Source organism: Xenorhabdus eapokensis (genome assembly GCF_001908105.1).
Map to the genome: position 1 here is coordinate 1 of NZ_MKGQ01000006.1, position 115343 is coordinate 115343.

The following is a 115343-nucleotide window of genomic DNA, read 5'->3' on the forward strand; positions in this document are numbered from 1 at the left end:
AAAGTTTCAGAGAGAGAAAACAGCTTGTTCGGGATTGAAAACAGGATTTGTCTGGCGGCAAGAGCGCGGTGGTCCCACCTGACCCCATGCCGAACTCAGTAGTGAAACGCCGTAGCGCCGATGGTAGTGTGGGGTCTCCCCATGTGAGAGTAGGGAACTGCCAGACATTCAATTAAACCTTTGTTGCTGGCATAAAAGGCAGCAAGGTAAAAAAAATCGGTGGTGCGGTAGTTCAGTTGGTTAGAATACCGGCCTGTCACGCCGGGGGTCGCGGGTTCGAGTCCCGTCCGCACCGCCACCGTATATAGAAAACCCCCTGAGAGATATCTCTCAGGGGGTTTTCTATTGCCTAATTTATAGTTTATTACTTATATCCTTCTTATATGTCTCTTAGCCAAGAGAAATTTACTCCTTGAATATGATACTTTTTTGATACTTATCAAAAATATTAATGTTTATTTATTTAATATTAAACAAATTACTCTACTAATTCTAATGAATAATTGTTTTATTAGCATATTGTGTTGTTATTATAGAGTTATACAGGTATGTTGGTTTTTTAAACACTAGAGATTGAAATCAATTACTAAGATGTCATATTAGTGGAGGTAAAAGGTGCTGAAATAAGCTGGGGGAAACTTGATCAGAAATAGTTATTTAAGAAGAAGCTGGGTGAGAAAAGATTACGCTCAAAAGAATTTTGCTGTGAGATATGCTGCTGGACAGCCTGTGGAACGGGTTTTTCCTACTTCTAAGCAATTACTTGAGGATGCATCGTTACCACGCGGAGAACCGCTTCTTGACCATAATTGCGAACTTTCTGTCGCTATCTGGAATATCTATAAACAACAACGCCCATCATGGCAACATGTTTTGGCTTCCTTGATTGAGAAGAGCGATCTTGTCTTGCTACAAGAAGCACAAACGACCCCTGCCTTATTGAAATTCATTACAGACAGTGGCTTAGTTGCGGATCAGGTTCCTGCATTTGCTATCCCTCAACATCCATCAGGTGTGATGACATTAGCATCGTCTTCACCGATTTATTGTTACCCACTGCGTGAAAAAGAACCGATATTCCGGTTATCTAAATCGTCATTAATTACGATTTATCCATTGCCAGATAAACGCCAGTTGATGGTGATAAACGTGCATGCCATTAATTTTAGTCTTGGTGTTGATGTTTATAGTCGGCAATTAAATAACATTGGCATTCATATAAACTTACATAATGGCCCCGTTATTTTTGCTGGAGATTTTAATGCGTGGAGTCGGCAGAGATTAAAAATATTAGAACGTTTCGCACATCGTATGCACTTGAAAGAAGTCTATTTTAATGATGATCATAGAACGATTGTTTTTGGCAAACCGCTGGATTTTATTTTTTATCGTGAATTAAAAGTTTCCCGTGCAACAGTTGTAATGACCGGTGCTTCTGATCACAACCCATTAATGGTGAACTTCTCTTTATAATTATAACGATTTCTTTGTGTAATGATAACTAATGGATAAAAAGCGTCGGTAATCTCCGACGCTTTTTGAAATATGATTATGATTTAGAAGAATATTTTTCTGATGGTTTCTTCTTTACACCGAAGAAATAGGCCAGAGTCAGAATAAATACCCAACCTAGACCAACATATAGTGCGTCTCGTGTTTGCTCAAAATAACCCAGTAATACGATGACACTGACCATGAAAACAAGCGTGATGATTGGGGCGATGGGCCACATCGGAATTGGGAATTTTAGTGTCTTGACTTCTTCCGCACTCATTTGGCGACGCATGGCAATTTGCGAGACTAAAATCATCAACCATACCCAGACGGTTGCAAATGTGGCAACAGAAGCGATAAGAATGAAGATCTCGTCTGGGATCAAATAATTCAGCACCACGCCAAGTAACAGAACCGCAGTCATGACAAGAACCGTCATCCAGGGCACACCATTACGAGTTAGTTTTTTGAATGATTCGGGAGCTTGTCCTTCTTGTGCCATACCATACATCATCCTGCCCGCACCAAAAATATCACTATTGATAGCGGAAATAGCCGCGGTAATCACGACCACATTCAGAATATTTGCAGCCGAATTAATGCCTAAATTGGAAAAAATCTGTACGAATGGGCTTCCATCCTGACCAATTTGATTCCATGGATAGATGCTCATCAGGATACACAGCGTTAAAACATAGAAGATTAAGATACGAAACGGAACCGCATTAATTGCCTGAGGGATCGTTTTTTCTGGATTTTTCGCTTCACTGGCAGTGATGCCAATGACTTCTATGCCACCAAAAGCAAACATAACAATGGCGAATGAGGCTATCACCCCACTGATACCATTTGGCATAAAGCCACCATGCTCCCATAAATTAGACAGGCCGGTTGCATGCTCAGTTGTTTGTCCGAAACCGTAAAACATAATGACAAGGCCGCCGATAATCATGGCAATAATGGCGGTGACTTTAATGATTGAAAGCCAAAACTCCATCTCACCAAAGATTTTTACGTGACACAGGTTCAAGGCACCAATAAAACATACAATGCCTAAAACCCAAATCCATTGATCAACATGCGGGAACCAGAGCTTCATATATGTGCCGAAGGCGGTAATATCAGCCAGGCAAACAAACAGCATTTCAAGAATATAGATCCAGCCAGTTAAAAAACCGGCCAAAGGCCCCAGATAATGGCTGGCATATTGCGAAAAAGAACCAGAAACAGGATGGTGAACGGCCATTTCGCCCAGTGCTCTCATCACGATAAATACGGCAGCGCCGCCGATTAAATAGGCCAGCAATACCGCGGGGCCAGCTTGCTGTATTGCTGCTGCTGAGCCATAAAACAGCCCTGTGCCTATTGCAGAGCCTAAAGCCATAAAGCGGATATGCCGCACGCTTAGACCCTGTTTAAGCTGATTTTCATTATTTTGCATTCGTTATTCCCATCTATCCTTTCAGCCTGAGAGTATTTAGGCATACGATGCTCTGTCTGGCGTGAGATGCCAGCAAAAGCAACCTAGTACGATACCATAAAGATGGATGTTCGCGGGATAGATATCTGTAATAATAACGGGCAGTTTATTAAAACCAGAGTTTTTTTATGATTTACCCAATAAATGAAATCTTCCAAACTTTACAGGGAGAAGGAGTGTTTACCGGTGTACCTTCGGTTTTCATTCGATTACAAGGATGTCCGGTAGGGTGTAGTTGGTGTGATACCAAACACACGTGGGAAAAAGAGGCTGATAAACAGCAGCCGATGGAAAATATCTTGCTGAAATCGCAAGACAGTGATCTGTGGGGCGTTGCCAGTGCAAAACAATTGCTAAACATATTCACTCGCCAAGGTTACAGTGCAAAGCATATTGTTATTACCGGAGGAGAACCGTGCTTATATGACCTACGTCCTTTGACGGAAACACTGGAAAGTGAAGGCTATCAATGTCAGATTGAGACGAGTGGTACACATGCGATTCAATGCTCTGACAAAACGTGGGTGACGGTTTCTCCGAAAGTGAAAATGCGTGGAGGCTATCAGGTTTTGCCTGAGGCTATGAAACGTGCTAATGAAATTAAACATCCTGTCGGGCGGCAGCGCGATATTGAAGTATTGGATGAATTATTGATTATGCTTGATGGAAATCCTAGTCCGGTTATTGCCTTACAGCCGATTAGCCAGAAAGAAGATGCTACCCGCCTGTGCATCGAAACGTGTATTGCCCGTAATTGGCGTTTTTCGATGCAAACCCATAAATACTTAAATATTGCTTAAATCTCATTCAGCACCAGGCTCTGGTGCTGAATCCTTATTCTCCCCGATAGATACAACCCGCGCTACAAGTCTCTTTGACCATGACAGCACTGAGTTGAGGCAATGTCGGTTTTAACTTCTCCCAGATCCACCTGGCTAAGACTTCGCTGGTTGGATTTTCAAGCCCGGGGATCTCATTGAGATAGTGGTGGTCGAGCTGTTCCCAGACAGGTTTAAAAGCCGCTTTGACATCGGCAAAATCCATGAGCCAGCCACTAAGCGGATCGACTTCTCCGGTGATTTCCAGACGTACCATAAATGAATGCCCATGCAAACGCCCACATTTGTGCCCTTCCGGTACGTGTGGAAGGCGATGTGCTGCTTCGAATTGAAAATCTTTAAAGATGGTTGTACTCATTGTGCTTTCCCCTGATTTCAAAAGGTCGGCTATTCTACCTGAACTTTGCGAGCTTAACGTGATTTTTCTGGAAGTAAAAAGCACAATGCTTAACGACTTTATTGATATATTAAATCTGTAAATAAAGTTAGGCATTTTAGTTATGAGATATTGCAATCCTTTCTTTAAATACCGCCCCTATTCTGGGATAACCTTAATCAATTCATGTTTATGGCTGGATTGATTGTTACATCTTTTACAACATGGATATTGGCTATAGCAAAAGGCACTGGGACAATGACCGCAAAACCACCTTCAATCGCATTACTACCTGTTTCTCCAGAACAATTATCACGCTTGCAATCTGCAATTAGCGATTTTTCTCCTCATCAATTAGCTTGGTTATCTGGCTATTTTTGGGGAATGGTAAATCATCAGCCACAAACTGGAGCAGAGACTCCCGCCGTTTCCGTACAGGAAACCGTGACTTTGCTTTCCGCATCGCAAACAGGCAATGCTCGTCGTCTGGCTGAACAGCTAAGAGATTCACTATTAGCTGAAAATATCAATGTAAACTTGATTAATGCGGGTGACTATAAATTTAAGCAAATTTCCCAGGAATGTGTATTGATTATTGTTGCTTCAACACAGGGTGAAGGTGAACCCGCAGAAGAAGCTGTAGCACTCCATAAGTATCTCTATTCCAAAAAAGCGCCATCAATGAAAGAGACGGTATATGCCGTATTTGGCCTTGGGGACACGTCGTATGAAAATTTTTGTCAGGCAGGGAAAGATTTTGACAGCCGTCTGCATGAGCTTGGTGCTCAACGCCTATTAGATCGTGTTGATGCTGATGTGGAATATCAGGAACAAGCTGTTCAATGGCGTCAGCAAATTACGGCTATTTTGAAGCAGCGTTTGTCAGTACAAGTAGATACTGCCACTTCATCGACTATTCCAGCGTATGTCAAAGAAATCCAAACGTATACGAAAGAAAGCCCGCTAACGGCCTCTCTGTTGATGAACCAGAAAATAACGGGGCAGGGTTCTGACAAAGATGTTCGTCATATTGAAATTGATATAGGGGATTCAGGGTTGAGTTATCAGCCTGGGGATGTCCTTGGCGTGTGGTTTGAAAACGATCCGGCTTTAGTGGATGAATTAATGTCCCTGCTTTGGTTGGAAGGTTCAGAGCAGGTCAATGTGCATGGAAAATCACTCCCACTGCGTGAGGCGCTGACTAGCCATGTAGAGTTGACCCAAAATACCGGTGTGATTGTTGGGAAATATGCAGCGTTGGCGAAAGATGAAAAACTGCTATCGCTAGCCGCTAACAAACAAGCATTGCAGCAATACGCTCAGACAACACCCATTGTAGATATGGTCAGATCGGCTGCTTCACATCCAGAAGCCCAGCAATTTATTGATTTATTGCGCCCACTGACACCACGTCTCTATTCCATCTCCTCTTCACAATCTGAAGTGGAAAACGAAGTCCACATTACCGTGGGAGTCGTTCGTTATGACATTGAAGGACGTGCCCGTACAGGTGGCGCGTCAGGTTATCTGGCGGATCGTTTGCAGGAAGATGACAACATCCGAGTGTTTATCGAACAGAACGAAAATTTCCGTTTACCGGCCGATCCTAATACACCAATCATCATGATTGGGCCGGGAACGGGGGTTGCTCCGTTTAGGGCATTTTTACAGCATCGTGACAGTCAGGGAGCTGAAGGTAAAAACTGGCTGTTTTTTGGTAACCCACATTTTGTTGAAGATTTTCTTTATCAGGTTGAATTCCAGCGCTATGTGAAAGAGGGCTTATTGACCCGCATTGATCTGGCATGGTCAAGGGATCAGCAGCATAAAATCTATGTACAAGACAAACTGCGTGAACAGGGAGAAGAAGTCTGGCGCTGGATTGAGGATGGCGCTCATCTGTATGTTTGTGGTGATGCGAATCGCATGGCAAAAGACGTAGAACAGGCCCTATTGGACATTATTTCACAACATAGTGGCATGGATGCTGAACAGGCTGATGAATTCTTGAGTGAATTGCGCCTTGAGCGCCGTTATCAGAGAGATGTTTACTAATATGAGCAATGTGAGCAAAGAAAAACCAGATCCTTTGATCGTCGAAGGTAAATTTGCAGACAGCGAACGCATGAAGTTGGACAGCAATTATCTGCGAGGAACGATTAGTGAAGATTTAAAAAATGGGCTGACAGGCGGATTTGAGGGGGATAATTTCCTCCTTATCCGCTTTCATGGCATGTACCAGCAAGATGACCGTGATATTCGGGCGGAGCGCGCAGAACAAAAACTCGAACCACGCCATGCCATGATGCTGCGTTGTCGTTTGCCTGGGGGAATTATTACCCCAAAACAGTGGTTGGGTATTGATCGGTTTGCGACAGAAAATACGCTGTATGGCAGTATTAGATTGACTAACCGCCAAACATTCCAGTTTCATGGGATCTTAAAAAATAATCTCAAGCCAGCACACCAACTATTAGCACAGATGGGGCTGGATTCACTGGCTACCGCCAACGACGTCAATCGTAACGTGCTGTGTACATCTAATCCGGTGCAATCTGCGTTACACCAACAGGCTTACGAGTGGGCGAAAAAAATATCGGAACATCTGCTGCCTCGTACTAATGCATATGCTGAAATCTGGTTGGATAAAGAAAAAATCGCAACAACCGATGAAGAACCGATTCTTGGTACTACTTACCTGCCACGTAAATTCAAAACATCGGTGGTGATACCGCCACAAAATGATGTGGATCTGCATGCCAACGATATGAACTTTGTCGCTATTGCGGAAAATGATCAATTAATTGGTTTTAACGTATTAGTGGGTGGGGGATTAGCCATGACCCACGGCGACAAAAAAACCTTTCCACGGCTGGCGAGTGAATTTGGTTTTATTGCACTGGAGCACACACTGGCAATTGCAGAAGCGATAGTCACCACCCAACGTGATTGGGGTAACCGAACTGACCGTAAAAATGCGAAAACCAAATATACCCTTGAACGTGTGGGCATTGAAACCTTCAAACAAGAGGTTGAAAAACGTGCTGGCGTGAAATTTACGACAATTCGCCCGTATCAATTCACTGGTCGGGGTGATCAAATTGGTTGGTTAAAAGGCATCGATGATCAATGGCATCTGACCTTATTTATTGAAAATGGCCGCTTGTTGGATTACCCCAACCGGCCATTAAAAACTGGAATCGCAGAAATTGCGAAAATCCATAAAGGAGATTTTCGTCTGACTGCCAACCAAAACTTGATTGTGGCAGGGGTGTCTGAGAGTGAAAAATCGCGGATTGAAGAAATTGCTCGTGCTCATGGCTTAATTGACGATAGCGTGACAACTTTGCGTCACCACGCTATGGCTTGTGTTTCATTTCCTACTTGTCCATTAGCGATGGCCGAAGCAGAGCGTTTCTTGCCGACTTTTGTCGATTATGTTGATGCGTTAATGCAAAAGCATGGTGTTGGTGATGAAGAGATCATACTGCGTGTGACAGGCTGTCCGAATGGATGTGGCAGGGCGATGTTGGCAGAAATTGGGCTGGTGGGTAAAGCGCTTGATCGTTATAACCTGCATCTTGGTGGAAATCGCATAGGTGATCGAATTCCCCGCATGTACAGGGAAAATATCACATCAGCAGAAATCCTTGAGATACTGGATGAATTAATTGGTCGTTGGGCATCGGAGCGTCATATCGATGAATGTTTCGGTGATTTTCTGATCCGTGCTGATATCATCAAGCCAGTATTGAATTCGGCCGTCGATTTTTATGATTGGCAGGAGGCCGTATGAGCCGACTGAATTTATCGGAGCTGGTGGCACTGGCTCCAGAGCAGCAAATCACGTCATTGGCAGAAATCAATCAACAACTGGAGGTGTTGGATGCCCGTGAACGTGTGAGATGGGCGTTGGAACATCTGTCTGGCGAATTTGTGCTTTCCTCTAGTTTTGGTATTCAGGCGGCGGTTTGCTTGCATCTGGTGACGCGGGAGTATCCTGATATTCCCGTGGTTCTCACCGATACGGGATACCTATTTCCTGAAACGTATCAATTTATCGATAAATTGACTGAAAAACTCAACCTGAACTTGAAGATTTTTCGTGCGGAACACTCACCGGCTTGGCAGGAAGCTCGTTATGGCAAGTTATGGGAACAGGGAATAGAGGGGATCGAACGTTATAACCAAATCAACAAAGTTGCGCCGATGAATTGTGCACTAAAAACGCTACAGGCACAAAGCTGGTTTGCAGGTTTGCGTCGTCAACAATCAGAAAGCCGTACCAATTTACCTGTGCTGGCAATTCAACGGGGAGTTTTTAAAATCCTGCCTATAATTGATTGGAATAATCGGCAGGTACATCAATACCTGACAAAGCATGGCCTTGAATACCATCCATTATGGGAACAGGGCTACCTTTCTGTGGGGGATACGCATACCACCCAAAAATGGGAACCAGGTATGAGTGAAGAACAAACCCGTTTTTTTGGCCTGAAGCGTGAGTGCGGTTTGCACGAAGGTTAAATTAATATTACAGATCACAACAATTTCTATTAGACAGCGCATCTCGCAAAAAGAAGTGCTGTTTTTTTATTCTGAATATCTTGCTTAATCGGCCTTATAGCATACGAAAAGATTATCTTATGCGATTCAGGAACAAATAATTACTTTTTGTCATTTCATAACCTGATCACAGCCTCATATATTCATCTTCTGGTCATCATAATAATTAAGAGCTATATCCTTTGTGACTTGAAATCCATAGGGTAGAACATGAACAGGCTCTAATGTGGGATGGTATTGTGGATTATTTACCTTTATTTATTGAGCTTAAAGCCCGATCTGTATTGCTGGTTGGAGGCGGAGAAATCGCCTCTCGCAAAGCAGACCTATTACTTCGTACTGGTGCAGCGTTAACGGTTGTTGCTCCTGAATTACATGCAGAACTGCAACAACGCCAGCAAAAAGGAGAATTTGAGTGGTTACAGGGAACGTTTAAAACAGAATATCTTGATGATGTATTTTTAGTGATTGCCGCTACAGACGATCACAACCTAAATCAACATATTTTTGCCGAAGCCAATAAACGCGCTATCTTGACCAACGTCGTGGATAACCAACCGCTCTGTTCGGCCATTTTCCCATCAATTATTGATCGCTCCCCGATTATTGTGGCGATCTCATCGGCTGGAAAATCTCCGGTATTAACCAGATTATTGCGAGAAAAACTGGAGTCTTTGCTGCCATTTAGCTTGGGTACGATGGCAAATATCGCGGGACACTGGCGCGAACGCGTGAAACAACGTCTTACTTCCATACGTCAACGGCGCCATTTTTGGGAAAAGGCGTTTAGTGGGCGTTTTGCCACACTGATCGCCAATGGGCAATTACAACAAGCAGAAGAGCAACTTGAACAGCAATTAGCGCAAGGTGATTCTCATCCCCAAGGAGAACTCACGCTGGTAGGCGCTGGGCCAGGTGATCCGGGATTATTAACTTTAAAAGGTTTGCAGGTGATCCAGCAGGCTGACGTTGTCCTTTATGACCATTTAGTGAGTACAGAAATTCTGGAATTAGTTCGCCGTGATGCAGACAAAATTTGCGTTGGAAAGAGAGCGGGTAATCACTCCGTGGCGCAGGAGGAAACCAACCGACTTATCATCAAATTAGCGAATCAAGGGAAAAAAGTGGTTCGCTTAAAAGGGGGCGATCCCTTTATTTTTGGCCGTGGTGGAGAGGAATTACAAGTTGCGGCAGCAGCAGGGATCCCTTTTCAAGTCGTGCCCGGTATTACGGCAGCAGTAGGTGCTTCTGCTTACGCAGGTATCCCATTGACCCACAGGGAACACGCGCAAAGTGTCACCTTTATTACCGGACATTGCCGTGAGAATGGTGATGAATTGGATTGGCCTGCACTCGCGCGGGGTAATCAAACATTAGCCATTTATATGGGGATCATGAAAGCAGCCTTGATCAGCCAAAAGCTGATTTCGCATGGTCGGGATAGTAATACCCCCGTTGCTGTGATTGGTTGTGGCACTCGTCCAGAGCAACAAGTATTGACCGGAACCTTATCCGAATTGGAGCGATTGGCACAAGAAACACCATCACCTGCCTTACTGGTAATCGGGGAGGTGGCTCAACTCCACCATCAGATAGGATGGTTTGAAGGCGGAAATGCTGCTGACCCAGTAAATCGCCCTGCCGTGATTGATTTAGTATAAGGAGTGCCCAATGGACGAAAAAAGACTGACACACTTACAGCAACTTGAAGCTGAAAGTATCCATATTATTCGGGAAGTGGCGGCTGAATTTGCCAACCCCGTTATGCTCTATTCGATTGGCAAAGATTCCTCTGTGATGCTGCATCTTGCTCGTAAAGCATTTTATCCGGGAAAACTGCCTTTCCCTTTATTGCACGTAGATACAGGCTGGAAATTTCAGGATATGTACGATTTCCGTGATCGTACAGCGGAAAAATATGGTTTTGAGTTACTGATTTACCGCAATCCACAAGGAGAGGCATTGGGAATTAATCCTTTTATTCATGGCAGTGCCAAACACACCGATATCATGAAAACAGAAGGATTGAAGCAGGCTCTGGATAAATACGGCTTTGATGCTGCATTTGGCGGGGCGCGGCGTGATGAAGAAAAATCGCGCGCCAAAGAACGCATTTACTCATTCCGTGACCGTTCCCATCGCTGGGACCCCAAAAACCAGCGCCCCGAACTTTGGCGCAATTATAACGGCCAGGTTAACAAAGGGGAAAGTATCCGTGTCTTCCCGTTATCTAACTGGACAGAGTTGGATATCTGGCAATACATCTACTTGGAGCAGATCGATATTGTCCCTCTTTATTTTGCTAAATCCCGTCCGGTTGTTCAGCGTGAGGGGACATTAATTATGGTTGACGATGATCGAATCGATCTGAAAGCAGGGGAAGTCATTAACCAGCGCAAAGTTCGCTTTAGAACACTTGGCTGCTGGCCACTGACAGGGGCGGTGGAATCAGGAGCAGAAACGTTGCCGGAAATCATCGAAGAAATGTTGATATCGACCACCAGTGAACGGCAAGGGCGGCTGATTGATAGTGATCAGTCAGGTTCTATGGAGCTGAAAAAGCGCCAGGGTTATTTTTAAGGAGTCCAGATATGCCAGCACTTGCATATAATGAAACCATTGCTAGTCAAATCAAGCAACAAGGCGGAGTTGAGGCCTATCTTCGGGAGCAGCAGGAGAAAGGATTACTGCGCTTTTTAACCTGCGGCAGCGTGGATGATGGTAAAAGTACCCTAATTGGACGTTTGCTACATGACACCCGCCAAATTTATGAGGATCAACTGGCAATTTTACAAAGCGACAGCAAGCGAATAGGGACTCAGGGAGAAAAGCTCGATCTGGCTTTATTAGTCGATGGGTTGGCGGCTGAACGGGAACAGGGTATCACCATTGACGTCGCATACCGCTATTTTTCCACGGAAAAGCGGAAATTTATCATTGCAGACACCCCAGGGCATGAACAATATACCCGCAATATGGCGACAGGTGCCTCAACCAGTGAGCTTTCCATTTTATTGATCGATGCACGTAAAGGTGTTCAGGAACAGACTCGCCGTCACAGTTTTATCAGTACATTGCTGGGTATTCGTCACTTGGTAGTGGCAGTCAATAAAATGGATTTAGTTGAATATCAACAAGATATATTTGAGCGGATTAAGCAAGATTATTTGCATTTTGCGGCACAATTACCTACTGACCTAAACATCTATTTTGTCCCAATTTCGGCGTTGGAAGGGGATAACATTGTCATCCACAGTGAAAAAATGGCGTGGCATACGGGAGAAGCGCTATTGGATATCTTGGAATCCGTAGACGTAAAAACAAAAGAGAAGGAACAGCCCTTGCGTTTCCCAGTACAGTATGTCAACCGCCCTGATCTTGATTTTCGTGGATACAGCGGCACATTGTCATCGGGCGTTTTATGGCAAGGCCAGCAAATAAAAGTTATGCCGTCTGGTGTGGTTTCTACAGTGGAAAGAATTGTCACTTTTCATGGCGATCTCACATTTGCCGTGCCTGGAGAGGCGATTACCCTCGTATTAAAAGATGAAATAGATATTAGCCGTGGTGATTTATTGGTTGCTGTTGAAGATCAAATGAGCGCAACTCGCCATGCTGTGGTTGATGTCGTCTGGATGTCGGAACAGCCACTGATTCAAGGGCAAAGTTTGGATATCAAAGTCGCAGGCAAAAAAAGCCGTGGCAAAGTCGATAACGTGCAATATCAGGTGGATATTAACAACCTGACCCAGAAAGTCGCGGTTGAGTTACCCCTCAATGCCATTGGGCGGGTGGAGTTTTCATTTGATGAACCTTTATTGCTCGACAGCTACGCGCAAAATGCAGATACCGGTGGCATGATCCTGATTGATCGTCTCACCAATGTTACCGTAGGCGCGGGATTGGTGCGTGAGATTCAGGCAGATGTTTACGAGGAGCCTAAAGAGTACAGTGAGTTTGAACTGGAACTTAACCAATTAGTTCGTCGCCACTTCCCGCATTGGGGAGTACGTGATCTATTGGGAGGAAAATAAGTGGCTCAGGAGAATATCGTCTGGCATTCACATGTTTTGGATAGGGCACTGCGGGAAAGCGCAAATGGGCATCCTGCACGGGTGATTTGGTTCACCGGACTATCAGGTTCAGGAAAATCCACGCTTGCAGGCGCATTGGAGCAGGCATTGTTTGCTCAGGGCATTAAAACATACTTACTGGATGGCGATAATGTGCGTCATGGCTTATGCAGTGATTTGGGCTTTTCTGAAATAGATCGGCAGGAAAATATCCGACGAGTCGGTGAAGTCGCAAAATTGATGGTTGATGCGGGGCTGGTTGTTCTGACCGCCTTTATTTCCCCCCATAGGGCAGAACGGCAAAAAATACGCGAATTAATAGAAGAGGGGCGCTTTATTGAAGTGTATGTTGATACGCCACTGGAGATATGTGAAGCCCGTGATCCCAAAGGACTGTATAAAAAAGCACGAGCGGGAGAATTGCGCAATTTCACCGGAATTGATGCTGCCTATGAAGCCCCCGAACAACCAGAAATCTATTTAGATGGTTCACAACCTGTAGGATCTTCGGTTGAAAAGCTGCTTTTTGCCCTGAAAAACAACCAAATCCTGCCAACTTAACCACCAAATCCAGCAAATTGTCATGAAACACATTATTATTGTTAGTGAAATAATGTGTTTCTACACTCAGTTAATGCAATGCATTTCTATCATATTGTGCAAGTCGGTTTTGCAAGTGGCCTAAAATGGTTTTGCGAATGATTTTGTCAATGGTTTTGTTGAGAGTCGGTGGCGTCATGCTTGCAGTTGTGGGATGATTAGCGGGTTTTCAGGGGGGGAGATGGGCAAACTAACGCTACTATTATTGGTTCTGCTGGGATGGTTGCAGTATTCGCTGTGGTTAGGCAAAAATGGCATTCACGATTATGCACGGGTTAAGGCTGAAGTCGATAAACAAGGGATTGATAACCTTAAACTGAGCGCACGTAATGACCAGCTATTTGCTGAAATTAAGGATCTTAAAGGGGGACAGGAGGCGATTGAAGAACGCGCTCGTAATGAATTGGGCATGATTAAACCAGGAGAATCTTTTTATCGTATGGTGCCAGATACCTCAAAACATAATGCGCAATAATCTTTAAATCAAAACCGTAAATAATAATCGAAATGAATAAGTCACAACTTCATTCCCCTGCTGATGTTTCTCTGGCCGAAATTATCGCCTTGATCCCTGCTGCGGGTATTGGTAGCAGGATGAAATCAGATTGCCCAAAACAGTATCTGAACGTTGCCGGAAAAACAATTCTTGAACATACCTTAGCAGCACTGTTTGAGCATCCTCGTATACAACGCGTTATTATTGCGCTAAATCCTGCTGATACACAATTTGCGCAATTACCCATCGCTTCTGATCCAAGAATTACAACCGTGATTGGCGGTGAAGAGCGAGCTGATTCGGTTCTGGCTGGGCTAGATTATCTGGCTGATTTGCCTACAGGCAGGACAACTTGGGTGTTAGTGCATGATGCTGCCCGTCCTTGTCTTCATCGAAATGATCTTGATAGCTTGCTACAGATTATTGATCACAACGCAGGATCTCCTGACGTATGTGGTGGATTGTTAGCTTCACCGGTGAGGGATACGATGAAACGCATGGTATCGCTATCAGAGACAGGATCATCCACAACTGACCACACATTGATTGCCCATACCGTTGACCGCAACGGACTTTGGCATGCTTTGACTCCACAATTATTCCCTTTGCAGTTATTGCGTGACTGTTTGATCAAAGCACTTGCAGATCAAGCCTGTATCACCGATGAATCTTCGGCGCTTGAGCATTGTGGTTATCGTCCCGTGCTGATCAATGGACGAGCGGACAATATCAAAGTAACCCAGCCTGAAGATTTGGCACTGGCGGAATTTTACCTATCCCAAAAAGCTAAGGAATCTATCGTATGAGAATTGGACACGGTTTTGATGTGCATAAATTTGGCGGAGAAGGGCCATTGGTCATTGGCGGTGTCCGCATTCCTTATGAACAAGGCTTAATTGCCCATTCAGATGGTGATGTTGCTTTGCACGCTGCTACAGATGCCCTATTGGGGGCGGCAGCATTGGGCGATATTGGTAAATTATTTCCCGATACCGATCCTGCGTTCAAAGGCGCAGATAGCCGTGAATTATTGAAAGAAGCCTACCGCCGTATCCGTGCGAAGGGCTATCGGATAGGGAACGTGGATATCACCATCATTGCACAGGCACCGAAAATGTTGCCGCATATTCCCCAGATGCGGGTTAACCTGGCGGAAGATCTTGAATGCCATATGGATGATATTAACGTTAAAGCAACAACAACGGAAAAATTGGGGTTTGTTGGCCGTAAAGAAGGTATTGCCTGCGCAGCGGTTGCCTTGTTGGTAAAGGAATGAGTTGGTAAAGGAATGAGTATGACTTTGAGCGAATTACATTGGCTTCATGGCCAACCGGAAGCGACCGGTATTGTTAAAGCCATCCCAGAAGATTTTATTGTCCGTGAAGACTTGGGATTTTCTCCTGATGGAGAAGGTGAACACGTCATGGTACATATCCGTAAAACAGGATGTAACACCCAATTTGTCGCGGATCATCTTGCCCGTTTTGCCAAAATACCCGCTCGTTCTGTCAGTTATGCGGGGTTGAAAGATCGCAACGCAGTGACGGAACAGTGGTTCTGTTTACATATACCGGGGAAACAAGATCCAGATTTCACGGCATTTCAACTTGAAGGTTGTGAAGTACTGGCAACGTCCCGCCAGAAACGCAAGCTACGGATTGGTGCATTGAAAGGCAATGATTTTACTCTGGTATTAAGAGAAATTTCTGACCGAGAATCTGTAGAAAAACGCTTGCAGCAGATAGCTCAAACTGGTGTGCCAAATTACTTTGGTGAACAGCGCTTCGGGCGGGATGGGCAAAATTTAGTTCAGGCTCAACGCTGGGCAGCTAATGAGATCCATGTCAAGGAACGCAACCGCCGCAGTTTCTACCTTTCAGCCTGTCGCAGCGCGATGTTTAATGCTGTTGCCAGCAGACGTATCGCCCAGGGTGAACACCAGAAGGTAAAAAATGGCGATGCATTACAATTAACAGGGCGCGGTAGCTGGTTTGTGGCTGATGAACCTGAATTGTCGGTATTGCAGCAGCGGGTAACGGATGGAGAGTTACAGATAACAGCGCCTTTACCGGGCGACAAAGCATTAGGAACGCAGGATCAGGCTCTGGATTTCGAACAACAAGGCTTATTGGATTACGAAGCTTTTTGGGCATTAGTCAAACGTGAGCGTGTGGAAAGCGCCCGTCGGGCAATATTGGTGAAACCGCTTAACCTGCGTTGGGAGTGGCAAGGCGACCAAACAGTCATTCTGCATTTCTCTTTGCCATCGGGTAGCTTTGCAACCAGTGTTGTCAGAGAACTGATCAATCAAGATCTTGGCTCTTCCCTTGATATAGCCTGAATGCAAAGCACTCTACAAAACTATCAACGTCATGCTAAGATCAAACACACACCGGTTAAATTACCCTGTTAACCTATTTTATTTTTAGTAAAATCAATGAGATATATCAATGCTGCGGATATTGCTGAGTAACGATGATGGTGTCACCGCACCGGGTATTCAAACCTTAGCGGCTACATTGCGAAAACACTATCATGTTCAGGTTGTTGCACCTGACCGTAACCGTAGTGGTGCGTCGAATGCCTTAACGTTGGATCGCCCTTTGCGCATCAACACTCTGAACAATGGGGATATTTCTGTTCAGGAAGGTACACCGACAGATTGTGTCTATTTGGGCGTGAATAATCTGGTACTCCCTCGTCCTGATATTGTCGTTTCTGGCATCAACTGTGGCCCTAACCTTGGTGATGATGTGATTTACTCTGGCACGGTTGCGGCTGCAATGGAAGGACGTCACTTAGGCTTACCCGCACTGGCGGTATCACTCAATGGTGACCAACATTACGAAACAGCGGCAGAAGTGACAGTGCGTTTATTAGCTCTGCTGCAAAAATCCCCATTGAGGGCGGGCAATATTTTGAATGTTAATGTACCTGATATTCCCATTGAACAAATCAAGGGATTTAGGGTGACACGATGTGGTCGCCGTAGTGCTGCTGAACAAGTCTATGCGATGGAAGATCCCAAAGGTAATATGCTCTATTGGCTAGGCCCTCCGGGAGAAAAAAGTGATTTTGGGCCTGAGACAGATTTTGCTGCAATAGAAGAAGGATTTGTTTCCATTACCCCTTTGCAAGTGGACTTAACAGCTTATAAAGCCCAGGAGCTGATAAGTGATTGGTTGGCAAAAGTCGGGGATATTGGGGAATGTTAAACCGATCAATGAAAAATTTGCTGGCGCAACTGCGTCAGCAAGGAATTCACAATGAGCACCTGTTGGAGGTTATTGGCAAAGTACCCAGAGAATGTTTTGTTGATGAAGCTCTCGCACATAAGGCATATGAAAATACTGCACTGCCTATTGGTCATGGGCAAACGATATCCCAGCCTTATATTGTCGCTCGCATGACAGAGTTGTTGAATTTAACCCCTGAATCCAATGTGTTGGAAATTGGAACCGGATCAGGTTATCAAACAGCAATACTTGCTCACTTAGCCAAACGTGTTTTCTCCGTGGAGCGGATTAAAGGTTTGCAGTGGCAGGCTAAGCGCAGATTGAAGCAACTCGACCTACACAATATCTCAACCCGTCACGGTGATGGTTGGGGTGGATGGCTATCAAAAGGGCCTTTTGACGCCATCATTGTCACAGCCGCACCACCCGAAATCCCGCAGGCATTACTCCAGCAACTTGCCGATGGAGGCGTGATGGTTTTACCTGTCGGCGAACGTACTCAGTTACTGAAAGTAGTACATCGTTATGGGAATGATTTTCATAGCGACGTTATCGAACCTGTCCGTTTTGTACCCCTAATTCAAGGCGAGCTAGCATAACCAGCTAATTTATTTGGGGGGAGTTTCAAATTAGCTGTTATTTTTTCTGAAATTAAGCAAAATGTTTCGCTTTAAATCTTTTGTAATCCTAAATTTTTATAAATCACTATTATTTACACTTATATTTGCCTTTATGGGGGAATAAAGTATGAATCTAGAAAACCTAATGAAAAAAATAAAATGGATAACCACCAGTGTCATGATGGGAATCGTACTGGTAGGCTGTAGTAATACACCAAATCGTCCAGCCCCAATAGTGAATATCGATACAAATCATGTATCAGATAATCATGCTATTAAAAGCCGCCATCCAGTGAATAATGCTGATAATAGCAGTTCATCTCAAGGAAAAATTATTTATAACCGTAACTACGAAAATATTCCCAAAGGAAGCTACAACGGAAGTACTTATACGGTTAAACATGGCGATACTTTGTTTTATATAGCCTGGATTACAGGTAATGATTTCCGTGACTTATCTCACATAAATAATATTTCAGAGCCTTATAGCTTAAATGTTGGTCAAGTCCTGAGAATAGGTAATCCAACCTCCAAAAATGGTGTATTATTAGCATCAAATACCACTAAATCTAAAATTAGTCAGGTTGATTTTCAAAAAATTAATGCGTATCCTGCAAATATTGATAGACCAAGATCAGGAAAGATGTTGCCAAATAAAGCTATTTCTCATGGTGACAATTCTTATTCAAAAGTATCTACAGCAACAGATACAGGAGTAAATAGCGCTATTAATGGTATTAATACTATTAATAGTTGGAGATGGCCGGCAGAAGGAAAAATTCTTGAAGGCTTCACTGATTCTCAAGGAGGAAATAAAGGCATTGATATTACGGGTAATCGTGGCCAACCCGTATTTGCAACAGCCAGTGGAAAAGTGGTTTATGCCGGAAATGCATTACGTGGCTATGGAAATCTAATAATAATAAAACATAACGATGACTACCTAAGTGCTTATGCGCACAACGACACAATGTTGGTTCGTGAGCAACAGGATGTTCAAGCGGGGCAAAAAATTGCCACTATGGGTAGCACTGGAACAAGTTCAGTAAGATTGCATTTTGAAATTCGTTATAAGGGAAAATCCGTAAACCCGCTGCGTTATCTTCCGCAGCGATAAACCGGGGCAGGGATCTGAAATTCCTGCCCGCATTATCATGGGTAGGAGTAGCTGATGAGCCAAAGTACGCTTAAAGTTAATGAGTTGTATGATGATGCGGATTTAGACGAAAATAGCATGGAAGCTGATGACTTTGATGAAGCGTTGCTGAAAGATGAGGATGATATAACTGGTCTTGATGAAGATCTGGATTTGTTGCAGGGAGTAAACCAACGGGTACTTGATGCAACACAACTTTATCTTGGGGAGATTGGTTTCTCACCTCTGCTGACAGCAGAGGAAGAGGTTTTTTTTGCCAGACGAGCACTGCGAGGGGATGTTGCTGCACGCCAACGCATGATTGAAAGTAACTTGCGATTGGTTGTAAAAATATCCCGCCGATATAGCAATCGTGGATTAGCACTGCTGGATCTGATTGAAGAAGGTAACCTTGGGCTTATTCGTGCAGTGGAAAAATTTGATCCTGAAAAAGGTTTTCGTTTTTCCACTTATGCGACATGGTGGATCCGTCAAACAATTGAACGAGCCATTATGAATCAAACTCGCACAATTCGCCTGCCTATTCATATCGTCAAAGAATTGAATGTCTATTTACGTACTGCAAGAGAACTAGCACATAAATTGGATCATGAGCCGAGTATCGAAGAAATTGCGGAAAAACTGGATAAACCTGTTGAAGATGTAAGTCGTATGATGCGGCTGAACGAACGCATTACTTCTGTCGATACACCAATTAGTGGCGATTCAGATAAAGCCTTATTGGATATTTTATCTGATGAAAATGATTCAGGGCCAGAAACAACTATTCAAGATGATGATATGAAACAGAGTATCGTGAAATGGTTGTTTGAACTTAACGCAAAACAGCGCGAAGTTTTAGCCCGTCGTTTCGGTTTGCTTGGATACGAAGCAGAAACATTGGAAGATGTTGGGCGAGAAATTGGTTTAACAAGAGAGAGAGTTCGTCAAATTCAAGTTGAGGGATTGCGTCGCCTTAGAGATATATTGCATACCCAAGGTTTGAATATAGAATCATTATTCCGAACTTAATTCTTTATACCTGAGAACGTATACCTAAGAAATTTCAAATTGCTGTGTAGTGGAAAATGGACGAATTTCCAGAAACAAAGATAATTAGACAACTTGGTGATGGCAAGGGGAATAGAAATTCCCGAAGTGACGGTTGGAAAGATAACGGTATAAAAAGATCAAGGTATATCGATGGTAATCCCAAGGTGGGCTAAATAAGCCCACCTTTTATTCATTTATTTATAATTTTCATTACCATTTGGCGTGTCATTTATCGATTTTAGATAATTGGAATACCACTGTGAAATTTAAAATCATGATCGGGAGTTTGAATAAGCTCTGCTTCAACCTGGCCGAAATAATTCACCCTATCTGTAATATCTTCTTTAGATATTGACTGAGCGAGCGTCAAATAATCTTGGTAATGGCGAGCTTCTGAACGCAACAGAGAAATATAAAACTTACCCAGATCCTCATCCAGATGAGGAGCGAGTTTTGCGAAACGTTCACATGAGCGTGCTTCAATATAAGCACCAATAATCAATTTATCGACCAGCGTATAAGGCTCATGGTTGGTAATATGCTGAAATAAGGATTTAGCATAGCGGCTAGCACTGATACTGTCATAGCTTATCTCTCTGGCATCCATGATTTCTAATACTTGATAAAAATGATGTAACTCTTCCTTTATTAATAACACCATCTTATCGATTAGATCCTGACTATAAGGTGATTTTGTCCGAGCGGTAATTTGCTTGGTGGCCTGATTTTTTCCTTTCAATGAATGGATATCGCCCACTTTTTTATAGGCAAAATCTTCATAGGGCTGAAACCACGCTAGCAGAGCATCGGCACTTTCAGGATCAACGGCATATTTACGAATTAAGAACATAGCACTTTGTGCCGCTTTTAATTCACATAGCAGATGATCGCGCAATAAAATTGGCAGATTCTCAGGCTGCCGCGCTTTTTCTACCCATTGATCGGGAGTTTCGCACTGTAAAAATTGATAAATGGGCGCTAATAGAGTGGTATCAAACTTCATGGCTGTTCCATTCATAGCTGTTTCATTCATTGTTAAACCATATCTTTCAGACGATAAATCCACTCCAATGCTTGACGCGGTGTTAAGGTATCTGGATTAAGGTTTTCCAATGCGTCAACTGCCGGAGATGTCTCTTCTGTCAGCAGGGTTAGCTGTGGTGTATCAACATGACCTGCTGTCGCACTATTGGAGAGTGATTCCAGCTCCTTCAATTTTTGGCGCGCACGCTTAATGACATCACGCGGAACACCTGCCAGCGAGGCAACAGCCAGTCCATAACTCTTGCTTGCTGCTCCTTCTTGCACACTGTGCATGAAAGCAATGGTATCGCCATGCTCGACAGCATCAAGATGAATATTGACGACCCCTTCCAGCTTCTCAGGCAGGGTTGTCAGTTCAAAATAGTGAGTCGCAAACAGTGTCATTGCTTTGATGCGATTAGCTAAGTTTTCAGCACAGGCCCACGCCAGAGATAAACCATCATAGGTTGATGTACCGCGACCGATCTCATCCATCAAAACCAGACTGTGTTCAGTCGCGTTATGTAAGATATTGGCAGTTTCGGTCATTTCCACCATAAAGGTAGAGCGTCCTGATGCTAGATCATCGGATGCCCCGACACGGGTAAAGATACGATCTACAGGGCCGATAACCGCTTTTTCGGCAGGAACAAAACTTCCAATATAAGCCATCAAGGTAATCAAAGCCGTTTGTCGCATATAGGTACTTTTACCCCCCATATTCGGCCCTGTAATAATCAGCAAACGGCGCTGGGATGAGAGCGTCAATGGGTTAGAAATAAATGGCTCGCTTAAGACTTGTTCAACAACCGGATGCCGACCGCCAGTGATCTGAATACCCACTTTATCGGTTAGTATCGGGCGGGTGTAATTTAGCGTTTCAGCGCGTTCAGCAAGGTTTGCCAGTACATCCAGTTCTGACAGTGCTTCGGCACAGATTTGCAAATCGGCCAGATGGGGCAACAACAGATCGAACAACTCTTCGTACAGGGCTTTTTCGATGGCAAGTGCTTTGCCTTTGGAAGTCAGCACCTTGTCTTCATATTCCTTTAATTCAGGAATGATATAGCGTTCTGCATTTTTCAGCGTTTGCCGACGAACGTAATGGATAGGGACTAAATGGCTTTGTCCACGACTGACCTGAATATAGTAACCATGTACTGCGTTAAAGCCCACTTTCAGGGTATCAATGCCAAGTTTTTCGCGTTCGCGGATCTCCAGTTTATCCAGATAATCACTGGCGCCGTCAGCCAATGCCCGCCACTCATCCAATTCAGTATTATAGCCCGTGGCAATGACCCCCCCGTCACGCACCAGAACAGGAGGCGTTTCGACAATCGCATTCTCTAGCAGAGTCTGCAATTCATCAAAATGCCCCACACGTTGCTGTAGTGCTTGAATATAAGGGGCATCTGAGGATATCAGAATCTGATGAATATCAGGCAATTGCTGGAAAGCATGGCGCATTCTGGCCAGATCACGGGGACGGGCGGAGCGGAGGGCAAGACGGGCAAGCACCCGCTCTAAGTCACCGACCTGACGTAAAAATGGCCGTAATTCATAACCGATTTCTTGTAATGCGGAAATGGCTTGATGGCGATTTTCCAGCATATCTTTATTGCGGGTTGGTGCATGCAGCCAGCGTTTCAACATTCGGCTGCCCATCGGGGTCACACATTGATCAAGTACCGATGCCAGCGTATTTTCCGTGCTACCGGACAGATTTTGGGTCAGCTCCAGATTACGACGGGTAGCGGCATCCATAATCACCGTTTCCTGCGGGCGTTCCATCGTCATGCTGCGAATATGAGGTAAAGTGGTACGTTGAGTATCTTTGACATATTGCAGCAAACACCCCGCGGCACGCAGGGCGAGCGTCGCTTTTTCCACCCCGAAGCCAATCAGGTCACGGGTGCCAAATTGCAAATTAAGTTGTTGTCTTGCTGTATCCAGCTCAAATTCCCACATTGGGCGTCGGCGCAGACCATGACAGCGTTCAATCAGCGCCATATGCTCAAAGGTTTCAGGATAAAGCAATTCCGCTGGGCGGGTGCGTTGTAATTCTGCGGCAATACTATCGTGATCGGACATTTCGGAAACGCGGAAACGGCCAGAAGTGATATCCAGCGTTGCGTAACCAAATCCCTGATTATCATGCCAGATAGCGGCGAGCAGATTATCCTGACGTTCTTGTAGTAAAGCTTCATCCGTTACGGTGCCGGGAGTGACAATGCGCACAACTTTGCGTTCAACAGGGCCTTTACTGGTTGCAGGATCACCAACTTGTTCGCAGATCGCCGCAGATTCACCGAGTTGTACCAATTTTGCCAGATAGTTTTCGATTGCGTGATAAGGAACTCCCGCCATTGGAATAGGCTGACCAGCCGATTGTCCGCGCTTGGTTAGCGAGATATCCAGTAACTTCGCCGCCTTTTTGGCATCATCATAGAACAACTCGTAAAAATCTCCCATTCTATACAGCAGCAGAATATCGGGATGCTGCGCTTTCAGACGCAGATATTGCTGCATCATGGGAGTATGGCTATCTATATCCTTTGCTGGAGATTCTTTCATATTGACTTGATTCAATTCTATTATTCCTGTTGACTCAGTTGGGTCATCGACGCTCAGTCAACCCATCTAAATGACAAAACCTAAATATAATCAGCTAAGGATGGAACGCTATAGACCTCATCCTGGGCGAAAACGCTATCTTATCATTGATAATCTGTGTGATTCATCTGTGGATGCGATTAGAGGATTTGAATGGTAGGTTAGCAGGATTACTCGCAGGTATGTATCAGATTTTTTCACAATTCGGCAGGATTGCGAAGCGGCTCGATTGTTGTTTGGTTTGAGTCATACGATCAAATAACAAATAATAAGAAAGCAGATGGCATAAAGCACTTGAATTCGATTAGAGATATTGAGAATTGACGGACTGAGAGGAAATTATCGTGGCTATTTACCAACCCCCTTACACTATTACTCCAGAAATACTTAATCGCGTGGTAGAAATCGCTGAACTATTAGGGCGTTGGTCAATGCAAAAGGAAACTTCTTCGCCTGTATTACGTAAAAAGAATCGCATTCGCACCATCCAGGCGTCATTGGCAATTGAGCATAATAGTCTGTCTACGGAGCAGGTGACGGCAATTATTGATGGGAAACGTGTACTGGCACCAGCAAGGGATATTCAGGAAGTGCGTAATGCCATATTAGCTTATGAAAAATTACCTGATTGGCATAGCTCCCGATTAACGGATTTACTGTCTGCACATCGGTTGCTGATGACTGGGTTGGTTGATCATCCTGGGCAATTACGACGGGGAGATGTGGGCATTTATCGAGAAAAACAGTTAATTCATATGGCTCCCCCTGCTAGCCAGATACCGCGGTTAGTAGAAGAGTTGCTGGCATGGTTGAAACAGACGGATATTCACCCATTGATCGCCAGTTCAATTTTCCATTATGAATTTGAATTTATACATCCATTTGCCGACGGTAATGGCCGTATGGGGCGTTTGTGGCAAACATTGATTTTGAGCGAATGGCGCCCTGAGTTAGCGTGGTTACCGGTAGAAACGTTAATTCATTATCAACAGCAGGATTATTATCATGTGCTTAGAGAGTGTGATCGTACCAGCGACTGTACGCTATTTATCGATTTTATGCTGGAAAAATTAGCCGAAGCACTTAAAGAAAGCCTGGATCTGCAAAAACAGAATTCTGTCGTAATGTCGGTAGAAGTGCCGGTAGAAATGTCGGTACAAATGTCGGTGGAAAATCCACAACCACTGAATGTTACGGCGCAAAAAATCTTGTTGGTTATTGCTGCTCATCCGGCCACCACCATAACCCAATTGGCTGATGAATTGGGGGTAAGCCGGCGCACAATCGAGCGAAATATTAAAATATTACAGGATATTGGGCGTTTGATTCGTGTTGGGGCGAAGAAAGGAGGCTATTGGCGTATCGGGTAGTTAAGAAAATTTTAGATAAATGTTAGCTTGAATTATTCACTATTGCAGATGCATGATTAAAAAGGAACCTACATAACTTGCATTAAGAGAAAAAATAATATGACGAGAAGCAACGGAATATTGATAAAAAACAGGGATGAAATAGAGAAAATGGAAATAGCGGGGCGCTTGACGGGTCAGGTACTTGAAGCTGTCCGCCCAATTATTGTGCCCGGTGTCACGACGCTTGAGATTGATTCATTTTGTCATGATTACATTATCAATACCCTCAATGCGATACCAGGTAGCTTAGGGCAATATGGTTTTCCTTATACGGTTAATACTTCAGTAAATCACGTTGTTTGTCACGGCTGGCCTTCAGAAAAAAAGCTGAAAAATGGGGATATCGTTAATGTGGATGTCACCGTCAAAAAAGAGGGCTATTACGGCGATAGCAGCATCACATTCTGTGTCGGGGATGTACCGTCCTATGCTAAACGTTTGGTTAATGTGACTCAAGAGTGCTTATATAAGGCAATTAAGATCGTCAAACCGGGCATTACTTTGGGAGATATTGGTCATACGATACAGCAACATGCTGAAGCAAATGATTACACGGTAGTACGTGAATATTGTGGGCATGGCATTGGCTGCAATATGCATGAGGAACCACAAGTTCTGCATTACGGCAAGATAGGAGAAGGTATTATCTTGGAAGAGGGAATGACTTTCACGATTGAGCCTATGATCAATCAAGGCAAAAAGGATATTAAACTGCATAAAGATGGTTGGACAGTAACAACCAAAGATCGTCGGTTATCGGCTCAGTTTGAACATACGATCTTGGTAACCCGTGATGGTTTTAAAGTGTTGACGTTGCGAGATGAAGAACGCGAAGCTTTTGAACGTTACTTGTCGATCACTCAATAAGTTATAATTTATGATGTGATAGTTTCCCCAATACTGTGTTGTGCAGTGTTGGGCTTATAGAAATTTAACTACGGCTATGTGAAATTACAGGGTGATTATGTCTTGGCTTTATAAAAACAAGAATCTCTCTTGTTTTATTTTTCTCTTTTTCCTTATTTTTCTTATACATAAGTGTTTAGGGTATCAACTAAAATTAATATATGTTTTCAGTGCTTGTGCTCTCTTTTTATTTTTGGCGTCTATCAGTAGACGAATATATGTCTTTTTGATTACGTTTTTTTCTTTGGTGGGAATGCTCTATACCCCAATTGGCCTCAATTACGGTTATCCAGACATCAATGCGGTAGGATCATTAATCTATACAAATAGGAATGAAACAGCGGAATATATTAGTGGCCTTTCTATTTCAACTTATTTAACGGCTATTGCTATTTTTGTTCTGATGATATTTTCACTTAAGCTAAATGTCACCTTAACAAGCAAAAGTAAAAAGTGGTTGTTTACCCTGTTTTTAGTTTCGGCTTTTTGGTCTCCTGTCAAAGGGTATATAAAATCGGGTTTTGAAGATAGCTCGAACCTTTTGAATACCAGTTTACCGGAAATTCGCTTTTTCAGTGATGCTTATCAGAGCTACCAGCAAGTCATGTCAGAAAATAGCCGATTTGCCAAGATTATTAAATATCGGGATGACTGGCAGCCAGTGGTGAAAGAAGAGAAATATGACACCTATATCATGGTGATTGGTGAGAGCGTCCGAAAAGATTTTATGAGTGCCTATGGGTTTCCGGATAAAAACACGCCTTGGTTGGATAACACGAATGCCACCGTGTTGACCAACTATATTTCTGCGGCACCATCGACACAATTATCGTTGACTAACTCTCTGGCGATCCGTGAAGCAAATGAAATTCAACTGAACAACAGTATTGTTTCACTGGCGAAAAAAGCGGGATTTGAAACTTACTGGCTGTCCAATCAGGGAATGAAGGGAGGGTTTGATTCTCCTGTAGCACTGATTGGGCAGCAGGCCAATCATTATACTTTTCTAAAAGAAGGCAATTCAGATGATCGCAGTTATATGCCGGATGAAAATTTATTGCCTTATATTCGCAAGGCATTAGTGAAGAATGAGCAGAAGAAGAAACTGATTGTTATTCACTTAATGGGTTCGCATCCCCAACCTTGTGTCAGAACGAACGATAAATATGGCACCTATTTTCATTCCCAAAATATTTCATGCTATCTCCAGAGTATCCATAATACGGATAGCCTGCTCGCTGACATTGAAAATATTGCCAATAAAAATCAATTGCATTGGACAATGCTTTACTTTGCGGATCATGGTTTGTCACTTGTAAATAAAAACACAGATAACGAGAATCTGACCCATAACGATAGTAATAAACAGAATTATCAAGTTCCTTTTATTATTACCGGTTATGACTATGCCATTAAAAGTAAAAGCACCAACAAACACATAGCAAGCAAAAATATCATAGATGCTCACCGCAGTGGTTTGAATCTACTGCCTATGTTATCTACATGGTTGGGAATTGAAGAACCTCGCTTGGTATCCAAATGTGCATGGTTTTCTAACCAAGCGTGTCCGAACCAACATACAGTGATTTCATTCAGTAACGAATATAAAGATTTTGACCATTTGAAGGATGACGCTATTAACTTCGATTGATGAAGAGACCTTCGTCTTGAGAGTTAATAAGTTAGTGAGTTATCTCACAAAACTTGGCTCATGCTTTATATGTGTGAACCACTGATTGGAGGATTTTGACCGCTCAATGTTGGTATTCAACCGCTGGGCAAGATCCTCCCCCTCTTATCAGGGAGAGTTTTATATCATAGTGCAGTGTGACGAGGAGTATATCCCTTTTATGGGCATCACTTCCTGCCGGCTGTATATGGTCGGTTTATGGAAAAGGAAGTAAAAACTAAATAATGACTTGCTGTTCGTCTTACTGTGGAAAAGGAAGTTTTATGAACAATAATAAATTGTTAAAACATATCCCCTGGATGATATTGGGGATAATTGGCGCATTCTGTCTTGGCGTTGTTGCGCTACGTCGGGGAGAACACGTTAGCGCTTTGTGGATCATTGTCGCTTCCGTAGCCGTTTACTTGGTTGCTTATCGCTATTACAGCCTGTATATCGCTACGAAGGTGATGAAGCTGGATGCTACGCGAGCAACTCCTGCTGTTGTCAATAATGATGGTTTGAACTATGTTCCCACCAACAAAAATGTCCTGTTTGGTCACCATTTTGCTGCCATTGCAGGGGCAGGTCCGTTAGTCGGGCCAGTATTGGCGGCACAGGTCGGTTATCTGCCAGGAACATTGTGGTTGTTGGCCGGAGTCGTGCTTGCCGGAGCGGTGCAGGACTTTATCGTGCTGTTTATCTCCTCCCGCCGTAATGGAGCATCATTGGGTGAGATCGTCAAGGAAGAGATGGGGCGTGTGCCAGGCACAATAGCGCTGTTTGGTTGCTTCTTAATCATGATCATCATTCTGGCAGTACTGGCCTTAATCGTCGTGAAAGCATTGGCGGAGAGTCCGTGGGGCGTATTTACTGTTTGTTCAACAGTCCCTATTGCGCTTTTCATGGGGATCTATATGCGATATATCCGTCCGGGGCGTGTGGGTGAAGTCTCTGTGATCGGCATTTTCCTGCTGATTGCCGCCATTTGGTTTGGTGGGGTTGTCGCCGCCGATCCTTACTGGGGACCCGCGTTGACTTTCAAAGATACCACCATCACTTATGCGTTGATCGGATATGCCTTTATCTCTGCATTATTGCCAGTTTGGCTTATTTTGGCACCGCGTGACTATCTGGCAACTTTCCTGAAAATTGGGGTTATTGTCGGTCTTGCCGTTGGGATTATCATTCTGAACCCTGAACTGAAAATGCCAGCCGTCACACAATATATCGATGGTACAGGGCCAGTCTGGAAAGGAACGCTATTCCCATTCTTATTCATTACTATTGCTTGTGGTGCGGTGTCTGGTTTCCATGCTCTGATCTCTTCGGGAACAACACCTAAGCTATTGGCAAATGAAAAAGATGCACGTTTCATTGGCTATGGTGCGATGTTGATGGAATCGTTTGTGGCGATCATGGCATTGGTTGCGGCATCCATCATTGAGCCGGGTCTGTATTTTGCGATGAATACCCCGCCGGCAGCGCTAGGTATTACCATGCCGGATCTGCATAATTTGGGTACTGCCGAAGCACCAATGATTATGGCCTCTTTGAAAGAAGTCACGAGTCATGCGGCAGCGACCGTGAGTTCTTGGGGCTTTGTTATTACACCCGATCAAATTCTGCAAACGGCAAAAGACATTGGTGAGCCATCCGTCTTGAACCGCGCAGGGGGAGCGCCAACTTTGGCAGTGGGTATTGCCCATGTATTCCATCAGATCATCCCAGCGGCAGACATGGGCTTCTGGTATCACTTTGGTATTCTGTTTGAAGCTCTGTTCATTTTGACGGCATTGGATGCCGGTACACGCTCTGGCCGTTTCATGTTGCAGGATCTTTTGGGTAACTTTGTTCCATTCCTGAAAAAAACGGACTCTCTGATTGCGGGTATCATTGGTACGGCCGGTTGCGTCGGCTTATGGGGTTATTTGCTGTATCAAGGCGTGGTTGATCCATTGGGCGGCGTTAAGAGCTTGTGGCCGCTATTTGGTATCTCCAATCAGATGTTGGCTGCCGTTGCGTTAGTATTGGGTACAGTTGTCCTGATCAAGATGAAACGCACCCGATATATCTGGGTAACGGTTATTCCTGCGGTTTGGTTGTTGATTTGTACCACATGGGCGTTGGGGCTGAAATTATTCAGTGATAACCCACGGCTTGAAGGCTTCTTCTTCATGGCGAAAGAATACAAGCAACGGATTGCCGAAGGTGGTGCAGAATTGACGGCTGGACAAATCAGTAACATGAATCACATAGTTGTAAACAACTACACCAATGCCGGTTTAAGCATTCTGTTCCTGGTAGTGGTGTATAGCATCATTATTTATGGTATCAAAACTGCGATTAAAGCAAGCAAAAATCCAGAACGTACCGATAATGAAACGCCTTATGTTCCGGTTCCTGAAGGTGGGGTGAAAATCTCTTCTACGCACTGATGCGATAAATTAATACCGACCAAATCATTTCGTATCAGTAACCGCTATACCCCACATAATTGACTTTGTATTATGTGGGGTATTTTTTATTGGGAAGCTGTTCTTTATAAAACAAGCCGTGGAGAACAATTTATGTTTGGTAATCTTGGTCGGGCAGGCAAGTATTTGGGGCAGGCAGCCCGAATGTTGGTGGGCATTCCCGACTATGACACATATGTACAGCATATGAAGGAAAATCACCCCGATAAGCCCTATATGTCCTATGAAGAATTTTTTCGCGAGCGACAGAATGCTCGCTATGGTGGCGATGGAAAAGGTGGAATGCGTTGCTGTTAGTGCAAAATCGACTAACTCATTAGCAATTTTTTAGCAGTTAAGAAGCACTGGGAAACGAAAATGCAACCAATATCAGTCACGATCCTGACCGGTTTTTTGGGGTCAGGTAAAACGACGTTGTTACGTCATATCCTCAATGTTAATCATGGTCATAAAATAGCCGTCATTGAAAATGAGTTTGGTGAAGTCCCCATTGATAATGAATTGATTGGTGATCGGGCAACTCAGATTAAGACGTTAAGTAACGGATGTATCTGCTGTAGTCGTTCAAATGAGCTGGAAGATGCATTATTAGACTTGTTGGATAGCCTGGATAAAGGGCAGATCAACTTTGACCGCTTGATTATCGAGTGTACCGGCATGGCTGATCCCGGCCCGATCACGCAGACTTTCTTTTCTCATGAAGTTTTGTGCCAGCGTTTTGTCCTCGATGGTATCATCACGCTGGTGGATGCGGTTCATGCGGAACAACAGCTAGATCGTTTTTCCATTGCCCAGGCGCAGGTGGGCTATGCCGACAGGGTTCTTTTAACCAAAACTGATGTTGCTCCAGTTCATGATGCTTTAGTTGAACGTTTGCAGCGAATCAATATCAGAGCACCCATTCATAAGGTTATTCAAGGTGAAGCCGATTTAGACTTACTGTTCGATATCGAAGGTTTTATGTTGAATGACAAACTGACGGTTTCGACACCCATTTTTCAATTTGCACCCAAACAACAAAATTTGGTGCAGTCGATTGTCATTAACTTAGCGTACCCAGTTGAACTGCCAGCCATTTCTAACCTGATGGAGGAGCTATTACTGAGTTTCGCGGATAATCTTCTGCGTTACAAAGGCATTCTGGCTATTAAAGAAGAGCCACGCCGGTTACTGTTTCAAGGCGTTCAGCGTCTGTATAGCGCGGATTGGGATAGAGAATGGCGTGATGGTGAAGTACGTGGAAGTGTTATGGTTTTTATTGGTACAGATCTGCCAGAATCGAAAATTCGTGAAAAATTTGCGAAATTGTTTGAATAATAATTGATTGAGTAATCATTTTTTGGCGTTTTACTTGTTCAGTTTTATTTCTTATTGAGCAGTGAAATTGTCATATAAATTCGCTGCTCAAGTTTAAATAGAAGTTTAATTTATATATTTACCCGTTAGACTTAAATATTTTTAAAGAACTAACTTGTCGCATTAACAAATGAAAAACAATAAAAATAAAATATATTTACAAGTTAAGTTTGTCATGCGTAAAAAATAGTAATTTATCTTAGGTATTCATAGTATTGTCTATTTTATCTGTCGGCAATCTCCACTAATTAATTTGTGGAGATTGTTGCAATAACAGATTATGTCAGTGAAAACAGCAGAAAAATAACATCGTTATTTAGAGTGAGACTCCCAAATTCTGGAAAAACGTTTCACATTACTGGCGGTATAAATGACGGTATGTGAAATATTGCGGTGTCCAAGATAGTCTTGAATCAAGCGGGTATCGCGCCCTAGATCGGCCAAAGCATAACCACAAGCGTGTCTTAACATATGTGGATGTGGCGAAACACTGACAGATGCCTGCTTCCCATAACGTTTTAATAATCCATAAACTTGTTGCCGTGAAACATGACCGGATTTTTGAGAGAGAAAGACCCACGGAGAATCAGCTTCCCGCCATTTTTGGCGAATATTTAGCCATTTATTTAACGCTTCCATTTCCTCTGGAATTAAAGGATGTGTGGTTGAAAGCCCACCTTTTAACCGTCTGATGTGAATAATTGCTGAATTTAAATCGAGATCAGATAGGCGCAGATTACATAGTTCACTTACCCTAAAGCCATGAATAAAACACATTAATAGCATGCAGTAATCCCGCTCAGCGTGACGTCCTTGTCTTGTTGCTGCCAAAATTGCGTCTATTTCGTATCGGGTTAAAAACTTACGTTGCTTCATGAAATTATCATTCCTATGAAATCAGAGAGATGAATTGTGATAGCAAGGTATTTAAGCCAATCGAATGCAATAAAACATTAATGTTTTTTAAATATGATTAGCCAAATACCAGATTGAATTAATTGGAATACAGCAAATAAAAAAATTTGCCGCTTATTTTTGTCTTATTTTTAATGAAAATGCTAATTGAAATCGTATAAATACGTGCTATGTGATTCTGATACACAGAATGAGGCAATCATAAATAGAATTCCATACATAAAAACAACTCTATTGAACTTTACAACTAATCATTTAGCCTGGTTTGCTTTTTAGTTTTTTATTCTTTTAAAAATCCATTTAAGTGTATTGAGTTTGTCTTTTTACTGCATTTAGTGGAAAAAGTAAATGATTTATCTAAGCTGTTTACATAATGCCTTATTATTGATTGAAAATTAACTGCTATTTGATGTTATTGAAATAAAATTTTTATTTTTTCTTTTTATTAGATTTTTATTCTGAATATTTGTGATTTTTGGATTAAAATTAGGGTTTTTTCGGATGAATCAGAAATAATATGTAAAATAACATTAGGTTAGAGGAAGCATTTTAATCAATTTACTAACATTAGTTATAGTTTCTATAATTTATCATTTCCTGTTTTGAAGTTAGAGTGTTGGTTGTTTTTTGGGCTGTTTGTGAAATTTAATTAAATAGATATTTTTTTATGATTAATTAAATATAGTGTCATAATTAAAAGAATTATTTAATGAATTCCGTAGATTTTGCAGAGAAGTTGATGGGGTGTAAAAATGCGCCTTATATCCATGAATAATGGAAATTTATGGCGCATTGAGTAAGTCTTAATAATAAAGCTGATCGTAATTGATGTTCTTAAACATTGATTTTTTAATCATACCCATGTCAGGAGAAGGCCAGGAAAGGAGAAACACATAGCAAGATCCCAGTAAAGATGATCAAGATGAGCGAAATCCCTTTGTAATGACGCAGGCCAGGGACTTTGTAGACCAAATAAGCCGGAATGAGGCAGCCAACGATGCCAAATATTGGGCTACAAAGAGAAGTAAAGCTCAATACTGGGGCATTCAGAAGGATCGCACTCCATGCCAATAAGATGGCAAAAACTATGATGCCTCTTTGAACCCATTTTTCATTGATCTTTTCGGCAGGCATCAGGCGACTAAGAACATTAATGGCAATTCCTTGACTGGCCTCGCGAAAGCCCAGGTAAACACCAAAAAAGGCAGTCATCACGGCAAAGACATTGAGCATAATACTGACGGCAATAACCCAGCCGCCAGGAAAGAACTGAGCAGCAATTGCGAGTGCTGAAATATTCTGTTCATAGGCTTTGAGCGCTTCGTCATGTCCCATTGCCAGCGTAAAAGAGATGGCATAGAAAAATACCGTACAAAACAGGATACCAAAGGCAATGTTCATGGCTCGCAATGCCTTGTGACGGGCAACTTCACGGTTATTCTCCCGATTGCGATAAGAAATCACCATTGGGCTAAGTGTTTGGATAAACAGGATAGATGTGAGCGTAAAAGGTAATGTGATGATGGCTTTCTTCAGCAATAGATCCAGGGGAGGCAATGCGCCGATATTGTAAAGATGCCACATACCGATCATGGAAAACCCTAATACTGCAATAACAAATAACTTTGTTATAACCATCAGGCTGGATATTTTGAACAGTAATTTCTCACCGCGGGAAGAGATAGCCACTAATACACAGATTAATACCAATCCATACAGTGGATTTTTCGACATTAATTCATCGGTGACCCCAAATGTTTGCAAGTAAGAAGCACTGTCATTGGTTATCGCGGTGGAGTAAACAAACATCCAGATCACCAGCATAATGAAGTAGAGTACACCTAGCAGAATTCCCCAGTTTTTACCAAGGTAACCACTGATAACACTAGGATAATCTTTGCATTCTGGTGATTCTGCAAGGGTATTGATAAAGAGTCGCTGAAAGAGATACATGGCAGGATAGCCAATAATGGAAGAGAGCAGAAAAACCCACAATCCCATCAACCCAACCTGAACAGGCAAGAAAACAATTCCAGCCCCGATTGCCATGCCAATACTCATAATGACCCAGCCAATATCGGTATGGTCAAATTTTATGGCTTTTTTCCATTCCTCCTCTGTCATGTTAGCGCGTTTGGCTGATGGAGATAACTGTGGCGTGACATTATTGTTTTTTGTTGCTGTTTTCATATCTTTTAGTAAGTGAATTATCGTGTGCTGATAGTCAATGATTTCAAGGAGAACAACTGCTTCATGAAGAAGAAATTGCAAAGGGAAATTGTGCAAAAAAAGAAAATTGTTGAAAACACCTTGTTAGAATTAAGTCCTTCTTATTGTTAATATTATGCGGCAGTTTAGGGGATTAATCTAGAATTTTTTACTGGTTAAAGGGGATGGTACATAGTTTAATCCTGTTTTCTGATAAGAAATAAAAGAAAATCAGTCTCTAATGAGCAAGCTTTCTTTTGCTATCATTTTAGGATAATAGAAATTAATGAAACAGTGTCATTGATAAAATTAAATTCTATTTCATTAGAATTAGTAAGATTATAAATAAAAATTGTGATTTATATTTTGCCTGAAATTAAGTGACCTAATTTGTTTTATGAAATTAAAATGCCGCAAGCAGAGTTGCGGCATTTTTTACACTTATTTTTACTGTTATTTTTTAATTAGACATCTAATCGCTTGGTTTGCCATTTTTTAGACTTCCAACGCCAGGCATTCACTAATCCACGTATCCACTCGTCGCAGAAGAATCCTATCCAGATCCCCAAGAGACCCATACCCATGGTAATCCCCAGAAAATATCCGACGGGAATAGATATTCCCCACATACAAATTAACGCGGTATAGAGTGGAAAACGGGCATCACCAGAAGCACGCAGGGCATTGACCATCACAATGTTGAACGTGCGTCCTGGTTCTAAAAAGACCGAAAGCAGGAACAACGGCAGAAGAAGTTCAACAATTTTCTGATCTTCCGTCATGACATAGAGAAGCGGTTCTCTGAAAATCCAGAATGCCAAGACGATGCCTACTGTAACAATCACACCAATTTTCAGGCTCTTCAGCCCCCGAAGATAGGCATCTTCAAAACGCTTTGCCCCAACAAGGTGACCAACCATAATCTCATTGCCAATGCTGATAGAGATACCAAACAACATAATGAACAGAGATAGCTGGAAGTACAGCGTTTGCGCAGCCAGAGACATTTCACCCATCAGGCCGATAAACGCCTGTGCAGTCATATATTGCAGGATCCACACCAAATTTTCACCCGCGGCGGGTAAGCCGATATGCAGGATTTTGCCCAACATATTCTTAGACCAGTTCACGAGTAATTTAGGCTCGAACTTGATCTTCAAACCACAAAATAGTAATCCACAGAGCAAAATGACAGCAACAGTGCGGCCAAATACCGTAGACCACGCTACGCCCTCAAGTCCATATTGAGGCAATCCAAAGAACCCATACAGCACGATCATATTGCCGACAATGGTAAGCAAGTTGGCAATCAACGTGACATACATGGCCGATTTCGACTTGCCATAAACCCGCATACAGGCCGCAAGAATAATCGAAATTGCTTCGGGTATCAGACAGATACCAAGAACATGCAGATAAGCGAAGCCATCTTCCATCAGATTTTCAGGCAGGTTCATGATATGCAGGATTTTATAACCGAAGAACACTGTGATCAGTGCACAACTAAAACCCAGCACAAAATTAAAGGCGATGGAAATATGAATCGCCTGACTGGCCTTATCGCGTTTTCCTGATCCCAGATATTGTGCGATGACAACGCTGCAACCTACGCTGATGAAGTTAAAAATTGTAATAAAAAGATCAAAAACATGATTACCCACTCCCATTGCAGCAAGATAAGAAGAAGAAATATGGCTGACCATGTATGTATTGATTAATAACGTCGCCATATGCAGAAAGATATCAATGAAAATCGGCCAACTTAATGAAAAAAGAGAGCGATCAACAACATCAGACTGATGCATTAGTAAAACCTATTTATTAGAGAAATGAGATTAATGGTCTTTTGTGGTGTGGTATACCCAGAAAGCATAGACGATTTTACCGGGTTTATTGATGAGTTGATAGACAGAACAGGTGATTTATATCTTTGGTTTGTCGAAGAATTCGATTGGATAAACAATCTCCTGCGGTAATTGCCGCAGGAGTCTGGTGTTGTAGAATTTGTTTCTAAAAGAGTCTAACAAACACGGTAAATTGGGTTATCTTACAATCGGATTGTTAGCGCTAATCTTGTATCTTCTCATCCAAAACAAACATCCCAATCGGATGAATCTCCAGATAATAATCCTCACCAACTTTTGGTTGCCGTTGAGTGGCATTGACTTGCAGTAGTAGCGTTTGTCCACGCCAGTCAACGATGACTTCATATTGTGCCCCCATATAGGCGACATGATTGACCTTACAGCGCTGGCTTTCACTGCCTTGCAAGTTTAAGGTAATAGCCTCAGGGCGAACGCCAACGGTGGTTGATGTCTGCATTGTGGTAAAATCGGCTGGACGAGGCAGGCGATATTGGAAAATTTCCACATAATCCGTCCCTAATGTGGCAGGAAAAATATTGGCGTCTCCCATGAAATTTGCCATAAATTTTGAGGTAGGTTGGCGATATAAAGTTTGTGGTGAACCCATCTGCATGATCTTACCCTTATTCATTACTAAAACTGTATCAGAAACGGCAAAGGCTTCACTTTGATCATGGGTTACATAGAGTGAAGTGATATTAAATTGTTGCTGTAACTCGCGGATTTTCTCACGCATATTGCGGCGTAAGTTGGCATCAAGGTTACTCAATGGCTCATCGAATAACAGTACTTTGGGTTTGAGGATAAGCGCGCGTGCCAAAGCAACACGTTGTTGTTGCCCACCTGATATTTGGTCAACATAGCGATCTTCAAAACCAACCAAATCGACTAATTCTAATGCTTCCTTAACACGTTGGCGGATCTCTGCTTTTGGCCGTCCCAGCATTTTCAGCCCATAACCGATATTTTCCCCCAATGACATATGCGGAAAAAGGGCATAAGACTGAAATACCATACAAATATCCCGTTGTTGAATAGAACGGTCGGTAACATCTTCACTATCGATGAAAATATCGCCCTCTGTTGGTTTTTCCAGCCCTGCCACCAGCCTTAGTACTGTCGTTTTACCGCATCCAGATGGCCCCAGCAAAGTCACCATGTGCCCTTGTGGAATGGCTAAATTCAGCGAATCGATCACGGTGTTATTCCCGAATTTTTTGGTCACATTTTTTAATTCGACAAAATATTGCTGTGTCATATCGTCACTCCGTGATTACTGGGTATTTTGGGCTTTTGAGCGGGAAACCCGCGCTTCACCAACTAAATAGTCAAATAAGAAAATTATCGCTAGCATGACCACAATCAGAATAGAGCCATACGCGATAGCCAAACCGTATTCGCCATCTTCAACGCGGTTCAGGATATAAGCCGTGGCGACACGAGTGTCCGGTGTCACTAAAAATACGATGGCACTGACTGTAGTGATAGCGCGAACAAAGCTGTAAACCAAGGCAGATAAGATAGCGGGGCGTAAGAGTGGTAGCAGAATATGCAAAATTGTTCTCATTGAACCTGCTCGCAGGCTGAGAGAGGCTTCATCCAGCGATTTATCAATTTGCCCAAGTCCTGCAATACCTGCTCGAATGCCAACAGGTACATTTCGCATCGTCATGGAGATGATGATAATGAAAGCTGTACCCGTGATATAGAATGGCGCGTTATTGAAAGCCAGAAGATAAGATATCCCTGCCACTGTGCCTGGAACGGCAAAACAAAGCATGGTAGTGAACTCAATGACTTTCTTGCCGCGGAATTGCTGACGTACCACGATATAGGCAATCAATAGCCCGAAAATGGCGGTAATGGGGGCAGCAATGCCCGCATACAGCAATGTATCTAATAACGAAGGCCATGCACCATCACTCATTCCCTGACCAAACAGTTTGATGAAGTTATCCAACGTCAGGGAGTAATCCACTCCCCAATTGACGGTGAAACTGCCATAGAAAATGCTGCCATACAGCAGGATGTTAAAGACCACCCAAATAAACAACAGAGTGCAAACGCCCCATACCAGAGAAACAGGCAAAGGTTGTACATCACCACGGTAAGATTTACCGGAAACCGTGACATAAGAGCGTTTGCCAATCCAGAGATATTGAATACAGAAAACCAAGAGTGAGAAGACCAGCAATGATGCGCCTAACGTACTGGCGGCTTGATAATCGAGTTGTGAGCCTGTGATATAGAAATAAATCTGGGTCGCTAGAACGTCAAAGTTGCCTCCCAAAACCAATGGATTACTAAAATCAGCCAGCGATTGGACGATCACAATCAAAAAGGCATTGGCGAGAGCGGGTTTGAGCAACGGAATAAAAACATGGAAAAAAGTTTGATAGCGATTGGCTCGCAGAGTATAAGCAGCTTCTTCCAGAGAGGGATGAATCGTCTTGATAGCACCATCCAGGATCATAAATGCCATTGGCGTAAAGGCCAGCACCTGGGCGATCCAGATCCCGGTAAAACCATATAACCAGTTTGTGTTGGTCAACCCAAACCAGGTAGACAGAAATTCTGTGATATAACCAGAGCGTCCCATCATGAGTGTGACACCCAAGCCGACAACAAACGGCGGCGTGACAATTGGCAGAATAGAAAATATTCGACCAATGATGGCTGAACGTTTGGCAACTCTAGTGGTATAAATTGCTAAAACTAACCCAAAGAATGTACAGCCCAAACCAACGGCAACGGAAAGTAACACGGAATTGGTAATAATTTTCAGGATATGGGATTGTCCGAGTATTGATATAAACGCGAATGGCGCGAAATGGCCGGACTCCTCCCGAAACATGGGGATAAAAATAGCGATACTGGGGAACAGAATAAATACACCAATCAACGCAATGATCGCGACTAGCGCACCAATGACGAAACTGTCACCTCCCAACCATTCTAAACGGGTCAGTGCGAGGGTAATAATTGCACCTAGTGAAATGAACAGGATAACCGTAGAATAACCAAGCCCGCGACCCGTCAGTGCTGCGCTGGTGATAATGAACAACACGCATAGCAAGGCGTATCCTGCATCAAAATAGTGGTGTTGGCGGGTAATACGAGAACGCAATAGTAATACAGATGGCAGCAGAAACCACAAAATGCTGATATTAATGCTATGCCAGCCGTAAGCTGCCAGAACTTCTTCCTGTGTTGAATCAAAAAGGCCGTAATCCAGACTCCATGATGGCAGCAGGGCAAATGACAGCCATGCCAGAATAATCCACCAGAAAACAGAATCCCGACCTTGCTTTTTCTGCAAGGTAAGGGTATGAGACATAATTCCCCCAATAAACTGTATAACGCGAGTATGTCAATCGTATTATCAGGCCGCGAGCACATATTGCTTTGATAGCTCGCTGCCTGAATGGATTTTATTGATGATTAGAGCGCTTATTGTCTCATTTTGACTTCAGTGAGCCATTTGTTGATCAGTTCCTTACGCACTTCATTGGAGCCATATTTCTCCATGTCATAATTGATAAGGTTTAACTCAGCAGGTTTTAATGTTATAGGAGATGCTTCTGCTGTGGTGTTGGTAAGGATCTGGTAAGATTGGCCTTTCTTCCAACTCAGCTCTTGAGCCTCTTTGGACAGCACCCAATCGACAAATAATTTGGCGTTATCTATATTACGAGCGTTTTTGATGATGCTAACACCACCAATTTCATACCCAGTACCTTCGCAGGGAGCAATTAATTGCATGGGCGCGCCATTTTCAACTTCCAGCGAGTAATCATGTAGGAAGCCAATCCCGATGGCTGTTTCACCACGCGCGGTATTGCGTGCAGGGGCAATACCAGATTTGGTATATTGGGAAATATTACTGTTTAATTTTTTCAGGTAATCGAAAGCTTCATTTTCTCCCCACAGTTGGATAAACGTTGCCAGTGCAGTATAGGATGTGCCTGAGCTTTGTGGATCTGCAATTTGAATCTCACTTTTATATTCTGGTTTTGTCAGATCTTTCCAGCACGTCGGTATAGGCAAATTTTTCTCTTTCAAACGTTCTGTATTTACACCAAAACCCAGAATTCCCATATAGACCGCAGAAGTGTAATTACCCTTGCGTTTTGCCGGATCACGGAATTGAGGCATGATTTGATCTAAGTTGGCAGATTTATAAGGATGCAGGAGATCCATTTCTCCCGCTTGGGAGTGGGGATCAAGTGTGCCGCCATACCAAACATCGGCTTGTGGGTTGCGTTTTTCCGCTTCTATTTTGGCTAATATGCTACCCGAACCATTGCGGATAAATGTGGTTTTAACGTTGTATTTTTCGCTAAAGGCACGTGTTTCTGATTCACAAAGGGCATTGGTGCCACTGCAATAAACAATGAGCCGTCCTGCTGCTTGAACATTGCTGGTAATGGCCGTGAGAGTTAATCCCATAACGATCAAGGAAGAGAAAAATTTTAGTTTCATTATAATTTCCTTACTGTCCATAATTTTGTATTTTACTTGTTTATACTCCAATCAATAAAGCAAGCGCTTATCGTTGTTTTATTTAAGGTAAAAAAATCATGAAGTATTTGGAAATAGATAATGGAGAATGAAAATTAATTATTCAACTTGGAATTGTGAATTTGTAATGTGAGTAACATTTTTTATTGGTCGATCAATTAAGTTTTTATTCTAAATTAATAACTGGCAGATTGATATTCTGCCAGTCAAATAAATCAGGTTGAATACAATTATCTATAGATCGGGTAAATTTCGGCCGTAATAGATTTCCTGTATCTCTTTTTTAAGTAAACGGGTGATTTCTCTCTTTTCCGTTTCACTTAGTTCTTCCGCTGTGGTATTGAACAAATATTCATTCAGATCGAATTCTTTCAGCATCATTTTGGTATGGAAGAGATTTTCCTGAAAAATATTCACGTCAATCATACGGTATTGAGATTGAATTTCTTCTGTCACATAATTCTGGATGGAGTTAATTTCATGGTCAATGTAGTATTTTATGCCATTAATATCTCTGGTAAAACCACGAACGCGATAATCCATTGTTACAATGTCAGATTCCAATTGATAAATCAGATAATTCAGAGCCTTAAGAGGAGAAATAACACCGCAGGTTGATACTTCAATATCTGCCCTGAAGGTACATATGCCATCATCTGGATGGCTTTCTGGGTAGGTGTGTACACAGATGTGGCTTTTATCCAAGTGAGCGACGACAGAGTCAGGGAATAGGACTGGGTTTTCTTTATTATCCACCAGCTTGGCAGTAATGGGTTCTTCACTAATCAGAATGGTAACGCTCGCTCCTTTGGGGTCATAGTCTTGGCGAGCAATATTAAGAATATTTGCACCAATGATTGAACAGGTTTCACTGAGTATTTCAGTCAGGCGGGTTGCATTATACTGTTCATCAATGTACGCGATATAACTGTCGCGATCGGCTTTCGTTTTTGCATAACAGATGTCATAAATACAGAAACTCAAGCTTTTTGTTAGATTATTAAAGCCGTGCAATTTCAGTTTACGCAATTTAGTTCACCTCCCGGTTAATGGGGGATTATTGGTTTTCAGATAGTGCATTCAGCAAGTATTGCGGCAGCGCAAAACTTCCTGCATGTACGGCTGGTGTGTAGTAACGGCAAGTTATGGCCGCATCTTCAAAGCGTTGTTGCAGCGTTGTCAGAGGCACTTGACGCAAGGCAGAATGCTGGGTTGCCCATGCAAACGTCATGATCCCGCCATAATAGGTTGGAATGGCTGCCTGATAAAAACTGCTGTCAGTAAAATAGTGGCTCAATTTTTTATGGCTATTGACGGCTTCATTCTGTTGAAGAAAACAGACACCATTTTGGGCAACAAAAATGCCACCGTCGTTTAAGCAATCAGCGCAGCCTGCATAGAAGTCAGAAGTAAACAGGCTTTCACCTGGTCCATCAGGGTCGGTACAATCAGAAATGATAACATCAAATTTTTCAGATGTGGTTTTGACAAACTTAACACCGTCTTCAATCACCAGCTTGAAACGGGGATCGTTATAGGCTCCTGCGTTATGGTTTGGCAAATATTGGCGGCAGAATTCGACTACACCCGCATCAATTTCGACCATGATAATACTGTCGAGATAGTGATGACGACAAACTTCACGCAACATCCCGCCATCACCACCGCCAATGATCAATACTTTTTTGGCCTGACCGTGGGCAAATAGTGGTACGTGGGCCATCATTTCATGATAGATAAACTCATCGCGCTCTGTGGTTTGGATCACACCATCAAGTGCCATGATGCGACCTAGTTCTGTATTCTCAAAAATAATTAAATCTTGATGCTCTGTTTTATCGTGATAAAGCACGTTTTCAACTGCGAAATACTGACCGAAATTGGGATGCAACGTTTCATACCAAATTTCTTTTTGTGACATGTTCCGTTATTCCCCCATTGTGATATTCATCGGTATTGAGTGCACGTATTAGGTGCACATAGTAGCCAATCGTTCACATGGTTGTCACTTAGTTTAAGCACGAAATTAACCTTAAAGTATTAAAAGGCATTTTTTACATACGAGAGCAGACTGAGGGAGTTCTTTGCTAGAGAGCGGCATTTAACCTCATGGGATAAGTTGATTTCCTTTAAATCGTTGTAACCTAATTGATTTAGTTTTTGCATTAACTGGCTATCATAGTTACTGAGATCCCACTTGTTACGTTGGGCAAAATAGATAATTGTGCGCTTAATTTGAAAATCTGGGATTTGGCTATAGCCGCAGTCATGTTTTAGATAGATATAAACGGCTGTCAGATCGGCGAGATCTTCAGCTTCATTCTCAGACAGCGCTTTTGCTGGTTGAGCAAAACTAAACAAAACAAGAATGTACGCGAATAAGGCAATTTTTTGCATAATTTCTATTATACTGATTTTTTACCATTTTGCTTAAATTAACATATTAATATCTTTGTTAGCCAAACTTTATTTGCTTAATTTTAATAAAATTACCGTTTTTTCTGCTAGTGAGAAAATTGGGTTATATGTTAATGAACAGGTTTGTTCTGATGGCAGAAACTAAGCCAAAAAAATCAATAACAATCTGGCTCAGATGGCTGCCAGTCAGCACGGAGCACTGGTGGTTGTATAACCCAGAATATTAAACGTACCCACTAATCAACTCACTTATGACAATCTTTACCAATACACCTTAGTCTAAGCTTGGCTTCTTCTTTTACCGCAATCGATACCTTCTGGTATACTCCGCAAAATATTTTGTTCTCATGTTTTCTTATGTGTGCGTATTTGTGCGGCGAACTGTGTATCAATCGGTGTATCAGTTTTAAAAAGTTATCACATAACCTGACATGAATTTGTTATTAAAACAAATGGTTATATTAATGAAGAAACATATTGTAGAAGTGATGATCTCCGAACAGGAGGTTAAGCAACGTATTGCTGAGTTGGGACAACAGATTACAGAGCACTATCGTCATAGTGATCGTGAATTAGTGTTGATTGGCCTGTTGAGAGGATCGTTTATCTTTATGGCCGATTTATGTCGTGAAATTCAGGTTCCTCATGAAGTGGATTTTATGACTGCATCCAGCTATGGCAATGAGATGAGTTCTACCCGTGATGTGAAAATTCTCAAGGATCTGGATGAAGACATTCGTGGTAAAGATGTGTTGATCGTCGAAGATATTATCGATTCAGGCAACACACTGAACAAAATCCGCGAGATTCTCGCACTGCGTGAACCTAATTCACTGGCAATTTGTACTTTGTTGAATAAACCATCGCGTCGTGAAGTTGATGTGCCAGTTGAATGGATTGGTTATTCAATTGAAGATAAATTTGTCGTCGGTTACGGCATTGATTATGCACAGCATTATCGCCATCTGCCTTATATTGGGCATGTCACTCTGTTAGAAGATTAATTTCTGCGACAAACAGAAATAATCAATATGATATAAGCAAATGGCAGCAAAAAAGCTGCCATTTGTTTTTATAATTAATAAGTTGTCCTTAGATCTGCTATTTAGCCTGGGATAACTTGGAAACCGCCTGACGGTAATTGAGTTCCAATTTTTCACGACTGTCAGCGGTAATATCCAGATCATGTAATTCACCATCCTTTAAACCATATACCCAACCATGAATCATCACTTTCTGCCCACGTTTCCATGCAGATTGCATAATGGTTGAATGGCCGAGGTTGTAAACTTGTTCAATAACATTCAATTCACACAAGCGATTCAGCCTATCATTAGGAGGTAACTCACCAAGCATGGAACTGTGTTTGTACCATAAATCACGGATATGGAGCAGCCAGTTATTGATTAAGCCCAATTCAGTCCCATTCACGGCAGCTTCAATACCACCACAACCGTAGTGACCACAGATAATAATGTGTTCAACCTGTAAAACATCAACGGCATATTGTACAACAGATAAACAGTTTAAATCGGTATGGATCACAAGGTTAGCGACGTTTCGATGAACAAAAAGATCGCCTGGGGCTGCATCAATCAGTTTTTCGGCAGGTACTCGGCTATCAGAGCAGCCTATCCATAAAAAATGAGGTTTTTGTGCTTTTGATAATTCTTTGAAAAAAAGTGGGTTTTCTTCGTTTACGGATTTTGACCACTGCTTGTTCCTGGCAAACAGCTCTTCAATTTTTCTCATCATAACAAATGGCCTGGTAACATTTTTGAGATAGAATCATATACAACATTAATTGAGAATTTAATATTTAATTGAAGCATGTTTTTTATTTCCCCCTACCATTGCTAAGAAATAGGGGAAAAATAATGGCATAATTTCTATCTTGCAGCAGTCAGGAATAGCAAATAATAAAGGTATTTTTTACTTATGGTTTACGCATTGGAATTGACGCAGCTCACGAAAGTCTATGAGACTGGAGTGAAAGCGCTGCGGGGAATTGATTTGCGTGTAGAAGAAGGTGATTTCTACGCGCTTTTGGGGCCAAATGGCGCTGGGAAATCTACCACGATAGGTATTATTAGTTCCTTGGTTAATAAGAGTGGGGGTAAGGTCAAGGTCTTTGGTTACGATATTGATACGGCTCTCGTCAATGCTAAACGGCAGCTTGGCCTTGTTCCACAGGAATTTAATTTCAACCCGTTCGAGACGGTGATTCAGATTGTATTAAACCAGGCGGGATATTATGGTGTTCCGCGCAATGTGGCATTGGAGAGAGCGGAAACCTACCTTACTCAATTGGATCTCTGGGGAAAGCGCAACGAGCGGGCAATTCGTTTATCGGGTGGGATGAAACGGCGTTTAATGATTGCCCGTGCTTTAATGCACCAGCCAAAATTGTTAATTCTTGATGAACCTACGGCGGGAGTGGATATTGAATTGCGCCGATCTATGTGGGAATTTTTGAAAGAATTGAATGCGCAGGGAACTACCATCATTCTGACGACTCACTATCTTGAAGAGGCTGAGATGTTGTGCCGAAACATCGGCATTATCCAACATGGTGAGCTGGTGGAAAATACAAGCATGAAAAACCTGCTTAGCCAACTTGAATGTGAAACATTCTTGCTCGATTTATCACCGAAAGGGACGAAGCCTATTGTTGAAGGCTACGACTACCGTCAAATTGATGCAGTAACACTGGAAGTGGATGTAAAACGTGGTCAGGGATTAAATGATGTTTTCACCCAGCTAAGTACACAGGGCATACAAATCAGCAGCATGCGTAACAAAGCGAATCGTCTGGAAGAACTGTTTGTCGGACTAACCAATAATAATCAAGGAGATAGATGATGTTCCAACTATATTGGGTAGCTCTGAAAACCATTTGGATTAAAGAGGTCACTCGTTTTGGTCGTATTTGGGTGCAGACATTACTGCCGCCTGTGATCACTATGTCCCTTTATTTCGTCATCTTCGGCAATCTGGTTGGCTCCCGTATTGGCGAAATGGGTGGCTTTGGTTATATGCAGTTTATTGTGCCAGGGCTGATAATGATGTCAGTGATCACCAACTCTTACGCTAACGTTTCTTCATCTTTCTTCGGCGCTAAATTTCAGCGCAGTATTGAAGAAGTGCTGGTTGCTCCGGTTCCAACCCATATCATCATTGCTGGATTTGTTGGGGGCGGAGTAGCCCGTGGGGTATGCGTTGGCATTATGGTGACATCGGTTTCCCTATTGTTTGTACCATTACAGATACATTCATGGGGCATGGTGGTGATCACTTTGCTGGCAACGTCGATCCTCTTTTCATTGGCGGGGCTGCTGAATGCTATTTTTGCGAAAACATTCGATGATATTAGTATTATTCCAACATTTGTTCTGACACCGTTGACCTATTTAGGCGGCGTATTCTACTCCCTTACCTTGTTGCCTGCTTTTTGGCAGATAGTGTCAAAGCTTAATCCGATCGTCTATATGGTCAGTGGTTTCCGCTACGGTTTTCTCGGTATTATGGATGTTTCTCTGGTGATGACATTAGGTATGTTGGGGATCTTTATTGTTGGATTCTATGCATTGGCCTGGTATCTCATTGAATCAGGGCGAGGGCTAAGAACCTAATAGCCAAAATTTATACTCCGCCGTTGATTGCGGCGGAGTGAGGGATACATGCAGCCCATAAAATCAGTCAGCTAAATCAACCTGTTGATTATCAATCAGTCGTGTTTGACCTAACCATGCAGCCATTAGGATCACGGCTTTTTTACTTTGTGCTGTTAATGGCATCAGGTTTTCTGCATCACGGATAAATAACTCATCCGGCATAAAGCCTTCTTCACGCAAATGTGCAGATGCCTGTTCAATGAGTCGTTCAGTATCCCGTTCGCCATTTTTCAGCTTTTCTGCCATCGATTGCATAATTTTGTGCAGCAAAGGCGCAGTTTTTTTCTCTTCAGCGGGCAGAAGATTATTACGCGAACTCAGCGCCAATCCATTTTTATCACGGACGATCGGCACGGAAACTAATGTAATATCGTAAGCCATATCGGCAATCATCTTGCGGATAATCTGTAATTGCTGGAAATCTTTTTCGCCGAAATAAACCAGATCAGGCTGGATCAGGTGAAACAATTTGCTGACAATGGTAGTAACGCCACGGAAATGTCCTGGTCGGCTGGCACCTTCAAGGATATGAGAGAGTTCTGGTACTTCGATAAAAGTTTGGTTGCCGTTTAAGCCGTGTGGGTATATCTCGTTAACATTAGGGGCGAATACCAATTCGACGTTGCGACGGCTCAGTTTTTCGCAATCTTCCTGTAAAGTTCGCGGATAATTGACCAGATCATCTTCTCGGTCAAATTGCATCGGATTGACGAAAATGCTGACAATAACGACGTCAGCTTGCGCTTTGGCAGTATCAACTAACGCCATGTGACCATCATGCAGGTTTCCCATTGTGGGAACGAAAGCAATACGCTTGCCTGCCTGGCGCCAGCGACGAATTTCTCGGCGTAAAATTGGGATCGTTTCTATAATCAGCATTGCTGTACTCCTTTAATTAGCCGTCATGCTGGAAAATAATCAGTTGAATGAATGAGCCAAGTCGGGATAAGCACCGCTTTCTACTTGTTCAATGTATAGGCGGATGGCGTCCCTTATATTGCCAGTTTCTTTGAGGAAGTCTTTAGCAAATTTAGGTGGTTTTGCGGTGATACCCAAGGCATCATGCATAACCAGAATTTGACCGTCAGTCATATTGCCTGCGCCGATGCCGATAACCGGAATGTCCAGCGCTTCAGTGATGCGTTGTGCCAGTGTAGTCGGAACACATTCTAACACCAGGAGTTGCATACCGGCTTTTTCCAAAGCAATCGCATCGTCAAATAATTTTTGGGCTGAGGATTCATCGCGCCCCTGAACTTTATAGCCACCGAATACATTGACTGATTGTGGTGTCAGACCTAAATGGCCGCAAACGGGAACGGCACGCTCGGTCAGCATGTTGACGGTATCACATAGCCAGTCTCCGCCTTCAATTTTGACCATATTGGCACCAGAACGCATTAATGCCGCCGCATTGTCAAAACTTTGTTTGGGGGTGGCGTAGCTCATGAAAGGCATATCTGCGATGAGAAAAGTATGAGGGGCGCCAGCGCGAACACTTCGGGTGTGGTAAGAGATATCTTCAATCGTAACCGGCAGGGTAGAATCGAACCCCTGTATGGTCATGCCGAGTGAATCACCAATGAGCATGACATGAATGCCTTGTTCAGCAAAAAGGTGGGCAAAACTGGCATCGTAAGCTGTGATCGTTGCAAATTTACGCTTTTCTTTTTTTAACTGACTTAAATCAGCCAGGGTTGTTGGTTTCATCATTCTCTCCTGAATCGTTATACCCTCTATTTTTCAAGTTGCTTTTCTACTACATTACAAGCTATAACCAAAGCGTCAGGCCGTTTTCTGGCACTTTTTTTAATTGTTCTGCCAGAGTTTCTCCATCGGGAAATACAAGGTCTGGTGCGATTTCTGCAAGTGGATAGAGCATGAATTCACGCTGTTTTAACCCGTAGTGGGGAACGGTCAAGCGGTCAGTGTTGATGATGTGATGACCAAACAGCATGATATCCAAATCGAGCGTTCTAGGTCCCCAGCGTTCGCCCTTACGAATGCGTCCTTGTTCCAGTTCGATTGCTTGGGTGTGATCAAGCAATCGAACTGGAGATAATTGGGTTTCCAATGCGACAGCAAGATTGAGGTAATCAGGTTGATCCTGTGGCCCCATTGGCTTAGTTCGGTAAAAAGATGATCGCACCACAAAGGTGGTATCAGGGATCTTGCGCAAGGCAGCAAGTGCGTTATTGACTTGCTGCATAGGATCAGCCAGATTGCTGCCAATGGCGATATAGACTAACGTCATATTAACCATGATTCCTATTCTGGCGAATGCGTCCACCACGGTGGGGGCGTGTCCTGCGGCGAATGGGCTCGCTGCCCAGCCCTGATATCATTTCGCGCTGTTGTGATGCAGTCGATTGTTGGAATGCACTCCACCACTGTACCAGTTCTTTCAGTTCATGGCGTGGCTCAATGCTGGCGCGTAATTCTAGTAAATCATACGCAGCACGGAACTTCGGATGTTCCATCAATTTATTTGCTCGTTTTCCTTGACGGCGCGACAAGCGAAGCTGAAGCAACCAGATATCGCGCATGGTTGTGGTATGGCGTTTCGGGATCGCAATGGAACGGCACTGTTCATCAAGAATATCATTCATGGCTAACGCAAAAGCGTCGTAATATTGTAATCCGCCTTCTTGTGTCAGTTTTTCCGCATGTTCAATCAATGGATACCATAGCATGGCTGCAAATAAGAAAGCGGGATTAACCCTTTTGTCACTTTGTAAGCGAAAATCGGTATTTTTCAGCACTTGTGTCAGTAGCTTTTCCATTGATGAATCACCACGTTGGGTGAAACCAGGTTGAATAAGCGGAAACAATGGCTGGAACAACTGATATTCGCGCAGCAGTTTATAAGTCCTATAACCCTGTCCTGTCTGTAACAGTTTCAGAGATTCTTCGAACAGACGTGCCGCTGGAATATCTTTCAACAGAGAGGCAAGGCGCGGGATAGGTTCAGCGGTAGCTGGCTCGATAGTCATATTCAGTTTGCTGGCAAAACGGACTGCCCGCAGCATACGCACGGGATCTTCCCGATAGCGCGTTTCTGGATCACCAATCAGGCGAATAATGCCAGCATTCAGATCGGCCATGCCACCCGCGTAATCCCGCAGTGCGAAATCTTCAATGCCATAATAGAGGCTATTGATCGTGAAATCGCGACGAACCGCATCTTCTTCTATTGAACCGAAAATATTATCACGCAATAACATGCCGCTTTGGGCTTTATGTGACTGGTTGCGGTCATTATTTCCAATTTGATCATGTGGCCCACGGAAAGTGGCAACTTCAATCACATCAGGGCCAAACATGATATGGGCAAGGCGGAAACGACGTCCGACAAGGCGACAGTTACGGAACAGTTGACGAACTTGTTCAGGTGTTGCATTGGTTGCTATATCAAAATCTTTGGGTTTTTTGTGCAGCAGTAGATCACGAACTCCGCCACCGACCAGATAGGCTTCAAAACCTGATTTATTTAGGCGATACAGAACCTTCAAGGCATTATCACTGATGTCCTTGCGTGAAATTTGGTGTTGTTCGCGTGGGATCACCGTGATCGGGGAGTCCGAAGGCGCTGCCTTTGCGGATTTTTTCTTCATTTTGTCGTTTTCGGCATGTGATGAAGATGAATAATTCCCTCTGCGATGTTTACGCAAAGGACTGCTCTCTGTTTGAGCAGAATGGTCAGATACGGTGACTGGCCTTTCACTGACTGCCGGTGTGTCGTGCTTTGCTCTGTGATCGCGGATTAGCAGATTACGGCAGAAAGTTGCTACTCGGTTAAAAATGGTACACCTCGGTAGTGACTGATCAATTAAGACAAAAAACAGCCGCCAATCATAACTTACTGGACATTTTTTGAGAATGCCTACAGTATCAATAGAAAGACTTTATTTAACTTAGTCTATTAATTAGGTTTTTTTGGCGGAACCACGTTTATATTCCAACCGATGATAGCCTGCTGTAGCAGTTGATCTGTTGTGAGATCCTGCCAGCCTGCAATAATGGGCTGATTTAAAAATGATAACGCATCTATAAGCAATGGCCTTGGATCGTTCAATGGGATCGGCTGGGCATGATTTTGCTTAGAAAGTTTATTTCCCTCTTTATTTAACACGAGAGGTAAATGCACATAATTTGGTGTTGCAAAATTCAAATGCTGATACAGAGATAGCTGGCGAACTGTGGGTTCAATTAAATCAGCTCCTCTGACAATTTCAGTGACACCTTGATAGTTATCATCAATAACAACGACAAGATTATAGGCAAATAAACCATCTTTGCGATAAATAATGAAATCTTCCTCGGCCATTTCTGTAGGAACAGTGATATGGCCTTGCAATTTATCGTAAAAACCGTAAATCGGCTGGTGCTGTTTTAGACGAATTGCAGCGTTGTGAACTGGCAGATGTAAATGTTGGCAGTGGCTATCATAAAAGCCGCCTAATTGTTGGATGCGTTGGCGGGTGCAGGTGCAATAATAGCTATCTCCTTGCTGTTTTAATTGATCAAGGATGGCACGGTAAGCGTCATGACGCTGAGATTGATAGAGTACTTCGCCATCCCAATAAAGTCCGTAATGCTCAAGGGCTTGTAATATCCGGTTGGCGGCTCCGGGAATTTCCCGTGGGGGATCAATATCGTCAATCCGCATCAGCCATTTTCCGTGGCAAGCACGGGCTTGCAGATAACTGCCTAGTGCCGTTACCAGAGAACCAAAATGGAGATCGCCAGAAGGAGAGGGAGCAAAACGCCCAATATATAACGAGGAGTGTTCAGATTGAGTCATAGTGGATTCAACATAGGGGCATACGGCGCGTTTAGCGCCGTACTTAACCCTATTGGTTAGCCAGCCATTTGTTTTTCACGAATTTCGGCCAACGTCTTACAGTCAATACATAAATCGGCTGTTGGGCGAGCTTCTAAACGGCGGATGCCGATTTCAATTCCACAGGCCTCACAATAGCCAAAGTCCTCTTCTTCGACCTTTTTCAGCGTTTTTTCGATCTTTTTGATCAACTTACGCTCACGATCCCGATTACGTAATTCAAGACTGAACTCTTCTTCTTGCGCCGCACGGTCAACTGGATCCGGGAAGTTTGCTGCCTCATCTTGCATATGAGATACAGTACGGTCTACTTCATCCCTGAGTTGGTTGCGCCATGCTTCCAGAATCAGCTTGAAATGCTTTAACTGGGCATCGTTCATGTATTCTTCGCCTGGCTTTTCTTGGTAAGGTTCTACCCCAGCGATGGCGAGAATGCTCAAGGACGAGGTTTTACGTTTTTGCCCTTCTTGCATAATGCTTCTCCTTACACACGCACTATCAAACGACCCCCCGACAAGAGGGGGAAAAAAATAGGCCGCTATAAATAGCAGATGACTGCGAGGTTGGCAATTGTTCCTGCCATTAGTTTTGCAATGGTGTGAAGGCAGGCATGTTTACTGCCTAAATATGTTGCAAAACCCCTCTCGTTAGTATGATTTGTTTACAAATTATCCCATTGATACAAAAGATAATTTGTCACTTATAACCATGCCGTTTTCTGTCATGTTGGCCTTATAACAGATTACTTCGACCCCTGATTGATATGCTTGTTCCAAAAGAAAAGCATAATCAGGGTCGATATGTTTTGCTGCTGCAACCTGACTAATCCCAGAATGTAAGACAGCAAATAACAAAACAGCCCGCTGGCCTTGTTGTGCTATCAATGATAGCTCACGTAAATGTTTTTGCCCTCGAATTGTGACAGCGTCGGGAAAATATCCATAATTTTCCTGTAACAATGTGACTGATTTGATTTCAATATAACAGTTAACCTTTTGTTTTGATTGCAACAATAAATCTATACGACTTTTCTCTTTTCCATAGCGAATTTCACGACTCATGTGCTCATATCCAGATAATTCTGAAATGGTATTTTTTTCAATAGCTTGATAGGCCAGATCATTGGCTCTGAGAGTATTGACACAAATCCAGTGACCATCTTGGGTGTGTGTTAATTCCCAGCTATTGGGATATTTGCGTTTAGGATTATCGGATGTGGAATACCACACGGTATCTCCTGGCGTGGCACATCCTGTCATGGCCCCCGTATTGGCACAGTGTATGGTGAGTGTTTCTCCTTCTGGCGTGAGGACATCGGCCAGAAAGCGTTTATAGCGGCGGATTAAGGTAGCAGGCTTCAGGGGAGGTGAAAATTCCATAAACTTTCCTTCATAACCCGTGGGCGAATGAAATCAAAAGCGCTAATGCTACAATGGCATCCATTGAAAGTTAATTCATTATGGTGATCCTTTGTCATTACCTATTTGTGACGTATTACCCATTTATGACGTCGTGGGATCCGTTATTACTGCATTGCAAACGTCGCAGCAAGTGTTATTACATGCACCAACGGGAGCTGGAAAATCGACCGGATTGCCATTGGCGATTTTACATCAGGCACAGTTGTCGGGGCGCATTATTATGCTGGAACCGCGGCGTATTGCCGCACGTAGTGTGGCTGAGCGCCTTGCCGAACAACTCAATGAGCCTGTTGGTATGACCATAGGCTACCGGATGCGTTCAGAAAGCAAAGTCAGTGCTGCAACACGGCTTGAGGTTGTGACCGAAGGAATTCTGACGCGTATGCTGCAACAAGACCCTGAATTAAGCGGTGTCTCTCTCGTCATTCTTGATGAATTTCATGAACGTAGCTTACAGGCCGATCTTGCACTGGCATTGCTGCTGGATGTACAGGAAGGGTTGCGCGATGACCTGCGTATTCTGGTGATGTCGGCAACATTGGATAACCAGCGTCTTTCTGCTTTATTAGCCGATGCGCCTGTGATTGTGTCAGAAGGGCGCAGTTATCCGGTAATAAGGTCATATCATCCACTTCCTTCTCATCAGCCTTTTGAACAATCAGTTGCATCGGCGGTATTGCGGTTATTGCAGCAGGAGACGGGATCGTTGTTGCTGTTTCTGCCCGGAGTCGGTGAAATTCAGCGGGTGTTGTCGCAATTAGCAGGCAAGATCAATGACGATACGTTGTTGTGTCCATTATATGGTGCATTGTCGTTGTCAGAACAACGCAAGGCAATAACGCCAGCGCCAGTGGGGATGCGTAAAGTTGTTCTGGCTACCAATATTGCCGAAACCAGTTTGACGATTGAAGGTATCCGGTTAGTCGTCGACAGCGGACTGGAACGATCTGGCCGATTTGAACCGAAGAGTGGCCTGACGCGTTTGATTACCCAACGCATCAGCCAGGCATCTATGGTTCAGCGAGCAGGGCGGGCTGGGCGATTAGAGGCCGGTGTTTGTTGGCACTTATTTAGTCAGGATCAGGCAGAAAGAGCCAGAGAGCACTGTGAGCCAGAGATCTTACATTCAGATCTAAGTGGATTACTGCTCTCTTTATTGCAATGGGGATGCCGTGACAGCACCCAACTTCATTGGCTGGACAATCCACCCCAACCCGCACTGGCCGTTGCGGAATCTCTGTTGCTGCGTCTGGGAGCGTTGGACGATCACTTGCAACTGACTGCCCGTGGTTGGCAAATGGCAGAATTCGGTAGTGAGCCGCGGTTGGCTGCCATATTGTGTTCAGCCAAGGAGAGCGAAGGTAAAGGAAGAGAAGGCAGTGCAGCATTAATAACAGCAGCGAAATTAGTTGCTATTCTGGAAGAACCTCCGCGTCGTGGACAGCCTGATCTTCTCTATTGGATGACGACGAATCAGCGTCATTGGCAGCAGAGGGCTAATCAACTTGTCAGGAATTTTGCAAGCCATATTAAGAACCTCAGATTGGATCTTGTACCTGAACTATTAGTACAGGGTTTCCCAGATCGGATTGCCAAAAACCGCGATAATCTTGGGCGTTTTCAGTTAGCCAATGGCTTGGGGGTGGCACTGGAACGTGAAGCGCCGCTTGCGGGAGAAGCCTGGTTGGTGGCTCCCTCGTTACAGCAAGGAAGTAGCCAGCCTGAGGCGCGGGTTTTACTTGCTTGTCCATTGGACATTGAGCAGACCATAAAACAGCACCCTCTTCTGTTTACTGAACATACAACTGTAGAGTGGGATGATAGTAAAGGTTCGTTACGGGCGTGGAAGCGTTTGCAATGTGGGCGATTAATTGTCAAAGCACAGCCATTGGCAAAGCCTTCGGCATCAGAATTACAGGAAGCCTTGCTGAATTGGGTCAGACAGGAAGGATTGTCGGCATTGAATTGGTCACAGGAAGCGTTACAGTTGCGTATTCGTCTGCAAAGGGCGACAGAATGGTTACCGGAGGTCGAATGGCCTGCAATTGATGACGAAGCATTGTTGAACACCCTTGAACAGTGGTTGCTTCCTGCCTTGGAGGGGGTTGATGACTTGAAAGGCTTGCGCCAGATTGAACTGTCCTCCTGTTTGATAGGATTGCTTGATTGGCAACAGCGGCAAATACTGGATAATGAATTGCCTACTAATTACACTGTGCCAACTGGGAGCAGAATCGCTATCCAGTATTTCCATGATAAACCTCCTGTACTGGCAGTGAGAATGCAGGAAATGTACGGAGAGCAGCAAAATCCAGTATTGGCGAAAGGACGGGTTCCGGTTGTCATTGAGTTGTTATCTCCTGCCCATCGTCCATTACAGATCACGCAAGACCTCGCCGCGTTTTGGCAGGGAACTTATCGTGAGGTGCAAAAAGAGATGAAAGGGCGTTACCCCAAACATTTATGGCCTGATGATCCTGCCAACACGGCACCAACCAGGCGTGTGAAAAAACAGATGTAATTGTTTCAGTTAATTAATAAACAGTTGGAGAATTCGGTATGTCTGATGATGATCGTCAGCCAATCGGACGCAAGGGTAAAAAATCTGAACTTCGTCGTGGGCAAACATCTAACCAACGCAATCGGCGGGATGACTATGATAAAAATGATGATTTTAATGACGATGATGAGGATGACGTCATGACTAAAAAAGGGAAGAACACCCGTAGTCCTAAGTCCCGCCCACCTAAAAAAGGCGGGCATTGGTTTTTGTGGTTGTTGCTAAAGATCTTTATTGTGCTAGCGGTACTCATTGTCATTTATGGTTTCTATCTGGATAACAAAATTCGTGAGCGTATTGACGGAAAAGTCTGGGATTTACCGGCAGCCGTGTACGGACGGATGGTCAATCTTGAACCTGGCATGAATTACAGCAAGGACGAAATGATCCACCTGCTGGAAGGTATGCAATATCGAAAAGTGACAAAAATCACCCGAGCAGGTGAATTTGTAGTCAGGGGGAATAGCATAGAGATGCTACGCCGTCCGTTTGATTTTCCTGATGGTAAAGAAGAGCAAATTCAGGCACGACTGACCTTTGATAATAACCACCTTGCCGGCATTGAAAACATGGAAAACCAACGCCAGTTTGGTTTTTTCCGCCTTGATCCGAAATTGATCACCATGATGCAATCGCCGAATGGTGAACAACGTCTGTTTGTCCCGCGTTCCGGCTTTCCTGATTTGCTGATTCAGACTTTGCTGGAAACAGAAGATCGGCACTTTTATGAACATGATGGCGTCAGGCCGTTTTCCATTGCCCGTGCGGTTTTAGCTAACTTGATGGCGGGACGTGCGGTTCAGGGGGGCAGCACCCTGACTCAGCAATTAGTGAAAAACCTGTTCCTTTCCAATGAACGTACTTTGAGCCGTAAAGCGAATGAGGCATACATGGCGTTGCTGATGGACGCACGTTATAGCAAAGATCGCATTCTGGAATTGTATTTGAATGAAGTTTATTTAGGACAAAGTGGTGATGAACAGATCCGTGGTTTCCCATTGGCGAGTTTGTACTATTTTGGGCGTCCGGTTGATGAATTGAGTTTGGATCAGCAGGCGTTGCTGGTGGGAATGGTCAAGGGAGCCTCGTGGTATAACCCGTGGCGCAATCCTAAGGCCGCACTGGAGCGGCGCAATATCGTTTTGAAAATCCTCCAAAACCGAAAAATTATCGATCAGGAGCTGTATGATCTACTCAGTGCCCGTCCGTTAGGCGTAAAACCGAAAAGTGGGGTGATTACGCCACAGCCAGCCTTTATGCAATTGGTGCGTCAGGAATTGCAGGAAAAGATGGGTGATAAAGTCAATGATTTGTCAGGGGTGAAGATCTTTACGACCCTCGATCCTGTTTCGCAGGATGCGGCGGAAAAATCGGTTGAAGAGGGCATTGCTGCCCTGAGAAAAGTACGCAAGATTGATGATTTGGAAGGGGCGATGGTCGTTGTTGACCGTTTCAGCGGTGAAGTTCGTGCTATGGTTGGCGGCTCCCAGCCACAATATGCCGGATTTAACCGAGCCTTGAATGCCCGTCGTTTGATTGGTTCGCTTGCCAAACCTGCCACCTATCTGACGGCATTGAGCCAGCCGGATAAATATCGCCTGAATACCTGGCTGGCAGATGAACCTATCTCTATCCCTCAGGCGGGTGGAAAGCCCTGGGAACCGAAGAATTTTAGCCGTACTTTCAGTGGGCGTGTCATGTTGATCGACGCGTTAGCACGTTCGATGAATGTCCCGACAGTGAATTTGGGGCTGGATGTTGGGTTAGATCGTATTGCCAGCACCCTGATTGCACTGGGTATTCCCGCGAAAGAGATCCAACAGAACCCTTCTATGTTATTGGGCGCGATTAACCTAACGCCAATGGAAATGGCACAAGAATTTCAGACGATTGCCAGCGGTGGCAATCGGGCGAAACTCTCTGCGTTGCGCTCCATCACTACTGAAGATGGCACGGTGCTTTACCAGAGCTATCCACAGGCAGAGCGAGTTGTGCCGCCACAGGCCGCCTATCTGACGCTATATGGTATGCAGCAAGTCATAGCACGAGGTACAGGACGCTCTTTGATTGGAAAATATGGTAAATACAATCTGGCGGGGAAAACCGGAACAACCAATGATCTGCGTGACAGTTGGTTTACAGGTATTGATGGCAAAGAAGTCACGATTGTTTGGACTGGACGTGATAACAATGGCCCAACCAACTTAACCGGAGCGACGGGTGCACTGACGATTTATCGTCGTTATCTGGAAAATGAAACGCCACTGGAGCTGAATAACCGTCCACCGGAAGGTATTGCGGATATGTCAGTCAATGAAGATGGCAGTTTCAACTGTGAGGGAGGTGGTATCAGAGTATTGCCAGTTTGGACTGATGACCCACAGAGACTGTGCCAGCAATCGGTACAACAACCGATAGAGGAGAATGAAGAAGAAGCGCCTGGCTGGCTACGTGAGATGTTTGGTCAGTGATAATTTTTTGATAAATAATAAAATTAAGCTCCCGACTCGAAAATGAGTAGGGAGCTTAATTAAATGAACTATCTTTGGAGAAAACCCGATTGACTCGAATACTGCTTAAGAAAAAACTCGGTGCCTGAGGTATGATAATTACTTATTTTTATCCATTTTGTATTTTATTTAAATAACTATATAAATAAGATACATATCTTTAAAAAACTTGTGATTATAATGAAACTAATTTAAATTAAAAGAGAATAGAAATATGCCATTCCATCCTCCTTTCATAGAAAAATTTAAAGCAGGTGATTTAATATATGGTTTAAGTGAGGCTAGAATCAATTATTTTGATAAAAACCCCCACTTTAGAGATGCTAAAGATCACTTTAATGAAAACCGTTGCCCACCAATCGTAATTGATGATTACTTAATTCCTGCGGAATTAGAACATAAGAATCGTTTGGAGAAATGTCTCAAAAAAAAACGTTACGACGATTTGGAAGAAAAAAATGATCATCTGGATATGATAAAAAAATTTGAAGCAAAACACAAATTCGTTAATGCTAATATTAATGATTACAAAAAATATGAAAAAGATTTCTTTACACATCTAAGAAATGATAATAAATATCGAAATGTAACTGAAAGGCATAGGAAATATAATATATCAATTATTGGGAGAAAATGTAAGGGAGGATTATCATGGGTAAATACAAGCAATAGTGAGTTAACTCAGGATATACATGTACATTTTATACTTGATGGTATAGATATTAAACGGATAGCTAAAAAAGATGATAAAAATATAACTGGGAAAGAATTAAGATGGATTTTCAGACACAGAAACCACCCCAAAGTTATTAAAAAGGTACAATTCTGGGAGAATGGCAGACCCACTTTCCCACCTTGGGAAGGTTTAAATCAACCTGTATGGAATAGCTATGTAAGACATCTGGAGGAAAAAGAAAGGTTATATGAAGAAAAATGTGAATATTTATTCAGATTATTTAATATCCTATGAGCATAGGGTGGGCAGGCATTTGATTGATTATTCTCTATTGCACGAAAATGTTTAATTCTGGCAAATGCATTTCCCACTCAATGACGGTATTTAAATGGATTTTGGTCGAGAGTCTTCCTCGGTTTTTTCTGATGGTTTCATCTTTCTTTGTGGTGGCGCCCGAACTATGTTGGCGGTGATGTCAGCTATTCAGGCGATACGGGCTATTTATCCAGACGCCATTGAAATGGAAAACAGTGACGTCTGAGATTTCCGAGAAGTTGAATGGAAGTTGAATATTTTATTTCAGTTTTGCAAAACAACGTGCCGCCGCATCAACAGTACGTTGGATATCTTCCTCTGAATGAGCGATGGACATAAAGCCTGCTTCAAACGCAGAAGGAGCCAGATAGATACCTTCATCCAGCATCAAGTGGAAGAACTGCTTGAAACGTTCTACATCACACTTCATGACATCCTGATAACAGGTAACGCTTTCCGCATCAGTAAAGAAGATACCGAACATGCCGCCAACGTGGTTTACTACCAGCGGGATGCCGGCTGCTGATGCCGCACTTTTTAAACCAGCCGCCAGTTTGTCGGTCAGTTCGCTCAAGCGTTGATGAACACCAACCTGAGCCACTTCTTTCAGGCAGGCAAGGCCAGCCGCCATCGCGATGGGGTTGCCCGAAAGGGTTCCGGCCTGATAAACCGGGCCAGTTGGAGCCAGTTTTTCCATGATTTCCAGACGGCCACCAAAAGCACCTACAGGCATACCGCCGCCGATGATTTTGCCAAGGGATGTCAAATCTGGCTTAACATCGTAATATTCTTGCGCACCACCTAGTGCGACACGAAAACCGGTCATCACTTCGTCAATGATTAGCAGCGCACCAAATTCATCACACAGCTTACGCAGACCCGGCAGGAATTCTGGTAACGGTGGAATGCAGTTCATATTACCTGCGACAGGCTCGACGATAATACAGGCGATTTCTGCTGGGTATTTTTCGAAGGCTTCACGGACAGAGTTCAGATCATTATAAACACAAGTCAGGGTGTGTTTAGCGAAATCAGCGGGTACGCCTGGAGAGTTTGGCTGACCGATAGTCAGGGCACCCGATCCCGCTTTGACCAGTAAGCAATCGGCATGGCCGTGATAGCAACCTTCGAATTTAATGATTTTGTCACGTTGGGTATAACCACGAGCCAGACGAATGGCGCTCATGGTGGCTTCTGTACCTGAATTCACCATACGAACCATATCCATGGAAGGCACCAGTTCAGTGACCAGTTTTGCCATTTCCACTTCGGCGGCGGTTGGTGCGCCAAAACTTAAACCACGTTCCGCAGCCTCAATAACGGCGTTGCGGATAGCCGGATGGTTATGCCCAAGAACCATTGGTCCCCATGAACCGACATAATCGATATAGGCATTACCATCAACATCATAAAGATAAGCGCCATTAGCACGTTGAATAAAAACAGGTGTCCCACCAACACCGTTAAAAGCACGTACAGGTGAATTGACGCCACCAGGGATCACATGTTTTGCCTGAGAGTAAAGTGTTTCGGACTGGCTCATTAATAAAAGCTCCTGAAAAATAGCGGGATATGGGAATTCCATTCTAAATTACCCCGATAGGGAAGCCAAATTATCATATCTTCTCATCATTCGGATTACGGCGTTCATGTGACAAAACTTGAACGAATCAGTCAGGTATTGGATAATCTCGGCTAACTGATCAGAAAGCATAAAATAACTTTCCGAGAATTTTTACCGGAGAACCGGACTGGAGTAAAAATATGAGCGATGATGCTGCATTGCCTTTGCAGTTTACTGATGCCGCAGCCAATAAAGTCAAAGTACTGGTTGCTGATGAAGATAACCCGAACTTGCGCCTGCGGGTTTACATTACCGGTGGTGGTTGTAGCGGCTTCCAGTATGGTTTCACTTTCGATGACCAAATTAACGAAGGTGATATGACCATTCAGAAACAAGGGGTTGAATTGGTTATTGACCCCATGAGTCTGCAATATCTGGTAGGCGCTTGTGTGGATTATACCGAAGGGTTGGAAGGTTCCCGTTTTGTTGTTTCCAATCCGAATGCAAAAACCACTTGTGGTTGTGGCTCTTCTTTCAGTGTCTGATTGGAAAACTCACTGTTGTAATCAATGATTGTAATAAATAGCCTCCCAAACAGGAGGCTATTTGCGAGAAATGAAAGTAACCTCCCCCAATAATCCCAATAATCCCAATAATCCCAATAATCCCAATAATCCCAATAATCCCATCGTTTCCACGATGGCTATTTTGAATGATGCGGATAGTGAATAAGATTATGGATAACAACGGGGTTTTCACCTGAGTTAGCGTAAGCATGGCAACAATTGGCATGAAAACGCATAGATTCACCCGCTGAAATACATCCGTCCTCATAGTTTTAATGGGAGAATTTCTCCTGCTGAATACGAAAGGCAGTGGGAAGAGGCCAGAAATGTGTCCGGAATTTCTTGATCACTACAAATAGCCTGAATCAAGCGATCAAGAACGATTGCACAAGAGATGCGGTAATTATCTGCTTCCTTGTCACCGCATCTGGCGCCAATGCTCATGGCGTGCTGAAAAAACACACTGAGATAAAAAGATAGATTATTTTAGTTAGGACGATTCAACTGCTGACAAAGCTGTTCTGCCGCTAAAATAACCCTCGGTCCTGCACGGCTAAACCAGTCATCGTTCAGGGCGATAATAGCGACATTCATTTGTGGCCGCCAAAAATCGGCAACCTGCTGTTTTTGCTCTTCCGTTCCGCCGATGATGATCACTTCCGGTTTGCGGGTAAGTACTTGCTCACGGTTAACCTGCGGCCACGGAATGGGGCTATCAGCGAAAATATTTTTACCGCCACATACGGAGACAATTTCACTTTGGAGGGTATGGCTAGAGGAAGTAAAAATCGGATGCGTGCCAAACTGCAAGAACACGGGCTTAGGGTTCAGATTGGCATACTTTTGTTTTAATTGATTGAACTTAGCGCGAATATCGGTGGCTGATTGCTTAGCCATATCGGGGTGTGGGCTATAGGCAGCCAGTCGTTCCAGTTCTGACGCAACATCTTCTACTTTTTTCACATCCGAATAAAAAATGGGGATGCCGAAAGCTGCGAGTTGTTCCAAAGGACGTTGGGGATTACCGCCACGCCATGCCAGAATCAGGTCAGGTTTCAGGGCGATGATCCGTTCAACATTGACGCCTTGCCAATCAGCAACTTGTTCTAACTTTTTGGCTGCTGCGGGATAATCAGAGTAAGCGCTAACAGCGATAAGCTGGTCGCCCAGCCCCGCAGCATAGGCCAGCTCTGTCGTTGATGGGGCAAGGCTAATAACACGGGACGCTGCCGCATAAAGTGGAGCACTGAAACCAGACCAAAAGCTATACAAAAAGAATAAGAATGCCAGCCAAATGGATCGATGGGAAATTATTTTCAACCATGATTGCATTATCGATGCTCCACTTTACATATGGACTACTGTTTACTCAGTTCGGTCAGCATGGCATTGACCATCCGTGTCGATTCACGCGCCGCGACCACCAAAAATTCATCAAAACTGATATGGGACTCTTGATCGGCAACGTCAGAAATCGCACGGACGACAACAAAGGGAATATTATATTGATAGCAAACATGACCAATGGCGGCCGCCTCCATTTCAACCGCAGCCACTTTCGGGAAAGTAGAACGAATGCGAGCCAATGGCTCTGAACCATTGATAAAGGCATCACCGCTGCAAACCAGACCCCGAACGGCATTCAGATCAAGAGACTGAATACATTTTTCCGCCAAGGCGATCAATTTATCGTCAGCAATAAACGCGGCTGGGCATTGCGCCATTTGTCCCGCTTCATAGCCGAAAGCGGTAAGATCGGCGTCATGGTAGCGAACTTCTTCGGAAACCACGATATCTCCCACTTTCAGTTTAGGGTCAAGGCCACCGGCTGAACCCGTGTTAATCACGATATCTGGCTGACAATGCTCAATTAATAAGGTGGTGCCAAGTGCGGAGGAAACTTTACCAATACCCGATTTCAACAAGGCGATATCAACGCCATTCAGTTTGCCGGTATAAATTTCGCATCCACCTCGTGACAAGGTTTGCAGACCTTCAATCTGGTCACGCAATAAAGTCACTTCTTGTTCCATTGCACCTATTACACCTATTTTCATTGTGTCATACTCGCTTGTTATTCATGGATTGATGCCTATATTTACAGGCTGATTTAATCGGCGAGTGTATCATTGAATAGCTATTTACCGCAGATTCCGGTTCTAAATAATCGTTTCATTTAGCATGGGGGATTAATGTCTAATATTGATTTCAAGCAGAAGTTGAATTACCAACGTAAGTTCAGTAAATCTTCCATTCATCCCGATGATGAAGAGCAAGTGATTCGCCAATTTGAAAGTGATCGTGGGCGGATCATCAACTCAGCCGCGATTCGGCGGTTGCAACAGAAAACACAGGTATTTCCATTAGAACGCAATGCGGCTGTACGCAGCCGGCTGACGCATTCGCTCGAAGTGCAGCAAATAGGACGCTATATATCAAAAACGATTATCGCGGAGCTGGCAAAGCAGAACTTATTGGAAAAATATGGGTTGAATGATCGTCTACTTGCTTTTGAAAGCCTGATTGAGATGGCTTGCCTGATGCACGATATTGGCAATCCCCCATTTGGCCATTTTGGCGAGGCAGCGATTAAAGATTGGTTCTCCCGCCGATTAGATCCTGACGATTCACCCCATTTGCCGAAAATGGAGCATAGGCTGGATGCTTGTAAGGTCGCGGCATTGCGCCTGACGGGAGAAGAAAAGAAAGATCTCTTCCGTCGGCAATTGCGCAGAGATTTATGTCAGTTTGAAGGTAATGCCCAGGCTATCCGTCTGGCACATAATCTGCTGCGTTTGAATCTCACTTATGCCCAGATCGGCTGCATATTGAAATATACCTGTCCGGCCTATCGTCTGGAAGAAACCCCTGCTGCATTCAGTTACCTGATGAAAAAAATAGGTTACTACTGGTCAGAAGAGAGCTTTATCCGTGAATTGAAAAAAGAACTGCAAATGGGGGAATTCTGTCGCTTTCCGCTGACATACATTATGGAGGCCGCAGATGATATTTCATATTGCATTGCCGATTTAGATGATGCGGTTGAAAAGGGCATTTTTAACGTCGAACAACTGGTGGAATACCTGAAAAAAGAGTGGGAAGAAAACGGAGGATACCAGAAGGGTGATTTGTTCGAATCTACGGTGATACAAGCCTACAAGAAAACCACCAATAACGAAGCTCGTCGTAATATCCACGAACAATTTTTCATGTATTTACGGGTGTTTATTACCGGTAAATTGGTGCCTTATACCGCCAAATTGTTTATTGAACACTTGCCTGAAATTTATGCAGGTACATTTAATCACGCCCTGTTGGAAGGAAATGGGGAAGAGCATCGTTTGTTGAAAACCTTAAAGAATGTCACCCGTAAACGGGTTTTCAATCATCCTGAAGTGGAAGAATTGGAGTTACAGGGATACCGAATTATTACCGGATTGCTGGATGTATATAGCCCTTTGCTGGAGTTACCTCGTCAGGATTTTATGGAACTGAACCAAAATAATTTCCACAAACAATATTTTATTGAAACACGCTTGTTGCACAAACTTTCGACCAAGCATCGTTTAGCTTATGGTGAGGCCGTGGAAGGCATTGTTGCCACTGATGAGGCTGAAAAAGAGGTGATTGAGTTTTATTATCGGGCACGTCTTATTCAGGACTATATCAGTGGCATGACGGATAATTATGCTTACGAAGAATATCGTAAGTTTATGGTCACAAAGTAACGGGTTCGAGTGGCATAGTAGCCTCAAGTATAGCGGGAGCGGCTGCCATGACATGATTGATCTCGTCGATGAATTCCAGTAATTCTGGTTCCAGATCGGCCAGGGCAACCCCTTGGTGCAGTTGTTTTTCAACCAGTTCGCAAATTGCTTTCAGTTTAGGCACACCGTTGTAGCAGCAACTGCCGTGCAGTTGGTGGACATGATGCTGAAAGTGTTTGCGGATAGCCTCACCATCGGCGGTTAAAGCCTGTTTAATCATGCTCTTCATGTCGGGCAATGATTTTACCAGCATTTCTAGCATCTCCCGCGCCAATGATGCTTTGCCGGCAGTTTGCTGTAACGCTATCTCCCAATCAATGGCTTGTGGTTTTTTCTGCTGGCAGTATTGGTTCAGCAATGTTTTCAGACAGTTTTCATCCAGGGGTTTAGAAAGACAGTCAATAAACGGGGCATTCTTTGCCTCGTGGCAGGCAAAGGCCGTAACAGCCACAATCGGTGTCTCCTGATGTTGGGGGAGTTGTTGGATTTGCTTAGAGGTTTGGATACCATCCATATCCGCCATCTGAATATCCATCAGAATCAGATCCAGCGCATGTTGTTTTGCTATTTCCAGTGCCTCCATGCCATTACTGCACAGCAAGGCATTCTCAACGAGTTCATTGAGCAGTGTGCCGATCAATTTCAGGTTAGCGGGATTATCATCCACGGCCATAACGGTCATGGGTAAACGCGATGATGCCGGATAGATTGGCAGATACTCTGGCAATGATCCGAATGAATATTCATCTTTTTCCAGCCAGATATCAAAGTAAAATACCGTCCCTTTAGCGACTTCACTGGTAAAGTCAATGTCTCCTTTCATTTCACTGACCAATCGCTTAGTGATACTCAATCCCAGTCCGGTTCCCCCGTAATGGCGGGTAATGCTGGCATCTGCTTGATTGAAGGCCTGGAACAGAATCGGGCGGTATTCTGGTTTAATACCGATACCTGTATCAGTCACAGTAAAATCGATCTGTATAAGATGGTGGTGTTGCTGGCGTAATGTGATATCCAGCATCACGCGGCCTTTATCCGTGAATTTAATGGCATTGCCAATCAGGTTAGTCAGTATTTGCTGTAAGCGAATGGGATCACCAATCATCAGATTAGGTAATTTTTCATCAATATGGTGATGCAGGGGAAGATTTTTCGCGTTGGCAGCAGGCGTTAGCAGTTCAATAACTTCATTGACAGTATCCCTTAATAGAAAAGGCACTTGATCCAATACCAGTTTATTGGATTCCAGCCGTGAGAAGTCCAGAATGTCATTAATGATTTTCAGCAGGTTATTAGCCGATCTGTCAATGACATACAGATACTCCATCTGTTGTGGTGTAATGGGGGTTTTCAACATCTGGCGGGTGAAGCCAATGACCCCATTAAGCGGGGTGCGTAATTCATGGGACATATTGGCCAGAAATTCGGTTTTGATCCTGACCGCCTCTTGTGCGCGTTTTTTAGCGATAGTCAGTTCAACATTCTGGATTTCTAACTGCTCCATCGTAATTTGTAGGTCGGAAGTAGCTTGATCAATATGAAGTTGCATCTCATCTTTATATTGCGAGAGCGATTCTGCCACGGTATTAATGCCATTTTGGAGCGCGGCTAATTCCCCAGGCATAGCCCCTGTCACACGGCTGTTCAGTTGCCCTTGACGGATGCGATCGACGGCTTTAACCATGCAGTTGAGGGGCTGGGTAACTTTGCGCACCAGCACATGGGCAAATAAGGCTGTGCCTCCAAGGCACAAAATCAGCAGAATGATGGAGGTGGCAATCTCTTTGTATTGCTGGAGCTGGGCAACGCGTAAGTCCAAATCAATGGCGATATAGCCAATCGGCGGCGTATCGCTGGTGGATGTGTTCCAGGGATTAGAAGAAGAGTTGCCTGAGATAATGGGCATCTTCAGGATGATACTGTTGCCGTATTCCGTTTTGGCCAAGGTTGTCGGCATGGCTTCGTTGGCAGTGAGCCGCAAGCGATTGACATCATACTTGTCATTCGAAATATCGAATAACTTGTTATGCTTATCAAAGATCGCAATTGCCCTGACAATCTCAGAGTTTCGGCGATGCAGGCTGTTTATTAATGAATCAACCTGCTGGCAATTATCCAGATTAATGCCAACCTCGCTGGCAATGGATAAGGGTTCAATAATGCTGATCCCACTGCGGACTATCAGGCTCTTCAACTCGTAATAGCGATATGAGATAAATGATATACTCACAAGCGTTCCGACCAGTAAAACAGGAACCAATATCAGGCTCATCATACGGGTGCGTAGGCTATATTTGGTCATAGGCGTCCATTGTGGGAAAATCAGAACTCAATTTTTCAAAGTCAGTCAGAATCATGGTGCAATTTTACTCCCCAAATCGTCGCTCCGTAAACCGAGGCATTATTTCCGTTACCGCAGATAACCTTGATGCACAAGGGCAAGGCATTGCTCGCCATCAGGGAAAAACCATCTTTATTGCAGGATTATTGCCAGATGAGCAGGCACAAATCCAACTGACAGAAGAAAAACGCCAATTTGCTAAAGCTAAGGTCGTGAAAAGGCTATCAGATAGCCCGCATCGCGTTACACCTCGTTGCCCGCACTTCAAGGTGTGCGGTGGATGCCAGCAACAGCATGTTGCCACTGAGTTGCAAGTTAAAACTAAGGCCAGTGTACTGGAACACCTGATCCAGCGGGAAACAGGCATTAGCATCAGTGCTCATCCCATTATTCGCAGCCCAGAATATGGCTATCGGCGCAGAGCCAGGCTCGGTCTGCAATACCACGCCAGGCAACGTACATTATTGATGGGGTTTCGCCAGAGCCAATCCAACGATTTGGTGCATATTAAACATTGTTCGGTTATGCGTCCTGAATTGGAACAATTATTGCAGCCGTTGTCCCAGTGCCTGAATAGCCTGTATGCAGTAAAACGATTAGGGCACGTGGAAATGGTCTTGGCTGATAGTGGTCCATTAGTCGTGTTGCGCCATCTTGATCCCCTTAAGCCCGAAGATAAGGAAACACTGCGCCTCTTTTCGGTGCAGTACCATGTCGCGATTTATCTGCTGGGTGATGAAAAATCCCTTGAGCCGTTAATGGAAGGGCAAACAGCACCGTGGTATCAGGTGAATGGATTGAAACTGGTGTTCAGCCCACAAGATTTTATTCAGGTAAATGATGTGGTTAACCAACAAATGGTATCACAGGCATTGGCATGGCTGGATTTACAACCAACTGACAGAGTATTGGATCTGTTTTGCGGCATGGGGAACTTTACCTTGCCGATCGCCACTCAAGTACAGGCAACCGTAGGTGTAGAAGGGGTTGCTGAGCTGGTGGCAAGTGGGCAATATAACGCCCGACTCAATAAACTTAATAACGTCGATTTTTTTCATGAAAATCTGGAATCAGATATTCACCAGCAGCCTTGGGCAGCACAAGGGTTCAATAAAGTGTTGCTGGATCCCGCCCGCGCGGGTGCGGCGGGTGTTATGCCACATATTGTAAAATTGGCCCCCGAAAAAGTGGTTTACGTTTCCTGTAACCCCACCACACTCGCGCGGGACAGCAAGGTCTTGTTGGAGGCGGGTTATCATCTTGTCAGTGTACGGATGCTGGATATGTTTCCGCACACAGGCCATCTAGAGTCCATGGCGCTGTTTAGCAGTGAGCCAATGGTGATCGAGTAGATCGAGTAGGGAGAAATTATGGTTGCGGTAAGAAGTGCGCATCTCACGCCGGCAGGTGAATTTGCGGTCGATAAATGGATCGCGAGTTTAAACATTACTAACCCACAATCCAGTGAAAAGTTGGTCGAAACCTGGCGATATTGTCACGAAAAAGTCCAGGGTCACCCCAATGCGGAACTGTTGCTATGGCGCGGTGTGGAAATGGTGGAGATCCTGTCCACATTGAGCATGGATAATGACAGTATGCGTGCCGCGCTACTTTTTCCCATCCTTAATGCCAGGCTACTCGATAGCGAAACCGTGACCGAAACATTTGGCAAGGCCATCACGAATCTGGTGCATGGGGTATTGGAAATGGATGCCATTCGCCAACTGAAAGCCACGCATACCGATGCGACTTGTTCGGTACAGGTTGACAATGTTCGCCGGATGCTGCTGGCGATGGTGGAAGATTTTCGTTGTGTGATTATCAAGCTGGCAGAACGCATTGCCCATTTGCGGGAAGTGAAAGACGCCAGTGAAGATGAGCGGGTGCTGGCGGCCAAAGAGTGTTCCAATATCTATGCTCCTCTTGCCAATCGACTGGGAATTGGGCAGCTAAAATGGGAGCTGGAAGATTTCTGTTTCCGTTACTTACATCCCGATGAATATAAGAAAATTGCCAAGTTATTGCATGAGCGCCGAATTGATCGTGAGCAGTATATCGAGAAATTTGTGACCACTGTGCGTAAATATATGCTGAAAGAAGGGGTTCGGGCTGAAATATACGGGCGTCCGAAACATATTTACAGCATTTGGCGCAAAATGCAGAAAAAAGCCCTCTCCTTTGATGAATTGTTTGACGTGCGTGCTGTGCGGATTGTTGTCGAACGTTTGCAGGATTGCTACGCAGCGCTGGGGATAGTGCATACTCACTATCGTCATTTGCCGGATGAATTCGACGATTACGTTGCCAATCCGAAACCGAATGGTTATCAGTCTATTCATACTGTCGTTTTGGGGCCAAATGGCAAAACGCTTGAGATCCAGATCCGTACCCGTCAGATGCATGATGATGCGGAACTTGGCGTAGCAGCACATTGGAAATATAAAGAAGGCACGGCGATTGGAGGGGGTAAATCCGACAGTTATGAAAGCCGCATTGCATGGCTGCGGAAATTGATCGCATGGCAAGAGGAAATGGCGGATAGCGGTGAAATGCTGGATGAAGTGCGCAGTCAGGTATTTGATGATCGCGTTTATGTCTTTACGCCAAAAGGGGATGTTATTGATTTGCCAATTGGCTCCACGCCATTGGATTTTGCTTATCATATTCACAGTGATGTCGGCCATCGCTGCATTGGGGCAAAAATTGGTGGGCGCATCGTACCATTCAGCTATCAGCTTCAGATGGGCGATCAGATTGAAATTATTACCCAGAAACAACCTAATCCAAGCCGTGACTGGTTGAACCCGAACCTTGGCTATGTAACGACCAGCCGTGGACGCGCAAAAATCCACAATTGGTTCCGTAAACAAGATCGTGACAAAAACGTCATTGCCGGCCGCCAGATGCTGGACAATGAGTTGGCACATTTGGGGCTCACGGTCAAGGAAGCAGAGAAGGAGCTGATTGCCCGTTATAACGTCCACTCGTTGGAAGAAGTATTAGCGGGCATTGGTGTCGGTGATATCCGCATCCACCAGTTAGTAAATTTTCTGCAAAGCAAATTCAATAAAATTACGGCAGAAGAAGAAGATCGCGAAGCGCTTCGCAACCTGGAGAACAAAACCTATACACCACGTAATACCAGCAAAGATAATGGCCGTATTGTCGTGGAAGGGGTGGGTAATTTAATGCACCACATTGCCCGTTGCTGCCAGCCTATCCCTGGTGATGAGATTATTGGATTTATCACACGCGGGCGCGGGATCTCCATCCACCGTGCTGATTGTGATCAGTTAGCGGAACTCGAAGCCAGTTCACCGGAACGGATAGTCGATGCAGTGTGGGGGGAGAGTTATTCCAGCGGCTATTCACTTGTGGTGCGTGTTGTTGCCAATGACCGCAGTGGATTATTGCGTGATATCACGACCATCCTCGCTAATGAGAAAATTAATGTGTTGGGCGTCAGCAGCCGTAGTGATGTTAAGCAACAACTTGCCACCATTGATATGAACATTGAGATTTATAACTTGCAAGTGCTTGGGCGGGTATTGGCGAAGCTCAACCAGTTGTCTGATGTGATTGAAGCCAGACGTTTGCACGGTAATTGATAAAGCCTGGATTAAGATGAAACCGAACTCTATTGAACGACTAAAGGGGATTATGGCGCAGTTGCGCCATCCCCAGGATGGCTGTCCTTGGGACAAGGCACAAACCTCCGCTACGATTGCCCCTTATACATTGGAAGAAACCTATGAAGTGCTTGATGCGATTGAGCGCAATGATATTAGTGCGCTAAAAGAAGAGCTGGGGGATCTGCTGTTTCATATCGTGTTTTATGCTCAGATGGCTCAGGAGCAGCAACAATTTGATTTTGGCGATATCTGTGAGGCAGTGTGTGACAAACTGGAGCGTCGCCATCCTCATATCTTCAATCAACAAGCGGGTATCAGCAGCGAAGAGGCAATCGGCAGTTGGGAACAACGTAAGGCCGCAGAAAGGGCGGAGAAAGATCAGCATTCGGTACTGGATGATATTCCCGCCAGTTTACCCGCTCTGATGAAGGCTTATAAAATTCAGAAACGCTGTGCTTCGGTCGGTTTTGATTGGGATACCATTGGCCCGGTGCTGGACAAAGTCTATGAAGAAATTGATGAAGTCATGGACGAAGCGAAACAGGTGGTGGTTGACGAAGACAGATTGGAAGAAGAGCTGGGGGATTTACTGTTTTCAGTGGTTAATTTATCCCGTCATTTGGGACATAAGCCAGAGATAGCACTACAAAAAGCCTGCCAGAAATTCGAAAATCGTTTCCGTAATGTCGAAAAACTGATCCTCGACAAAGGCTTATCACTGGAAACGGCTACGTTAGATGAAATGGAAGCGATGTGGCAGCGAGTGAAAAGTCAGAAGGTATAGCAATCACAAACCTGATGGCATGGCCATAGCGAAAAGGATGTCGCTTAAACGGCTAAATCATCTGAACTGGGTGAAAAAATTTCACATCATTAACTTAATGAATTTAAATGGAAAATAGGGTATTTGTTTCGTGATGTTACTGTTTATGTGGCACCTCATCCCATTTAGATGGTTTGTAGCGAAATTAAGGTTAGGGTATACTGCTTTCCCGTCCTGTTATATTCATCATCCTTTTAAACCTAAACTTTCAGGTTCAGCATGAAAACTAATTATATTTTTGTGACCGGCGGGGTCGTATCCTCTCTGGGTAAAGGCATTGCCGCAGCCTCTTTGGCGGCTATACTCGAAGCCCGTGGACTCAATGTCACCATTATGAAACTGGACCCGTATATCAACGTCGATCCAGGCACAATGAGCCCAACCCAACACGGGGAAGTTTTCGTTACCGAAGATGGCGCTGAAACTGATCTTGATTTAGGTCATTACGAACGTTTCATCCGAACCAAAATGACACGCCGCAATAACTTCACGACAGGTCGTGTCTATTCTGAAGTGCTGCGCAAAGAACGCCGTGGCGATTATTTGGGTGCAACCATTCAGGTTATTCCTCACATCACCAATGAAATCAAAGACCGCATCATCCGTGGTGCAGAAGGCCATGATGTTGTGTTGGTGGAAATCGGGGGGACTGTCGGTGATATCGAATCCCTGCCATTCCTTGAAGCCATTCGTCAGATGGCGGTGGAAGTAGGCCGTGAAAATACGCTGTTCATGCACCTGACTCTGGTGCCTTATATGGCCGCTGCGGGCGAAGTGAAAACTAAGCCGACCCAGCATTCCGTGAAAGAATTACTGTCAATTGGTATTCAGCCGGACGTATTGATCTGCCGTTCTGATCGCATCGTTCCTGCCAATGAGCGGGCAAAAATTGCGCTTTTCTGTAACGTACCAGAGAAAGCGGTTATCTCTTTAAAAGATGTTGATTCCATTTATAAAATTCCAGCCCTCTTGAAATCTCAGGGCTTAGATGATTATATTTGTAAACGATTCAGCCTCGAATGCCCAGAAGCGGATCTGTCTGAATGGGAACAGGTCATTTATGAAGAAGCCAATCCATCGGGTGAAGTTACCATTGGGATGGTGGGCAAATACGTTGAATTGCCAGATGCGTATAAATCAGTGATTGAAGCACTGAAACACGGCGGGCTGAAAAATCGCCTGACGGTCAACATCAAGCTGATCGATTCGCAGGATGTTGAAACGCGTGGTGTTGACGTATTGAAAGGTCTGGATGCGATTCTGGTACCAGGTGGCTTCGGCGGCCGTGGTATTGAAGGCAAGATCATGACCGCACGTTATGCACGTGAAAACAAGATCCCATATTTGGGCATTTGCTTGGGTATGCAGGTGGCTCTGATTGAATTCGCTCGCAATGTTGCGGGAATGGTTGAGGCCAACTCGACTGAATTCGATCCTGAATGTAAGTTACCGGTTGTTGCTCTGATCACCGAATGGCGCGATGAGAACGGCAACGTAGAAGTACGTAGCGAAGGGAGCGATCTCGGCGGAACGATGCGCGTTGGTGGCCAATTGTGCCATCTGACTGAAAACAGTCTGGTACATAAACTTTATGGTCAGAATGACATCGTTGAGCGTCATCGCCATCGTTATGAAGTGAATAATTTACTGTTGAAACGTATTGAAGATGCAGGCTTGCGTATTGCTGGCCGTTCAATCGACAACAAATTGGTGGAAATCATCGAGAACCCCGCACATCCGTGGTTCGTGGCGTGCCAGTTCCACCCAGAATTCACTTCAACGCCTCGCGATGGTCATCCGTTATTTGCTGGCTTCGTCGAAGCTGCTGGCAAGTATCAGAAAGACCAGTTGAAATAAGATATGGGGCAATGGATTGATATTAAGCAAATTACTGTTGAAGTCATAGTTTTAAGATAGCAGCTTTTAAGAGAATGGCTTTTAGTTTCAATCTATTGTCCTGAATTTAACTTGTACTGAGGAAAACCTAATGTCCAAAATCGTTAAAGTGCTTGGCCGTGAAATCATCGACTCCCGTGGTAACCCAACGGTAGAAGCAGAAGTACACCTGGAAGGGGGCTTTGTCGGCTTGGCTGCTGCGCCATCAGGTGCATCAACCGGTTCTCGTGAAGCGCTGGAACTGCGTGATGGCGATAAATCTCGTTTTATGGGTAAAGGTGTACTGAAAGCAGTTTCTGCGGTTAACGGCCCGATTGCACAGGCTCTGATCGGTCAGGATGCGAAAGATCAGACTAACATCGACAAAATCATGATCGAGCTGGATGGTACTGAAAACAAGTCTAACTTCGGTGCTAACGCGATTTTGGCTGTTTCTCTCGCGAACGCCAAAGCAGCCGCTGCCGCGAAAGGTATGCCTCTATACGAGCACATCGCCGAGTTGAACGGTACTCCAGGTAAATTCTCCATGCCTCTGCCAATGATGAACATCATCAACGGTGGTGAACATGCAGATAACAACGTCGATATCCAAGAATTCATGATCCAGCCAGTTGGCGCAAGCACGCTGAAAGAAGCTGTACGTATGGGTTCTGAAGTATTCCACAATCTGGCAAAAGTGCTGAAAGCCAAAGGTATGAATACTGCGGTGGGTGATGAAGGTGGCTATGCGCCAAACCTGGAATCTAACGCAGCAGCGCTGGCAGCAATCAAAGAAGCGGTTGAGAAAGCGGGTTACGTACTGGGTAAAGACATTACTCTGGCGATGGACTGTGCAGCTTCGGAATTCTATAACGAAGAAACGGGCAACTATGAACTGAAAGGCGAAGGTAAAACTTTCACCTCTCAGGAGTTCACCCACTATCTGGAAGGACTGACCAAAGAATACCCAATCGTTTCCATCGAAGATGGCCTGAACGAATCTGATTGGGAAGGTTTTGCTTACCAGACTAAAGTATTGGGTGACAAAATCCAGTTGGTTGGCGACGATCTGTTCGTAACTAACACCAAGATCCTGAAAGAAGGTATCGAAAAAGGTATCGCAAACTCCATCCTGATCAAGTTCAACCAGATCGGTTCTTTGACTGAAACTCTGGCTGCAATCAAGATGGCAAAAGAGGCAGGTTACACCGCGGTCATCTCTCACCGTTCTGGTGAAACTGAAGATGCAACGATTGCTGATCTGGCTGTTGGTACTGCGGCAGGTCAAATCAAAACGGGTTCTATGAGCCGTTCTGACCGCGTTGCTAAATACAACCAGTTGATCCGTATCGAAGAAGCACTGGGTAATCGTGCACCTTTCAACGGTCTGAAAGAAGTGAAAGGCCAGGCATAATTGTCGGTTTTTCCTGCTAAAAAATAAATATTTTTTATGTTTTGGCGAAAGAGGATATTCTCTTTCGCCTTTTTATTGAAAGAAAATTTTATTTTTCATACTGGTTACTTATCTTATTACAGGACGAAAGTGTGATATGACAACAGAAATTTAGTTCTTTTTTTGAACAATAATGCGGTAACCAGACAAATCCCGCGTAGCAGATCCCAAAATTATACAACCCGTATTTTCTTCTTTGCTAATACTCCTTATTATTTCACATGTAATGTAATTCCTTAACATTTGTGGCAATGATTCATCAATTATTCTTTTTACATTACAAAGTTATGTTTCATTGTTTATGGAGTCTTCATGGACGCTTCTGAATCTTTAACACCAGCGATTGGGCCTACACCCTCAAATAAAAGAGGTTTAATTATTCTCGCGCTGGACATCATTTTGCTTGTGACATTACTTAAGTTTTTACCCTATGGTGAAAAAGCAAATGCAGGCTTGGCATTAATGGTATTTGTTGGCGTGTTATGGTTAACAGAAGCCATTCATGTCACCATTACAGCTCTGTGTATTCCTATTCTGGCGGTTGGTCTGGGATTGATGAATACCGGTGATGCACTGAAATCTTTTGCAAATCCAATAATCTTTTTGTTCTTCGGTGGCTTTGCACTGGCAACGGCGCTGCATATCCAAGGCCTGGACAGATTGATAGCTAACCGCTTGCTGATGATTGCTCGTGGTCGTTTATCTGTGGCGGTATTGCTGATATTTGGTATTACTGCTCTGCTTTCTATGTGGATAAGTAACACCGCAACTGCTGCCATGATGTTACCACTCATTCTTGGCATTCTGGCTAATCTGGATGTACGTACTGAGCGCAATACTTTTGTTTTTGTGCTGCTTGGTGTTGCATACAGCGCCAGTATTGGTGGCCTGGGGACGTTGGTCGGTAGTCCACCCAATGCTATCGCGGCTGCACAATTGGGTATGGATTTCTTTACATGGATGAAATACGGCGTGCCAATGGTCATTATTCTCCTGCCTGTTATGGTGGGAGTGATGTATATCATGCTGCGGCCAAATTTGAATCACAAATTTGATCTGGAATTGGAGCATCTGGAATGGAATGGCAAACGTGTTATTGCTATGGGGATTTTCCTGTTAACCGTAGTGTGCTGGATTTTCAGTTCATTCATTAGTGATGCGTTGGGTGGTGTCAAAGATTTGGATACGATTATTGCCGTGAGCGCAGCCATCCTGATTGGTATCACTGGTGTATCAACATGGTCACAGATTCAGAATAACACCGAATGGGGTGTGTTGATGCTGTTCGGTGGTGGCCTGACATTGAGTGCCGTCTTAAAAAATTCTGGTGCCAGTGAAGTTATGGCAAATGGCATGGCGGCGACTTTCGGCACCAGCTCTTGGTTTGTCATCATCGTTGCGATTGCTGCATTTATTATCTTCCTGACAGAATTTACAAGTAATACTGCAAGCGCAGCACTCCTTGTACCTATTTTTGCCACAGTTGCAGAAGCGCTGGGAATGCCGGTCGTGGTTTTGACCCTGATAATTGGTATTGGCGCATCCTGTGCATTTATGTTACCTGTAGCAACACCACCTAACGCGATTGTTTATGGCTCTGGTTATATCAAACAAATTGAAATGGTTAGGGTAGGCATAGTGCTGAATGTGGTATGTATTGCTATTATTTCTGTGGTTGCCTGGTTCTTCTGGTTGTAATTCCCTCTGTTAAATAAGCTATGATCGAAAACGCCACCTTTGCAGGTGGCGATTATGTTAATCCTCTTTGGTGCTGATATAGATATTTTTTACTTCTGTGTAAGCATCTAGCATCATTTTGTGGGTTTCGCGTCCAAGCCCTGATTTTTTATAGCCGCCGAAAGGCGCATGGGCGGGCAATTCGTGATAGGTATTAATCCACATACGGCCTGTTTTTATTGCTTTGGCGATGCGCAGGGCACGGTTAATATCCTGCGTCCATACAGCACCTGCCAGGCCATATTCGGAATCATTAGCCATTTCGATGACTTCTTCTTCGTTGCTGAATGGAATAACGCATAGCACAGGCCCGAAAATTTCTTCCTGTGCCACCCGCATCTTATTGGTGACATTGGTCAGGATTGTCGGCTGGATAAAGAATCCATCATCATATCCTGTTCCGGTTATGCGTTTTCCACCAGTCAAAATGGTTGCACCTTCCTGTTTTGCCAGATCGATGTAACCTAAAATAGTGTTCATCTGTTCTTCACTGACCTGGCAGCCCATTTCTGTTTCTGCCAACATAGGATCGCCCACTTTGATGGATTCAAACACGGTTTTCAGTGAATTCAGAAATTCATCATGAATATCTTTATGCAGGAACAGGCGGGCACCGGATTCACAGGCTTGCCCTTGGTTCAGCAAAATTGCATTGGCTGCATATTTGATTGCCTTTTTCATATTGGCATCGGGGAAAACGATGTTGGCCGATTTACCCCCTAATTCCAACGTTGCTGGAATGAGCCTTTTCGCCGCTGCTGCGGCAACGTTGTAACCGACTTCTGTCGAGCCGGTAAAGGCGACCTTGTTAATACCATTATGGTCGAGGATTGCCTGGCCTACCACTGAGCCACGTCCTGTAACAATATTGACAACGCCCGCAGGCAGAACCTGATTCATAATACGCCCCAGCTCAAGCAGAGTGATTGGGGTCAGACTTGCAGGATTGATAACAATAGTATTACCGGCAGCAAGGGCAGGTGCGAGTTTCCAGGCAGCCATCAATAACGGGAAATTCCAGGGAATAATTTGTCCGATTACACCCATTGGTTCTCTGATGACTAAGCTTAGTGTGTCATTATCGATGACATCAGTAGTATCAGAATGAGCGCGAATAACGCCGGCAAAATAGCGGAAATGATCAACAGAAAAAGGGATATCGAAATGCCGACACAGAGCCTGAGTTTTACCACCATCTAATGTTTCAAGGACAATAAAGCGTTCAGCTTCGGCTTCCAGTAAGTCGGCGATTTTCAGTAATAAAGATTGCCTTTCAGCCGCGGATGTTTTGCGCCAGGCTGGCAGCGCTTTTTGGGCCGCTTTGACGGCAAGTTCAACATCTTCTGTATTCCCAGCAGCATATTCTGTCAGCAATTCACCTGTTGCAGGGTTGTAGCTTTGCATTGTATTTTTTGCAACGCTATCAACCCATTCGCCATTAATCAGCATCTGATAAGATTTACAAGGTAAAAATTCTTTTTCGATATCATGTAACTTTTTCATTATATTCTCCGAATACTTTGGTTTTTGGTATGTTAGGGAAAATACGCCTAATTTATTATTAGACTAATTCTTAATTTTTATCAAAATTGAACTTAAATATAAAAGATCTCTATCAATAAATATAAATATTAATGGTTAATATAACAACGTGGAAAATTGCTTTATTGCATATGATTTCTTTTTCCGGTGGGATATCTGTCTTAAAATTAATAACGGTGTGTTATATATTATAATTTTCCATGAGATATTTTTTGTAATTTTTATTTATATTGAATCTTTCAACTGAATTTTTTATTTTTTGGTGTTTTGGGTGAAGGCATACCCCCCATTTATAGCTGGGGGATATAAATTTTTATTATTTACTGTAGGTGATATAACTTATTTATTTAGCATTTTTTCTACTGAATTTTGCATATCACCATTTAATATTTGATTCATTTTTTCTTTATCTAAAGCATTTTCCCAGCGGGCTACAACAATGCTGGCACAAGCATTGCCAACTAAATTTGTTAATGCACGGCATTCAGACATAAATCTGTCAATGCCCAAAATAAGCGCCATGCCTGCTACGGGGACGCTGGGAACAACAGATAAGGTCGCAGCGAGCGTAATAAAACCTGCCCCTGTCACACCTGCCGCGCCTTTTGAACTTATCATTGCAACTAATAATAAAGAAATTTGCTCATATAGACTTAATTCAATGTTGGTTGCCTGGGCAATAAACAACGCTGCCATCGTCATGTAAATATTAGTACCATCAAGATTAAATGAGTAACCTGTTGGAATAACTAAACCAACAACCGATTTCTCACAACCCAGATTTTCCATTTTCTTCATTAGTCCAGGTAATGCTGCCTCTGAGGATGAGGTTCCTAAAACCAACAATAATTCGTCTTTAATGTATTTTATTAATTGAATAATAGAGAATCCATTATATTTAGCAACTGCTCCCAATATAATAAGAACAAAAAGCAATGATGTAATATAAAAAGTGACAATTAACATCATCAAATTGCCGATCGATGAAATACCATATTTGCCTATGGTAAAAGACATTGCTCCAAATGCACCAATTGGTGCTAATTTCATTAAAATTCCTACCATTTTAAAGATAGGTTCTGAGAGGTGTTGTAAAAATTCTAAAACAGGTTCCCCTTTTTTCCCTATAGCGGCTAAAGCGATACCAAAAATAACTGAAATAAACAGAACCTGAAGAATATTGCCATTCACAAGTGGGCTGACAACGGTTTCAGGGATGATATTCATCAGAAAGTCAACAATGGATGATTCATGGGCTTTCTCCACATAACCAATAACCTTGCTGCTGTCTAACGAATCAGGAGAGATATTTAAGCCATCGCCGGGGCGGACAATATTGGCGATAATTAACCCAATAACTAATGCAAGTGTTGAAAATGTTAAAAAATATAACATTGATTTTGCTGCAACATTTCCAACCTTTTTTATATTATTCATTCCAGCTATCCCTGTGACTACCGTCAAAAAGATAACCGGTGCAATAATCATTTTCACAATTTTAATGAATGCATCACCTAATGGTTTTAATGATGTTCCAATATCAGGATAAAAATGACCAAGGGCGATACCCAGCAAAATGGCGAATATAACTTGAACATAGAGTATTTGGTATAAAGGTTTCTTCTTTAGAGTCGTAGACATAGGATTCCTGTTTCTTATCCATAGTGTTAATATTGATATTAATGCTTTGTTTTTTATTAATTAATTTAACGTTTCCTTTTGTTTAGAAAATAGTAACGTCTTCCATAATAATGAGATGGATTCTCATTATTATGGAAGGTATTATTGGAATGATAAGATTAATGTTAAAATTACTCTGATTTTTTGTTGTGAACAAGTAGCGAGAGCGTAAATCCAATCATTTATTGTTAAAAAATAAAAAACATTATATAAGAAACCAGTATAAAACTGTATTTTTTTATAATTTTATAGTTATCTCCCCACGCAAAAGACGAGTGGGTTTGATTCAGAAGAGGAGTTATTTTGCGGTTACCCAGAAAACACCACTACCATCTAATGCGGTAAAGGTTTGGTGAACATAAATATTGTCTGCGTGAGGATCAATATCTTTGAAAAGATCGGGATGTAACCATTTTGCAATGGCTTCTACAGCAATAATATTGAATGGAGTATCATAGTATTGATGATAAATCGCCATAACATGTTTTTCACGATACGATTTTAAAATCTTTAGCTTGGCGCGCGCGAGCAGCTTTTGAAAACGTTTCTGCGATGTTGCCAGCTCTCCGGTATAACCTAAAGGAACAGATTGACTGTTTGAATGAATTGTATCCCAATCTGCTACTGTCATCAGATAATAATCGGGATTGGTCGCCAATAATTGTTCTTCATTAATTTTGCCTCCCATACCAGAAAACCATTTGCTTCCCATATTCTCACCACCTGCGGCAGTAACAAACTCTCCGAAACTATTGGTGGCAAAGGTATTACAACAATCGTCATCACCTAACATACCGGCATGGCGCTCAATAAAGACGCTGGGAATGTGCTTAATAGATAATGCCGCGATACGTTTATTAATGATGGACAGACGATTTTCATAAAACTGAATGAATTTATTGGCATTTTCTTCTTGTTGGAAAACCTGCCCTAACAATCTCATGCTGGGAACTGTATTGGATAGAGGATGTTGACGGAAATCGATGAAAATGACAGGAACTCCTATTTTTTCCAACACGTTAATCGTATTACTGCTATCCAATTTGGATTTCAAACCAATATCGAAAATAACCAGATCAGGCTTATACATCATGGCTTTTTCGACATTGAAATCACTGGTATAGGGATTAGGGAAAACCGGAATTTTCCTTAGTTGAGGGAATTTCTTTTCATAGGCTGTCGCGAGGTCAGGAGATTTTTTCTCCAATGCATTATCCCACGCAACAATACCTTTCAATGGTTCAGAGGGATGCAAAATATTCAGGGCAATAACCATTCGGCTATCTGCTAACATAGCGCGTTTAACAGGTACGTTGATTGTTACTTCACGCCCCATAATATCTTTAACGGTCATTTTTTCTGCTTGAGCATATATGGGGAGTAATATGAATAACGCGGACAGAAAACATTTTATGGGATAATGTATATTAAACATTACTTTTCCTCATTATTTGAAGTTATATAAGAGATATCAATGTATAGATATGGCTAAATTACTTATCATTAATTTTCGTTTCATTTATATTTTTAATCTTATGGATTTCAAATATATTTATTCACAAAGTGAGCGCAGTGGGGTTTCTGTTATTTTTCCGATGCAAAGTAGATGATAATGGTTGTTATTCAGGCTAATCAACCCTTTTTACATTTTTACTGAGATAAAAATAGTTACTTATAAATTTTTACTTTAATGACAATCCATTAAGGTAAAACTACCTTCGATCTTTTCAGTTGCTGGTATAACCGTCTGGTGAAGTTATTTTCGTGTTACATTATTTTAACAATTTGGTGGGGATTTTGACAACAAGGGGAAAATGCATTCGATAATACGTTGATTATTAGAAACCACATACACATTAATAACCTGAAGAAATCAATAATCAAGTTATAAACATTTCTGATTTAATAATAAATATTTTCCTTAAAATGATTTATATGTTGCCATTCTTGCTATTATTACTTTATTGGTAATAGGCGGGGTTGATCATGAAAAAATTGTTCATTATTTGTTTGTTGGGATTTGCATTAGCTGGATGTGATAATCAACTCAAAATTGATGGAATAAATGAAATCGCTGTGAAAACATCCATTGAGAAGATCAGAGATACTTTACCAGAAGATAAAAGATTACAATTTGATGACTCATTAAATATTGTTATGAGCAATAGTATCGACTTTGATGATCTGTTTAAGGATAACAAGAATGGAAATATCAAACATGCAGATATACAAAAGTTGGAACAGAAATTTTTTCAATCTCTTCATGGGAAAACAGCCGATCAAATCATTGAAGAAGCAGAGAAAATTAAAGCGGCAAACATAAACAAAAAATGAGTATATATTTCATTTCCATAATAAAGGTACTTTTGATCATAAAAAAACCCGCAGTATTTGCGGGCTTCGTAGACTAGTAAAAAATTTATTTCAATCCTGCCGCAGAACGCAGAATTTCAGCTTTATCTGTGGCTTCCCACGGGAATTGTTCACGACCGAAATGACCGTAAGCCGCGGTATCGCGATAAATAGGTTGTAACAGATTCAGCATCTTAATCAGGCCGTAAGGGCGCAGATCAAAAAATTCACGCACTAGTTGAATCAATGTGGAAGTTGGCACTTTCTCTGTACCGAACGTTTCCACCATGATAGAGGTTGGCTCTGCAACACCGATGGCGTAAGAGACTTGGATTTCACAACGATCAGCCAGGCCTGCTGCAACGATGTTTTTGGCAACGTAACGCGCTGCATAGGCTGCCGAACGGTCAACTTTGGAGGGATCTTTACCAGAAAATGCGCCACCACCGTGACGAGCCATACCACCGTAGGTGTCAACAATGATTTTACGTCCAGTCAGACCACAGTCACCCATTGGCCCACCGATCACAAAGCGACCTGTTGGATTGATGAAATATTTGGTCATCGGAGTAAGCCATTCGGTAGGCAATACAGGTTTGATGATCTCTTCCATCACGGCTTCATGCAGTGCTTTTTGATCAATATCTTCACTATGCTGGGTTGAAAGGACAACTGCATCAATACCAATAATTTTGCCATTCTCATACTGGAAAGTGACCTGACTTTTTGCATCAGGGCGCAACCACGGCAGGGTGCCATTTTTACGAACTTCAGCCTGACGCTCAACCAAACGGTGTGCATAAGTGATAGGTGCTGGCATGAGAACATCAGTTTCGTTGGTCGCATAACCAAACATCAGCCCCTGATCTCCTGCGCCTTGCTCCAGAGGATCTGTACGATCAACCCCCTGGTTGATATCAGGGGATTGTTTACCAATGGCACTGATAACCGCACATGAGTTGGCATCAAACCCCATATCTGAGCTGGTATAGCCGATTTCACGTACTGTACTGCGAGTAATTTCTTCTATATCAACCCAAGCGCTGGTAGTGATTTCACCACCAACCATGACCATGCCTGTTTTAACGTAAGTTTCGCAGGCTACGCGAGCTTTAGGATCCTGTTTTAAAATTGCATCAAGGACGGCATCGGAAATCTGATCAGCAATTTTGTCTGGATGCCCTTCTGAAACAGATTCAGAAGTAAAAAGATGTGTAGTCATTATATTTTATTACCTTAAATATAATCTTGGTTTAAGGGCGGATTGGGATGTATTACCGTCTAGACGGCTATTCTAAGTCACTCTTACTAAGGTTACCAGTTTTTTTAGTTTTAATTACCTGCCAGTGTGTGACATTTATCCAAAAAGTATGGAGGTGTTCATTCCCCGTTTAGATAAATTTCGTTTTGCAATTTTACTGGATTACAGGTATAAACTGCGCGCGTAACACAAGTCATTTTTTGCACGTGGAACTTGGCGTTACAGGCGTTTGCAGGAGATATATGCGTATCCTGCTTCTCAATTGAGAAACGGCTTGCGGTAGTAAGCCATGTGGAGGTGAATGGGGTTATGATCCATTATCTGCTGAATGTTAACGGCCAACAGCCACATTATACCATTGATATATTCACATCTTGTCCCTTCCTTTTATATACGCAGGTCTTTCGATGTTACCCGTGGCTAAGCCGCAGATAAATTGGGTTGGCATCATTATATAGTCACGCAGTAAATATGTTGTTTAGTACTCTCTAAACGTTCCTATAATCTAAGAGCATGCTGTTCCCTGACATTTTTTAATGCGCAAGATACGCACGATAAATAGTGTCTTGGGTTATTGACTTTACAGGTGAAGGCAAACCTCAACTCCATGAAGGAGACTGCCATGAATGATAATATCGCTCGCAAAATGCAACAGACCTATAACATCGCATACTGGGGTGGTGGCTATTACTATGTCAATGATCTGGGTAATGTCAGTGTTTGCCCAAACCCTGACTTACCGGGAGCTCAAGTTGAACTCGCCACTCTGGTGAAGAAAGTTCAGGAAGAAAAAGAACAGTTGCGTTTGCCGGCATTGTTTTGTTTTCCCCAGATTTTGCAACATCGCTTGCGTTCGATTAATGCCGCATTTAAACGTGCCCGTGAATCTTATGGGTATCAAGGAGATTACTTCCTTGTTTACCCGATTAAGGTCAATCAGCACCGCCGCGTTATTGAGACATTGGCAAATGCTGATGAACCGATTGGATTAGAAGCCGGTTCCAAAGCGGAATTAATGGCAGTGCTGGCTCATGCAGGCATGACGGGAACTGTGATTGTTTGTAATGGCTATAAGGATCGCGAATATGTCCGTCTGGCGTTGATCGGTGAAAAGCTGGGACACAAGGTGTATCTGGTTATCGAGAAGATGTCTGAAATTGAGATGGTACTGGAAGAAGCCAAGCGCCTGAATGTTATCCCGCGCTTGGGCGTTCGTGCTCGTTTGGCATCCCAGGGTTCTGGCAAGTGGCAGGCCAGTGGCGGTGAAAAATCTAAGTTTGGTTTGGCTGCTGCGCAGGTATTGCAATTAGTTGAAAGGTTGCGTTCAGCAGGGCGGTTGGATAGCTTGCAATTGCTGCATTTCCATTTGGGTTCCCAATTGGCAAATATCCGCGATGTGGCGACGGGAGTGCGTGAATCTGCTCGTTTTTATGTCGAGTTATCTAAACTGGGTGTCAAGATCCAGTGCTTTGATGTGGGTGGGGGTTTAGGTGTCGATTATGAAGGGACACGCTCTCAATCAGAATGCTCGGTTAACTACGGTTTAAATGAATACGCGAACAACGTTATTTGGGGGATTGGTGATGCGTGTGAAGAACATGGCCTGCCTCACCCAACCGTGATTACGGAATCTGGCCGTGCATTGACCGCTCATCATACGGTTTTGGTCTCCAATGTGATTGGGGTGGAGCACAATGAGTTTACTCAAACAACGCCACCGGCAGAAGATGCGACGCGTCCCCTGACTAGTTTGTGGGAAACCTGGCAGGAGATGCAATCCGACAGTAGCCGCCGTTCCCTGCGTGAATGGCTGCATGACAGCCAGTTTGATCTGCATGACGTCCATACTCAGTATGCTCACGGTATGTTGGATCTGTCAGAACGAGCATGGGCGGAAGAACTGTATTTAAATATTTGTCGCCATATTCAGCAAGATCTTGACCCAAGCAACCGTGCCCATCGTCCGATTATTGATGAATTACAGGAACGCATGGCCGATAAATTCTATGTGAATTTCTCGCTGTTCCAGTCAATGCCAGATGCGTGGGGGATTGATCAACTTTTCCCTGTTTTGCCGATTGAAGGTCTGGATAAGCCGCTGGATCGTCGTGCTGTTCTGCTGGATATTACCTGCGATTCTGATGGTACGATTGATCACTATGTTGATGGCGATGGTGTGGCGACAACGATGCCAATGCCAGCTTATGATCCAGAAAACCCGCCATTGATTGGTTTCTTTATGGTCGGAGCCTATCAGGAAATTTTGGGTAACATGCATAACTTGTTTGGTGATACGGCGGCTATTGATGTTTATGTTTCAGAAAATGGCGCAGTGACTTATAAGCAGAGTGAGGAAGGTGATTCGGTCGCCAATATGCTTCAATATGTCAAACTGGAGCCGCAGGTATTATTGACTCGTTTCCGTGATCAAGTGAAATCGGCCGATCTGAATGAAAATTTACGGGAACAATTCTTGCAAGAGTTTGAAAGTGGCCTGTATGGCTACACTTATTTGGAAGACGAGTAATCCTGGTTAGTCATTGAACTGCATTAATAGTCATTCTTGGTCATGTGTTTTGTATAATAGTGTAAATAAGCCTCTGTGTTACTTGTTACTGCCAATATTGGAGACGGGTAATGAGCCAGCATAGGACTTTTGAGGATATATCATGAGTGTTAGCGCCTTAGGAAACCAAATTGATAACTCTTTGGTTTCAAATGCCTTCGGATTCTTGCGTTTTCCATTGAATTTTCAACCCTATTCCAGTGATGCGGAATGGGTAATTACCGGTGTTCCTTTTGATATGGCAACATCGGGACGTGCGGGCAGCCGTCATGGGCCAGCCGCTATTCGTCAGGTATCGACTAATCTGGCGTGGGAAAGCTGCCGTTGGCCGTGGAACTTTAGCTTACGCAAGCACCTGAATGTGGTGGATTGCGGGGATCTGGTCTTTAATTTCGGTGATGCCCAGGATATGAGTGATAAGTTGCAGGCACATGCTGAAAAGGTACTGGCATCGGGTAAGCGTATGCTGTCTTTTGGCGGTGATCACTTTGTTACTTTGCCACTGCTACGAGCTCATGCAAAATACTTTGGTAAGATGGCGCTGATCCATTTTGATGCCCATACAGATACTTATGCAAATGGCAGTCAATTTGATCATGGTACGATGTTTTACCATGCGCCAAATGAAGGGTTGATAGATCCTCACCACTCAGTACAAATAGGTATTCGCACTGAACACGATGCAGATAATGGTTTTACTGTATTAGATGCAGGTCAGGTTAATGATCGCGGTGTTGATGACATTGTTGAGCAGATTAAAACGGTGGTTGGTGACTTGCCGATTTATCTGACGTTCGATATTGATTGCCTCGATCCGGCATTTGCACCCGGTACAGGAACGCCAGTGATGGGTGGATTGACGTCAGATCGCGCCTTGAAAATAGTGCGCGCCTTACAACCATTGAATATCGTTGGAATGGATGTGGTGGAAGTGGCACCGGCTTATGACCAATCTGAAATTACGGCATTGGCCGCCGCAACAATTGGACTGGAGTTGCTGTATTTGCAGGCATCGAAGAAAGATCTGTAATGCATTAATCTTGTCAGTTGTTTTTAAAGGCTCATTTAAAGGTGAGCCTGTAATTCAATCTGTTTTTATGCTCTTTCTTTCATAAAATAGCTCAATGTTCCATCACTGCACAATGTACGTCAACACTTGCTGCTGCGGCATTAAGGCAAAATTTCCGTGGAATTGCGAGCCAGCTCGATACTCATCAGATAATGTTTGCAGTAGTTTTATGCTTATAGCGTAATCTCTGCAATCAATTGACGTAATTTCAGCCGCATGGAAATCAAAGAAGCGTTTTACGTGGGGATAAAGTGCCTTAAACAGACTCTCCTTGACGGAGAACGCAAGAGTAAATACCTGTGTAAAAGGTAATGAGCATTCTGTCAGTAATTTCACTTCATTATCATTGATGATGCTCGATGAAACACTTTTGATGGTATCTGGTTTAATCTCTTGCTCGATATCTACGCCTATTATTCGGTAGTTATTGCAAGAAGCCGCAAAGGCAATGGCACAGTTGGTGGAATGAGAAATCGAGCCACAAATGTTGCCAGGCCAGATTGGGGAGCGATCTGGGGCATTGGTTACCTGAAAACCAGGATAACCCAAACGATTTAAAACTTGTTGAGTGCAATAACGAGCAGCCAGATATTCCGCACGTCGTTTATGTACTGCATTTTGTAACTGGCTTGGGTAGGTAATGCTACATTCGTTAAATAGCGCATCCCGATAGTAAGACAGATCAAAATACGTTTTTATAACTTGCAGGTCGGCATGTTCTGACAGCACACCGGCTTGTATATCTGTAAAAAAAGGATCATTTATGGTAGCGGTTTGAGCAAAGGTAAGGATAGAAGTAAAAGTCATTTTTTTCATCATGGTTTTTTATTATTGGCTGCGATTATTAGAGAGCAGATCAATTAAAAATGTTTATGATCTGATTTTGCCATATCTTAATTTTAGTTCACTAACGTGATAACTCTTTTTATACTCGTCGTTATTATCATTTTTGAAAAGAGGTTATTGTGGAAATATTAGTGACAGGTGGAATGGGATATATTGGTAGCCATACTTGTGTTCAAATGATTGAAGCGGGAATGACGCCGATCATCATCGATAACCTGTGCAATGCCAATCGTGAAGTTCTGGCTCGTGTTGAAGCATTGACTGGCGTACAGCCACTGTTTTATGAAGGGGATATTCGTGATGAATCCTTCCTTGATGCTATTTTTTCCCGTCATCAAATTCAGGCAGTGATTCATTTTGCAGGTTTGAAAGCGGTGGGTGAATCTGTCGCTAAACCTATCGAATATTATGACAATAATGTCAATGGAACGCTGGTGCTGGTGCGTAGCATGCGTAAAGCGGGTGTAAAAAGCATTATCTTCAGCTCATCTGCAACGGTATATGGTGATCCGGATGTTGTGCCTATTACTGAACAGTCTGCGGTAGGCAATACAACTAACCCTTATGGCACCAGTAAATATATGGTTGAACGCTGCTTGTCTGATCTCCATCATGCAGAAAATGATTGGTCTGTGGTGCTGTTGCGTTACTTCAATCCAGTTGGTGCTCATCCTTCTGGCACAATGGGAGAAGATCCTCAGGGAATTCCCAACAATTTGATGCCTTATATTGCCCAGGTTGCGGTAGGCCGTCGGGAAAAATTGTCTGTGTATGGAAATGATTATCCAACAACCGACGGCACTGGAGTGCGCGATTATATCCATGTTATGGATTTGGCTGACGGGCATATCGCTGCCCTAAATGCGGTTGGTAAGAAAGCGGGACTGCATATCTACAATTTGGGTACCGGAAGAGGTACCAGCGTGCTGGAAATGGTGGACGCTTTTAGTCATGCTTGCGGCAAACCCGTTCCTTATGAAATTTGTCCACGTCGTTCGGGAGATATTGCAGAATGTTGGTCAAGCTCGGAGAAAGCCGAGCGAGAACTAGGCTGGAAAGCAAACCGAACTATCGTGGAAATGACCGCTGATGCCTGGCGTTGGCAGTCTCAAAATCCCAATGGCTACAAAGCGAAGTAAGAAACAGCAAAAAATGTTTGGTTTTCTGTAAGGGGTGTGTGGTGAAAGCAAGGGGGTATCCAAGATGTCAAAGTTGCGATTCAATTTTGTTGATTGTCCACATAGGCGATATAACCCTTTGACGGGTAAATGGATTATTGTTTCACCGCACCGAACTGAACGACCGTGGAGTGGAATTGATGAAAAACCACTTCACGTTGCCTTGCCAAGTTATGATGAACACTGTTTTTTATGCCCGAATAATACCCGTGCTTCAGGTAATAGTAATTCAGATTATCAGGACGTTTATATATTCCAGAATGATTATTCTGCCTTGCTACCGGAGCGGTTTGATATTAGTCCTACCGATAACCCATTATTTAAAATTGAGCCAGTGAGTGGCGTTTGTCGGGTTCTCTGTTTTTCTCCTGATCACAGCAAAACATTGCCGGAACTGTCGTTGAGTCAAATCCGTCGTGTTATTGATACATGGAATGCGCAGATTGAGGAGTTGAGCCAGCGTTATATTTGGATTCAGGTTTTTGAGAATAAAGGAGAAATGATGGGATGTTCTCAACCCCATCCTCATGGCCAGATTTGGGCCAGTGATTTCCTGCCTGATGAGCTGGCACGTAAAGATGAACTATTGCGGCAATATTATTGTCAGCAAGGAACTAGTTTATTGGTGGATTATCTCGAAGCTGAGCGCAAAGATGGCGCCCGTACGGTAGTGGAAACTGAATATTGGCTTGCGGTTGTGCCCTATTGGGCGGTATGGCCGTTTGAAACGATGCTAGTGCCGAAAAATCCTATCCGCCGCATGAGTGAACTGACGGAAGCACAACGTGATGACCTGGCAGTGGCGATGAAAAAATTGACCAGTCGCTATGATAATCTGTTTCAGTGTGCTTTTCCCTATTCAATGGGCTGGCATTTTGCTCCTTTCTTCGAGCATCAATGCGATGACAATGCCATATCACACAAACACAATATTGATCACTGGCAATTACATGCACTGTTTTACCCGCCGTTATTACGTTCATCCAGCGTCCGTAAGTTTATGGTGGGTTATGAGATGTTGGCGGCAGCTCAGCGTGATTTAACGCCAGAACAGGCCGCCCAACGGTTACGGGATGTCAGCGACATTCATTTTAAGCTACGCTGATTTTCACGAGGAAACGTTTCTGGAGGAAAAAGAGATGAAAACTTTAATCCAAAACGTCACTAAATCTTTTGAGGCGTGCTTTAATTATTCTCCAACGCATTTTTTTCAGGCACCGGGGCGGGTGAATCTTATCGGTGAGCATACGGATTACAACAGTGGTTTTGTCTTGCCTTGTGCGATTAATTTCCAGACAGTAGTTGCCGCCGCTAAGCGTGGGGATATGCGTGTCAGAGTGATAGCTGTTGATTATCATAATCAGTGTGATGAGTTTGATCTTTGCCAGCCCATTCTCTTTCAGCCAGAAAAAATGTGGGCGAATTACATCCGTGGTGTGGTGAACTCTTTGGTGGAGAGTGGTTATGCGTTTGGTGGTATGGATCTCGCCATTAGTGGCAATATTCCACAAGGTGCGGGTTTGAGTTCATCTGCGTCATTGGAAGTCGTGGTTGGGCAAACCATTAAGTCGCTTTATCAACTCGATATTAGCCCCAAAATGATTGCATTGAGCGGGCAGCAAGCAGAAAACCAATTTGTCGGTTGCAATTCTGGCATTATGGATCAGTTAATCTCTGCTTGTGGGGAAGAGAATCACGCCTTGTTGATCGATTGCCTCACGTTGACAACACAATCTATACGTATGCCTGATCAAGTGGTTGTGATGATAATCAATTCTAATAAACAGCGTGGCCTGGTGGATAGCGAATACAACCTACGCAGACAGCAATGTGAAGAAGCCGCTCATTTGTTGGGAGTGAAAACATTGCGTGATATCACTCTTGAGGATTTCAATGCTAATCAAACGTTACTCGATACATTGCTCGCCAAACGGGCTCGCCATGTGATCAGTGAAAATTTGCGGACTAAATTGGCGGCTGATGCTTTAAATGCTGGTGATTTATTTCTCCTTGGTCAGCTTATGGCTGCATCTCATATTTCCATGCGTGATGATTTTGACATTACTGTCCGTGAAATAGATGTGCTGGTGGCGATTGTTAAAGATGTGATTGGCGATCACGGCGGCGTCCGTATGACAGGGGGGGGTTTTGGTGGTTGTGTGGTGGCGTTGGTTCTTCCTGATTTGGTGAAAAATGTCGAAAGGGCGATTGAGCAACAATACAAGGCTAAAACAGGTTTAAAAGCGGATATCTATCTTTGTCAGGCCACAAAAGGTGTAAGCCAACTGGAATAAGTAAAAGATATCCTGAACTGACTGTCACGGCTTTACAGACTGTGGGGAAAAGGTTGGGATGGATTTGCATTGTTACGGATCAATAGGATAGAAAAATCACGCGATAAATTTTTAGTGATTTTATGTCTAAGTGACTGATTATTTTCAATGTAATGGTAAAAATAAATAAATCGTGGGATGAGTTTCTTCACACGGTGTAAAGTGAAAGACAATAACTTATTGATTATTTAATAAAAATAGTCATTTGTTAGTGGTTGGATCACTTTTAAAGAATGTTTCGATTGTGTTCATATATTGGCTTGTATATATTATCGCAGGTTTATTATCACTATGGATTAATAATAATGAAGAAGACATTTTTAATTTCCGCAATTGTAGCTGGATTATCCATTACCTCATTGGCAGCTAATGCTGGTGAGCATACTATTTCTGCGGGATATGCGCAGAGCAAAATTAACATTGAAAACAATAACTTAAAAACAAGCTTAAAAGGTTTTAACGTTAAATATCGTTATGAGTTCAATGAGCAATTTGGCTTAATTAGTTCATTCACCCATACAGGTTATAACACTAGTTATGACGATCCACTTGGCTATCATGGAGGAAGCCTTGATTATAATTCTATAACAATTGGACCATCATATCGTTTTAATGAATATATAAGTGCTTATGCTTTAATTGGTGCAGGAGTGGGTAAAGCGTCAAACACTGAGCATATTAGAATTAGCAAATACAATAGCATCCTATCTTTTAATGATGATACCAAAACAGCAGTAGCTTATGGCGCAGGTGTGCAATTTAATCCATTGCCGAATGTGGCAATTGATGCATCATATGAATACACTAAATTAGATAGTATTAATCTGGGTACATGGGTACTTGGCGTTGGTTATCGTTTTTAATTTAGCTTACTAACCAAATATTGGTTTTTTAGCTAACCCTTTGCCTTAATTAAGTTCCGTTCACCCGACGGAACTTATCACTATATTAAGCATATCGCTTTCCCTGCTTTTACTTTCCCGCAAATCTTCTAGCGACAATAAAAATGTAGTTTTTCTGCTTTTCATGATGGTTTATTTTTGATTTTTGATAAACCATCATTGAGATGAGTTGGCTATATAGATTTATTGGCAGATGCAGATTTCCGGGCTGATTGACATGCTTTGCGCTCACTGGATTCGCGCTCTTGAATGATTTTTGCTGTTTCATCTATGGCGGGAAGAGGAAATCCCATATCATCATAGGCACCAAAACCAATTAAACGATAACTGTTTAGCGGAGTATTTATTGGGATACGAAATTCTTTTTTCTCCCCCGATGCCAAGGGTTCAAATGAATACACTGTCAGCGTACCTGGTTCACATTTAGCATTAAGGGGTAAAACAGCCAGATAGCCCCCTGCCACAGGTTGGTCGCCTTTGTTTTGCAGTGTGCCGCCTACAAAGAATTTGTCGTTGGCTCCTAATCCCATATGGAATAACAAATGTGCTTCCCCTTTTGCCCATAATGCAGGGGAAAACAGGCTGCCTGCCATTAATATTGCGCTGTATGTGTAACCACGCCATTTCATCTTTATGCTCCTGTTTGTCGATGATGAGTTCCCAACTATAAATTAATACAAGAATCAATATCACCGTATTTTGTGACTCTTTTGAACACATCTAAATCTAATCTGGCAATGTAGTCGATTAAATAGTGGCTACATAACGGCCCATCTGAAATATCTAAATTGGTTTGAGGTTTAAACTCGTTGATATAGTCCAATGAGGCATATCCCAGAATTTTAGGGGGCAGATGAGGTATGACATCATCGATATAGTTGAACACTGCAAAATTGCTAAAGTTTTGGGTGACGTGTTTGGAAAATTCTCCGTTTCCTGGCCTTGGGCAGGCAAATAAACAGGCCGAGTGATCGGCGGTTATAGGGCCAATTTCATACATCAGATAGGATGCAATTGCTGCGCCAAGGCTGTAACCGACTATCGTGAATTGATTATTTATCCCTAGAAATTGGCTAATCGCTTCAGCTAATTTGAGATTGCTGTAATCACGGTGAGATTCAGGCTCAATAGTAATCAGCTTCATTGAGTCATAGATGCTAAAAAACCCCATACTGACTTCTATCTTGGGGAAACGGGTCCACGGTGATGTAAAGTTAATCAGTCCATTATGGACATTTTCTAGCAAAATGGTGGGATCGGTTCCACGTATAGCAATAATATGCTCCTTTGGAGAATGGTTTTTTTCTGTCACTTTTTTTGCCACATAGCCAAAACAGACATGATCGGGCAATTCACCTTTTCTGGGTGTTACTGAGAAAGACAGATCATTGGCTGAAAGATACGCGATAACTCTCCATCCATCTTGTTCAATGCGCGGATCGGCTGGGGGAGTTGGGTTATTGTAGTACTGTTCATTCATTTTCGCTGCATATAACACGAATGCCGCAAAATTGGCGGCCTCTCTGTATGTATACATAGGTGCCTCTTTTGTTTGTTCTTTGTTGTTGAGGAAATGAGTTATTGAAATGTTTATTTGATGTAATTTAAGTGTATGCCATTTTATCGGATTTTCTGGATTAAGGAATATACAGATTGATTGATATTTTATTTAGATTGCAATGAAATTATTATTGTGAGGAGCTTATTTCCAATAACTCACTGTTATTAGAGTTTATTTATTATTAAATGATAAATAAATGAATTGGCAGTAAGTTTTAATTTATCAATATCGAATTAATTAATTCTCTTTGGTTATATGTAGTTTTCTTTTGTTCTTTCAAATTGATTGCTATGCAGCGTTATCCTTTCCCAATCTGAAAGTGTTATTTGCAAATTTTACCGATTATCAAGAGGCAAATATGGCAGCACCACGTTCGGTTCTTGAACTTATAGGGAATACACCGCTATTGGAATTGACGCATCTGGATACAGGCCCATGCCAGCTATTCATTAAGTTAGAAAATCAGAATCCTGGCGGGTCGATTAAAGATCGTGTTGCACTTTCAATGATTGAGCAGGCAGAAAAACAGGGATGGTTAAAGCCAGGGGGCACTATCATTGAAGCCACGGCAGGTAATACGGGAATTGGGTTGGCGTTGGTTGCCGCCATGAAGGGCTATAAACTCATTTTGGTTGTACCTGATAAGATGAGCAGGGAAAAAATTTATCACCTGCGAGCGCTGGGAACCGATGTCCGCCTGACACGCTCTGATGTCGGCAAAGGGCATCCAGAATATTACCAGGATTATGCTCTGCGTCTGTCGAAAGAAATCAGCGGGGCTTATTATATTGATCAATTCAATAATCCTGCAAACTCAGCCGCGCATTTTGCTACCACGGGGCCGGAGATTTGGCAGCAGATGAAGCAGCATGTCGATGCTATGGTCGTGGGTGTTGGCTCTGGCGGAACTCTGGGTGGCTTGAGCCAGTATTTTAAGGAAGTTTCCCCTCATACGGAATTTGTTCTCGCAGATCCTAAAGGTTCTATTCTTGCCGATTATGTTGAGCATGGTCACTATGACGAAGCGGGTAGTTGGTTTGTGGAAGGTATCGGAGAAGATTTTGTCCCGCCTCTTGGGGATTTTTCTCAGGTTCACCATGCTTATCGGATTACCGATGCAGAAGCGTTTACCTGCGCCCGTGATTTACTACTGACAGAAGGGATTCTGGCTGGTTCTTCTTCAGGCACATTGTTAGCGGCGGCGCTACGTTATTGTCGAGCACAGACAACGCCAAAACGTGTAGTGACGTTAGCTTGTGACAGTGGTAACAAATATCTGTCGAAGATGTTTAATGATTACTGGTTATTGGAACAAGGGCTTCGTTCACAACCACAAGAAAATAATTTGAGCGACTATATTACTTATCGCTATCAGGATGGCGCGACGGTTTCGGTTTCTCCGCAAGATACCTTGCAGATCGCTTATAGCCGCATGCGTCTGTATGACATTTCACAGTTACCTGTGATCGAGAATGATCAAGTTGTCGGGCTTATTGATGAATGGGATCTCATGCATACGATTCAGGCCAATTCACGTCATTTCTCGTTGCCTGTTACTGAAGCGATGACCAATCAGGTTCATACACTCAATAAAAAAGCGTCATTGGCGCAGTTAATTGCTACCTTTGATGCTGGTCATGTGGCTCTGATTGTTGATGATGACAATCATTTCCTGGGGCTTGTTACTCGTACCGATGTATTGAACGCATGGCGTCAACAACTCAATTGATCTCTTTCAGGAATAAATTAATGGCTAAATTTGATAAGACTAAGAATAAGATTAAATTTGATACACAAAGCGTTCATGCTGGTTATGTCCCTGATCACACGGGGGCTGTGATGCCCGCCATCTATGCGACATCAACTTATGCTCAGCCTGCACCTGGTCAGCACACGGGATATGAATATTCCCGTAGTGGAAACCCGACGCGTGATGTCTTAGAGCGTGCGATTGCAGAATTGGAGAATGGAACACGTGGTTATGCTTTTGGCTCTGGTCTGGCAGCCAGTTCGACCATTCTGGAGCTACTTGATAAAGACAGCCATATCATTGCGGTGGACGATCTCTATGGTGGGACTTACCGACTACTGGAAAAAGTGCGGCGCCGGACGACGGGTCTGAGAGTGACTTATATTGAAGCAGGGGATACTGCGGCATTGGAAGCAGCAATTGAGCCTGATACTAAAATGATTTGGGTAGAAACTCCTACTAATCCACTATTGAAATTGGCTGATTTAGCGGCGATTGCACGAATTACCAAGCGGCATAATATTATCAGCGTGGCAGATAACACGTTTGCTTCCCCTTATATTCAGCGTCCGCTTGATTTGGGTTTTGATATTGTTGTGCACTCTGCAACTAAGTATCTGAATGGTCATTCTGATGTTGTTGCTGGCCTTGCGGTGGTGGGCAATAACGCAGAGTTAGCCGAGCAAGTTGCTTTCCTGCAAAATTCCATTGGTGGCATTCTTGATCCGTTCAGCAGTTTCCTTGTTCTGCGTGGCATTCGGACATTAGCGCTGCGTATGGAGCGCCATATTGACAGCGCAGAGAAGATTGCACATTGGCTCGAACAACAACCACAAGTTGAGAAAGTGTATTATCCTGGCCTTGTTTCTCATCCACAGCATGAATTGGCAAAGCGTCAGATGCGGGGTTTTGGTGGCATGATCTCTATCGTGCTGAAAGAAAATGAAGACTATACGCGTCGGGTTATTAAGGCACTGCAACTGTTCACATTGGCGGAAAGTTTAGGGGGAGTGGAAAGTTTAATTGGCCAGCCATTTACGATGACCCATGCTTCTATTCCTCTGGAAAAGCGTCTGGCCGCTGGAATTACGCCACAACTGCTTCGTATTTCTGTCGGTATTGAAAATGCAGATGATTTGATAGCGGATCTGTCTCAGGCATTTGAAAATGCGAGTTTATAACAAGAAAATAAAATAAGAAAGTTAAGCTAATCAAAAATTAGGTTGTCACAAACATTATGCCAATTGAGATTTTTCGGTTGGCATTTTTTATTATTTCATTAACGCATATTAATTTAATTTTTAGTGGTTATTTTTACTAAATTTGGTTTGCTAATTTATTGGAAAATTCAGTTTTTCAAAGCAAGCGATTTTAATGATGAAAAGGAGTGGCGGATCAGGAGGGCTGTTTGTCAATACCGGGATATTACGCAGATATCGAGCGATTTGAAAAAGTGAAGATAGAAGCATTTGATCGGTTTGGTAAACCAATGACGATCGAAAGCGAAGATTTTCTGTCAATTGTTATGCAGCATGAAATTGACCATTTACATGGCATTATATTTATCGACAGGGTGGGCAACACTCAGTTTGATTTTTACAAAAAGAAATGGCGAGCTAATAACGGCGCTGTAAAGTTTTTTTTCAAATAAAAACCTCTGGGCAACGTCATAATTGGTTGGCCGTATTCTCCTGTTGCTTCCGTCAATGCTCGGCTATTGGCAGCTTTGGGGCGCAATTGTAACACTTCACCATGACGGGCAGTAATGCTCTCGACTTTGCCTAATACAATGAGATCCATAAGCTCTTCCCAATCGCGTCTCAACAACTCTTCTTCAATCGCATTCGGGCTCCACAGCAACGGCGAACCCACACGGCGTTCAGAAAGTGGAATACTTCTTTCCCCCTCAACGGGTATCCACAGGACACGGGATAATTTACGCCTGACGTGGCAGTTTTCCCAGGTGATGCCGCTATTACCGGTTAAAGGAGCAACACAGACAAAGGTAGTTTCTAATGGATAACCTTTACTATCCACAGGGATAGTTTTCAATTCGATACCGATATGTTCAAAATCTTGTTCAGGTTTACTACCCGCACTTGCCCCTAAATAGTATTCAAGCAACATACCAACCCAACCTTTATCGCGTTTTAAATTGGGGGGAATGGAGAGTTTGGCCAGTGCAGCTAGTTCACCCATAGATAAGCCCGCCAAAGAATGGGCACGATTGAATAGTTGTTGTTCGTTTTCAGGTGGTATCGGAGGTGTAAAGTACATGTTATAGAGTATATTTTTTACTGGTCAAAAAATGTTCGCACGGATTGCGTAAAATCATTATTAATTTATCATTAGCCTGAACTCTTTGATAATAGCATGATATAAAAGATCTTTTCATGGTTATTTCCTGCATTAAAAATAGACTCGTTATGATTGTTCACCTGTTCCCAAAGATAATAAACAGGATCTTACACCATGTTATCCACAGATTTATGGGATAAGTGATAAAAAGTGAGATCACTGGTTTGATTTACAGCGCTAATGAATGATGTTTTCTACAAAGATAGGCGATTTTTGTTTAACTAAAAGGCATATCCTGTGGATAAAATCATCTATGGTTAATGTTTGCTCAGTATGAGGAGGTCTAAAAATTTTCATCAGTGATATGCCATGTCAAAAGGGGTATAAAATATATTAATATATTGAAAAATAATAAATATCCATTTACTCCTATAGAGAGTGTAAAAATATGTAATAAAAGTATACCCGTTTTACCCCGCTCTTTTTCACATACATATCCACAGAAAAAGTGAATAAAATGGTTCTGGCCAGACAATAAATGTTTATAACTTTAGCTTTTCCTGTGAATTATCCGTCTGGAGACGTAATCCACGCAGATTTAACATCAACCCATCCAAAAGTGTTCATTTTTGCTCCTCACACGATGCGTTTATCCCCATAATTTGCACCAGCCCCAATTTTTGGGGAGTCATGATATTTTTTACCAGCCAGTAAGCTATGTTACTGGCTTTTTTAAATGGCTATGTTTCCCTTTACCAAACTTCTTCGGTGATATAACGTGCAATGATGTCGCCCATTTCATCGGTACTGACCGCTGTGTCATTACCTGCGAGATCTGCGGTACGATAACCTTGTTCTAAAGCGTGGCTGATCGCCCGTTCAATAGCATCAGCGGCATCAAGGTGTCCAAAGCTATAGCGCAGCAACAGTGCTGTGGATAATATCTGGGCTATTGGGTTAGCGATATTTTTACCGGCAATGTCAGGGGCTGAACCACCAGCAGGTTCATATAAGCCAAAACCTTTTTCATTCAGGCTGGCAGAAGGCAACATTCCCATTGAACCCGTGATCATAGCGCACTCATCGGATAAAATATCGCCAAAAATATTGGAGCATAATAGAACGTCAAATTGGGCGGGATTTTTGATCAACTGCATGGTGGCATTATCGATATACATATGTTCGATGGTAACGTCAGGATAATCTTTGGCGATTTTGCCAACGACTTCACGCCATAGCACGGAGCTTTGCAAAACATTCGCTTTATCAATCGAAGTGACCTTATGGCGGCGTTTGCGCGCAGATTCAAAAGCAATACGCGCTATCCGTTCTATCTCGAAACGATGATAAATTTCGGTATCAAAAGCACGCTCATATTTCCCTTCACCTTCGCGCCCTTTGGGTTGCCCAAAATAAATTCCGCCTGTCAGCTCACGGACGCACAAAATATCAAAGCCTTTGGCGGCAATATCATGGCGAAGCGGACAAAAAGATTCTAAGCCTGCATATAAGCGGGCTGGTCGTAAGTTGCTGAATAATTTAAAATACTTGCGCAATGGCAATAATGCCCCTCGTTCTGGCTGTTCGGCGGGTGGCAGATGTTCCCATTGCGGGCCACCTACGGAGCCAAATAGAATAGCGTCAGCTTTTTCGCAACCGGCAATTGTTTCTTGAGGCAAAGGCGTGCCATGACGATCAATAGCAATCCCTCCCACATCATATTCGCTGGTTGTGATACGGATATTAAAACGATGACGGATGGCATCCAACACTTTGTAGGCTTGCTTCATCACTTCAGGGCCAATGCCATCACCAGGTAAAACAGCAATGTGGCAATGCTGAGTTTCTTGTTTGCCTGGGATCGTGTCATTTGAAATAGATTGGCTTGAAGTCATGATTATACCGTTTCCTTTTTGTTGTTCCGATGAGCGTGAGTATTGCTGTTTTGGGAGATACGTTGTTTCTCTTTTTCTACTTGCTCTGCCTGCCAGATATTATTCAGAACATGGATCATTGCCTTGGCAGAGGAGCCAATAATGTCAGTTTCCAAACCTACTCCGTGGAAACGGCGGCCAAAACACTCCACGATAATGTCAACCTGACCGAGAGCATCTTTACCATGCCCCTTACCGGATAATTGATAAGAAATTAATTCCAGAGGGTAACCGGTAATGCGGTTGATAGCCTGATAGATAGCATCAACAGTCCCATTGCCCGTTGAGGCTTCAGATTTGATTTCATCTCCGCAGGCCAGACGAACGGTTGCAGTAGGTACAACATTAGAGCCTGACTGAATACTGAAATAGTCCAGACGGAAGTGTTCATGTTCTTGTTGCTGTTGATTGATAAACACTAAGGCTTCCAAATCGTAATCAAACACCTGTCCTTTTTTGTCTGCCAATTTCAAGAATGCCTGATACAGTACATCCAGATCGTAGTCACTCTCTTGATAGCCCATTTCTGTCATACGGTGTTTCACTGCGGCACGTCCAGAACGTGAAGTCAGGTTCAACTGGGTATCTTTCAGGCCGATGGATTCTGGCGTCATGATCTCGTAAGTTTCACGATTTTTCAGCACACCATCCTGATGAATGCCGGATGAATGGGAAAACGCATTACTGCCAACAACGGCTTTATGAGCGGGGATCGGTGTATTACTAATTTGGCTAACTAATTGACTGGTACGGTAAATTTCTTGATGGTTGATATTGGTATGCACACCTAACATTTGCTGGCGTGTTTTGATCGTCATGATCACTTCTTCCAGTGAACAGTTACCTGCGCGTTCTCCTAATCCATTGATAGTGCCCTCTATTTGACGAGCCCCTTCCTGAATGGCTGTAATGGAGTTAGCGACAGACATGCCTAAGTCGTCGTGGCAGTGGACTGAAATAATCGCTTTATCAATATTGGGTACGCGATTAAATAATGTACGTATAATGCCGCCAAACTGGTAAGGCGTTGTGTAACCAACCGTGTCTGGAATGTTGACGGTGGTTGCGCCCGCTTTGATGGCTTGTTCGACAATTTTGCACAAATTATCGATATCTGTACGACCGGCATCCTCACAGGAAAATTCAACATCATCGGTGTAGTTGCGTGCCCGTTTGATAGAGCGAACCGCCATTTCTACAACATCATCAAAGGTTCTTTTTAATTTATGTTCGACGTGCAGATTTGAGGTAGCCAGTACCATATGCAGGCGGAAGGCTTCAGCGACTTTCAGGGCTTCGGCCGCGACATCAATATCTTTGTCAACACAGCGGGATAAGGCACAGATACGACTGTTCTTGATTTCACGGGCGATGGTTTGAACTGATTCAAAATCTCCCGGAGAAGAAACTGGAAAACCCGCTTCAATAACATCAACTCCCAGCCTTTCCAGTGCATAAGCGATTTGCAGTTTCTCTTTCACACTCAGGCTAGCTTGTAATGCCTGTTCTCCATCACGTAACGTCGTATCGAAGATAATAACTTGCTGGCTCATGTTGTGCTCCTGTTAATTAGTTTGGTAAATGGGATTTATTTATTTTTGAGCGCCGGCAGGTAAAAAAAACCCGCGCATGGCGCGGGTTTTTATGTCTGATGTAGGTTAACTTATCCCTGTTTTTTACCTACCAGCATACCGCGCGCATTAAAGGCGATCATTAGTAGGCTTAGTAGAAGAACAGAATGAATCATGTGAGCTAACCTTTGTAAATTTGTTAATTTAGTTTTAATTGTTAATGTATTTTATAGATACTTTATCTAAAAAATAATGTCAAGCAGTATAAATACGAATTTAGCGTAGATTGTGCGAATTTTGGATTGTTTATTGAGCAATTGTTGAGTTGGGTGACTATTTTTTACATTTTTAGCGATGTTTTTATCTATTTTTTGTATCAATATATGGAGTAAAATCCTGCCCTGATGGATAATAAATGAGATGCCTGTTATTTTATACAGTCAACCTTATTTCTCTGGAACAAGGATAGATGGATGTTAACCACCGTGCTTTAGGTTAAGAAATCATAACCATATAGAATATTAATAAATTGTATTTTGATAGATTTGAATTTCATTATTGGCTAATTGTTTGCGGTACAAGTCATTAGTGTAATTTTAGTTATTGCTATTTATATATAAAAAATTAATATTTATTCCTATAAAAATATTACGATTACGTAGATAAAAATGCATTGGTTATGCGTATTTTGGTTTTTGTACAAGAATGAATCTTGATTTATTTTCTAATAAATTTGGATAATTAATCTTATTAATGGATAAGGCTGTTTATGATATTGAGATTTTTTATTTAAATACAGTCAATATTCATATTTAATGAGGACACTGCTATGTTTAGTGGAGTGAAATAATGACAGAAAAAAAAGAATCGTGTGATATTCAATTGCGGGGTGTGGATCTTAATTTGCTGACTGTTTTTGATACTGTCATGCAAATGCAGAATATTACACGTGCAGCTCAGGCATTGGGAATGTCACAACCGGCTGTCAGTAATGCTGTATCGCGTTTGAAAACGATGTTCGGTGATGAGTTATTTGTTCGTTATGGTCGAGGTATTCAGCCAACGGCGAGGGCAAAACAGCTTTTTGGACCACTTAGGCAAGCACTGCAAATTGTTCATAATGAACTACCTGGCGTGGGATTTGATCCCAACAAGAGTACAAGGGTATTTCATCTCTCTATTTGTAGTCCCCTTGATATTCGTTTAGCTGCTCAAATTGTTGGGCAGATAAAAAAACAGGCTTCTAATATCGAAATTGTCATTAAAACACAAATTAATGATGATATTGAGAAGCAATTAAAGTATCAGGAAATAGAATTTGTTATCAGTTATAACCAATTGGAATGCCCTAATTTTCATAATTATTCTCTGTTTAATGATGAATTGGTTTTGGCTGTTTCTAAACATCATCCTAGAATTAGTAAGGAAATTACTCAGCAGCAATTGCAGGAAGAAAGACATGCCATCGTTGCATTGGATAACATAGATTCATTTAGTAAACCTTACTATGAAAATAATGAATTATTGCGTTCTATTTCTTATCAGGGAACGGATTTAAATAGCGTTCTTAATATTGTCTCTCAGACTTATTTAGTTGCCATAGTACCAAAATGGATGGTTGAACACTATTCCGAACAGCTAAATATCTGTTCAGTATCTTTGCCTAATGGTCCGATTTTTCGTCCTTGTTATTTGATATGGCATGGTGCAATAGATCGGGATAAAGGCCATCAGTGGATGAAATCACTATTAAGTCATCTTGGTGAACAAAAATAGATCACAGTAAAGTAGAGCAGGGGAGAAGATATCAAAAATGGACTTCCCCCTTTTACCAGGAATGAGTAGACTGCGCGGAAATAGCTAACATCTGTAAGCTGAAAAGTAGGTCATACACTTACTAAAGATGCTAAATGAAATATTGATACAGGAATATATTGTGATAACAGATCCTCTGCACTCCTATCACTTGGTTAACCGATTGCAGCAGCAATTCAATGAATATCCAGAAAAAGTTGCCTTTCGGCAGTGGTCTCCATCAGAACAGTTGGAAATGAATTGGCGACAGATTGAATGCACAACGAGATCGGTGGCAAAAGCATTACTGTCATTGAGAGTAGCAGTGCAGGGGAAAGTGGGTATTTTTGCGCAGAATTGTATGGCATGGTCATTAGCTGATTTAGCTATCCTTCAGCTTCGGGCTGTGACTGTGCCATTGTATGCGACCAATACTTGTGAGCAGGCCACATTTATTCTCAATGATGCAGCAGTAGAGGTGTTATTTGTTGGTGGGCAGGAACAATATGATATTGCCATAACACTGATCGAACGGTGTCCTAAACTTACTCATCTTATTATTATGGATGAATCTGTGGACTTGAAAGGATGTCCGCAGGCATTGTATTTATCCGCTTTGATTGATAATGACTATTCGCAATATCAGGCAGAATTTAATAGCCGTATTGCGGGGCAGGATTTAAATGACCTTTTCACCCTAATCTATACCTCTGGTACAACGGGAGAGCCAAAAGGGGTGATGCTGGATTACCGGAATATGGCGGCACAGCTTTATCTGCATGACCAGAGGTTAACATTGACCAATCAGGATGTATCACTCTGTTTTCTGCCACTATCCCATATTTTTGAGCGGGCCTGGAGTTATTATGTCATGCACACTGGCGCCCTGAACGTTTATTTAACAGAAACCAATCTTGTGCGTGAAGCTATGTCTGATGTGCATCCGACGGTGATGTGTTCTGTTCCCCGTTTTTATGAAAAAGTTCATGGTGCGATCTTAGAAAAAGTTTCCCGCGCGCCTTTTTGGCGTAGGATGATTTTTCACTGGGCATTGAAGCGGGGAGAAGAGCGCTGGGGGCGTCAGCAGAAGAATAAAAAAGGATGCCCATTCACTCGCTGTAGTTATCAATTGGCTGACAAATTGGTGTTGAGCAAACTCCGCAACCTTTTGGGCGGACGGGTACGTTTCTTACCAGTAGCGGGAGCACGCCTTGATGATGCCATTACCCGTTTTTTCCTGTCTATTGGCCTCAACATTAAATATGGATACGGCATGACAGAAACTTGCGCGACGGTGTCGTGCTGGGAAGAAAAAAATTATCTGTTAGGCTCAATTGGTACGCCATTGCCTGGGATTGATGTTCGCATTAGTGCGGAAGGGGAGATCCAGGTGCGTGGCTCTATTGTAATGAAAGGTTACTTTAATCGCCCAGAGGAAACAGTCCATGCCTTTACGGAGGATGGCTGGTTGCGGACAGGCGACGCCGGAAGGTTGGATGATAATGGTCATCTGTTTATTACCGAGCGTCTGAAAGATTTGATGAAAACGTCAACAGGTAAATATATTGCGCCACAAATGATTGAAGGGATGTTGGGGCAGGATCGTTTTATTGAACATATTGCCGTTATTGCTGATGCCCGCCAATTCGTTTCTGCGTTGATTGTCCCCAGCTATGAAGCACTGGAAGAGTACGCGAAATCTCTTAATCTCCATTACCGCGACCGCCTTGAACTGCTGCACAATCAGCAGGTTATAGCGTTGTTTGAACGGCGCTTAAAGGAAATGCAGAAAAATATTGTCAAATTCCATCAAGTCAAACGATTTACTCTTTTGCCGGAAGCCTTTTCAATGGAAAAAGGAGAATTAACGCCGACATTGAAATTACGCCGCAAGGTTATTTCTCAGCATTATCAGCGCGAAATTGAATCTATGTATCGGGATTGAAAATAGGCAAAAGTTCGACTCTTCTTCAATAAATGTTTTCAATATGTAAATTGATGTTTGCTAACACTTGTATCTAACGTTATGTTAGTTAACTTAGCGTTATGGAATAAATAAGAAATGGAATAAATAAGGTAACTTTTTCGTTACCTTATGAAATTACGACGATTAACTTGCAAACAGAGCCTGGAGGCAAACTCGATGGAGATGTTGTCAGGAGCCGAAATGGTTGTCAGATCGCTAATCGATCAGGGCGTTGAACACGTGTTCGGTTATCCGGGCGGGGCGGTACTGGATATTTATGATGCCCTGCATACGATTGGGGGAATCGAACATATTTTAGTGCGCCATGAACAGGGGGCTGTTCATATGGCGGATGGGTACGCGCGTAGTACGGGAAAAGTCGGGGTTGTTTTAGTCACCTCAGGGCCAGGAGCAACGAATGCCGTTACGGGCATTGCAACGGCATATATGGATTCAATTCCTATGGTCGTGTTATCTGGTCAGGTTGCCAGTTCCCTGATAGGTAATGATGCTTTTCAGGAGTGCGATATGGTGGGAATTTCCCGACCCATCGTGAAGCATAGTTTTCTGGTGAAAAAAGCAGAAGATATCCCAAATACAATTAAAAAAGCTTTTTACCTGGCTGCAAGTGGTCGGCCGGGGCCTGTTGTTATCGATTTTCCCAAAGATACCGTCAACCCTGCATTGAAATTCCCGTATGTGTACCCTGAAAAAATTACCATGCGCTCTTATAACCCTACCGTGCAGGGACACAAGGGACAAATTAAACGTGTATTGAAGACGCTGATGAGGGCAAAAAAACCCGTGGTTTATGTCGGGGGTGGTGCCATAAATTCAGCATGTACAACTGAACTGTTGAAGTTGGCTGAACATTTTCACCTTCCGGTCGTCAGTTCGTTGATGGGATTAGGTGCATTTCCTGCAACACATCGCCAAAGCTTAGGCATGCTGGGGATGCACGGAACGTTTGAAGCGAATAAAGTGATGCACAACTCTGATGTTATTTTTGCCGTGGGTGTGCGTTTTGACGATCGAACAACCAATAATCTGGAAAAATATTGCCCCGAAGCAACCGTATTACATATTGATATCGATCCAACTTCAATTTCAAAAACGGTAACAGCGGATATTCCTATTGTTGGCGATGCCAAACAGGTCCTTGGTCAGATGTTGGAATTATTGGATTCTACGGAAGATACCCAAGATCCTGATGCCCTGAAAGATTGGTGGCTTGCGATTGAACAGTGGCGCAGCCGCAAGTGTCTTGATTACGATCACACGACAGCGAAAATCAAGCCACAAGCGGTCATTGAAACCCTTTATCGCCTAACCAAAGGGGACGCCTACATTGCGTCAGATGTTGGTCAGCATCAGATGTTTGCCGCTCTGCATTATCCCTTTGATAAACCGCGACGTTGGATCAATTCTGGTGGTTTAGGGACGATGGGGTTTGGCTTGCCTGCTGCGCTTGGCGTGAAGTTGGCGAAACCTGAAGCCACGGTAGTATGTGTAACAGGGGATGGCAGTATTCAGATGAATATTCAAGAATTGTCTACTGCTTTGCAATATGGTCTGCCTGTGCTGGTGCTGAATCTGAATAACCGTTTCTTGGGGATGGTGAAGCAATGGCAGGATATGATATACGCGGGTCGTCATTCTCAATCCTACATGGAATCCCTGCCTGATTTCGTCAAATTGGCAGAGTCTTATGGGCATATTGGTGTCTCCATCCAAACTTATGATGAGTTGGAGACGAAATTGACCCAGGCACTGCATGAAGTCACTGAAAATCAACGTCTGGTTTTCGTGGATGTTACCGTTGACGAAACAGAACATGTTTATCCAATGCAGATCCGAGGCGGAGCAATGGATGAAATGTGGTTAAGCAAAACAGAGAGGACCTGATCATGCGCCGGATTTTGTCTGTATTACTTGAAAACGAATCGGGAGCATTATCCCGCGTGGTTGGCTTGTTTTCCCAACGGGGTTATAACATCGAGAGCTTGACCGTTGCTCCTACTGAAGATCCCACATTGTCACGTGTGACTATCCAAACCAAAGGTGATGCCAAGGTATTGGAACAAATTGAAAAGCAATTGCATAAATTGGTAGATGTATTGCGGGTCAATGAATTAACAGCAGGGCCTCATGTTGAGCGGGAAATCATGCTGGTAAAATTACAAGCCAGTGGATACGCGCGGGAAGAGATTAAACGCAGCACCGATATTTTTCGCGGGCAGATCGTTGATGTGACTGCAACACTCTATACCGTCCAATTAGTGGGGACGAGTGAAAAATTGGACGCTTTTCTTGATTCAGTCAGGGAAGTGGCGGAGATCGTCGAAGTGGCGCGTTCGGGCATAGTTGGAGTCTCTCGCGGCGATAAAATTATGCGATGAAAAATCGTAATCTGCGGGTTAAAATACAGATATTCATTGAGCCCTACTGTAAAGTAGGGCTTTTTCATAATCTTACTGAGGGGTTAATGTGAAACTGGATGAGATCGCCCGCTTAGCTGGTGTTTCACGTACTACGGCCAGTTATGTCATCAATGGTAAAGCCAAACAGTATCGGGTCAGTGATAAAACAGTAGAAAAAGTGATGGCAGTGGTTAAGGAGCATAATTATCATCCTAATGCTGTCGCTGCTGGCCTTCGGGCGGGGCGAACCCGTTCAATTGGTTTAGTCATACCCGACCTGAAAAATACGAGCTACACCCGTATTGCCAATTATCTTGAACGTCAGGCACGGCAACGTGGCTACCAGTTGTTGATCGCCTGTTCGGAAGATCAGCCAGATAATGAAATGCGCTGCGTTGAACATCTTTTGCAACGTCAGGTTGATGCGATCATTGTTTCTACCGCTTTACCGCCTGAGCATCCTTTCTACCAGCGTTGGGTGAATCGCTCATTGCCAATCATCGCACTTGACCGTGCCTTGGACAGCGAACACTTTATCAGTGTGGTTGGAGATGATCTCGAAGATGCGAAAATGCTGGCACAGGAGTTGCGTCAATTTCCGGCTGAATCTGTCCTTTATTTGGGAGCATTACCTGAATTATCGGTCAGTTTTTTGCGTGAACAAGGTTTCCGCGAAGCGTGGGAACATGATCCACGGGAAGTCAACTATCTTTATGCCAATAGCTATGAACGTGAAGCTGCGGCAGAAGTATTTGCGTTATGGTTGGAAACTAATCCTGTTCCTCAGGCTTTGTATACGACTTCATTTGCGTTACTTCAGGGCGTCATGGATACGCTTCTCAAGCGCGGTGGTCGGTTACCAAGTCAATTGGTTATTGCCACATTTGGTGATCATGAGTTACTTGATTTCCTTGAATGTCCGGTATTGTCGGTGGCACAACGCCATCGTGATGTCGCTGAACGTGCCCTTGAACTGGTATTAGCCAGTTTGGATGAAAAGCAGCGTCCAACCCCCGGAATAACCCGAATGCGTCGTCATCTATGTCGTCGTGGTAAGTTAAGTCGAAAAGCCTAATTGAGCACCCTCATTAAAGATGAGGGTGCTGTTTACCTGCTTAACATCATCAAAATACGCGCATTAAGGTAATTTTGAGATTATTCTTACTAAAATTCTTCTAAATGGCTTTTTATAACCGTGAAAATCGATAATGTGTTATTTAAATTCACAAGATGAATAATTTTGTGATAGCGAGTTATTATTTATGTAAGTTATTTGTTGTTTGAGAGTTATTTTTTTACTTAATTGATATATAATCATTTTATGTTTTTAGATAAATACAAAATTTCAATATGTTATTATTTTTTATACTATTGTAACCCAAATGGATAGTTATTATTAATAAGTTTATGACGAGTAACAATTGAGCAACAATGAGATATGGGTTACATAAATTAATTTAAGTGGTAATTAATTGTACTAAATTCAATCCCCAATAAGGCTCGCTACAGATTTATTAAATTATTCAAAATTATCATAGTGTTATCTATTATTAATATAGCCAAATCTAGAAATTCCTTCTTTTTCTCTCCCGAATCTTTCTGTAAATCTAGCTAAAGCGCACGGGCTCTGGCTTGACAAGGTTTTCATACCATCCGTAAACTCTTAATTGTGGTGATTTGTGGGATAATGTGGAGATTTGGGCCATCAAGGGGTAACCTGAGTATGTTTCGTGGAGCAACGCTGGTTAATCTCGATAGCAAAGGGCGACTTACTGTACCAGCCCGATATAGAGAAATGCTGAATGAAGTATCAACAGGCCAAATGGTTTGTACTATTGATCTTCATCAGCCGTGCTTGTTGCTTTATACATTACCCGAATGGGAAATCATCGAAAAAAAATTATCTCGCTTATCCAGCATGAATCCAGCCGAACGTCGTGTTCAACGTTTGCTATTGGGACACGCCAGTGAATGTCAAATGGACAGTGCAGGACGTCTTTTATTAGCCAGCACACTGCGTCAGCACGCAGGGCTAACAAAAGAGGTCATGCTGGTTGGGCAATTTAATAAATTTGAATTGTGGGATGAACAAGTTTGGTATCAACAGGTACAGGATGATATTGCGGTTGAGCAATCCACACAAGAACCTCTATCAGCAAGGCTACAGGATTTATCACTATAACATGGCAAATAGTCATTTTGAGCATACCAGTGTACTGCTGGATGAAGCTGTCAATGGATTGAATATTCAAGAAGATGGAATTTATATCGATGGAACGTTTGGGCGCGGAGGGCATTCTCGCCTGATTTTGTCGAAATTGGGACCCAATGGACATTTAATGGCGATCGATCGTGACCCACAAGCCATTGAAGCGTCAAAGGCCATTACGGACAAGCGTTTTTCTATTACTCATGGGCCATTTTCTGAATTGGCAACTTATGTAGAAGAGGCGGGTCTGGTTGGAAAAATTAATGGCGTATTGCTGGATTTAGGGGTTTCTTCCCCACAACTGGATGATCCTGAACGTGGTTTTTCATTTATGCGTGATGGGCCATTGGATATGCGTATGGATACCACACGGGGGCAGTCTGCTGCAGAGTGGTTGATGAAGGCTGAAGCAGATGACATCGCATGGGTGTTAAAAACATTTGGTGAAGAACGTTTTGCCAAACGTATTGCGAAGGCTATTGTGGCACGCAATCAGGAACAACCGATTACGCGTACGCGTGAGCTGGCAGAGTTAATTGCTCAGGCAAGTCCAATTAAAGAAAAGCATAAGCATCCGGCAACACGCAGCTTTCAGGCTATCAGGATTTACATTAACAGTGAACTGGAAGAGATAGAACGTGCATTAGAGGGTGCACTACGCGTTCTGGCACCACAAGGGCGATTATCTGTCATCAGTTTCCACTCGTTGGAAGATCGCATAGTGAAACGCTTTATCCGACAACACAGTCAGGGGCCACAGGTTCCAGTCGGTTTGCCTCTCACGGAAGCGCAGTTAAAAACGCTGGGGGGAAGAAGTCTGAAATCCATTGGCAAAATGAAACCCTCAGAGGGTGAAGTAGCCACAAACCCAAGAGCGCGGAGCTCGGTTTTGCGGTTTGCTGAAAAGGTGAGTGAATGATGGCTGGTGAACGTCATGGGTTAGTTGGAGTGATTGCTAGCGATTTAATTCGTAATGCCAAACTCCCGCTGATTTTGCTGGTAGCCGTTGTAGTGTCAGCCATCAGCGTTGTGACGGTCACACATCAGACCCGCTTATTGACTGCGGAAAAAGAGCGTCAAGTGATCCAGCTTGATGCTCAGGATATTGAGTGGCGTAATCTGCTCCTTGAAGAGAACGCACTGGGTGATCACAGTCGGGTTGAACGGATTGCGACTGAAAAATTGCAGATGCAACACGTTGATCCAAGTAAAGAGAATATTGTGATCACTCAATAAGTCCAGTTGACAACCAAAAGGTGGGCGATGAAAGCTGCACGCTCTTTAAAGTTGAAAAAGCAAGAAGATAAAGCAAGTTTTGTAAGCTGGCGTTTTGCCTTGCTATGTGGAGGCATTGGGGTTGCTTTAATCGGGCTTTTGATTCGTGTTGCCTATTTGCAGATCATCAATCCTGATCGTTTGGTAAAAGAAGGTGATTCGCGTTCTCTGCGTATCCAATCTGTCCCGACTGCCAGAGGCATGATTAATGATCGCAATGGGCGTCCACTGGCAGTGAGTGTGCCTGTTGATGCGGTCTGGGCAGACCCTAAAGAAGTGTTTGAAAGAGGCGGCATCACAAATGACACTCATTGGCAGGCTTTGGCTGATGCCCTTTCCATCCCTCTTGAACAATTAACCAGCAAAATTAACGAATATCCCAAGGGGCGTTTTGTTTACCTTGCTCGTCAAGTGAATACGTCTATCGGCGATTATGTCGAGAAATTGAGGCTACCTGGTATCTATTTGCGTCAGGAATCCCGCCGTTATTATCCGGCAGGGCAGGTGACAGCGCATATTATTGGGGTCACTAATATTGACGGTGCCGGTATTGAGGGCGTTGAAAAGAGCTTTGATAATTGGCTGACCGGCATGCCGGGAAGCCGAACTGTTCGTAAAGATCGGACAGGGCGTGTTATTGAGGATATTTCATCGACAGATAGCCGGGCTGCTCACGATTTGACGCTCAGCATAGATGAGCGCCTTCAGACGCTGGTGTATCGCGAATTGACGAAAGCGGTTGCACTGAACCAAGCCGAATCAGGTTCAGCCGTATTGGTTGATGTCAATACTGGCGAAGTGTTGGCGATGGCAAACAGCCCATCTTATAACCCCAATAATTTGGCTGGAACGCCGAAAGATGCGATGCGTAACCGTGCCATCACCGATATTTTTGAGCCTGGTTCCACGGTGAAGCCGCTGGTGGTGATGAGCGCACTGAATAGTGGCATTGTCAAAGAGAATACGGTGTTAGATACCAGACCATACCGAGTAACGTATGGATCGCGGGGGCATGAAATTAAAGATGTTGCGCCACGCCCTGAGTTAACTATCACCGGTATCTTACAGAAGTCGAGTAACGTTGGTGTTTCCAAGCTGGCGTTAGCGATGCCTGCCTCAGAGGTGGTAAATGTTTATTCACGCTTTGGGATGGGAAAACCGACCAATTTGGGGCTGGTCGGAGAAAGTAGTGGCTTATTTCCAACTAATAAACAACGGTGGTCAGATCTTGATAGGGCCACCTTTTCTTTCGGCTACGGGCTAATGGTAACGCCGTTACAGTTAGCACGAGTCTATGCAACGATAGGCAGTCTGGGCATTTATCGCCCATTGTCAATTACCAAAGTCGATCCTCCCGTACCGGGCACCAGAGTGTTTCCTGAAACTGTTATGCGGACCGTGGTGCACATGATGGAGAGTGTGGCATTACCAGGGGGAGGCGGTGTACGGGCAGCGATAAAAGGTTATCGCATTGCCGTTAAAACGGGGACGGCAAGAAAAGTCGGGCCGGATGGCAGATATCTCAATAATAAGCATATTTCTTATACTGCCGGAATTGCACCGGCGAGTAATCCACGGTTTTCACTGGTTGTGATCATTAATGATCCACAAGCAGGCAAATATTATGGCGGTGCAGTTGCGGCGCCTATCTTCGGCACAATCATGAGTGGTGTCCTGCGTACCATGAATGTTGAACCAGATGCATTGCCTGTAGGCGATAAAAACGAATTTGTGATTAATAAATAAAGAGGATAAAAGTGGCAGATCGTAATTTGCGCGATTTATTGTCTCCGTGGGGTGTTGATACACCGGAGCTTCCGCTGCGCGAAATGACATTGGATAGCCGTAAGGCGGCTGCCGGAGATCTGTTTGTTGCGGTTCAAGGGCATCAAACAGACGGTCGAAAGTATATTCCTCAAGCCATCGCTCAAGGTGTTGCTGCGGTGATTGCAGAAGCGAAGGGAAAAGCGGATAACGGCACTGTGCAGAAAATGCACGGTGTGCCTGTTATCTATCTGGATAATTTAAATAGCAAATTATCCAAGTTGGCCGGCGAGTTTTACCAACATCCCGGCAATAAACTGAAATTGATTGGTGTGACTGGCACCAACGGGAAAACAACAACAACACAATTATTGGCACAATGGAGCCAGGGGCTTGGCGAAACCAGTGCCGTGATGGGAACCGTCGGAAATGGTTTGCTGGGTATGATAGTCCCCGGCGAAAATACGACTGGCTCTGCGGTTGATATTCAGCTTGATTTACAGCAGCTTGCTAACAAAAATGCCACTTTTGTTGCGATGGAAGTTTCTTCACATGGTTTGGTTCAGGGAAGAGTCGCAGCACTGCCATTTCAGGCGGCTATTTTTACTAATTTAAGCCGTGATCACCTTGATTATCATGGTGATATGGAAAATTACCAAGATGCCAAATGGCGACTGTTCAGTGACCATGATGTAAAGCAGAAAATCATTAATGCTGATGATACTGTTGGGCAGAAGTGGTTGTCTCGTCTGCCGGATGCAGTGGCTGTCTCAATGGAAAATAACTTGCCAGAAAATTGGCCGGGACGTTGGTTATCGGCCAGTGAGGTGCATTATCACGACAAAGGGGCTTCCATCACATTTAATTCCAGTTGGGGAAATGGAACGTTCGATAGCCCTCTTATGGGGGCGTTTAATGTGAGTAACTTACTATTGGCGCTCACAACTTTGTTGTCCCTGGACTATCCCCTGGAAAAACTGTTATCGACGGCTTCTTGCCTGAAGCCCGTTTGTGGACGTATGGAAGTTTTCTCTGCTGCTGGTCGTCCGACGGTTGTGGTTGATTATGCCCACACGCCTGATGCGTTGGAAAAAGCCTTATCTGCGGCTCGCCTGCACTGTAAAGGGCGACTTTGGTGTGTATTTGGTTGTGGCGGTGATCGCGACAAAGGCAAGCGTCCATTAATGGGGGGCATTGCAGAGCAGGGCGCTGATCGTGTGATTGTCACTGATGATAATCCTCGCAGTGAAGAGCCGCAGTCAATTGTGGCTGATATCCTACAAGGATTCATCGACCCAGGACAGGCGACGGCGATTCATGGGCGGGTTGAGGCCGTCACCAGTGCCATTATGCAGGCAAATGAAGACGATGTGGTTCTTGTGGCCGGCAAAGGTCATGAAGATTATCAATTGGTTGGCAATCGTCGTTTGGATTACTCAGATCGCCTGACCGTTGCGCGTTTGCTGGAGGTAATTGCATGATCCCTCTGACCTTACAGCAATTAGCACACTTGACCGGTGGCTTGTTATATCGCGTTACCGAACAGCAAGCTGAAACTTTGCCAATTAATGCGGTGGAAACGGATAGCCGTAAGATCGTGCGTGGTGGGTTGTTTATTGCCTTACAAGGGGAAAAATTCGACGCTCATGATTTTGCTGCTGATGTAGCACAGCAGGGCGCTGGTGCTTTATTGGTTAGTTGTTGTCTGGAGATTGATTGTCCTCAGGTCGTAGTTAAAGACACGCGTCTGGCGATGGGAAAACTGGCGGGTTGGGTTCGCCAACAAAGTAAAGCCCGCATTGTGGCTTTAACGGGCTCGTCAGGTAAAACATCCGTCAAAGAGATGACGGCAGCGATTCTGCGTCAGTGTGGCAATACCCTGTATACCGCGGGGAACTTCAACAATGACATTGGGGTGCCATTAACTTTGTTCAGGCTTACTGATGAACACCAGTTTGCTGTAA

90 protein-coding genes, 1 tRNA gene, 1 rRNA gene and 4 pseudogenes (1 of these 96 running past the window's edge) are annotated in these 115343 nt (G+C 43.4%); 60 read left to right on the top strand and 36 right to left on the bottom strand.

The features are described 5' to 3' along the window. The first annotated feature begins 50 nt into the window (after positions 1-50). From rrf to Xedl_RS40670, 3 genes and pseudogenes are all read left to right on the top strand, one after another. Positions 51-166 (top strand): 5S ribosomal RNA (gene rrf / locus Xedl_RS40660). Positions 167-221: 55 nt separating this feature from the next. After that, positions 222-298, top strand: a tRNA-Asp gene (locus Xedl_RS40665). A 392-nt stretch (positions 299-690) separates the two neighbouring features. Next, positions 691-1473, top strand: a pseudogene (locus tag Xedl_RS40670) (endonuclease/exonuclease/phosphatase family protein); the annotation flags it as partial. A 76-nt stretch (positions 1474-1549) separates the two neighbouring features. Here Xedl_RS40670 and Xedl_RS40675 read toward each other — a convergent pair. Continuing rightward, a complete protein-coding gene (locus Xedl_RS40675) occupies positions 1550-2935 on the bottom strand; it encodes an amino acid permease (protein WP_074022922.1) in 1386 nt (461 codons plus the stop codon). A 167-nt stretch (positions 2936-3102) separates the two neighbouring features. On the opposite strand from Xedl_RS40675, the gene queE reads away from it, so the two are divergent. Next, a complete protein-coding gene (gene queE, locus Xedl_RS40680) occupies positions 3103-3774 on the top strand; it encodes a 7-carboxy-7-deazaguanine synthase QueE (protein ID WP_074022923.1) in 672 nt (223 codons plus the stop codon). A 34-nt stretch (positions 3775-3808) separates the two neighbouring features. Here the strand turns inward: queE and queD are convergent, their stop codons facing one another. Further along, the gene (queD, locus tag Xedl_RS40685) at positions 3809-4171 is read right to left on the bottom strand and encodes a 6-carboxytetrahydropterin synthase QueD (protein WP_074022924.1); all 363 of its coding nucleotides are present in this window, start codon (positions 4169-4171) and stop codon (positions 3809-3811) included. 276 nt (positions 4172-4447) lie between these two features. On the opposite strand from queD, the gene cysJ reads away from it, so the two are divergent. The 15 genes from cysJ (at position 4448) to rpoS (ending at position 19947) form a co-directional block, all read left to right on the top strand. Then, the gene (gene cysJ, locus Xedl_RS40690) at positions 4448-6244 is read left to right on the top strand and encodes an NADPH-dependent assimilatory sulfite reductase flavoprotein subunit (RefSeq protein ID WP_074023055.1); all 1797 of its coding nucleotides are present in this window, start codon (positions 4448-4450) and stop codon (positions 6242-6244) included. Between the two features lies 1 nt (position 6245). After that, positions 6246-7985 (top strand): assimilatory sulfite reductase (NADPH) hemoprotein subunit, encoded by a 1740-nt coding sequence (gene cysI, locus Xedl_RS40695; protein ID WP_143187389.1) that lies wholly within the window; start codon positions 6246-6248, stop codon positions 7983-7985. Then, the gene (locus Xedl_RS40700) at positions 7982-8716 is read left to right on the top strand and encodes a phosphoadenylyl-sulfate reductase (RefSeq protein ID WP_074022926.1); all 735 of its coding nucleotides are present in this window, start codon (positions 7982-7984) and stop codon (positions 8714-8716) included. The genes cysI and Xedl_RS40700 overlap by 4 nt, the downstream gene beginning before the upstream one ends. Before the next feature lie 278 nt (positions 8717-8994). Beyond that, complete coding sequence (gene cysG, locus Xedl_RS40705; RefSeq protein WP_074023056.1) at positions 8995-10416, top strand: siroheme synthase CysG; 1422 nt, start codon at positions 8995-8997, stop codon at positions 10414-10416. 10 nt (positions 10417-10426) lie between these two features. Further along, on the top strand, positions 10427-11335 hold the full coding sequence (gene cysD, locus Xedl_RS40710; RefSeq protein ID WP_074022927.1) for a sulfate adenylyltransferase subunit CysD: 909 nt from the start codon (positions 10427-10429) through the stop codon (positions 11333-11335). An 11-nt stretch (positions 11336-11346) separates the two neighbouring features. After that, positions 11347-12789 carry a sulfate adenylyltransferase subunit CysN gene (cysN, locus tag Xedl_RS40715; protein WP_074022928.1) on the top strand — a complete coding sequence of 481 codons (1443 nt, stop codon included), beginning with the start codon at positions 11347-11349 and terminating at the stop codon, positions 12787-12789. After that, a complete protein-coding gene (cysC, locus tag Xedl_RS40720) occupies positions 12790-13389 on the top strand; it encodes an adenylyl-sulfate kinase (RefSeq protein ID WP_074022929.1) in 600 nt (199 codons plus the stop codon). A gap of 220 nt (positions 13390-13609) precedes the next feature. After that, positions 13610-13903 (top strand): cell division protein FtsB, encoded by a 294-nt coding sequence (ftsB, locus tag Xedl_RS40725; RefSeq protein WP_074022930.1) that lies wholly within the window; start codon positions 13610-13612, stop codon positions 13901-13903. 32 nt (positions 13904-13935) lie between these two features. Beyond that, positions 13936-14730, top strand: a complete 795-nt coding sequence (gene ispD, locus Xedl_RS40730; RefSeq protein WP_074022931.1) for a 2-C-methyl-D-erythritol 4-phosphate cytidylyltransferase — start codon at positions 13936-13938, stop codon at positions 14728-14730. Further along, positions 14727-15200: a 2-C-methyl-D-erythritol 2,4-cyclodiphosphate synthase gene (ispF, locus tag Xedl_RS40735; protein WP_074022932.1), complete on the top strand. Its 474-nt coding sequence runs from the start codon at positions 14727-14729 to the stop codon at positions 15198-15200. Before ispD ends, ispF begins: the two co-directional genes overlap by 4 nt. Positions 15201-15218: 18 nt before the next feature. Then, on the top strand, positions 15219-16265 hold the full coding sequence (truD, locus tag Xedl_RS40740) for a tRNA pseudouridine(13) synthase TruD (RefSeq protein ID WP_074022933.1): 1047 nt from the start codon (positions 15219-15221) through the stop codon (positions 16263-16265). 109 nt (positions 16266-16374) lie between these two features. Beyond that, the gene (gene surE, locus Xedl_RS40745) at positions 16375-17139 is read left to right on the top strand and encodes a 5'/3'-nucleotidase SurE (RefSeq protein WP_074022934.1); all 765 of its coding nucleotides are present in this window, start codon (positions 16375-16377) and stop codon (positions 17137-17139) included. Further along, on the top strand, positions 17133-17759 hold the full coding sequence (locus Xedl_RS40750; RefSeq protein ID WP_074022935.1) for a protein-L-isoaspartate(D-aspartate) O-methyltransferase: 627 nt from the start codon (positions 17133-17135) through the stop codon (positions 17757-17759). Before surE ends, Xedl_RS40750 begins: the two co-directional genes overlap by 7 nt. Before the next feature lie 148 nt (positions 17760-17907). Next, entirely contained in the window at positions 17908-18897 is a 990-nt protein-coding gene (gene nlpD, locus Xedl_RS40755) for a murein hydrolase activator NlpD (RefSeq protein WP_074022936.1), read from the top strand. Between the two features lie 54 nt (positions 18898-18951). Next, positions 18952-19947, top strand: coding sequence for an RNA polymerase sigma factor RpoS (rpoS, locus tag Xedl_RS40760; protein WP_074022937.1), 996 nt, complete (start codon positions 18952-18954; stop codon positions 19945-19947). Positions 19948-20206: 259 nt separating this feature from the next. On the opposite strand, the gene miaE is transcribed toward rpoS, so the two are convergent. After that, the gene (gene miaE, locus Xedl_RS40765) at positions 20207-21001 is read right to left on the bottom strand and encodes a tRNA isopentenyl-2-thiomethyl-A-37 hydroxylase MiaE (RefSeq protein WP_208605031.1); all 795 of its coding nucleotides are present in this window, start codon (positions 20999-21001) and stop codon (positions 20207-20209) included. A 2-nt stretch (positions 21002-21003) separates the two neighbouring features. Continuing rightward, positions 21004-23565 (bottom strand): DNA mismatch repair protein MutS, encoded by a 2562-nt coding sequence (mutS, locus tag Xedl_RS40770; RefSeq protein WP_074022938.1) that lies wholly within the window; start codon positions 23563-23565, stop codon positions 21004-21006. A 383-nt stretch (positions 23566-23948) separates the two neighbouring features. On the opposite strand from mutS, the gene Xedl_RS40775 reads away from it, so the two are divergent. The 6 genes from Xedl_RS40775 to yjiA all read left to right on the top strand — a co-directional run bounded on the left by Xedl_RS40775 (position 23949) and on the right by yjiA (position 31385). After that, positions 23949-24974 (top strand): Fic family protein, encoded by a 1026-nt coding sequence (locus Xedl_RS40775; protein WP_074022939.1) that lies wholly within the window; start codon positions 23949-23951, stop codon positions 24972-24974. A gap of 99 nt (positions 24975-25073) precedes the next feature. After that, positions 25074-25883, top strand: coding sequence for a type I methionyl aminopeptidase (map, locus tag Xedl_RS40780; RefSeq protein ID WP_074022940.1), 810 nt, complete (start codon positions 25074-25076; stop codon positions 25881-25883). Positions 25884-26175: 292 nt separating this feature from the next. Further along, the gene (locus tag Xedl_RS40785) at positions 26176-27573 is read left to right on the top strand and encodes a phosphoethanolamine transferase (protein WP_244149676.1); all 1398 of its coding nucleotides are present in this window, start codon (positions 26176-26178) and stop codon (positions 27571-27573) included. A 302-nt stretch (positions 27574-27875) separates the two neighbouring features. Next, the gene (locus tag Xedl_RS40790) at positions 27876-30029 is read left to right on the top strand and encodes a carbon starvation CstA family protein (RefSeq protein WP_074022942.1); all 2154 of its coding nucleotides are present in this window, start codon (positions 27876-27878) and stop codon (positions 30027-30029) included. A gap of 132 nt (positions 30030-30161) precedes the next feature. Then, positions 30162-30365, top strand: a complete 204-nt coding sequence (locus tag Xedl_RS40795; protein WP_074023058.1) for a YbdD/YjiX family protein — start codon at positions 30162-30164, stop codon at positions 30363-30365. A 60-nt stretch (positions 30366-30425) separates the two neighbouring features. Further along, positions 30426-31385, top strand: coding sequence for a GTPase (gene yjiA, locus Xedl_RS40800; protein WP_074022943.1), 960 nt, complete (start codon positions 30426-30428; stop codon positions 31383-31385). 351 nt (positions 31386-31736) lie between these two features. Here yjiA and Xedl_RS40805 read toward each other — a convergent pair. From Xedl_RS40805 to Xedl_RS40845, 9 genes and pseudogenes are all read right to left on the bottom strand, one after another. Beyond that, positions 31737-32303, bottom strand: a pseudogene (locus Xedl_RS40805) (tyrosine-type DNA invertase); the annotation flags it as partial. Positions 32304-33203: 900 nt separating this feature from the next. Continuing rightward, positions 33204-34529, bottom strand: a complete 1326-nt coding sequence (locus Xedl_RS40810; RefSeq protein ID WP_074023059.1) for an SLC5/6 family protein — start codon at positions 34527-34529, stop codon at positions 33204-33206. 482 nt (positions 34530-35011) lie between these two features. Then, complete coding sequence (locus tag Xedl_RS40815) at positions 35012-36352, bottom strand: MATE family efflux transporter (RefSeq protein WP_074022945.1); 1341 nt, start codon at positions 36350-36352, stop codon at positions 35012-35014. 262 nt (positions 36353-36614) lie between these two features. After that, a complete protein-coding gene (gene fbpC / locus Xedl_RS40820; RefSeq protein WP_074022946.1) occupies positions 36615-37670 on the bottom strand; it encodes a ferric ABC transporter ATP-binding protein in 1056 nt (351 codons plus the stop codon). A 15-nt stretch (positions 37671-37685) separates the two neighbouring features. Then, positions 37686-39749: an ABC transporter permease gene (locus Xedl_RS40825; RefSeq protein WP_074022947.1), complete on the bottom strand. Its 2064-nt coding sequence runs from the start codon at positions 39747-39749 to the stop codon at positions 37686-37688. A 113-nt stretch (positions 39750-39862) separates the two neighbouring features. Beyond that, positions 39863-40894 carry an ABC transporter substrate-binding protein gene (locus Xedl_RS40830; protein WP_074022948.1) on the bottom strand — a complete coding sequence of 344 codons (1032 nt, stop codon included), beginning with the start codon at positions 40892-40894 and terminating at the stop codon, positions 39863-39865. 273 nt (positions 40895-41167) lie between these two features. Beyond that, a complete protein-coding gene (gene speD / locus Xedl_RS40835; protein ID WP_074022949.1) occupies positions 41168-41962 on the bottom strand; it encodes an adenosylmethionine decarboxylase in 795 nt (264 codons plus the stop codon). Positions 41963-41990: 28 nt separating this feature from the next. Then, the gene (speE, locus tag Xedl_RS40840; protein WP_074022950.1) at positions 41991-42854 is read right to left on the bottom strand and encodes a polyamine aminopropyltransferase; all 864 of its coding nucleotides are present in this window, start codon (positions 42852-42854) and stop codon (positions 41991-41993) included. Positions 42855-42973: 119 nt separating this feature from the next. Then, positions 42974-43330 (bottom strand): YacC family pilotin-like protein, encoded by a 357-nt coding sequence (locus Xedl_RS40845; RefSeq protein ID WP_074022951.1) that lies wholly within the window; start codon positions 43328-43330, stop codon positions 42974-42976. A 485-nt stretch (positions 43331-43815) separates the two neighbouring features. Between Xedl_RS40845 and hpt the strand changes: the two genes are divergently transcribed. Then, positions 43816-44355: a hypoxanthine phosphoribosyltransferase gene (gene hpt, locus Xedl_RS40850; protein ID WP_074023060.1), complete on the top strand. Its 540-nt coding sequence runs from the start codon at positions 43816-43818 to the stop codon at positions 44353-44355. A gap of 97 nt (positions 44356-44452) precedes the next feature. On the opposite strand, the gene can is transcribed toward hpt, so the two are convergent. Continuing rightward, positions 44453-45106, bottom strand: a complete 654-nt coding sequence (can, locus tag Xedl_RS40855; protein ID WP_074022952.1) for a carbonate dehydratase — start codon at positions 45104-45106, stop codon at positions 44453-44455. 183 nt (positions 45107-45289) lie between these two features. Here can and Xedl_RS40860 point away from each other — a divergent pair, with 183 nt between their 5' ends. Together Xedl_RS40860 and Xedl_RS40865 are read left to right on the top strand one after the other, a co-directional pair. Next, positions 45290-46213 (top strand): ABC transporter ATP-binding protein, encoded by a 924-nt coding sequence (locus Xedl_RS40860; RefSeq protein ID WP_074022953.1) that lies wholly within the window; start codon positions 45290-45292, stop codon positions 46211-46213. Further along, a complete protein-coding gene (locus tag Xedl_RS40865) occupies positions 46213-46983 on the top strand; it encodes an ABC transporter permease (RefSeq protein ID WP_074022954.1) in 771 nt (256 codons plus the stop codon). Before Xedl_RS40860 ends, Xedl_RS40865 begins: the two co-directional genes overlap by 1 nt. 63 nt (positions 46984-47046) lie before the next feature. Here the strand turns inward: Xedl_RS40865 and panC are convergent, their stop codons facing one another. The 7 genes from panC to sfsA form a co-directional block, all read right to left on the bottom strand. Further along, on the bottom strand, positions 47047-47904 hold the full coding sequence (panC, locus tag Xedl_RS40870) for a pantoate--beta-alanine ligase (RefSeq protein ID WP_074022955.1): 858 nt from the start codon (positions 47902-47904) through the stop codon (positions 47047-47049). A gap of 39 nt (positions 47905-47943) precedes the next feature. Then, entirely contained in the window at positions 47944-48735 is a 792-nt protein-coding gene (panB, locus tag Xedl_RS40875) for a 3-methyl-2-oxobutanoate hydroxymethyltransferase (protein WP_074022956.1), read from the bottom strand. A gap of 61 nt (positions 48736-48796) precedes the next feature. Continuing rightward, positions 48797-49279: a 2-amino-4-hydroxy-6-hydroxymethyldihydropteridine diphosphokinase gene (gene folK, locus Xedl_RS40880; RefSeq protein ID WP_074022957.1), complete on the bottom strand. Its 483-nt coding sequence runs from the start codon at positions 49277-49279 to the stop codon at positions 48797-48799. Position 49280: 1 nt separating this feature from the next. Next, on the bottom strand, positions 49281-50639 hold the full coding sequence (gene pcnB, locus Xedl_RS40885) for a polynucleotide adenylyltransferase PcnB (RefSeq protein WP_208605033.1): 1359 nt from the start codon (positions 50637-50639) through the stop codon (positions 49281-49283). 308 nt (positions 50640-50947) lie between these two features. Further along, entirely contained in the window at positions 50948-51829 is an 882-nt protein-coding gene (gene gluQRS, locus Xedl_RS40890) for a tRNA glutamyl-Q(34) synthetase GluQRS (RefSeq protein ID WP_074022959.1), read from the bottom strand. 56 nt (positions 51830-51885) lie between these two features. Continuing rightward, complete coding sequence (dksA, locus tag Xedl_RS40895) at positions 51886-52341, bottom strand: RNA polymerase-binding protein DksA (RefSeq protein ID WP_074019168.1); 456 nt, start codon at positions 52339-52341, stop codon at positions 51886-51888. Positions 52342-52536: 195 nt separating this feature from the next. After that, the gene (gene sfsA / locus Xedl_RS40900) at positions 52537-53247 is read right to left on the bottom strand and encodes a DNA/RNA nuclease SfsA (protein WP_074022960.1); all 711 of its coding nucleotides are present in this window, start codon (positions 53245-53247) and stop codon (positions 52537-52539) included. Between the two features lie 91 nt (positions 53248-53338). On the opposite strand from sfsA, the gene hrpB reads away from it, so the two are divergent. From hrpB to Xedl_RS40915, 3 genes are all read left to right on the top strand, one after another. Next, positions 53339-55810: an ATP-dependent helicase HrpB gene (hrpB, locus tag Xedl_RS40905; protein ID WP_074022961.1), complete on the top strand. Its 2472-nt coding sequence runs from the start codon at positions 53339-53341 to the stop codon at positions 55808-55810. 38 nt (positions 55811-55848) lie between these two features. Next, positions 55849-58320 carry a bifunctional glycosyl transferase/transpeptidase gene (mrcB, locus tag Xedl_RS40910; RefSeq protein ID WP_074022962.1) on the top strand — a complete coding sequence of 824 codons (2472 nt, stop codon included), beginning with the start codon at positions 55849-55851 and terminating at the stop codon, positions 58318-58320. A 253-nt stretch (positions 58321-58573) separates the two neighbouring features. Continuing rightward, complete coding sequence (locus Xedl_RS40915) at positions 58574-59329, top strand: hypothetical protein (RefSeq protein WP_074022963.1); 756 nt, start codon at positions 58574-58576, stop codon at positions 59327-59329. 91 nt (positions 59330-59420) lie between these two features. On the opposite strand, the pseudogene Xedl_RS40920 reads toward Xedl_RS40915, so the two are convergent. Both Xedl_RS40920 and hemL read right to left on the bottom strand, forming a co-directional pair. Further along, positions 59421-59501 (bottom strand): annotated as a pseudogene (locus Xedl_RS40920) (IS5/IS1182 family transposase); the annotation flags it as partial. 108 nt (positions 59502-59609) lie between these two features. Beyond that, positions 59610-60893, bottom strand: coding sequence for a glutamate-1-semialdehyde 2,1-aminomutase (gene hemL, locus Xedl_RS40925; RefSeq protein WP_074023061.1), 1284 nt, complete (start codon positions 60891-60893; stop codon positions 59610-59612). Between the two features lie 221 nt (positions 60894-61114). Between hemL and erpA the strand changes: the two genes are divergently transcribed. Then, positions 61115-61459, top strand: a complete 345-nt coding sequence (gene erpA / locus Xedl_RS40930) for an iron-sulfur cluster insertion protein ErpA (RefSeq protein ID WP_074022964.1) — start codon at positions 61115-61117, stop codon at positions 61457-61459. Between the two features lie 507 nt (positions 61460-61966). Here erpA and btuF read toward each other — a convergent pair. Together btuF and mtnN are read right to left on the bottom strand one after the other, a co-directional pair. Continuing rightward, on the bottom strand, positions 61967-62812 hold the full coding sequence (gene btuF, locus Xedl_RS40935) for a vitamin B12 ABC transporter substrate-binding protein BtuF (RefSeq protein ID WP_083600281.1): 846 nt from the start codon (positions 62810-62812) through the stop codon (positions 61967-61969). A 26-nt stretch (positions 62813-62838) separates the two neighbouring features. Then, on the bottom strand, positions 62839-63537 hold the full coding sequence (gene mtnN / locus Xedl_RS40940) for a 5'-methylthioadenosine/S-adenosylhomocysteine nucleosidase (RefSeq protein WP_074022966.1): 699 nt from the start codon (positions 63535-63537) through the stop codon (positions 62839-62841). 135 nt (positions 63538-63672) lie between these two features. Here mtnN and dgt point away from each other — a divergent pair, with 135 nt between their 5' ends. Next, positions 63673-65208 (top strand): dGTPase, encoded by a 1536-nt coding sequence (gene dgt, locus Xedl_RS40945; protein WP_074022967.1) that lies wholly within the window; start codon positions 63673-63675, stop codon positions 65206-65208. Here the strand turns inward: dgt and Xedl_RS40950 are convergent. Beyond that, positions 65198-67549, bottom strand: coding sequence for an ATP-binding protein (locus Xedl_RS40950; protein WP_074022968.1), 2352 nt, complete (start codon positions 67547-67549; stop codon positions 65198-65200). The two genes, dgt and Xedl_RS40950, sit on opposite strands and share 11 nt — an antisense overlap. Positions 67550-67602: 53 nt before the next feature. Between Xedl_RS40950 and rlmD the strand changes: the two genes are divergently transcribed. The 6 genes from rlmD (at position 67603) to Xedl_RS40980 (ending at position 77069) form a co-directional block, all read left to right on the top strand. Further along, positions 67603-68940: a 23S rRNA (uracil(1939)-C(5))-methyltransferase RlmD gene (rlmD, locus tag Xedl_RS40955; protein ID WP_074023063.1), complete on the top strand. Its 1338-nt coding sequence runs from the start codon at positions 67603-67605 to the stop codon at positions 68938-68940. Between the two features lie 18 nt (positions 68941-68958). Further along, entirely contained in the window at positions 68959-71196 is a 2238-nt protein-coding gene (gene relA / locus Xedl_RS40960) for a GTP diphosphokinase (protein ID WP_074022969.1), read from the top strand. A 16-nt stretch (positions 71197-71212) separates the two neighbouring features. After that, positions 71213-72004, top strand: coding sequence for a nucleoside triphosphate pyrophosphohydrolase (mazG, locus tag Xedl_RS40965; protein ID WP_074022970.1), 792 nt, complete (start codon positions 71213-71215; stop codon positions 72002-72004). 258 nt (positions 72005-72262) lie between these two features. After that, positions 72263-73900, top strand: a complete 1638-nt coding sequence (gene pyrG / locus Xedl_RS40970) for a glutamine hydrolyzing CTP synthase (protein ID WP_074022971.1) — start codon at positions 72263-72265, stop codon at positions 73898-73900. 130 nt (positions 73901-74030) lie between these two features. Next, positions 74031-75332 (top strand): phosphopyruvate hydratase, encoded by a 1302-nt coding sequence (gene eno / locus Xedl_RS40975; protein ID WP_074022972.1) that lies wholly within the window; start codon positions 74031-74033, stop codon positions 75330-75332. A 351-nt stretch (positions 75333-75683) separates the two neighbouring features. Further along, on the top strand, positions 75684-77069 hold the full coding sequence (locus Xedl_RS40980; RefSeq protein WP_074022973.1) for an SLC13 family permease: 1386 nt from the start codon (positions 75684-75686) through the stop codon (positions 77067-77069). A gap of 57 nt (positions 77070-77126) precedes the next feature. On the opposite strand, the gene Xedl_RS40985 is transcribed toward Xedl_RS40980, so the two are convergent. The 3 genes from Xedl_RS40985 to Xedl_RS40995 all read right to left on the bottom strand — a co-directional run bounded on the left by Xedl_RS40985 (position 77127) and on the right by Xedl_RS40995 (position 81765). Next, complete coding sequence (locus Xedl_RS40985; RefSeq protein ID WP_074022974.1) at positions 77127-78611, bottom strand: aldehyde dehydrogenase family protein; 1485 nt, start codon at positions 78609-78611, stop codon at positions 77127-77129. A gap of 378 nt (positions 78612-78989) precedes the next feature. Then, positions 78990-80291: a dicarboxylate/amino acid:cation symporter gene (locus tag Xedl_RS40990; RefSeq protein ID WP_074022975.1), complete on the bottom strand. Its 1302-nt coding sequence runs from the start codon at positions 80289-80291 to the stop codon at positions 78990-78992. Between the two features lie 337 nt (positions 80292-80628). Beyond that, positions 80629-81765: an ABC transporter substrate-binding protein gene (locus Xedl_RS40995; protein WP_074022976.1), complete on the bottom strand. Its 1137-nt coding sequence runs from the start codon at positions 81763-81765 to the stop codon at positions 80629-80631. A gap of 551 nt (positions 81766-82316) precedes the next feature. Between Xedl_RS40995 and Xedl_RS41000 the strand changes: the two genes are divergently transcribed. Further along, positions 82317-82664, top strand: a complete 348-nt coding sequence (locus Xedl_RS41000) for a DUF6694 family lipoprotein (protein WP_074022977.1) — start codon at positions 82317-82319, stop codon at positions 82662-82664. Positions 82665-82749: 85 nt separating this feature from the next. Here Xedl_RS41000 and metK read toward each other — a convergent pair whose 3' ends face one another. Further along, positions 82750-83904 carry a methionine adenosyltransferase gene (metK, locus tag Xedl_RS41005; protein ID WP_074022978.1) on the bottom strand — a complete coding sequence of 385 codons (1155 nt, stop codon included), beginning with the start codon at positions 83902-83904 and terminating at the stop codon, positions 82750-82752. 661 nt (positions 83905-84565) lie between these two features. On the opposite strand from metK, the gene speA reads away from it, so the two are divergent. Next, positions 84566-86470 (top strand): biosynthetic arginine decarboxylase, encoded by a 1905-nt coding sequence (gene speA, locus Xedl_RS41010; RefSeq protein ID WP_074022979.1) that lies wholly within the window; start codon positions 84566-84568, stop codon positions 86468-86470. 142 nt (positions 86471-86612) lie between these two features. Continuing rightward, a complete protein-coding gene (gene speB, locus Xedl_RS41015) occupies positions 86613-87539 on the top strand; it encodes an agmatinase (protein ID WP_074022980.1) in 927 nt (308 codons plus the stop codon). A 102-nt stretch (positions 87540-87641) separates the two neighbouring features. Here the strand turns inward: speB and Xedl_RS41020 are convergent, their stop codons facing one another. Beyond that, positions 87642-88385 carry a 4'-phosphopantetheinyl transferase family protein gene (locus Xedl_RS41020; protein WP_244149677.1) on the bottom strand — a complete coding sequence of 248 codons (744 nt, stop codon included), beginning with the start codon at positions 88383-88385 and terminating at the stop codon, positions 87642-87644. Positions 88386-88543: 158 nt separating this feature from the next. On the opposite strand from Xedl_RS41020, the gene galE reads away from it, so the two are divergent. The 4 genes from galE (at position 88544) to Xedl_RS41040 (ending at position 92798) form a co-directional block, all read left to right on the top strand. After that, on the top strand, positions 88544-89563 hold the full coding sequence (gene galE, locus Xedl_RS41025) for a UDP-glucose 4-epimerase GalE (protein WP_074022982.1): 1020 nt from the start codon (positions 88544-88546) through the stop codon (positions 89561-89563). A 64-nt stretch (positions 89564-89627) separates the two neighbouring features. Continuing rightward, positions 89628-90707 carry a UDP-glucose--hexose-1-phosphate uridylyltransferase gene (locus Xedl_RS41030; protein ID WP_074022983.1) on the top strand — a complete coding sequence of 360 codons (1080 nt, stop codon included), beginning with the start codon at positions 89628-89630 and terminating at the stop codon, positions 90705-90707. A gap of 34 nt (positions 90708-90741) precedes the next feature. After that, positions 90742-91896 (top strand): galactokinase, encoded by a 1155-nt coding sequence (gene galK / locus Xedl_RS41035; protein WP_074022984.1) that lies wholly within the window; start codon positions 90742-90744, stop codon positions 91894-91896. 344 nt (positions 91897-92240) lie between these two features. After that, positions 92241-92798: an Ail/Lom family outer membrane beta-barrel protein gene (locus Xedl_RS41040; RefSeq protein ID WP_074022985.1), complete on the top strand. Its 558-nt coding sequence runs from the start codon at positions 92241-92243 to the stop codon at positions 92796-92798. Between the two features lie 212 nt (positions 92799-93010). On the opposite strand, the gene Xedl_RS41045 is transcribed toward Xedl_RS41040, so the two are convergent. Together Xedl_RS41045 and Xedl_RS41050 are read right to left on the bottom strand one after the other, a co-directional pair. Continuing rightward, complete coding sequence (locus Xedl_RS41045; protein ID WP_074022986.1) at positions 93011-93466, bottom strand: membrane-associated Zn-dependent protease 1; 456 nt, start codon at positions 93464-93466, stop codon at positions 93011-93013. A gap of 35 nt (positions 93467-93501) precedes the next feature. Continuing rightward, entirely contained in the window at positions 93502-94374 is an 873-nt protein-coding gene (locus tag Xedl_RS41050) for a lipase family protein (RefSeq protein WP_074022987.1), read from the bottom strand. Positions 94375-94756: 382 nt separating this feature from the next. Between Xedl_RS41050 and Xedl_RS41055 the strand changes: the two genes are divergently transcribed. The 3 genes from Xedl_RS41055 to Xedl_RS41065 all read left to right on the top strand — a co-directional run bounded on the left by Xedl_RS41055 (position 94757) and on the right by Xedl_RS41065 (position 97799). Next, a complete protein-coding gene (locus Xedl_RS41055) occupies positions 94757-96127 on the top strand; it encodes a pyridoxal-phosphate dependent enzyme (protein WP_074022988.1) in 1371 nt (456 codons plus the stop codon). A 20-nt stretch (positions 96128-96147) separates the two neighbouring features. After that, positions 96148-97329, top strand: coding sequence for a trans-sulfuration enzyme family protein (locus tag Xedl_RS41060; protein ID WP_074022989.1), 1182 nt, complete (start codon positions 96148-96150; stop codon positions 97327-97329). A 206-nt stretch (positions 97330-97535) separates the two neighbouring features. Next, positions 97536-97799 (top strand): peptide deformylase, encoded by a 264-nt coding sequence (locus Xedl_RS41065; protein ID WP_244149678.1) that lies wholly within the window; start codon positions 97536-97538, stop codon positions 97797-97799. Here the strand turns inward: Xedl_RS41065 and mutH are convergent. From mutH to leuA, 3 genes are all read right to left on the bottom strand, one after another. Continuing rightward, complete coding sequence (gene mutH, locus Xedl_RS41070) at positions 97745-98425, bottom strand: DNA mismatch repair endonuclease MutH (protein WP_074022990.1); 681 nt, start codon at positions 98423-98425, stop codon at positions 97745-97747. The two genes, Xedl_RS41065 and mutH, sit on opposite strands and share 55 nt — an antisense overlap. Positions 98426-99198: 773 nt before the next feature. Continuing rightward, positions 99199-100341: a 3-isopropylmalate dehydrogenase gene (gene leuB, locus Xedl_RS41075; protein ID WP_074022991.1), complete on the bottom strand. Its 1143-nt coding sequence runs from the start codon at positions 100339-100341 to the stop codon at positions 99199-99201. Between the two features lie 2 nt (positions 100342-100343). Continuing rightward, the gene (leuA, locus tag Xedl_RS41080) at positions 100344-101933 is read right to left on the bottom strand and encodes a 2-isopropylmalate synthase (RefSeq protein WP_074022992.1); all 1590 of its coding nucleotides are present in this window, start codon (positions 101931-101933) and stop codon (positions 100344-100346) included. 867 nt (positions 101934-102800) lie between these two features. Between leuA and leuO the strand changes: the two genes are divergently transcribed. The 11 genes and pseudogenes from leuO to murF form a co-directional block, all read left to right on the top strand. Then, entirely contained in the window at positions 102801-103727 is a 927-nt protein-coding gene (gene leuO, locus Xedl_RS41085; RefSeq protein WP_074022993.1) for a transcriptional regulator LeuO, read from the top strand. Positions 103728-103854: 127 nt separating this feature from the next. Next, positions 103855-105690, top strand: coding sequence for an AMP-dependent synthetase/ligase (locus Xedl_RS41090; RefSeq protein ID WP_208605032.1), 1836 nt, complete (start codon positions 103855-103857; stop codon positions 105688-105690). Positions 105691-105888: 198 nt separating this feature from the next. Then, positions 105889-107616: an acetolactate synthase 3 large subunit gene (ilvI, locus tag Xedl_RS41095; protein ID WP_074022995.1), complete on the top strand. Its 1728-nt coding sequence runs from the start codon at positions 105889-105891 to the stop codon at positions 107614-107616. A 2-nt stretch (positions 107617-107618) separates the two neighbouring features. Next, positions 107619-108110, top strand: a complete 492-nt coding sequence (gene ilvN, locus Xedl_RS41100) for an acetolactate synthase small subunit (protein WP_167366717.1) — start codon at positions 107619-107621, stop codon at positions 108108-108110. A gap of 88 nt (positions 108111-108198) precedes the next feature. After that, positions 108199-109206: a catabolite repressor/activator gene (gene cra / locus Xedl_RS41105; RefSeq protein WP_074022996.1), complete on the top strand. Its 1008-nt coding sequence runs from the start codon at positions 108199-108201 to the stop codon at positions 109204-109206. Between the two features lie 648 nt (positions 109207-109854). Further along, positions 109855-110313: a division/cell wall cluster transcriptional repressor MraZ gene (gene mraZ / locus Xedl_RS41110; protein ID WP_047767655.1), complete on the top strand. Its 459-nt coding sequence runs from the start codon at positions 109855-109857 to the stop codon at positions 110311-110313. Position 110314: 1 nt separating this feature from the next. Continuing rightward, positions 110315-111259 (top strand): 16S rRNA (cytosine(1402)-N(4))-methyltransferase RsmH, encoded by a 945-nt coding sequence (rsmH, locus tag Xedl_RS41115; RefSeq protein ID WP_074022997.1) that lies wholly within the window; start codon positions 110315-110317, stop codon positions 111257-111259. Further along, a complete protein-coding gene (gene ftsL / locus Xedl_RS41120; protein WP_074022998.1) occupies positions 111256-111576 on the top strand; it encodes a cell division protein FtsL in 321 nt (106 codons plus the stop codon). Before rsmH ends, ftsL begins: the two co-directional genes overlap by 4 nt. A 27-nt stretch (positions 111577-111603) precedes the next feature. Further along, positions 111604-113386: pseudogene (locus Xedl_RS41125) on the top strand (peptidoglycan glycosyltransferase FtsI). Beyond that, positions 113373-114860: a UDP-N-acetylmuramoyl-L-alanyl-D-glutamate--2,6-diaminopimelate ligase gene (gene murE, locus Xedl_RS41130; protein WP_074023000.1), complete on the top strand. Its 1488-nt coding sequence runs from the start codon at positions 113373-113375 to the stop codon at positions 114858-114860. The pseudogene Xedl_RS41125 and the gene murE overlap by 14 nt, the downstream one beginning before the upstream one ends. After that, on the top strand, positions 114857-115343 hold the 5' end (the start) of the coding sequence (murF, locus tag Xedl_RS41135; protein WP_074023001.1) for a UDP-N-acetylmuramoyl-tripeptide--D-alanyl-D-alanine ligase. It continues 896 nt past the right edge of the window; only the first 487 of its 1383 coding nucleotides appear in the window; its start codon is at positions 114857-114859; its stop codon lies beyond the right edge, outside the window. Before murE ends, murF begins: the two co-directional genes overlap by 4 nt.

Coding starts and splice junctions, on each gene's coding strand:
- Xedl_RS40675 (WP_074022922.1), bottom strand. CDS start 2,935: ATGCAAAATAATGAAAATCAGCTTAAACAGGGTCTAAGCGTGCGGCAT.
- queE (WP_074022923.1), top strand. CDS start 3,103: ATGATTTACCCAATAAATGAAATCTTCCAAACTTTACAGGGAGAAGGA.
- queD (WP_074022924.1), bottom strand. CDS start 4,171: ATGAGTACAACCATCTTTAAAGATTTTCAATTCGAAGCAGCACATCGC.
- cysJ (WP_074023055.1), top strand. CDS start 4,448: ATGACCGCAAAACCACCTTCAATCGCATTACTACCTGTTTCTCCAGAA.
- cysI (WP_143187389.1), top strand. CDS start 6,246: ATGAGCAATGTGAGCAAAGAAAAACCAGATCCTTTGATCGTCGAAGGT.
- Xedl_RS40700 (WP_074022926.1), top strand. CDS start 7,982: ATGAGCCGACTGAATTTATCGGAGCTGGTGGCACTGGCTCCAGAGCAG.
- cysD (WP_074022927.1), top strand. CDS start 10,427: ATGGACGAAAAAAGACTGACACACTTACAGCAACTTGAAGCTGAAAGT.
- cysN (WP_074022928.1), top strand. CDS start 11,347: ATGCCAGCACTTGCATATAATGAAACCATTGCTAGTCAAATCAAGCAA.
- ftsB (WP_074022930.1), top strand. CDS start 13,610: ATGGGCAAACTAACGCTACTATTATTGGTTCTGCTGGGATGGTTGCAG.
- ispD (WP_074022931.1), top strand. CDS start 13,936: ATGAATAAGTCACAACTTCATTCCCCTGCTGATGTTTCTCTGGCCGAA.
- ispF (WP_074022932.1), top strand. CDS start 14,727: ATGAGAATTGGACACGGTTTTGATGTGCATAAATTTGGCGGAGAAGGG.
- truD (WP_074022933.1), top strand. CDS start 15,219: ATGACTTTGAGCGAATTACATTGGCTTCATGGCCAACCGGAAGCGACC.
- surE (WP_074022934.1), top strand. CDS start 16,375: ATGCTGCGGATATTGCTGAGTAACGATGATGGTGTCACCGCACCGGGT.
- Xedl_RS40750 (WP_074022935.1), top strand. CDS start 17,133: ATGTTAAACCGATCAATGAAAAATTTGCTGGCGCAACTGCGTCAGCAA.
- nlpD (WP_074022936.1), top strand. CDS start 17,908: ATGAATCTAGAAAACCTAATGAAAAAAATAAAATGGATAACCACCAGT.
- rpoS (WP_074022937.1), top strand. CDS start 18,952: ATGAGCCAAAGTACGCTTAAAGTTAATGAGTTGTATGATGATGCGGAT.
- miaE (WP_208605031.1), bottom strand. CDS start 21,001: ATGAATGAAACAGCTATGAATGGAACAGCCATGAAGTTTGATACCACT.
- mutS (WP_074022938.1), bottom strand. CDS start 23,565: ATGAAAGAATCTCCAGCAAAGGATATAGATAGCCATACTCCCATGATG.
- map (WP_074022940.1), top strand. CDS start 25,074: ATGACGAGAAGCAACGGAATATTGATAAAAAACAGGGATGAAATAGAG.
- Xedl_RS40785 (WP_244149676.1), top strand. CDS start 26,176: ATGCTCTATACCCCAATTGGCCTCAATTACGGTTATCCAGACATCAAT.
- Xedl_RS40790 (WP_074022942.1), top strand. CDS start 27,876: ATGAACAATAATAAATTGTTAAAACATATCCCCTGGATGATATTGGGG.
- Xedl_RS40795 (WP_074023058.1), top strand. CDS start 30,162: ATGTTTGGTAATCTTGGTCGGGCAGGCAAGTATTTGGGGCAGGCAGCC.
- yjiA (WP_074022943.1), top strand. CDS start 30,426: ATGCAACCAATATCAGTCACGATCCTGACCGGTTTTTTGGGGTCAGGT.
- Xedl_RS40810 (WP_074023059.1), bottom strand. CDS start 34,529: ATGAAAACAGCAACAAAAAACAATAATGTCACGCCACAGTTATCTCCA.
- Xedl_RS40815 (WP_074022945.1), bottom strand. CDS start 36,352: ATGCATCAGTCTGATGTTGTTGATCGCTCTCTTTTTTCATTAAGTTGG.
- fbpC (WP_074022946.1), bottom strand. CDS start 37,670: ATGACACAGCAATATTTTGTCGAATTAAAAAATGTGACCAAAAAATTC.
- Xedl_RS40825 (WP_074022947.1), bottom strand. CDS start 39,749: ATGTCTCATACCCTTACCTTGCAGAAAAAGCAAGGTCGGGATTCTGTT.
- Xedl_RS40830 (WP_074022948.1), bottom strand. CDS start 40,894: ATGAAACTAAAATTTTTCTCTTCCTTGATCGTTATGGGATTAACTCTC.
- speE (WP_074022950.1), bottom strand. CDS start 42,854: ATGTCACAAAAAGAAATTTGGTATGAAACGTTGCATCCCAATTTCGGT.
- Xedl_RS40845 (WP_074022951.1), bottom strand. CDS start 43,330: ATGCAAAAAATTGCCTTATTCGCGTACATTCTTGTTTTGTTTAGTTTT.
- hpt (WP_074023060.1), top strand. CDS start 43,816: ATGAAGAAACATATTGTAGAAGTGATGATCTCCGAACAGGAGGTTAAG.
- can (WP_074022952.1), bottom strand. CDS start 45,106: ATGATGAGAAAAATTGAAGAGCTGTTTGCCAGGAACAAGCAGTGGTCA.
- Xedl_RS40860 (WP_074022953.1), top strand. CDS start 45,290: ATGGTTTACGCATTGGAATTGACGCAGCTCACGAAAGTCTATGAGACT.
- Xedl_RS40865 (WP_074022954.1), top strand. CDS start 46,213: ATGTTCCAACTATATTGGGTAGCTCTGAAAACCATTTGGATTAAAGAG.
- panC (WP_074022955.1), bottom strand. CDS start 47,904: ATGCTGATTATAGAAACGATCCCAATTTTACGCCGAGAAATTCGTCGC.
- panB (WP_074022956.1), bottom strand. CDS start 48,735: ATGAAACCAACAACCCTGGCTGATTTAAGTCAGTTAAAAAAAGAAAAG.
- folK (WP_074022957.1), bottom strand. CDS start 49,279: ATGACGTTAGTCTATATCGCCATTGGCAGCAATCTGGCTGATCCTATG.
- pcnB (WP_208605033.1), bottom strand. CDS start 50,639: ATGAAGAAAAAATCCGCAAAGGCAGCGCCTTCGGACTCCCCGATCACG.
- gluQRS (WP_074022959.1), bottom strand. CDS start 51,829: ATGACTCAATCTGAACACTCCTCGTTATATATTGGGCGTTTTGCTCCC.
- dksA (WP_074019168.1), bottom strand. CDS start 52,341: ATGCAAGAAGGGCAAAAACGTAAAACCTCGTCCTTGAGCATTCTCGCC.
- sfsA (WP_074022960.1), bottom strand. CDS start 53,247: ATGGAATTTTCACCTCCCCTGAAGCCTGCTACCTTAATCCGCCGCTAT.
- mrcB (WP_074022962.1), top strand. CDS start 55,849: ATGTCTGATGATGATCGTCAGCCAATCGGACGCAAGGGTAAAAAATCT.
- Xedl_RS40915 (WP_074022963.1), top strand. CDS start 58,574: ATGCCATTCCATCCTCCTTTCATAGAAAAATTTAAAGCAGGTGATTTA.
- hemL (WP_074023061.1), bottom strand. CDS start 60,893: ATGAGCCAGTCCGAAACACTTTACTCTCAGGCAAAACATGTGATCCCT.
- erpA (WP_074022964.1), top strand. CDS start 61,115: ATGAGCGATGATGCTGCATTGCCTTTGCAGTTTACTGATGCCGCAGCC.
- btuF (WP_083600281.1), bottom strand. CDS start 62,812: ATGCAATCATGGTTGAAAATAATTTCCCATCGATCCATTTGGCTGGCA.
- mtnN (WP_074022966.1), bottom strand. CDS start 63,537: ATGAAAATAGGTGTAATAGGTGCAATGGAACAAGAAGTGACTTTATTG.
- dgt (WP_074022967.1), top strand. CDS start 63,673: ATGTCTAATATTGATTTCAAGCAGAAGTTGAATTACCAACGTAAGTTC.
- Xedl_RS40950 (WP_074022968.1), bottom strand. CDS start 67,549: ATGACCAAATATAGCCTACGCACCCGTATGATGAGCCTGATATTGGTT.
- rlmD (WP_074023063.1), top strand. CDS start 67,603: ATGGTGCAATTTTACTCCCCAAATCGTCGCTCCGTAAACCGAGGCATT.
- relA (WP_074022969.1), top strand. CDS start 68,959: ATGGTTGCGGTAAGAAGTGCGCATCTCACGCCGGCAGGTGAATTTGCG.
- mazG (WP_074022970.1), top strand. CDS start 71,213: ATGAAACCGAACTCTATTGAACGACTAAAGGGGATTATGGCGCAGTTG.
- pyrG (WP_074022971.1), top strand. CDS start 72,263: ATGAAAACTAATTATATTTTTGTGACCGGCGGGGTCGTATCCTCTCTG.
- eno (WP_074022972.1), top strand. CDS start 74,031: ATGTCCAAAATCGTTAAAGTGCTTGGCCGTGAAATCATCGACTCCCGT.
- Xedl_RS40980 (WP_074022973.1), top strand. CDS start 75,684: ATGGACGCTTCTGAATCTTTAACACCAGCGATTGGGCCTACACCCTCA.
- Xedl_RS40985 (WP_074022974.1), bottom strand. CDS start 78,611: ATGAAAAAGTTACATGATATCGAAAAAGAATTTTTACCTTGTAAATCT.
- Xedl_RS40990 (WP_074022975.1), bottom strand. CDS start 80,291: ATGTCTACGACTCTAAAGAAGAAACCTTTATACCAAATACTCTATGTT.
- Xedl_RS40995 (WP_074022976.1), bottom strand. CDS start 81,765: ATGTTTAATATACATTATCCCATAAAATGTTTTCTGTCCGCGTTATTC.
- Xedl_RS41000 (WP_074022977.1), top strand. CDS start 82,317: ATGAAAAAATTGTTCATTATTTGTTTGTTGGGATTTGCATTAGCTGGA.
- metK (WP_074022978.1), bottom strand. CDS start 83,904: ATGACTACACATCTTTTTACTTCTGAATCTGTTTCAGAAGGGCATCCA.
- speA (WP_074022979.1), top strand. CDS start 84,566: ATGAATGATAATATCGCTCGCAAAATGCAACAGACCTATAACATCGCA.
- speB (WP_074022980.1), top strand. CDS start 86,613: ATGAGTGTTAGCGCCTTAGGAAACCAAATTGATAACTCTTTGGTTTCA.
- Xedl_RS41020 (WP_244149677.1), bottom strand. CDS start 88,385: ATGACTTTTACTTCTATCCTTACCTTTGCTCAAACCGCTACCATAAAT.
- Xedl_RS41030 (WP_074022983.1), top strand. CDS start 89,628: ATGTCAAAGTTGCGATTCAATTTTGTTGATTGTCCACATAGGCGATAT.
- galK (WP_074022984.1), top strand. CDS start 90,742: ATGAAAACTTTAATCCAAAACGTCACTAAATCTTTTGAGGCGTGCTTT.
- Xedl_RS41040 (WP_074022985.1), top strand. CDS start 92,241: ATGAAGAAGACATTTTTAATTTCCGCAATTGTAGCTGGATTATCCATT.
- Xedl_RS41045 (WP_074022986.1), bottom strand. CDS start 93,466: ATGAAATGGCGTGGTTACACATACAGCGCAATATTAATGGCAGGCAGC.
- Xedl_RS41050 (WP_074022987.1), bottom strand. CDS start 94,374: ATGTATACATACAGAGAGGCCGCCAATTTTGCGGCATTCGTGTTATAT.
- Xedl_RS41055 (WP_074022988.1), top strand. CDS start 94,757: ATGGCAGCACCACGTTCGGTTCTTGAACTTATAGGGAATACACCGCTA.
- Xedl_RS41060 (WP_074022989.1), top strand. CDS start 96,148: ATGGCTAAATTTGATAAGACTAAGAATAAGATTAAATTTGATACACAA.
- mutH (WP_074022990.1), bottom strand. CDS start 98,425: ATGTACTTTACACCTCCGATACCACCTGAAAACGAACAACAACTATTC.
- leuB (WP_074022991.1), bottom strand. CDS start 100,341: ATGACTTCAAGCCAATCTATTTCAAATGACACGATCCCAGGCAAACAA.
- leuA (WP_074022992.1), bottom strand. CDS start 101,933: ATGAGCCAGCAAGTTATTATCTTCGATACGACGTTACGTGATGGAGAA.
- leuO (WP_074022993.1), top strand. CDS start 102,801: ATGACAGAAAAAAAAGAATCGTGTGATATTCAATTGCGGGGTGTGGAT.
- Xedl_RS41090 (WP_208605032.1), top strand. CDS start 103,855: ATGCTAAATGAAATATTGATACAGGAATATATTGTGATAACAGATCCT.
- ilvI (WP_074022995.1), top strand. CDS start 105,889: ATGGAGATGTTGTCAGGAGCCGAAATGGTTGTCAGATCGCTAATCGAT.
- ilvN (WP_167366717.1), top strand. CDS start 107,619: ATGCGCCGGATTTTGTCTGTATTACTTGAAAACGAATCGGGAGCATTA.
- mraZ (WP_047767655.1), top strand. CDS start 109,855: ATGTTTCGTGGAGCAACGCTGGTTAATCTCGATAGCAAAGGGCGACTT.
- rsmH (WP_074022997.1), top strand. CDS start 110,315: ATGGCAAATAGTCATTTTGAGCATACCAGTGTACTGCTGGATGAAGCT.
- ftsL (WP_074022998.1), top strand. CDS start 111,256: ATGATGGCTGGTGAACGTCATGGGTTAGTTGGAGTGATTGCTAGCGAT.